The sequence below is a fragment of the Aquimarina sp. AD10 genome (genome assembly GCF_003443715.1).
Classification (GTDB): domain Bacteria; phylum Bacteroidota; class Bacteroidia; order Flavobacteriales; family Flavobacteriaceae; genus Aquimarina; species Aquimarina aggregata.
Window position 1 is genome coordinate 2,593,843 of the sequence record NZ_CP031965.1, and the last position, 115,343, is coordinate 2,709,185.

Sequence of the window (115,343 nt, forward strand, 5' to 3'; positions counted from 1 at the left end):
AAAATATTAGAAAACATATAAATCTACACGATACAAAAAAGCCTTATCTATATAGATAAGGCTTTTGAGCGGGAGACCGGGTTCGAACCGGCGACATTCAGCTTGGAAGGCTGACGCTCTACCAACTGAGCTACTCCCGCTTTTAACGGCGACAAATGTATTAGATTTTTTTAAAAAAACAATCAATAATACATAAAATTATTTTCAAATAAACACAATAAAGTCAGATTAAACCTAATCAATCTATACTATATTTCACTAGAAATAAAAATAAAAATATGCTTTTTATCGTGAAAAATAGTTGTTAATCGAAAAAAAGGTGTATTTTTGTAGTTAAAGAAATATTAATATATTGCATAAAGGTTTATCTTTAATTAAAATTAGGGAGAACTTTTTCTTTTGCTTAAAAGCATTATTATGGTTTTACCGTAATTAAAATAAGGCCTTGTATTAATATTAAGAAATTACCCCAAATATGAAAATAAAATTACTTGGATTATTTTTATTTTTATCTTTTGTTAACCTACATGCTCAGGTAAAGGTTGGTGACAACCCTAATCAGATAGATAATGCATCTATTCTTGAATTAGAAAGTACCGATAGAGTCCTTGTACTAACAAGAGTTACCACGGCTCAGATGAATAATATCACTCCTCTGAATGGTGGTTTGGTATATAATACTGATGATAATTGTATTTTCCAATACCGAAATAATAGTTGGACAAGTCTTTGTAATGGAGATGATAATCAACAATTAAATTTTGAATCTTCCACTAATATATTATCCATTCAAAACGGCAATCAAGTCGATTTATCCTCATTAATACAAACATTAACAAAAACAGGTAATACTATATCCCTCTCGAACGGTGGTGGAAGTATTAACGAAACAATATCTACACTTACCCTAAACTCAGACGGAACATATACGTATAGAGCCGAAGACGGAAGTACTACTACTTTTGGTGCTACCGGAGCAACAGGACAAACTGGAGCAACAGGACAAACAGGAGCAACAGGGCAAACCGGAGCTACTGGTGCAACAGGTCAAACAGGAGCAACAGGACAAACAGGTGCTACCGGAGCAACAGGACAAACTGGAGCCACTGGACAAACAGGAGCTACCGGAGCAACAGGACAAACTGGAGCAACAGGTCAAACAGGACAAACCGGAGCCACTGGGCAAACAGGAGCAACAGGACAAACTGGAGCCACTGGGCAAACAGGAGCTACTGGTGCAACAGGACAAACTGGAGCCACTGGGCAAACAGGAGCTACTGGTGCAACAGGACAAACTGGAGCCACTGGACAAACAGGACAAACCGGAGCCACTGGGCAAACAGGAGCCACTGGGCAAACAGGAGCAACAGGACAAACTGGAGCCACTGGGCAAACAGGAGCTACTGGTGCAACAGGACAAACTGGAGCCACTGGGCAAACAGGAGCTACTGGTGCAACAGGACAAACTGGAGCCACTGGACAAACAGGTGCTACCGGAGCAACAGGTCAAACAGGACAAACTGGAGCCACTGGACAAACAGGTGCTACCGGAGCAACAGGACAAACTGGAGCCACTGGGCAAACAGGAGCAACAGGACAAACTGGAGCCACTGGGCAAACAGGAGCAACAGGACAAACTGGAGCCACTGGGCAAACAGGAGCTACTGGTGCAACAGGACAAACTGGAGCCACTGGACAAACAGGACAAACCGGAGCCACTGGGCAAACAGGAGCCACTGGGCAAACAGGAGCAACAGGACAAACTGGAGCCACTGGGCAAACAGGAGCTACTGGTGCAACAGGACAAACTGGAGCCACTGGGCAAACAGGAGCTACTGGTGCAACAGGACAAACTGGAGCCACTGGACAAACAGGTGCTACCGGAGCAACAGGTCAAACAGGACAAACTGGAGCCACTGGACAAACAGGTGCTACCGGAGCAACAGGTCAAACAGGACAAACTGGAGCCACTGGACAAACAGGTGCTACCGGAGCAACAGGACAAACTGGAGCCACTGGGCAAACAGGAGCTACTGGTGCAACAGGACAAACCGGAGCCACTGGGCAAACAGGAGCTACTGGTGCAACAGGACAAACTGGAGCTACCGGAGCAACAGGTCAAACAGGACAAACTGGAGCCACTGGACAAACAGGTGCTACCGGAGCAACAGGACAAACTGGAGCCACTGGACAAACAGGAGCTACCGGAGCAACAGGACAAACTGGAGCCACTGGGCAAACAGGAGCTACTGGTGCAACAGGACAAACTGGAGCTACCGGACAAACTGGAGCTACCGGAGCAACAGGTCAAACAGGAGCTACTGGTGCAACAGGACAAACCGGAGCAACAGGTCAAACTGGTGCCACTGGACAAACAGGAGCTACTGGTGCAACAGGACAAACTGGAGCCACTGGACAAACAGGTGCTACTGGTGTAACAGGACAAACCGGAGCAACAGGTCAAACAGGAGCCACTGGACAAACCGGAGCTACTGGTGCAACAGGACAAACAGGAACTACTGGTGCAACAGGACAAACTGGAGCCACTGGACAAACTGGTGCAACAGGTCAAACAGGAGCTACCGGAGCAACAGGACAAACAGGAGCCACTGGACAAACAGGACAAACCGGAGCAACAGGTCAAACAGGAGCAACAGGTCAAACAGGAGCTACCGGAGCCACTGGACAGACAGGAGCTACTGGACAAACCGGAGCTACTGGTGCAACAGGACAAACCGGAGCTACTGGACAAACCGGAGCTACTGGTGCAACAGGACAAACCGGAGCCACTGGGCAAACAGGAGCTACTGGTGCAACAGGACAAACTGGAGCTACCGGAGCAACAGGTCAAACAGGACAAACTGGAGCCACTGGACAAACAGGTGCTACCGGAGCAACAGGACAAACTGGAACCACTGGGCAAACAGGAGCTACTGGTGCAACAGGACAAACTGGAGCCACTGGGCAAACAGGAGCTACTGGTGCAACAGGACAAACCGGAGCTACTGGTGCAACAGGACAAACTGGAGCCACTGGGCAAACAGGAGCTACTGGTGCAACAGGACAAACCGGAGCTACTGGACAAACAGGAGCTACTGGTGCAACAGGACAAACCGGAGCTACTGGTGCAACAGGACAAACCGGAGCCACTGGGCAAACAGGAGCTACTGGTGCAACAGGACAAACTGGTGCAACAGGACAAACTGGAGCTACCGGAGCAACAGGTCAAACAGGAGCTACTGGTGCAACAGGACAAACCGGAGCAACAGGTCAAACTGGTGCCACTGGACAAACAGGAGCTACTGGTGCAACAGGACAAACTGGAGCCACTGGACAAACAGGTGCTACTGGTGTAACAGGACAAACCGGAGCAACAGGTCAAACAGGAGCCACTGGACAAACCGGAGCTACTGGTGCAACAGGACAAACAGGAACTACTGGTGCAACAGGACAAACTGGAGCCACTGGACAAACCGGAGCAACAGGTCAAACAGGAGCTACCGGAGCAACAGGACAAACTGGAGCCACTGGACAAACAGGACAAACCGGAGCAACAGGACAAACCGGAGCAACAGGTCAAACAGGAGCAACAGGTCAAACAGGAGCTACCGGAGCAACAGGGCAAACTGGAGCCACTGGGCAAACAGGTGCAACAGGACAAACAGGAGCTACCGGAGCAACAGGACAAACTGGAGCCACTGGACAAACAGGAGCTACCGGAGCAACAGGGCAAACTGGAGCCACTGGACAAACAGGAGCTACTGGTGCAACAGGTCAAACCGGAGCCACTGGACAAACAGGTGCTACTGGTGTAACAGGACAAACCGGAGCAACAGGACAAACTGGAGCCACTGGGCAAACAGGAGCTACTGGAGCAACAGGACAAACTGGTGCTACTGGTGCAACAGGACAAACTGGAGCCACTGGACAAACAGGAGCTACCGGAGCAACAGGACAAACTGGAGCAACAGGTCAAACTGGAGCCACTGGACAAACCGGAGCCACTGGACAAACAGGTGCTACTGGTGCAACAGGACAAACCGGAGCAACAGGTCAAACTGGAGCTACCGGAGCAACAGGAGCTACTGGTGCAACAGGACAAACTGGAGCTACCGGAGCAACAGGACAAACTGGAGCAACAGGTCAAACAGGAGTTACTGGTGCAACAGGTCAAACAGGAGCTACCGGAGCCACTGGACAAACAGGTGCTACCGGAGCAACAGGACAAACTGGAGCAACAGGACAAACTGGAGCAACAGGACAAACAGGAGCAACAGGTCAAACAGGTCAAACAGGAGCTACTGGTGCAACAGGTCAAACTGGAGCCACTGGACAAACAGGTGCTACTGGTGCAACAGGACAAACAGGAGCCACTGGGCAAACAGGAGCTACTGGTGCAACAGGACAAACTGGAGCAACAGGACAAACAGGAGCAACAGGTCAAACTGGAGCAACAGGACAAACAGGAGCTACTGGTGCAACAGGTCAAACTGGTGCAACAGGACAAACTGGAGCCACTGGACAAACAGGTGCTACTGGTGCAACAGGACAAACAGGAGCCACTGGGCAAACAGGAGCCACTGGTGCAACAGGACAAACTGGAGCAACAGGACAAACAGGAGCCACTGGTCAAACAGGAGCTACTGGAGCAACAGGACAAACAGGAGCTACCGGAGCAACAGGTCAAACTGGAGCAACAGGACAAACAGGAGCTACTGGTGCAACAGGACAAACAGGAGCCACTGGGCAAACTGGAGCTACTGGAGCAACAGGACAAACTGGAGCCACTGGACAAACAGGAGCTACCGGAGCAACAGGTCAAACAGGAGCCACTGGGCAAACAGGTGCTACTGGTGCAACAGGACAAACTGGAGCAACAGGACAAACAGGAGCCACTGGTCAAACAGGAGCTACTGGAGCAACAGGACAAACAGGAGCCACTGGGCAAACTGGAGCTACTGGTGCAACAGGACAAACTGGAGCCACTGGACAAACTGGAGCCACTGGACAAACAGGAGCCACTGGACAAACAGGAGCTACTGGTGCAACAGGACAAACCGGAGCTACCGGAGCAACAGGGCAAACTGGAGCAACAGGACAAACCGGAGCAACAGGTCAAACAGGAGCTACCGGAGCAACAGGTCAAACAGGAGCCACTGGACAAACAGGTGCTACTGGTGCAACTGGAGCCACTGGGCAAACAGGTGCAACAGGACAAACAGGAGCAACAGGAGCAACAGGACAAACTGGAGCTACTGGTCAAACAGGTGCAACAGGACAAACCGGAGCAACAGGACAAACAGGAGCTACCGGAGCGACAGGACAAACTGGAGCGACAGGACAAACTGGAGCAACAGGACAAACAGGAGCAACAGGACAAACTGGAGCTACTGGAGCAACAGGACAAACTGGAGCTACCGGAGCAACAGGTCAAACTGGAGCCACTGGACAAACAGGTGCTACTGGTGCAACAGGACAAACAGGAGCTACTGGAGCAACAGGACAAACTGGAGCTACCGGAGCAACAGGTCAAACTGGAGCCACTGGACAAACAGGTGCTACTGGTGCAACAGGACAAACTGGAGCAACAGGACAAACAGGAGCCACTGGTCAAACAGGAGCTACTGGAGCAACAGGACAAACTGGAGCCACTGGTGCAACAGGACAAACAGGTGCTACTGGTGCAACAGGACAAACTGGAGCTACCGGAGCGACAGGTCAAACAGGAGCTACTGGTGCAACAGGACAAACTGGAGCAACAGGACAAACAGGAGCCACTGGTCAAACAGGAGCTACTGGAGCAACAGGACAAACTGGAGCCACTGGACAAACAGGAGCTACCGGAGCAACAGGTCAAACAGGAGCCACTGGGCAAACAGGAGCTACTGGAGCAACAGGACAAACAGGAGCCACTGGACAAACAGGAGCTACCGGAGCAACAGGACAAACTGGAGCAACAGGACAAACAGGAGCCACTGGTCAAACAGGAGCTACTGGAGCAACAGGACAAACTGGAGCCACTGGACAAACAGGAGCCACTGGGCAAACAGGAGCTACTGGAGCAACAGGACAAACAGGAGCCACTGGACAAACAGGAGCTACCGGAGCAACAGGACAAACTGGAGCAACAGGACAAACTGGAGCTACTGGAGCAACAGGAGCAACAGGACAAACTGGAGCCACTGGACAAACAGGTGCAACAGGACAAACAGGAGCCACTGGAGCAACAGGTCAAACTGGAGCCACTGGACAAACAGGAGCTACCGGAGCAACAGGTCAAACAGGAGCCACTGGGCAAACAGGTGCTACTGGTGCAACAGGACAAACTGGAGCCACTGGACAAACAGGAGCTACCGGAGCAACAGGTCAAACAGGAGCCACTGGGCAAACAGGAGCTACTGGTGCAACAGGACAAACAGGAGCAACAGGACAAACAGGAGCAACAGGTCAAACTGGAGCAACAGGACAAACTGGAGCCACTGGACAAACAGGTGCTACTGGTGCAACAGGACAAACAGGAGCCACTGGAGCAACAGGTCAAACTGGAGCTACTGGTGCAACAGGACAAACTGGAGCAACAGGACAAACAGGTGCAACAGGACAAACAGGAGCAACAGGTCAAACAGGAGCTACTGGAGCAACAGGACAAACTGGAGCCACTGGACAAACAGGAGCTACTGGTGCAACAGGACAAACTGGAGCTACTGGAGCCACTGGGCAAACAGGAGCTACAGGACAAACCGGAGCTACCGGAGCAACAGGTCAAACAGGAGCCACTGGTCAAACAGGAGCTACAGGACAAACCGGAGCTACTGGAGCTACCGGAGCAACAGGTCAAACTGGAGCCACTGGACAAACAGGTGCTACTGGTGCAACAGGACAAACTGGAGCCACTGGGCAAACAGGTGCTACAGGACAAACCGGAGCTACCGGAGCAACAGGTCAAACAGGAGCCACTGGTCAAACAGGAGCTACAGGACAAACCGGAGCTACTGGAGCTACCGGAGCAACAGGTCAAACTGGAGCCACTGGACAAACAGGTGCTACTGGTGCAACAGGACAAACTGGAGCCACTGGGCAAACAGGTGCTACAGGACAAACCGGAGCTACCGGAGCAACAGGTCAAACAGGAGCCACTGGTCAAACAGGAGCTACAGGACAAACCGGAGCTACTGGAGCTACCGGAGCAACAGGTCAAACTGGAGCCACTGGACAAACAGGTGCTACTGGTGCAACAGGACAAACTGGAGCCACTGGGCAAACAGGAGCTACTGGTGCAACAGGACAAACCGGAGCAACAGGTCAAACAGGAGCTACCGGAGCAACAGGACAAACAGGTGCCACTGGGCAAACAGGAGCTACTGGTGCAACAGGACAAACCGGAGCAACAGGACAAACAGGAGCTACCGGAGCGACAGGACAAACTGGAGCAACAGGTCAAACAGGAGCCACTGGGCAAACAGGTGCTACTGGTGCAACAGGTCAAACTGGAGCCACTGGACAAACAGGAGCAACAGGACAAACAGGAGCAACTGGAGCTACTGGAGATGCATTTATTAGAGCATTTGGTAAAGTTGCAGCAAATGGTAATGCTATTAGAATTCAAGGAGCCACTGTTGTGAAAAATGCTGGTACAGGTAACTATACTGTTACATTATCAACACCTAGAACAACAGCGGACTATACAGTTCATGTAACCGTATTTAATTCTACAATTCTTCAAACAACTGCTCAGGTTACTAATCAAACTACTAGTAGCTTTACAATTCAGTTGTATGCAAGTAATGTATTCTTATATACAATCGATAGAGATTGGTACTTTACCGTTGAGGATTTTTAAACTCGACTAATAAAATTTAAATAAATAATAATGAGGTTATTAATTTTATCTTTTCTCTTTCCATATATCGTAGCAGCACAAGTGCTTCCTGCTGGAGCTACCCCTGTATCGGGACTTCCACAAGGAACTACTGCTCAAATCACTGCCGTTACCACAGCTTTACAGGGTTTCATGGCATACAGTACAGATGAGCGTATCATTTACTATTATGATGGAACAGCATGGATACCTTTTACAGATGACCAAACCGCTGCTGAAGTTAATACAATTGCTTCGTCAATAGATTTAAATGGTGACGGTGCTGTAAATGCAGCCGATATTATAGATGTAGATGGGGATGCAACTGTTGATGCAACCTTACAAGATGTGGTCGAGGCAATAACTCCAATAACTTCCAAAGCTGGACGTGTCTTCTACCCACCTTCTATTGAAATTGATGCTTCAACAATATCGACTACTAATGAAACTATTAATCTGTATCAACAGTATGCCAACCAATATGATTTAACTCAAAATTCAACAGTTATTAATGGTGTAACTGTAAATTATCAAACAGCAAAAAGCACTAGTGCTCCAAATAATATTCCTATTTATACTGCTGCAGAACTTGACTATTATGTAACCTTTGCTGATTCGAGTGTATTTAACATTATAAGTCTTTCAGATACTGGTATATTAACTTATCGAATTGTCGGCACTCCTACAAGTGATAATACATTAATCAATGTAGTTTTCGTGGTTAGGTAATAAAAATATTGTACATGCAAATTTTTAATTACATTAAATTAATTTTAATACTGCTTTTACTTTTTGTAAAAGCAGACATTTTTGCACAAACAAATGAAGACTTTGAGTCCTATACAACTGGATCAGTTCCCACAGGATGGACAATCTCTGGAACTGCATCTACAGGAGATTTTGAAATTGGAGCTCCAACTCAAAGAACTAATAGTGGAGTTATTACTCAACTTGCAGGCGATCACACGCCTGCCCCTGGGGTAAATGCGTTATTTACCGCTCCAAACGTTAGTGATGGAAACGAAGATGTTGATGGTGGAACTGCAACAGTAACATCTCCAACATATACGGTTACTTCTGCATCTACACTTTCTATTTGGTATTTTTTCGGTCAAAGAGATTTTAATGATGACCCAGGAGATGATTTTTTTCTCTTAGAATATTCAATTAATAATGGGGCTAGCTATACTGACTTAGTATCTATAGGAGATGTAAGAATAAATGCAGTATGGACAGAAGCCACAGTCGCTATTCCTGCTGGTTCAAATGTAAGAATTCGAGTTTCTGCTGCGGATGGTGCAGGACCTGGGGATTTAATTGAAGCCGGAATTGATGATATTACAATAACACCAAATGTTCCTGTGATTTCTATAAATGATGTATCTGTAAACGAAAACGCAGGTACTCTAGATTTTACAGTTACTCATTCTGGAGGCGATCTTTCTGGTGGATTTACTATAGAATATAGTACTGCAAATAATACTGCACTATCAAGTCAAGATTACACAGCTACTGGTGCTCCCAACCCTACTATTTCATTTACTGGATTGACAGCTTCAAACCCGACAGAAACAATATCAATACCGATAACTGATGATAATTTTGTAGAAGGTGCAGAAACTTTTTTTGTAAATCTAAGTAATCCAAGCGATAGTTCAGTCACTTTTGCAGATTCACAAGGTCAAGGTACTATTAACGCTAATGATCCAGCCTCCTTATCTATAGATGATGTTACTGTTAATGAAGGTGATGGCACTGCTACATTTACTGTTTCCTTATCAGGAAATACAGACAGTGGCTTTACCGTTGAATATTCAACAACTAATGGGTCTGCACTAGCAGGTTCGGATTATACTGGTACTAGTGCCCCTACTCCTACTATTAGTTTTACAGGTAATTCGCTTAATGAAACACAACAAATAACTATACCAATTATTGACGATTCTGATGTTGAAGCAGATCATAATTTCTTTGTTAATCTTGGTACAGTAAGTAATGGTTTAATTACAATAAGTGATGGAACCGGAGAAGCTACTATTGAGGATAATGATGCTGGTATTAGCATTGCAGATTTAACCACTATAGGAGAAGCATCCGGCACAGCTACATTTGTTGTCACCCATATTGGGGCAGATGTCCCAGGTGGTTTTACAGTTAATTTCAGCTCTGCTAATAATACCGCAACCGCACCTGGAGATTATACCGCCACAAGCTCCCCTCCTGCCATTTCTTTTTCTGGAACAAGCGGTGAGACACAAAATATTCCTGTTACTATAATCGATGATCTAGATATTGAAGGTAACGAAAGCTTTTTTATAAACTTAACTTCGGTTAGTAATCCATTAGTATCTATTACTGATAATCAAGCAGAAGGAATAATTATTGATGATGAAATTCCTTTTATCATTACTGATGGCGTTACAGATAATACTTGTAGTGGTGTTTTTACCGATACAGGTGGTTTAAACGGAAATTATAGTGATAATGAAGGAATCACTTATACATTATGTCCAGATACCCCCGGTAGTGTAATTGTTTTAGATTTTACTGCTTTTAATGTAGAAAATTTTTTTGACGGACTATCTATTTATCAAGGTACTACTACTACTACTTTGATAGATACTTTTGACAATGATAATATACCAAGACAAATAATTTCAACAGATGCCTCAGGTTGTTTAACCTTTGTTTTTACATCTGATTTTACAGTAAACGATGATGGCTGGGAAGCAAATATATCGTGTGCTTCGGTTTTCTTAAACGTAAGTAACGTTACTGTAAACGAAGCAGCGGGCACTGCCACTTTTGCGGTGACTTTAAATGGTAATGTCCCGGGTGGTTTCACAGTAGACTACGTAACTGATGACGGTACTGCTCTTGCTGATTCGGATTACACCACTACAACGGGTACATTAAACTTTTTAGGAAATGATACTGAATCATTTAATGTGACTGTACCCATTATCAACAATACATTTGCAGAGAATGATGAGATTTTTTATCTCACACTTAATAATGTAAGTAACTCGAGTGTTGGATTAATCGAAGGTATTGGGACGATTACTGATGATGTTGGAGATACAGTAGTTAATGATGATGTACCTTTGACTCTTTTCGATGAATTTAATGGGTATTATGATTATGCATTAACAGGAGGATCATTAAGGACTGCTTCTGATGCCGTCGACCCTTGTGATATTGCCGATTCGTCATCAAATACTTTAACAACAACTATACCGGCAGGATCTACTATAGATAAAGCCTACCTTTTATGGGCACATGCTGGTCCCAGTGCAGATGATGTTGTGGTTTTTGAAGGACAAAATGTAACTGCCGAAGTTATTAATTCTACGAATGGAGGAACATTTTATGGTATGGTTGGAGATGTAACGTCAATTATAAACGGAATTACGGATCCTTCAACAAATACTTTTGACTTCACAGGTTTAACCGTTGATAATCGAACATTATGCGCTGGAACTGTGGTTATAGGAGGCTGGTCGCTAATGATATTTTATACAAATCCTGCTTTTCCTGCTGTAGGAATTAATATGTATAACGGTTTTGATCTTGAGGGAGGAGGAGCTGGTAGTACTACCACTTATACTCTAGGTGGTTTTTATGCTATTGGTGCGGCAGGCTCCAAAACCTCAGTTTTGTCTTGGGAAGGTGATCAAGGAATTGCTGGCACAGAAGAAATATCACTAACTGTTGGTGCCAACAATACAACACTTAACGGAGATGGTGATAATACAGGAGGTACTCAAAACCTATTTAATTCTACAATTTATGACAATACAGTTTTACCTGTAATAAATGATACATCTGTATTTGGTTTAGATTTAGACACCTATGACGTATCTGCTTTAATTGGACCTGGAGAAACTTCTGCCACTACCGAAGTTACAACAGGAGGAGATGTTGTTATCCTAAACACAGTATTATTAAAAGTACCTAGTAATTTGATTACTGGTAATGTTTTTGAAGATATAAATTATCCCGGTGGTCAAGGAAGGACTTTAGCCACTGCCTCTGGAGCAGGAATTAATGCTGCAACTGTAGAATTATATAGAGAAACAAGTCCAGGAGTGTTTGCTTTAGAAGAAACAACTACGACTGATAGTACGGGAGAATATACTTTTGGAGGAATGGCAGATGGAACCTATAGAGTTCGTGTTGTAAATAATACAGTAAGATCTACAAGAGGAGGAGGTACAGCATGTACTTCTTGTATACCCATTCAGACTTTCAGAGTTGATTATGCATCCGGCGGTACATTTACAAATCAGCTTGATGAAGTTGGAGGTGCGGATCCCACAGCCACAGATGTTGGAACAGGAACACTTACCGGTGCACAAACAGTATCTAGTGTAACCATAAATGGTGAAGGTGTTGTTGGTCTTGATTTTGGTTTCAATTTTAATACGATTGTAAATACTAATGAAGATGGCCAAGGATCTTTAGATCAATTTATCATAAACGCTAATACGCTTGATGAAACCGGACTAGACATCCAAGCCCATCCAAATGACGCAGCCTTAAATCCAGCTGCGGGAGAAGATACTTCAATATTTATGATTCCCACAAATGCTGATGCACTTGGTAGAACCGTAGATCCAAATTATATAGTCGCAGATGGATATTTTGATATTATTATAAGTAATGGAAGCCCACTTACAATACTAACAAGTGATAATACTAAAATAGATGCGAGAACGCAAACTGCATATTCGGGAGATACAAATACAGGAGTTGTAGGATCAGGAGGTGCATTAGTCGGTGTATCTGCAACAACATTACCTGATTACAATCTACCTGAAATACAAGTTAGAAGTGATTTTGGGGATGTGTTACAACTTCAAGGATCAAATAATACGATACGAAACTTAGCAGTATATGGTGGGAATCGAAGAGCAATAGTTCAAATTTCGGGTTCTGATAATCTCATATCATCAAATTTACTAGGCGTAAACGCACTTGGTGTTTTAGGCACTGTGGGTGTTGGGTCATATGTAGATGATGGTGTTGAAGTTAGAGGAGGTACATCTATAATTGACAGTAATTACATTGCTTCAAATACTGATTTTGGTGTGGTAATAACCGGAGGAACTTCTACTATAATCAGAAACAACCATTTTACAGGTAACGGCTACAGGTCTTGCGATTATAATATTAATATTCAAGGAGGCAGCGGTGTTGTTATTAGCACAAACCTTATTGAAAACTCAGAAGCTACCGGAATCAATGACGATGCCGGAAGCGTTATAATAACCGAAAACACAATTACTGGATCAGGAGCCAATACAGGAGGCGGTTGTACAGAAATTAGTGGTATTGAATTAACTCAAAATAATTCTACCGTAACAAGTAACGTTATCAATAATAATGCAGGTGCAGGTATAATAGTAACCGGAGGAAATACTTCTGGAAATCGTATTTCTCAGAATTCTATCTTTGCTAACGGTACAACAACACCTTCATTAGGAATAGATATTAATAATGATGGGGTGACTATAAACGATAACAACGATAGTGATAATGGCCCCAATACAACGCTAAACTTTCCGATAATTGAATCTGCAACGATTAGAGGAACAACATTGAGAATTACGGGTTGGGCTGGTGCTGGAGCTACAGTTGAATTCTTTTTAACCGATATTAATCAGGGTACCGCTGCTGCCGGTGATAATCAGATTGCAGGACCTTCTGGAGCTGTTTCTCGTGATTATGGAGAAGGGCAAGAGTTTATTATTTCTGCAGTAGAAGGAAGTATCGATGATACTGATAGTACAGTCTCAAACTACCCTACCGATGTAGACGGCAATACAGATACTACCAATAGATTTGATTTTAGAATTACTTTAGGAACTACAATTCCTAGAGGCAGTATGCTAACCGCTACAGCTACAGTAGCAAACTCAACATCAGAATTTGGAAACGGATTTATGGTTACAGCAGCTACTGTTATTACCAATAGAAGAATTACATATAGAGTAACTGCTAGAACTCCTATTGCCCCAACAGGAACATTAACCAGTGATCTATCTATTAATACTTTTGCCGACGGGCAATTTGGAGCGGGCAATCCATATCAATTGCAAGTTCAAAACACTACGGCTACACCATTTAATTATGAAATATGGATTGAAAATGTCCCTTACTCAACTATTCCTGGTCTAAATTTAGGAAATCATACCCTGCAGACCTCGAGTAATGGAGATGGAACTTTTAATTTCTTATTTACAAGTACTACAGCTTTAGGTGCATTTCAAACAACTATAATATCTGGTTCTGGAGGAGCCCCTAGTCCACCAGGAACTGGACCTGCTTGTGGTTGCGTAAGTTTTTATAAATTGTAACCCCATTATAAATAAAATAATTTAAAATCATAAAAAAGTAAAGCACATGTCAAAAACCACCCCTATACAAATCTGTTATTTTTTCATTTAATCGGCACAAAAACGCATTTTATCGATATTTTTTCGGTTTTTATCGGAGAAAAAGTCTTTTGAGTGTAAGTTTTTGAGTATATTTACCACCTATTAATTACTGTTTAACCGTAATTTATATTAATACCCCCGAATACTTTGAAAAAGATAACATACACAATCGCATTCCTTTGGACCTTAACATCCATAGCCCAGCAAACCTTATTTTGTAACTTTGGTAATATCCAAACGCACGATCAAGCACAAATTGGATTTCATCTTGATGTAGTTAATAATGGTACATTTGATGAAAACAATGGCGGAACCGTAGGTTTTTATAATCAGACAGGAAGTCTAAATATTTCTGGAGATAATCGTCCTACTTTTCATGACATGATTGTCGATGTAACAGGAGACTTATTCTTAGACGTTGCAGTAGAGGTGACTAACTTTCAGGAATTTGTAAACGGAAGAGTACAAACTCCGAGAGATAGACGAAACGTTTCTTTAGATTACACTAATGATGCCCCATACTTAGGAGAAAATGATGAACGATATGTAGATGGATATGCATCGATAAATGGTGATTTAAATTTTACTTTTCCGGTTGGAGACGATTTTAGACTTCGCCCTATAAGTATTGAAAATGAAGCTGCTACTAATACAGCAAGGAGTGCTTATTTCTTTGAAAACCCTAATAACCCTAACTTTTTTCCATCGAATTATGACACAAACAACTTTAGTAGTTCACTATTTGGTGTAAGTACTTTTGAGTTTTGGGACTTAGATGGTGATATTGAAACAAGAGTTACACTTACTTGGGATGATAATAGTAACATTCCTACCTTAACAGATAACTTAGAAGACCTAAGAGTTGTGGGTTGGGATAGCAACTTAGGGCAATGGGTAAATCTAGGAAATACCGGAGCAACAGGAAACTTAGACAACGGACAAATTACCTCAGATGTAATCATTCCTGATAACTATACTATAATAACATTCGGCACGTCTGATATTATCTTAGATGGTGATCTTGAAATATTTACTGCTGTATCACCAAATGGAGATGGTTTTAATGATACTTTTATTATACAAGGTATATCCGAGCTTCCAAATAACGAACTTTCTATTTTTAATAGATGGGGAGTAGAAGTTTACAATAAAAAAGGATATGACAACTCTTGGGCTGGAATTTCTGAAGGAAGAGCTACTATAGCTAAAGGAGAAGAATTGCCTGTAGGTACTTATTACTATGTATTAAAAATAGAAGGATTAAAAGATCGAGCAGGATATTTATATATTAACAGATAAATACTAACTTGGTTTTAGTGTTACTTGAATGATAATTAGTCTAAAACTCTATATTTAGACATAAAACTATTCGATTAAAAGTCAGGTTAAAAACTTATTGCGAGAATTATCCGAATCCAAATAGTATTTTAAGTACAGATATTGTTCATATTTCAGATGTTCTTATCATAGAAAATAAATCGGTTTCTGGTTTTTCCTAATTATAATAATATACTAACCGTTCTCCTGTATTCTTTTATTTAAATTATCATCTCGATTTTGTGTTTTTATTTAGAATGTTAGTTTCTATTATAAAAAACACGAAAATTATATAAATATTCTTCAGTTTACTTACCCATACATTTCAAAAATAATTATACTTTTAACCTTACTATTTTTTAAATAATAAAAAATAAGGATATTAGAACTTGCATGTCTATTTTTAGACTTATTAAAAAATTAAAACCATACTAATGAAAGATAAATCAGGAAAAATCCAGGATCTTATAGATAAAAAATTCTTAGAAGAGCGCAGTGTTTTTTTATGGGGTCAAGTAGATGATAAATCTGCTAAACATGTTATCGACAGACTTATGTATCTTGATATGATAAGTGATGATGAAATTAAATTATACATTAATAGTCCTGGTGGTTATGTAACTTCGGGCTTTGCCATGTATGACACTATAAAAAGTCTTAAAAGTCCGGTTTCTACAATATGTACTGGATTAGCAGCTTCTATGGGATCAATTTTATTAAGTGTTGGTAAAAAAGGAAGTCGTTTTATACAACCTAATGCTAAAGTTATGATTCACCAGCCAAGTGGTGGTGCAAGAGGTCAAGCCTCGAATATCGAAATCCAAGCAGCTGAAATACTTAAAACAAAAGAACTAAGTGCACAAATTTTAGCAGACAACTGCGGTCAGGATGTTGAAAAGGTACTAAAAGATTTTAACCGAGACTACTGGATGGATGCAGAAGAATCTCTTGCTTATGGTATTGTAGACGGTATTTTAGAATAACATTTTAATACTTCATTCCAAAAAAATATGTTTTAATCCTAATATTATGATAAGACGAAACTTTATTGGAATGAGTATTTTAGGAAGTCTGGGGCTTTCATTATTGTCATTTTCTAAATTTCAAGAATTATTTTCAAAGGATGATCTTATGGGTAAAAGTGACCCCGTCCTTTTAGGTGATGATTATAAAATAAGAAAAGAAGCATATCATGCTTTTATAAAAATGAAAGCCGCAGCCTTAAAAAGTGGTTTTGATATTAAAGTAGTTTCTAGTTATAGAAATTATGCTCACCAAAATAGAATTTGGGAACGTAAATACAAAAAGTTCACCTCAGACGGACTTTCTCCTTTAAATGCCATACAAAAAATTGTAGAATATTCGACAATTCCAGGTACTTCAAGACATCACTGGGGTACAGATCTAGATATTGTTGATGGCAATGCTCCCCAACCTAAAAGTTTATTGTTAGAAAAGAATTTTCAAGGTGATGGACCGTTTTGCAAGTTTAAAGAGTGGATGGATAAGCATGCACATACTTTTGGTTTTTATTTAGTCTATACAGACAAGCAAGATAGAAAAGGATTTAAATATGAACCCTGGCACTATTCTTATGCCCCTCTTTCTATTCCTTTATTAAAGCAATATCGAAAATTAGATATAGCTGCAGAATTAAAAAAAGCAAAATTATTAGGCAGTGAACACTTTAGCAAAACCTTTATAAATCAGTATATTAGTGAGAATATTTATGATATTAATCCAAAATTATTATAATAGATATACTAAAAATATACTATTTTAGTTATTCATAATAAATACCCCAAATAATGAAAACTAATTTAACTGCTTATTTTTGTGCTTTTATAGTACTACTTACCGTATTTTCTTGTTCTGAAGATGAAAGTCCCGCAGATATGGGCGCTCCAAATGAAACATCTGTAGCAGATGAAATTCTAAGATTAGTAAATGAACATAGACAAAATCAAGGTCTTGCTAGTTTAGAAAAAAACACAACTGCACAGCAATTAGCAATAGACCATACTAACTACATGATCGATCAAGGTCGTATTAGCCATGATGGTGGAGATGCTAAATTTCAAAAGCTAAAAGAAGAAGAAAACGCTCAAGGGTTTGGAGAAAATGTTGCTTCTGGTCAAGATTCTGCACAGAGTGTTATGACAGGGTGGCTTAACAGTACAGGACACCGTCAAAACATAGAAGGAAATTATACGCACATAGGCATTGGTGCAATTAAAGATAGTCAAGGAAGATATTACTATACTCAAATTTTTTATAGATAAAGTTAACTATGCAAACTCAACACGCTAGTTTGCACTAAACACGCTCTTAACAGGAGTGTTACCTCTAGTAAATTGCTTACTAAAAAATGTCATCACGACTATATTTTGGTAAGCAATTTTTTATATCAACTCTTTTTTTAATTACTACTGTAGTAATTATTCAAAACTATAAAGTCACTCTTCCTTCACATCTTGGTACTTTTTTTATTCTATTTTTTGAAATGTCATTCTAGTCACAAGGAACAATAATTTATTATTTATTAACTTTAAGAAATAAAATAAAATTATAATGAGACGAGGTGGCTTAAAAATCCGAATACTTATTGGTTTAGCTATTGTTGCCTTTGCATTTATTAAGAAATGCAATAATAAAACGATGAATCCCTATACTGATAGAGTACAAAATATTAATATGACAAGCGATCAGGAAATTGCTATAGGATTACAAAGTGCTCCAGAAATGGCTCAGCAACATGGAGGATTATATCAGGATCAGAAATTACAAAGTTATATCGATATGATTGGCGATAAATTAGTAAAGGCTAGCATGGCTAAGCAAACACCTTATCAATATGAATTTCATCTTTTAGCCGATCCAAATACTATTAATGCCTTTGCCCTACCTGGTGGTCAAATTTTTATTACATATGCCCTACTTTCCAAATTAGAAAACGAGGATCAAGTTGCTGGAGTTCTTGGGCACGAAATAGGTCATGTTTTAGGAAGGCATTCTGCAGAAAGAATAGCTGAACACGATTTTTGGAAAACAATATCTACTGGCGCATCTGTTGGAGCCGATGCAGGAGGAATTGTAAATAGTATAGGCAAAAATATATTGCTTGGTAACGGAAGAGGAGATGAATTAGAAAGTGATAAACTTGGTGTTTTATTCATGATTAATGCAGGATACAATCCTGAAGAAATGATTGGCGTTATGAAGGTATTGAAAAATGCAGCAGGTCCAAATCGTACTCCCGAATTTCAAAGCACACATCCCGATCCTGACAATCGTATAGAAAAAATAAGAGAGGCTATTGCAGAGTATAGCGGTCAATAGTCACTTTTGATTACAAATAAACAAACCCTGTTAAAAATATTTAACAGGGTTTATTAGATTCATTAACACACAATTTTTAAGATAGTTCCTCTAAAAGAGCCATTGCTTCTTTTGCATTTGAAAGTTTAGCAAATTTCAATGCATTGTTACCTTTACTATCTTTAGCTTTTACTTTGGCTCCTTGCTTAACTAGAACTTTAATAATATCCACACGATTATAACGAGCAGCATACATTAAAGGGGTCATTCCATCCCATTTTTCATTAACATCACTTCCGAATTCAATCATTTTCTTTACTGCATCTAAATCACCTTTTACAATAGCCATACAAAAGGGGTTTGTTTTAAAAGTTGCAAATTCAGAATCATGACTATTTGTGATCATTCTAGTTTCAGAAGCGAAACTACTAACTGTGGCGAGACATGCAACTACAAGAGTTGCTAACATTGTTTTTCTCATAATAAATTTGATTTTACGTTAATTTGATTGACTTGATACTATACCAGTAAGACTTCGATTGTTCCATTTTTGTTACAGCCAAATCATGAAATAACACAACTTTAACCTTTCATAAACAAAAAATTATATTAAATAAATTTCAGGTAATTGTACACTATTTAGCATCCAACTGATATAAATTTTTAAAAAATATTGTCCAGCAAATGAATTGTATTATCCGTATAAAAACTAGTTCTATTTTAAGAATAACCTACTTTTAACCTTCTGTGAACATATTCCTTAATAGTTTCATAAAAAACACGATAATAATTGCATTCAAAAAAGGTTTAAATAACTTTTCAATAACCGATGCTTTTTGTCTGCTTGTGTATGATATTGTAAATTTGCGTCTTGTATATTTTTTTAGGTTTTACTAAAAACCAATACAACCCTTAACTTGGAAAACATTATGAATAAGAAAGTGATCCTTATGATTCTAGATGGATGGGGAACTTCTCCCGATCCTAAAGTCTCTGCTATCGACAATGCTCAAACTCCTTTTATAGATAATCTGTATAAGAAATACCCTAACGCTGCTCTGCGCACAGATGGTCTTCATGTAGGATTACCAGATGGTCAAATGGGAAATAGCGAAGTAGGACACATGAATCTGGGCGCTGGTAGAATTGTCTATCAAGATTTGGCCAAAATAAATATGGCCATAGAAAAAGATACTTTAAAAGATGAGTCTGCATTAGTAGACGCTTTTCGATATGCCAAAGAAAATAATAAAAACATTCACCTTCTTGGTTTAGTAAGTGATGGTGGTGTTCACTCTCATATAAACCATATTAAAGGAATATTAGATGCTGCACATGCTCATGACTTAACCAACGTCTTTTTACATGCGTTTACAGATGGTCGTGATGTTGATCCTAAATCTGGTAAACATCATATTAAAGCTATTCAAGAGCACATGTCAAAGACAACTGGTGAAATCGCATCGGTCGTTGGAAGATACTATGCTATGGATCGCGACAAAAGATGGGAAAGGGTAAAACTAGCCTATGATCTTATTGTAAATGGTATCGGAGAGTCAAGTAATGACGCTGTTAAAAGTATTGAAGCCAGCTACGAAAATGACATTACCGATGAATTTATCAAACCAATTTCAATTCTAAAAAATGATAAGCCTGTAGCCACTATAGCAAAAGACGACGTTGTTCTATTTTTTAATTTTAGAACAGATCGCGGTAGAGAATTAACAGAGATGTTATCGCAAAAGGATATGCCTGAATATACTACGCAAAAACTTCCTTTGTATTATGTTACCATGACAAATTATGATGATACTTTTAGTGGAATTAAGGTAGTATATGATAAAGAAAATATTACTGAAACATTAGGCGAAGTACTTTCTAAAGCGGGAAAAACACAAATAAGAATTGCTGAGACTGAGAAATATCCCCACGTTACCTTCTTCTTTTCAGGAGGTCAAGAAGAGCCCTTTAAAGGTGAATCACGAATTTTAAGAAATTCGCCTAAAGTTGCTACTTATGATCTAAAACCAGAAATGAGCGCCTATGAATTACGGGATGCTTTGATACCTGAATTACAAAAAGGAGATGTCGATTTTGTTTGTCTTAACTTTGCTAATGGCGATATGGTTGGACATACCGGAGTAATGGAAGCGGCTATTCAAGCCTGTGAAGTTGTAGACAAATGTGTTAAAGATGTCGTTACGACGGGATTAGAAAATGGATATGCAACATTATTAATTGCAGATCATGGAAACTGCGAAACCATGATTAACCCCGATGGCAGTCCACATACGGCGCACACCACAAACCCTGTACCTTTTATTTTAATCGACAAAGAAAACATCCAGGTTAAAGATGGGGTTTTAGGAGATATCGCGCCTACTATTCTTGACCTTATTGGGGTAGAACAACCAAAGGCAATGACGCAAAATTCCTTACTAAAATAATATAAAGACTACTCTTTAGAAATCAATGATACCTCTTAAAAATTTTTAGGAGGTATCTATTTTAAAACCCATAGTAAAAATAGGTTACTAGCCAATCAGAATAGAAGAATACTACGCATAAAATACACTTCTACATCAAAGCTTTTATGAGTGATTAAATCTATTCATACTAATTCGTATTTAAAATCTTCTATATCATTATTCTTTGTAAATTTGCCCTTCCTTTAATTCGGAAATCTATTATAGATATATGGGCATAATTGTAAAAACACGTGAAGAAATAGAGTTAATGCGAGAAAGTGCATTAGTAGTTTCTAAAACATTAGGTATGTTAGCCTCTGAGGTTAAACCAGGAGTAACAACGCTACAATTAGATAAGTTAGCAGAAGAATTTATACGTGATCATGATGCTATTCCTGGATTCTTAGGATTATATGATTTTCCAAATACATTATGCATGAGTCCAAATGCTCAAGTCGTACATGGAATTCCTAATAATACGCCTTTACAAGAAGGGGATATTATCTCTATTGATTGTGGCGCTATTAAGAATGAATTTTACGGAGACCATGCATATACATTCCCTGTAGGAGAAATACCAGAAGAGACGGCTCGTTTACTTAAGATAACTAAAGAGTCTTTATACGTAGGTATTGCTCAACTTAAAGTTGGAAATCGTGTAGGTGATGTAGGTTATGCCATACAAAAGTTTACTGAAGATGCAGGATACGGTGTAGTAAGAGAGCTTGTTGGTCATGGATTAGGTCGCAAAATGCATGAGGATCCCGAAATGCCAAATTATGGACGTCGTGGAAAAGGAAAAAAGTTTATTGAAGGTATGGTTGTGGCTATTGAACCGATGACAAATATGGGTACACACCGCATTAAACAGCTTCAGGATGGTTGGACGATATTAACCAACGACGGTAAGCCTAGTGCACATTTTGAACACGATGTTGCTATTCTAGATGGGAAACCTGAAATTCTTTCTACGTTTAAATATATTTATCAAGCACTAGGTATAGAATCTGACGAAGAAGATGCTTTTAGACAAGAATTATTAACTGTATAGTGTATTTTATTTCAAAAATTATACAGTACTTCTGTATAATCAATTATGAAAAAACTTTTTAAACTAATACTCAATACGATACCAAGACCATTACTTATTCGCTTAAGTTATATTGTCAGACCAATTATTGCTTTTTTTTTACAAGGGAACACGTATACCGATCCTATCGATAATAGAAGCTTTTCACGTTTCTTACCATATGGATACGGTGATCAAAGAGATAATGTATTATCGCCTTCTACATTATCCTTAGAACGACATAGATTACTATGGCTCTACCTACAAAATGAGACTAGCTTTTTTACTACCCCATCCAAAATGTTACATTTTGCACCAGAGCAAGCCTTCTATAAAAGGTTTCAAAAATTAAAACATCTTAACTATACAACTACAGATCTTAACTCGCCTCTTGCAGATGTAAAAGCAGATATCTGCAACCTTCCGTTTAAAGATAATGAGTATGATATTATTTTTTGCAATCACGTTTTAGAACATATTCCAGATGATACAAAGGCGATGCAAGAATTATATCGTGTTTTAAAACCGGGAGGTATGGCAATTTTACAAATCCCACAAGATCTAACTCGTGAAATCACCTTTGAAGATGACACCATTACCGACACTAAAGAACGTGCCCGTATTTTTGGACAGTATGATCACGTTAGAGTATATGGTCTAGATTACTTTGAAAAACTAAGATCTATTGGTTTTAAAGTAGAAGAGATCGATTATACACAAAAATTATCACAGGAAGAAGTTACCAAATATTGTCTTGCACAAGGGGAAATTTTACCGGTTTGTTACAAACCTTAAAGCTAAAAAGTACATTTTAGAAAGAAAAAAATACAACTCAACGTAACAATTACATCTTTTTTACGATTAATAGTGATATGAACAATCTTACTACAACCATCAGTTTTATTGTATCTAGAAGAATCCTACTTATATTTTTCTGTTTGAGTTATTCAAACATCACTTATTCTCAAACCAAAATTGACACTAGCACTGCGTCTCAATATTTCACCAAAGGAAAAGAACTTCTTAATAAAAGAAAAACGGATAGTTCTTTAACGTATTTTGAAAAGGCATTATTAATTTATGAAACTATTGGTGACCAGAAAAAAATCATTGATTGTTATGATAAAATTTCGCAAAATCAACAAAACAACTTTGATTATGATAGTGCTTTAGTGACTGCAAAAAAAGGACTGATGCTTCGTCAAGAGCTATTCGAAAAAGAACACCCTCAAATAGCCTTATCCCATACTCAAATTGGTCATATTCACAAAGACAAAGATCAATATCAAAAGGCAATGGATTTTTACCAAAAAGCATTAAAAATTCAAACCAAAGCTTTTGGGAACAAAGACCATCGCACTGCAGACTCTTATCATCATATCGGAACAATTCATCATGTATTGGCTCAATATGACAGAGCTTTGATATATTACCAAAAAAGTCTAGAAATACGAACAAAACACTTTGGAAAGCAACATGAAAAGATAGCTGAAAGTTATATCGATATAGGCATTACACATTACCACCTTGGGAAAGACAGACAAGCTTTAGCATATTACAATAAGGCCCTAAAAATACGAGAATCGAAATTTGGTAAACATAGTCCTGAAGTAGCTTTTTGTTACAATCATATTGGTGATATCCTAATTCCCTTAGACAAATTTGATGACGCGTTAGAATATCAAAAAAAAGCACTATCAATTATGATTAACACTTTTGGTAGTGATCATCCTAATACTGCTCTTTGTTATTACAGTATTGGTTTTATTCATAGACGTAAAGGGCAACACGATGTTGCTTTGGGATATTATAAAAAAGTATTAATTATCTTAATTCAAAAAATTGGAAATAAAAATTCTATAGTGGGTAATACATATAATGAAATTGGTACGATCAAAGGAGAAAAAAACTTGCATGACCAAGCTTTACTATATTTCAAAAAAACTTATGAAATTCACACAAAAATCTATCCCAAAAAACACTCTTATATAGGAACTTCCTTTTCAAGCATTGGTATAACATATCAGTATAAAGGAGAACACAACAAAGCAATAACATACTTTAAAAAAGCCATAATAAACTTCACAAATTCTTTGGGTAAAAATCATACTGTTATTGCAAGAATGTACAACAATATTGCAAACAATTACAAAGCCAAAGAAGAATATGATTTAGCTCTAATATATTATAAAAAAGCTTTAAAAATAAGAATCTCCCTTAAAGGAGAAGATCATTCCGACACTTCTTATACATATAAAGATATTGGTGATATTTTCAGAATACAAAAAGAATATGACATTGCTTTAAAATATTACGAAAAAACATTACAAATTCATGAAAATTTATTCGGAAAAACCAATTACTATATTAGCGATATTAATAACGCTATAGCCAATATTTATTCAGATAAAAAAGAATATCAAAAAGCCTTAGAATATTTACAAAAAAGTATAAAAGTTAGATTGCTCACTGATGGCAAACATCACCCCAGAACTGCAAAGTCTTATAATCAACTAGCAGAAGTATATGCCAAACTTAATGAACATAAAAAAGCAATATTATACTATGACCTAGCCGTTACGGCTAATAAAAACCCCAGTCTTAGCAGGGGTTTAGAATTTAAATCTTACCATTATCTGGATTTAATTACTCTATTACAAACTTTACAAGGTAAGGCTAAAACATTACAAGATTTCTATATTGAGGATAAAAACTTATTCCATCTAACCAAAAGTATAAATACTTATAAAAAAGCTGATATTTTGATTGATAATATTAGACAAACCTTAAAGCAACATGAAGACAAAATCACTTTTGCTAAGCAAGCCAAAACATTGTATACGGATGCTATACTAACCCAACTATTCCTTTATCAGATAAACAAAAAAAACAATCTCTAGAACATGCCTTTTATTACACTGAAAGAAGTAGAGCTAATATACTTAAAGGATTATTATCAGAATCTAATGCTAGAAATTTTAATGGAGTATCAACTGCAATTTTAGATTTAGAACAGGATTTAAAAACTAAAATTGCATTTTACACCTCTAAAATTACCAATGAAAAATCAAGTAAAACAATAGACACTAATAAAATCGTATCCTATGAAAATGAATTATTTGATCTTGCAGTAAGAGAAGATTCTTTACTGAAAATTATAGAAAAAAAACATCCAAAATATCATCAATTAAAACATCAAACACAACCTATAACTGTTATAGATATCCAAAAAAAACTAGATAACAACACTACTATTTTAGAGTTTTTTCTAACAGATACAACATGTTATGCTTTTCTCATTTCGAAAAATAACTTGAGTGTAAAAGAATTACCGATACAAGAACTAGAATCACAAATTGAAAAATTTAGAAATGCTATTATCACTAAAAACACTAATGGGTTTAAAAAAAATGCTTTTTCGTTATACAACTCATTATTAAACCCAATAAAGGATCAAATTAAAGGGGAGCAACTTATTATTATACCAGATGGTCCGCTATGGCATCTTAATTTCGAATTATTACTTACTCATACTAGCGTTACAAACAATCCTAAAAATCTACCATATTTACTGAAAGACTATGTCGTTTCTTATGCTAACTCTGCTAACTTATTATTAAACGCACAACATAGTTCTAACGAAACCAATAAAAGACAAGAATGTCTTGCTTTTTCGTTTTCAGATACCACTAGTCTCAAAACTACAGAAAAAATAAGCATGACCAGACTGCGAAGTATTAGTTATGATTTGCCTGGAACTCGTGAAGAGATTAAGGCTATTTCTGATATTATCGATGGGCAATATTATTTTGGTTCTCAAGCAGTAGAACGTAATTTCAAAAAAAATGCTAATCAATACAATATCCTTCATTTGGCATTGCACGGAGATGTAGATAATGACAATCCAGAGAATTCAAAACTATACTTCACTAAAACTAAAGATTCTCTTGAGGATAATTTACTGTATAGTCATGAATTGTTTGCTCTAAACATTCCTGCCGATTTAACTGTTCTTAGTGCATGTAATACGGGAACCGGAAAAATCGCCAAAGGCGAAGGCATTATGAGTTTAGGTAATGCATTTCAATATGCTGGTTCGAAGAGTTTGCTTTTAAGTAGTTGGGAAATATCTGATCAGACCACTCCAGAGTTAATGAGATTTTTCTATTCAAATCTTAAAAAAGGCATGAATAAACCTAAAGCTTTACAACAAGCTAAATTACAGTACTTAAATACCGCAAATATAAATAGAGTTGATCCTTTTTATTGGGGTGCATTTTACTTAGTAGGAGACATAGACCCTATCCAATTTAACGATAATCATCTTAGGTATTGGATTATCGGATTAGTAATCATAGGAATCTTATTATTACTCGGTATATTAGCGTACAAACATAAGCTAAAGCAACAATAAGTATTACTTTTTGAAAATAAAAATTACTAATACCAAAGAGTGAATGAAATATTTAGGCAATAGAAGCAAAGGTTAATACTAAAGATTACTTTGAAAAATTAAGATCTGTTGGCTTTAAAAGTTATACTCAAGAATTACCAAAAGAAGAAGTAACTAAATACTGTATTGCGCAGTGTGAAATTCTACCTATATGTAGAAAATAATAATTATCATTTAAATTAAAGTTTATGAAATACTTATATCTATTATTTGTAGTAACTATTTTACAAATGAATGCACAAACGAGTACTGAAGTTATTCAGAAAGAAATAAATAATACTGTTTGGAAACCTTTTCAAAAAGCTTTTGAAAATTTGGACGGAAAAGCTTTAAATGCTACTTACGCTACAAACGTTTTACGCGTTACTCCTGAAGGGATTGATACTCAAAATACTTTTAAAAAAGAAAACCTTAAGCGTTTTGCAGCCATAAAAGAAAAACAAAATAGTATCAGTTTAGATTTTTGGTTTGACGATAGAAAAACAAACGAAACCACGTCCTATGAAATAGGATTTTATCGTATAGAGTTTGTTACAGGTGGAAAAACTGAATATAGTTATGGACAGTTTCATATTGTACTAAAAAAAATTAATAACAAATGGAAAATTACTCAGGATTGGGATACTACTACCATTGCTGGCGAAACTATAACTGCAGCTCATTATAAGAAAAAAGAAGCGATACGTTTTGATAATTAAGCTTTCTAAATGATCGTTAAATTAATAAAACATTTTAAGGAGATAAACACTGTCCAATATTTATCCAATTTTTAATACAATAATATTATAATATCAATTTTTAATTTTTTCAAAACAATCTACTTTTTAGATCACTTTGTTATTTAGTATACATATCTAATTCTCGGGAAAACGATTAATTGCTAATGTCTTCAGCTCTTTATTGTGGTCTTCATAGATAAAATAAACCTGAAGTTCTGGATGATTTTTCAAAAAAGCTTTTGACTTTTCTAAACCCATTGACATTAATGCCGTTGCATACGCATCTGCTATCATGCAGGTTTCGGCAAGTATAGACACACTTAACAAGTTTGATTTATGCGGATAACCTGTTTTGGTATTAATAATATGCGCATATCTATTTCCTTCTTGATCTAATTTAAATTTTCTATAGCTCCCAGAAGTAGCCATGGCCTGATCTTGTAATTCGATAACTTTGCTATAGGATTGATCTCCATCAAAATTAGGATCCTCTACTCCTATCCGCCATGGTTTTTTCTTTACTAAATTACTTCCTTTACCTCTAATTTCTCCCCCTATTTCTACCAAATAATTTTCAATATTCTTTTCTTCTAAAAATTCTGCAAATACATCTACTGCATATCCTTTAGCTAATGAATTAAAATCTATAAATGTATTCGGGTTATTTTTTATAATAGTATTCTCTTTTAAGGTAACTTTATCTAGTCCAACTGTTAACAGCAAACTATCTATTTTTAGGCTGTCTAATGCAATTATTTTACCCTTCGGTCCAAAATCCCACGCATTAACTAATACGCCTATAGTTGGATCAAAAGCCCCACTAGTCGCTCTAAATATCTCTTCTGAAGCAGTAAAAACTTTTTTAAAATGCTCATCAACAATTACATTACCATCTCCTTTATTAATTCGAGATATATCAGAATCATTAATGTAAGTAGACATTGAATGATTTATTACTGTTATAATACTATCATATGTCTTTGACAAATCTATCTCTTTTGTAGCAATAAATTGAATTGAAAAAGTCGTTCCAAAGGCTTCTCCTTTTGTATAATTAAGGGCTAATTTAGTGTCTTGGTTACATGAAATTAATACCCCAAAAAGAGCAAAAACACATATTTTCTTAATCATAATTCTTAATTTAAATGTGTTTCTATAGCTTGAATCCCTGCATATTCCAGAATATAATCTTCATTTAAGAAAACAGGCTTTTTAGGATCTTCAGAATTTTGTAACCCTACACCTGCGTAAAATACCTTTGCTTCCTGTTCTCTAGCATGTTTTTTAAAGGATTCCATCCAAATCATATCGTAATTATGCGGATTATCTGGATATAAAACCGCTTTTACTATTACAAAGTATCTTTGATTACTCTTATCAACACATACAAACTGAGGGTGTTTTCCTAATTTACTATTTACAGCTATGAATTCGTAGCCTTTTTTTTCGAGTTCTTTACCGACAATATTCATTGCCAGATTATGAAGTTCTTGTTTGGTAAGTATCCTAGTCATAATACTACAAATATACTATCATAATTCATAATCTCGAATTATTTAAACCTAATAAAACTAGCTTTATCAAAGTAATAACTTGGTGTATCTACAGGGTCATTTTCTGTAAACTTATACCAAGGAGCACTACTTGCATTACCATAGTTTTTAAGTAAACAAACACTTTGTGCAGGAGTATTTCCTTGTGCCAACAGATACATTTTTTCACCTTTTTCGTTTACAATTTCATCTACTACGATTTCTATATGCCCTGGAGAGCCTGGTTTAACTAACATATCGCCAATTCTAATATCATCGACCGTTATCTTTTGTAATTCATGATACATAGATAAGGTTCCGGCATAGGTATAGATCAGATTCAGATATTTGTAAAAATTAGTTTTTGAAGTATTAGCCTGAGCTGTTTTATGAAATGACACTTTGTTTCCCTTTATTTTTGGTCGATATCCTTCTGCATATTTACTCCATGAACAATAATGACCTGATGTAAAATTAAATCCTATATCTTCTTTTTTATTTTGTTCCCACAGGTACTCAGATCTAATTCTCATCAAAGCATCGGCACATTGCTGCAAACCATTTGAAGGGACCGGCACTTCAAGAATTGCCTCGTGCCAATCCTGAGCAAAGTACTCGGTATCATCATAATTAATAATCTTACTTCCGTATGCTTTTAGCTGATAATGCCTTAAATATTCCTGAAAAGACCCTTTTTCATACGGCACTCTCTTGTATCCATCTGGCAAAAGCACTCTAGTAGAAACAGAATCACCATTTTTATTTATAAGACCTGAAGTTCTTGTGATATTAGCAATTACACCCTTTATGTGATGGGTCACTTTATCTGTTTTTGAAGTGCTTTTAAACACTACAAAAACTATCATTACACCAACTAAAACTAAAAGAAACTTTTTCAAAATACAAACGTGATTTTATAATTAAAAACTGCTTAAAATTACATACAGTTGTCTTAAAGACTGTAAAATAATTCAAAAATTGCATTTAACAAAACATTAGTAAACAACTGATTTTTTCGCTTGGTCTTTATGGTAATTCTTTACTAAACAAATAAATTATTAATTAAAAACAGTCAGCATGAAAACAACTATTATTTCAATTCTCACCTTGTTCTTAATGTATTCAACATCCTATACACAAGAAGAAACCAAGTACGGGTTTAATAAATCAGATTTTATTGTGGCAGGTTCAATTAGCTACTCAAAAGGAGATTCAAATTCCAAATTTATGAGTAATGATCGTCAAACATTTACATCTAGCTCTGAAAATAAAAATTTTTCCTTGATTCCCGAAGTGGGATATTTTTTATCAGATTATTTTATGATAGGTACCAAAATTGGCTACATAACAGGCAAATCTAAAAATTACAACGGCAATATCCTTTTCGAAAATAAAAGCTCAGGGTATACGGCTAGTTTATTCGGAAGATATTATGTGACCCCAAAGAAAAGAATATCACTTTTCACTGAATTAGAAGGGTCCTACTCTAAGATAGATTCTAAAAATAGCAGAAACGAATTTCTAAACCTACCATCTTTTAGTGAAAATGAACAGGAGAGTTATTCAATATCTTTTGCTCCAGGGGTCAATATTTTTATAAATCAAAATTTAGCATTGACATCTAAAATTGGTAACATTGGATATACCAGATCAAAAAATTCTTTTATTGATCTTGAAAATAATGACACGTCTAACAATAAAAATAGTGGATTCTCTGCTTCAGTTAATTTAGACAATTTCTTTTTTGGATTTCTATATACTATCTAATTATTTTAAAACAAAAAACCGATACATTTCTGTATCGGTTCTTATTTTATATCTATTGAAAGAATATTTAATTTCTATCCTCCAAAATCATCGAATCTGATATGTTCATCAGGAATTCCAAAATCTTCTCCCATTTTTTGAACCGCTTTGTTCATTAATGGTGGACCACAGAAATATAATTCTATATCCTCTGGAGATTCATGATGATTAAGGTAATTATCGATCACACAGTTATGAATGAATCCAACAAATCCATCCCCTTCTGCATTGATATCACTTTTTACTTTCCAGTTATCTTCTTCTAGCGGTTCTGATAATGCTAAGTAAAACTTAAAGTTCGGGAAGTTCTTTTCTAAATCATAGAAATGCTCCAAATAAAACAATTCACGCTTAGAACGACCACCATACCAGTAAGTCACTTTTCTTCCTGTTTGTAGAGTTTTGAATAAATGATACAAGTGAGAACGCATTGGTGCCATACCAGCTCCTCCACCTACATAAAGCATTTCTGATTCAGATTCATTTATAAAAAACTCACCGTAAGGACCAGAGATTACAACTTTATCTCCTGGTTTTTGAGCAAAAATATATGATGACGCTACACCAGGGTTAACATCCATCCAACCATTCTTGGCTCTATCCCATGGTGGAGTTGCAATACGTACATTAAGCATAATCTCTCTTCCTTCTGCAGGGTAAGACGCCATAGAATATGCACGCTCAACAGTTTCGTCATTTTTCATAACCAATGGCCATAAACCAAACTTATCCCATTCTGCCTGAAATTTATCAGGAGTTTCATGTTCTTCTGGATGTGCTGTAATATCAATATCAGAATATTTTATTTCACACTGAGGGATTTCAATTTGAATATATCCCCCTGCTTTATATCCCATATCTTCAGGAATACGCACTACGAATTCTTTAATAAAAGAAGCTACATTATAATTACGAACAACTTCTGCTTCCCATTTTTTAATTCCAAATACCTCTTCCGGAACTTCGATATTCATATTTTGCTTTACCTTAACCTGGCAAGCTAAACGTGCTCCATGTTGTAGTTCTTTACGAGAAAAATGAGGCGTCTCTGTCGGTAAAGCTTCTCCTCCACCTTCTAATACGTGACATTCACATTGAATACAGGTTCCACCACCACCACATGCAGATGGTAAAAATATTTTCTGTGCTCCTAAAGTAGATAATAATGTACCTCCTGAAGCAACTTCAATTTCTTTTTCACCGTTAATAGTAATCTTAACGGGACCTGATGGTAGTAACTTATCTTTGGCAAATAATAAGATTCCTACTAAAACAAGAATCAGCACCAAAAACGAAATAATCGTAATTGCTATTGTTCCACCGGTAGATGCTAAAAATATCATATTATTTAAGTATTGTAACGTTAGTATTTTCGGCTACTTCTTTTGTAGTCTCTTTTTCTTCAACTTTAACAGTCTTTGTCTCTTTTGACTCTTCTTCATCACCTCCTGTTAACATTCCTCCAAAACTCATAAAACCAATTGCCATAAGTCCAGTTAGGATAAAAGTAATCCCTAGACCTCTTAATGGTGCGGGTACGTTTGAGTATCTGATCTTTTCTCGGATAGCTGCAATAGCCAAAATAGCTAAAAACCATCCAATCCCAGATCCTATACCATATACTGCAGCATGAGATATTGTTGCAAATTCTTTTTGTTGCATAAACAATGATCCACCTAAAATCGCACAGTTTACTGCGATTAATGGTAAAAAGATACCAAGTGAATTATATAAAGAAGGTGAAAATTTTTCTACGACAATCTCTACTAATTGTACCATTGTGGCAATAGTTGCAATAAATAAAATAAAGGTCAAGAAACTTAAATCATAATCTGCATATTCTGGACCTAACCATACTAATGCTCCTTCTCTAAGAATATATTTATCTAATAAGAAATTTAATGGTACTGTGATAGCTAATACGAATATAACTGCTGCTCCAAGACCTACTGCGGTAGAAACCTTTTTAGATACAGCTAGATAAGAACACATTCCTAAAAAGAATGCAAATACCATATTATCTATAAAGATCGATTTTAAAAATAACTCTAAATATTCCATGTCTTCTTATTTTAATGATCTTCGATTAATTCTTTATTTCTGCTTCTTTGTATCCAAATGATAATTCCTACAGTAATTAATGCCATTGGCGCCAATACCATAAAACCATTATTTTCATACCCTAAAGCATACAAGCCAGTCTTTTCAATTGGATCTCCTAATACTTTAGCTCCAAACAAAGTTCCTGATCCTAATAGCTCTCTAAAAAACGCTACAATCACAAGTAAAACACCATATCCCGCTGCATTACCTATTCCATCAAGAAAAGATTTCCAAGGGCCGTTACCTAAGGCAAAAGCTTCAAAACGCCCCATAATAATACAGTTTGTAATTATTAAACCAATAAATACAGATAGTTCTTTACTTAAAGTATATGCAAATGCTTTTAAGACCTGATCTACAACAATTACTAATGCAGCAACAACTACCAGTTGTACTATAATTCTAATTTTTGAAGGAATTATATTTCTCATTAAAGAAATAACTACGTTTCCTATTCCTAATACAAATATTACTGAAATTGCCATTACAATTGAAGGTTTCAATTGAGCTGTAATTGCAAGCGCAGAACATATTCCTAATACCTGAATAGTAATTGGATTATTATCAGCAAGAGGATCTGTTAACAATTTCTTGTTCTTCTTAGAAAACAAAGGCTCTTTAGGCTCTTTTGCTTTAACTTTTTCTTCTGTTACTTCAGCCATTTGTTATTTTTTTAAAGTTTCGAAATAAGGTTGATACATTTTTATTCCTTTCTTCACCATTGCTGTAACACCGTCACCTGTTATTGTTGCTCCAGCCATAGCGTCTACTTCATTATCACCTTTGTCTACGTTTTTAGGATCTGCATTACCTTTCTTTACAGTAATTCCTTTATAGTTTCCTGATGCATCCAGTATACTTTCTCCTATAAAATCATCTCTAAAATATGCTTCTTTGATATTAGCACCAAGACCAGGAGTTTCTCCTTTATGGTCAAAAAATGCGCCTTTTACGGTTTTGAATTCTTTATCTAAAGAAACATATCCCCAGATTGCATCCCAAAGACCATTACCTCTCATTGGTACAACATAATACTCTTGACCATCTTTTTTACCTATAAACAAAGGCATTTTTCGTTGATAATTAGCATCTTGTTTTACCTTATCATTCTCTTTTTTAACTTCGATACTAAAGGCGTCTTTAGATTTTTGCGCTTTATCACCTACTACTATATATTGTTCTTCTCCTACATACTGATCAAATAATTCCTGAGCCTTTTCTGCAGGAACAAACTCATTAGGATCTTCTGTATCCGCTATTCCCATAGCAAATAATATGTTCTGTTGTTTTTCTGTACGTTTATTTGCGTCTATCCTATCCTTTAATGAGGAAGCGGTAAAAGCAAGTAAAGAACCAACCACAACTACCATAGCTATGGCAAATATGATTGTATATGAATTTTTATCTGTATTCATTGCCATGATTACGCCGTTTTAAGTTTTAAACGTTTCATTCTTTTCTTAATATTTCCTTGAACAACATAGTGATCAATTGTTGGAGCAAATACATTCATTAATAATATTGCTAAGAATACTCCTTCGGGATACGCAGGATTAAATACTCTAATTAAAATAGAGATAAATCCTATTAAAAACCCATATATCCACTTTCCTTTATTTGTTTGAGAAGCAGTTACAGGATCTGTTGCCATATATACGATTCCAAAAGCAATTCCTCCAACAATTAAATGTTGCCAAAATTCTAAATTCATCAAAGCATAAAATTTACTTGACTCTGCAATCCATCCTGAACTAGTAACTCCATTAAATATTAATCCCATTACTAATGCACCAAGAACAGCACTAAGCATAATTCTCCAACTTCCGATTTTAGTAAAGATTAAGAATAGAGCACCTAATAAGATTAGTAATGCTGAAGTTTCTCCAACAGATCCAGGTACAAATCCTAAAAACGCATCTGATATAGAATATGAAGCATCTGCGCTTCCTAAAATATTTTTCCCTTGTGCTAATCCACCTAAAATAGTTTCTCCAGAAATAGCATCTAACTGCGCACCATTTGCAATTTCATTTGCTCTTTCTACAGCTCCGTGAACCCACACTTTATCACCAGACATCCATGTTGGATATGCAAAGAATAAGAAGGCTCTAATAGTAAGCGCAGGATTCAAGATATTCATTCCTGTTCCTCCAAAAACTTCCTTACCTATTACTACTCCAAAAATAACTGCTACTGCAAGCATCCAAAGAGGAGTATCGATTGGCACTATTAAAGGAACTAACATTCCGGTAACTAAATACCCTTCTTCTACTTCGTGACCTTTAATTACTGCAAATAAAAATTCTACACCAAGTCCCACTCCATACGAAATGACTACTAGCGGCAATACTTTCCACAGCCCGATAACAAGGTTATCCCATGACCAAAATTCTAAACTAAAGAATCCATTTGAAACTGCTTCAATTTCTCCCAGAGCTAAATGGTGTTGATAACCTGCATTAAACATTCCAAATATCAAACATGGTAATAAAGCCATGATTACCGTATTCATTGTACGTTTTAAATCATCGGCTCCTCTAACATGAGATCCAGAATGTGTTGTTTCATTAGGTAAATATAAAAATGTATGGATTGCATTAAATGCAGGCGCCATTTTTTTACCTTGATATTTAAGTTTTAGTTTATGTAATTTATCTTTTAATCCCATAGCACTATCCTATTTCTTTTAACATTAAGTCCAACCCTTCTCTGATTATCTGTTGATGTGGTTGTTTAGAAACACAAATAAACTCAGTAAGAGCAAAATCTTCTGGAGCTATTTCATACATTCCTAATTGTTCCATAGCATCTAAATCATTAACAGCACAAGCTTTTAGCAACTGTAATGGGTAGATATCAAAAGGAAAAACACTTTCATAATTTCCTGTAACTACAAATGCTCTATGTTCACCATTTGTATTTGTGTTAAGGTCATATTTTTTATTTGGAAATAACCAGGAAAATGTAAGTGCTCTTGACGGAGAAATTTTATTGAAGATAGGTTTATTCCATCCAAAAAATTCATAATCATCTCCTTCAGGAATAACAGAGATCATAGTATGATAATATCCTAAATTACCATCAGGCTTAACATTATTACCCGTAAGCACGTCACCACTAATAACTCTTATATCGGCTTCGTTGATAACACCAGCAGTATATACCACAGATGAAACTTCTGCACCAATCTTAGTTTTATAGTATTTCGGAGTCTTAACACAAGAACCGGCTAAGGCAATTGTACGCTCAGCATTAAACTTACCTGTAAGCAATAATTCACCAATTATGATTAAATCTTGTGGATTTACCACCCACACTACTTCTCCTTTATTTATTGGATCTATTTTGGCTATTTGTACGCTTGGATTTCCTGCCGGGTGAGGCCCAGAAACATTATGAAGAGTAACATGATTAAGTCCGTTCAAAGGAGAATTTCCATTTTTAGCAACGGAAACATGCACTTGTCCTTCGGTCAACTTGCTTAGTGCTGTAATAGCAGCTTGCAACTCATTCTCTTTACCAGCTAGCACATAATCAATATCTGCTGCCAGAGGTGCCGTTGCATAACCCGATATAAAAATAGCTTTTGGAGCTACATCTGGATTAGCAATAACATCATAAGGACGTTGCTTTATAAAAGGCCAGCATCCCGATGCTAATAAATGGTCTTTGATGTCTTTGCCATTCATGGCATTTACATCTTTCGAACCAAAATCTGCATATTGCTGTTCCTTATCCGCAAGAATCTTGAACGTTAAAATCTTTCTCTTGGCACCACGCACTATTTCCACTATTTCTCCACTTACGGGAGAAGGGAAAAGCATTTTTTCATTTGATTTGGAGTGAAAAAGTGGTTCGCCGGCTTTAACTTCTGTCCCTTGCTTTGCAACAACCTTAGGGACTATACCGTGAAAATCGTCAGGCTTAATTGCGTAAACATTACTTTTGGTAGCTTCTGCAGTTACTTTTTCTGCTTCGCCAACAAGCTTAATGTCTAAGCCCTTTCTGATACGAATGTCTTTTGACATATTTGTAGTCTAAGTTAATTAACTAAAAAAATCGTGCAAATTTAATAATTAAAACACGTAAGTAAAAGCTGCCACACTTATAAGATTTTATTTATAATCTTTCTAAATAAGTATTTTGTGATTAAAAAAAATAAGACTTGTAAATTAGACACTTATATTTTTATGATCCTTCATAAATATTTTAGCAGCTTATACTATTTTGGCACTATTCCTGTTAAACAGATTAACAACAAGTTAATCATAAACATTATTATTATCTACAACAAACGCAAATAAAATTACATCCAGAATCTATAGACAATCTATAGATTTACAATTTTAGTCTATGTTGTTTTCAAAACATATTACTATAATTTAGAATGTACTGATTTTGACTATATTTACACCTGAAACCACTCATAAAAATGTCTACACAAATTAAATCAATCGCAATAGTATTAATTTATTGGAGCCTTACAACCCAATTAGTTGGACAAACCTTTGAAGAGCTAAAAACTGCAGACCATATTAAAACAATTCAGATTTATGGAGGTACCGAATTTACTGGCATCCCCATACTCAAGCTCAATGAACCTTTCAAAATTACTTTTGATGACATTAATGGTGATGAGGCAGATTACTATTACCGAATCAAACACTACAATTTTGATTGGACAACCTCAGCTTTATACAAAAATGAATACCTAGACGGTTTTGATGAAATTCGAATTGTTAATTATGAAAACTCATTTAACACTTTACAGCTCTTTAGCCATTATACCTTACAAATTCCTAATGAAGACACTAGAGGTCTTAAGGTAAGCGGCAACTATAGTATTGAAATCTATAATGATGATGATGAAGTCGTTTTTATTAGAAGATTTATTGTTTATGAAAACCGCTCTACAGTTAAAGTATATACGAAACGATCAAGAGACTTTAAATATATAAACGCTAAACAATCTGTACAATTTGAAATAGACTCTCCAAATCAAATACTAAGAAACCCAAAACAAACTGTAAAAACTTTGGTAATGCAAAACAATAATATCAAACAAACCATTACCAATCTTATTCCACAATTCACAATAGCTAATAAACTTGTATACAAATACGATCAAGAGTCTAGTTTTTGGGGTGGTAATGAATTTCTTTTTTTTGACAATAAAGACATAAGAGCCGCAAACGCAGGAATTAGAACTACCGAACAACAAGATGTTTATCACAATTACCTATTCACCGATTTGGTGCGAGCCAACAGAAGATATACCTACAATCCCGATATTAATGGAAATTTTGTTATCCGTAATCTAGATGCCGAGGATAGTAACACCGAAGCCGATTATGCCATGATTCACTTCTCCTTAGAATGTTATGAACCATTAAATGATGGAGAATTACACCTATATGGAAACTTCAATAATTATACTATAGACGAATCAACCAAACTTGATTTTGATCAAGAAACCGCAATCTATACTACAAAACAACTCCTTAAACAAGGTTTTTATAATTATAAGTATGTATTAGTAAAACCCGATGGCACCATTGATCCCGGTTTTATTAGTGGAAGTTTTGACGAAACTGAAAATGAATATATCGTAATCCCTTATTATAGAGCACCTGGAGCAAGATATGATCGAGCAATTGGCAAAGGAATTGGAAATTCTCAAAATATTACCAATTAGAAAACTCCTATTTCGTTTTGGTTTGTAATAAACTCCTTATATTTTAGCGAAGTTACTATGATAACTCAATAAGTATAATGAAAGAAAAGGGGAGATTTCTAAAAAAATACAGGGGAAACGAATGTCTAAACTGCGGTGTTCCGTTAGATATTGTTGATAGATATTGTAATCATTGCGGGCAAATTAACACTAACAAAAGATTATCGCTCAAAGATTTTTTTAACGAGTTTTTTGCAAGTATTTTTTCTTATGATTCTCGTCTACGTCATACGATCTTGGCACTTCTATTTAAACCGGGGAAAATTTCTAAAGAATACATTGAAGGCAAAAGAGTTAAATACGCAAATCCATTTCGTTTTTATCTTAGTGTATCCATTATCTTTTTTATTATTAATGGGTTATTTATTGATTTTGATGGTTTTAGAACCGAAATAGAAGATCAAGTTACTGAAGGAAAGAAAACATTTGAAGAAATAAAGGAAGCGGTCCCGATCGATTCTATAACACAAGAAATCCGTAAGACAGAAGACCTATCTGAAGAAGATCTGGCGTTAATCAACAAGAAACTATTAGACATTGAAGGGCTATCCAGTCTGAGTGCTAAAAAAACTGAATCCAAAAAAGCTACTTATTACTCACAAGAAGAAATCAACAATATGAATATCTTTGAGAAAGGATATAAGTTATTTCCTATGTACGAAGATTATCACGACAGGACAGGAGAAAAATCTGCTCATCGTGCTCTGGCGGATTTAAAACATGAAAAATCTCGCTTAAATAGATATATCTACCATAGAGTTTTAAAAACCAATGAAATTGAAGAAAACTACGGTCAGGAATTTTTTGAATTCATTTTCAACAAACTCCCCTTTATCATCTTCTTCTTTCTTCCTTTCTTTGCTTTAAGTATTTGGTTATTATACATCAGGAGGTCGTTCAATTATATGGAACACCTCATATTTACATTTCACACTCAAACAATGTTCTTTATTATTATAGGTTTTTCGATTTTAATCTCAAAAATAGCGAATCTAAATGCGTTCTTTGGCGTTGCCATGTTAGCCTTTTTATTTTATTTGTACAAGGCTATGCGTAAATTTTATAATCAAGGAAGAGCCAAAACTATTGTTAAATTTCTATTAGTGAATGTTTTATTTTTTATCTTAGCCACTCTAGGTTCTGTGCTTACGATTGTAGGCTCAATTTTTATATTTTAAAATGGTACAACAAATTACCAGAGGCATTAAAATTTCGGTGGACACCACCTTTGAAGGTACGTTCTATAAGAACTATAAGATTCATTTTGCCTATGGTTATCGTATTACTATAGAGAACCAAAGTAAAGATTCTGTACAACTCACATCACGTTTCTGGGAAATTAAAGATGCTTTAAACAACACCGAAGTAGTTGAAGGTGAGGGTGTAATAGGGAAAAAACCCGTTTTAAAACCAGGAGAATCTCATACTTATAATAGTGGATGCCTACTCAGCTCTCCCTTTGGCTCAATGAAAGGACATTACAATATGGTAAATTTCACTTCTACAAGAAAGTTTAAGGTAATGATTCCTGGATTTAAATTAAGTACTCCATTTGCACTCAATTAATAATTCGTTTGATCAAATCAAATCTTATTTTTCTACCCTGCTGCTGAATATGACAGTACAAGCAATTAGAATCATACACAAATTTGTGCTCCTGCCTTATATCAAACATTTCTTGAGTCTTAAAAAGCCCCCTAAAATCCTCTAATCCATCTTGAGTATATCGTTTAATTTCAAAAACCATCTCTTGCTCTGTCGCTTCAATATTAAAATAAGCACAACTACCAGTTCCCGATAAAAAATGAGCGTCTTTTAAAAACTCAGGTAAATCTTTTAAGTTCTCTTCTGAAGGTTTTGGAATGTTTTTATCGAAATAATTTGTTAGATTCTCCTTCAAAACAGAACCTACATACATCTTTATTTCACCATTAATAACCTGATAAATCGGATTGTTGGCCGCCGCCTTTTCTACGTTTCCTAATGGGCTTGGCGTAAACTTTTTATTGCGTAACAATGGTTTTTTTATCTTTATGTTATCTGTACCCGCTAAAATAGTATCTGTTACAATTCTAGAACAATTACTACCATCCTTTCCAAAAGCTTTATAAGGAATGCTGCCTTTTGCGTGCATACCTACAACAAATTCTTTTGCTCCTGTATAATCAACATAATCACAAACTGATGCGATCATACGACCACTTCCATGAGTTTTTTCAGGATGTCTTTCTAACCAAATTAAAAAATCTTCTATATTACTTAAGCTACCTTCTGAATCAATAATAGCCTTAAATGGTATTTCTAATTCCACATCAGTCACAGCGCTTCTCACCCTACCAAATCCGGGCGGAGTGATATATCTTCCAAAATCGTAGTACTCTGCAAGACCAGTCTTATTTTCAATAAGTACTAAAGCCGCATGTCCTGCCTTAATATAGTTATGTTTCCCCATTCCTAGGGCTAGCAAGACCTTTGTTGAAGATTCATCAGAATGTTTTACAAAAGTATCAGGAAAGGCAAGTGAAATTATTTTACCCGTGTAATTCATCACACGATTAATGTTTTTAAATTATTCAACACTAAAATATACTATTGTGTATTAAACAGTTACTTCATCAAAGATTACAGTATTTACTTCCTGATGTAAAAGATCTTCGTATCGCATAGATAACTCTTCTTCACTTTTAACAATCTGAGTAATACTTCTTGTTTTTAATGTGTCTCTATCTATTTGTAAGTCTACATTTTTATCTCCTATACCCGCATTTTTATGAAAATCTAAAAGCGCATCAGATGTAAGCACATTTTCATTTTCATAATCGGTAAACCAACCTTTACGCATCTCTTTCATTTCTTTGGTATATAATGTTGAAGAAGACCAAATGTAAGTCTGTTTTTCTAAAGAGCGAAAATGTTTAGTATTTCCATCCCATACAAATTCAAAAAGAACTAAATCCGACTGCCAATTGGCTGCAACTATTGTAAAAGGTTCTATTCCTTTGCAATTATATGAGGAAATAGCTTTTTCTAAGTTATCTGCTTCTAACAAATCTTTTACTACTACTCCTCTACTTTTTTTATAAGGCGGTCTTCTTTTATGAATCTCAAACCCTCCATTAAGCAAGCAAATCATAGTATTCTTATCACTCATTCCTATCCAAGTACCTCCAGCAACAGCATCCATAGGAAACAACATCCTAGTTTTGTTTACCTGATAGAACTCTGGCGGTAATGTTTTTCGATTGATAGCCTCATCACGATTAGAGGTAAGAATAAAATTATTTTCTTGAGTTGGAATTAACGTTACTGTACACATAAATTTTGGGTCGCCTAAATATCTCACAACTTACAAAAAAAATTACACACTCCACAATGTTTATAAAAGGTTAAAATACATATTAGCCTTTAGAATTTTCTATCTTTGCCTTCCTTAATGACTAACTCATTGGATAAACACATCTTACTAATTTTAAAATAACACATTATATCATGGGAAAAGGTTTTTTTCAAGTTCCTACGGCGGTTAATGAGCCGATAAAGTCTTATGCACCAGGAACACCCGAAAGAGAAGAGGTTCTTGCAACATATGCAACAATGTATAATTCTACTGTAGACGTACCTTTATATATTAATGGTGAAGAAATAAGAACAGGAGATACGGCTACCATGTCACCTCCTCATGATCACCAACATAGTTTAGGTATCTATCACAAAGCTGAAAAACAACATATTCAAAAAGCCATTGATACTGCTATTGAAGCACGCAAACAATGGGCAGACTTGGCTTGGGAACAAAGAGCAGCTGTATTCTTAAAAGCTGCAGAATTAATAGCTGGACCATATCGCGCAAAGATTAATGCAGCCACTATGCTTGCCCAATCAAAGAATATTTTCCAGGCAGAAATTGATGCAGCATGTGAGTTTATAGATTTTTTACGTTTCAACGTAGAATTTATGACACAAATTTATGAAGATCAGCCATACTCTACTTCTGATGCATGGAACAGATTAGAGTATCGCCCTTTAGAAGGTTTCGTATATGCCATCACCCCTTTTAATTTTACTGCAATTTCAGGAAATCTTCCTGCAAGCGCAGCTTTAATGGGAAACACTGTTGTATGGAAACCAAGTGATAGCCAAATCTATTCTGCTAAAGTAATTGTTGACATTTTTAAAGAAGCAGGAGTGCCTGATGGGGTAATTAATGTGGTTTATGGTGATCCTGTTATGATTACTGATACAGTATTGGCAAGTCCTGATTTTGCGGGAGTTCATTTTACAGGAAGCACACATGTATTTAAAGACATTTGGGCCAAAATTGGAACAAATATACACAACTATAAAACGTACCCTAGAATCGTAGGTGAGACTGGTGGAAAAGATTTCATTGTAGCACACCCTAGTGCCAATGCAAAACAAGTTGCAACCGGTATTTCTCGAGGCGCATTTGAGTTTCAAGGACAAAAATGTAGTGCCGCATCCAGAGCATATATACCTAAAAGTTTATGGGCAGATGTTGAAAAGTTTGTAAAAGAAGACATCAAATCATTTAAAATGGGTTCTCCCGAAGATATGAGTAACTTTATTACTGCTGTTATTCATGAAGGATCATTTGATAAACTTGCTAAATTTATTGATCAGGCTAAAAGTGATACCAATGCCGAAATAATAGCTGGAGGTAACTACGATAAATCTAAAGGTTATTTTGTAGAACCTACAGTTATTGTAACCAAAGATCCAAAATACACCACAATGTGTACAGAGCTATTTGGACCTGTTATCACGATTTATGTTTATGATGACAATCAATGGCAAGAAACGCTTAAATTAGTTGATGAAACTAGCGAATATGCACTAACAGGCGCTATATTCTCTACTGATCGCTATGCCGCAGAAGAAGCCACTAAAGCCTTACAAAATAGTGCTGGTAATTTCTATATCAATGACAAACCAACAGGTGCTGTTGTAGGACAACAACCATTTGGAGGTGCTAGAGCATCAGGTACCAATGATAAAGCAGGATCATACCTTAATCTATTACGTTGGGTATCTCCAAGAACAATTAAAGAAACTTTTGTAACTCCTACAGATTATAGATATCCTTTCTTAGGAGAATAATCAAGTATGAAGTTAATACTACATAAACCGTATATCATTTTATGGGCTTTAATCCCCATAATGTTGATATACGGTTTTTCTTTAGGAGATGCTACTTTAGATCTTAATATACATGACACTTATTATGTTATTTCTAAAGTTCAAATTTGGTATGGAATAGCTCATCTCTTTGCTATTTATGGTATCCTATATTGGATATTTATTAATTTTAATCGAAAGATGATCAACTCCCTTACTTCTATACACCTTTTTAGTACGATCATCGGATTAATTATACTTACAATTCTCTCTCCTCTATTTAATCAAGAATCTGCCAATTTTCAAAAAGAAAACGACTATGAGGCTTTAGTATTTTTCTCTCAACTTATAATTGTCCTGATAATGCTACTAGCTCAATTTTTGTTTTTTGTTAATATGGGAATCGGTATATTTAGAAAGCAAGGCTAAATACAATTTAAAATGACTATACGACCAGCAAAAAAAGAAGACCTTCCTATATTATTGGATTTTGAACAAAAGCTAATAGAAGCTGAACGACCTATGGATGTTACCTTAAAAACAGAAAAGATTAGCTACTATGATATAGGGGCATATATTGATACAAAAAACACGGAAGTTGTTGTAGCAGAGATTGATAATACAATTGTAGGCAGTGGTTATGGACAAATAAGAAACCGAGAAGACTATTTTAAACAAAAACAAATAGGTTATATTGGTTTTATATATGTAAAGGAAGAACACCGTGGTAAAGGTGTTAGTCAAAAAGTTATTCAATATCTGTATGACTGGTTCAAAACTAAAAATCTTGACGAAGTGAGGCTTACAGTATATGAAAAAAATCCAAGAGCAATTAAAGCCTATGAAAAAGTAGGATTTGAAAAACATCTCATAGAAATGCGTATAAACTTAAAGGAATAGATAGTATTTATCAATATCTATCCCTTTATAATTCTAGTAATAATTTGGTCATCTAACGATTTCCCATGCCCAATCTATAATTTGCTGACTTATTTTGTCTTCCCATTGACCAGGTTTAAAATTAAAACTGGAACTATAATCAGGATGAATTGTTGACCAATGATCCAACTTTGGGTATTTATATAGTTGATAATCTGTATGATTTGATTTTTCTAATAGATGTATGATCATATCGTTGTCATTTTCGGTCATAATCCAATCATTGGTTCCCCATCTTATCCTAACTGGCACTTTTACCCTTTCCCATTCGGCCGCAAAATTAAAGTCCTGAACCTGATGATAATACTCTACCGATCTCCCGTACATGTGATATGGTTGATGTCTATGATATTTTTGAAACAAAGGATTTTCTTTGATTATATGAGCATAACTTTTTTTCTTAATCAGCATCTCATAATATATCGGAATATACACCGTATTCATTAAATGGTATATTTCTGTTTGGGATTTCCCTTCAATTTCTAATATTCTACGTTCTATCTCAAGCATGTGCTCATACCATGATTTAAAGAATGTACCATCAGAAATTATTCCTGCCGCATTAAATTTATTAGCAAAATATGGGGCCAAAGCACTCCCCATACTATTCCCATAAACAATTATTTTATTTGTGTTTATATACGATTTTGACTTCAGCAAACGCATTGCAGCTTCATAACCATTAATTTCAGTTTTAAAATCAGTTTTCCCACAATCTCCTTCACTATCACCAACCCCAGGTTTATCAACTCTTACCAAAACCATATTAGATTTCTCGGCTATATCTTTAATTAATCGAACCCAATTATTACTCCTTCCTGAATATTTTTCGATAGTCGAACAACTTAGCCCCTGAATTAAAAAAATTGCAGGAAAAGGTCCGTTCCCTTTAGGTCTTGTAATAATAACTCGTTGCGTTATACCATAATCATTCGTAACACTTTCATAAAAAGTATCAACATTACTATTCTGTTCTTTAGGCAAAGGATTTAACACCAGTGTTTTGCTTATCTTATTGGTTCTTCTTTTTACAACTATAGTCGTTTCTTCATAAGCCCTAATTCTGTAAGTAGCAGCACTCCAATCTTCTCCGCTTACTATAGATCTATCGTTTACACTTACAATGATATCTCCTTGTTTAAAACCAGCATCAAATAGCGGAGATTTTTCATCAATCTCGTCAATCTTTGCTCCAGGAGTTTTATTATCTGGCCATAAGATTTTAGCTTCAAACGAAGCTCTTCTTTTTAGTGCTTGAGACAAACATTGCGGTATAACTCCACAAAAAATCAATAATGTGATAAGTGTTTTTTTCATTTCTTAGTTTTTATCTTTGTGAGCCACGGTTAAAGAAATTGTGTCTTCTAAAATGTGGAAATTAAATTTCATCCTTATGATGAAACAATATTAAAGAGATCCTAAGGTCAGGTGTGTTAATTTATATGAAGTATCCATATTTTTATATCAAATAGCATTTTTCGATCGGTATGATTGTTATGGGAATAGAGCTAACAAAAAAGAATAAAGTAATTATCCAGACATTGTTCTGGATAGTCTATTATATCACTTTTAGTTTCATATGGGTAAAAGATGGCAACTATAAAGCATCATTTTTCTTAGAATTCGTTTTACTACCCATACGCATCCTCACTGTTTATTTTTGTGTTCTTTTTCTGATACCAAAATATCTAATACACAAAAGGCTAAAAGAATTTATCTTGTATTATATCGGTATGTTAATCCTTGCTAGTATAGCACAGCGCCTTTTTATGTATTTTTTCTTTGAAGATTTCAACAAGTTTGTTTTTACAGAGATTTTTAATATTTCGGCCATGTTAAGGTCTTTAATATTAATTAATACGACTGTTATTTTTGTATCCTCGATATACATACTACTTCTTTATTTCAGAGAAAAAAATAAAAATGAACAAGCAAATTCTAAAATGATAGAATTAAAATCAAATAGGCGCACTCATATCATCTCAACTAATAGTATTATCTATATTGAAGGCCTTGGAAATTATGTAAACTATCATCTTAGCGACGCCTCAAAAATTACAGTATATCAAAGTTTAAAACAGTGTCTTCTGCAACTGGAAGATGAAAACTTTACAAGAATACAAAAGTCATTCATTATTAATATTAATTATTTAAGATCGTACGATAATGATACCGTAGAAATGAACAATGGAATATCATTACCAATAGGTGCAAAATTTAATATTAAAGAATTATCTATACATCATATCTGAATCACAACTCTGTTGATGTTTTTTGTTAATCAAAATGCATAGTCAGTTCTTTTATAGTTGACCATTATTTAGTAAATTAATAACTTAATTATACTTAAAATTCCTAAAGACTACTTTAATGAAAATAGTATTAATTACTATAATCCCATTAATTCTAATTTTTGGTTGTACCAATGACCTTAAAGAAAAAAAACTTTACAACCATCACCAGAAAATAACTTTATAAGTAAACGGCATCTACAGGAAATAACTTTAGCGCGCTTAGGTTACAAAACCGAACAAGAATGGGACAGTTTACATAAGATTTCGCACAAAAAAGTACTTCATAAAAAAGGAAAAGTCGATACCAATTACCGAACATTTGGATGGCATCCTTATTTTAACGGTTCTTCATACAAGACATATAACTTCTCAATGCTTTGGGGCATTTCCTATTTTTCCTACTCCGTTCATCCACAAACTGGTGGGTATAAAAACATACATCAATGGAAAACCACAGCGTTAATCGATAGTGCTAAAGCACATAATTCCAAAGTATTTCTTACAGTTTCTAATTTTGGAAAGAAAAATAATACCATTTTTTTGAATAACCCTAAAGCTCAAAACACACTTATCGATAGTATATCAAATTTATTAGCATATAGAAACGCTAATGGCATTACTATTGATTTTGAAGGAATTCCTAAAAACACCAAAGATAAATTCACAAAATTTATTGTTTTAATTTCAAACAAATTGAAGGCAATCAATCCCGAATACATGATATCATTATCACTGTATGCTATGGATTGGAATGATATTTTTGACATACATCATATCGATCCATATATTGATTTTTATACATTAATGGGGTATGATTATTATGGAAGTTTTAGTAAAACCACTGGTCCTGTAACACCATTTATAACAAGTAATAAATTTGGAAAAGGACTTCAAGCATCCGTTCAAAATTACAGTAACAAAGGTGTTAATTTTAAAAAATTAATTGTGGGACTTCCTTATTATGGTGCCGAATGGTATACGAATAGTCCTGAAACAGGAGCAAATGTTGTCGAATTCAAATCACACCCGTCTTACAAATCAATAAGAAAAGCTTACATTGATTCATTAAAAATCCCATTACAATTTGACCCTACTAGTGCCTCAAGCTATATAGTAATAAAAGATAATGACAGCACTTTTAGACAGCTTTATTTTGAAGATGTAAAATCGTTATCTATTAAATATGATTGGATAAAAAACACCAAAATTAGCGGTGTGGGGTTTTGGTGCCTAGGATACGATAATGGCTATCCCGAATTATGGGATTTACTTTATGAAAAATTCTCTAAAGAACACAACAAGAACTCTACACAACATTAGTAAATCATACCACTTTTAGACGTACATAACAAAACTTATACTTATGCTCAAAAAAATAGTAAAAATAGTGCTCTTTCTTATACTTGTTATAGGGATTTTTGCAGGATACATTTTCTTTAGATTACACAACACAATAGAAAATGTTCTCGAAGCAAAAAATGGCTGGAGAAGTGAAGTACTTGAATTTCCGTTACTATTTGCCGGAGATTTAGAATATACCGGTGAAGAACATATTCGATTTGCACCTGGTTGGGGAGAAACTAACCGGGACGATTATTTTTCATATGTTTTTCTGTGGATTATTGAAGAAGACCCTAGTTTGAATTCTTCAGTGTTGGAAAATCTTATAAACACCTACTTCGATGGGTTAATGAACACAGGGGCGATCACAAAATTTAATTTCTTTAAGGATATTCCTAAAACTACATCTTCGATAAAGCAAATTAGTCCTAATATCTTTGAAGGATCTATACATCTTTACGACGAATTTTTTGCTCAAGAAATGATCTCATTAAATGCAAAAATCAAAAGTGAATATTGCCCTACTAAGAAAAAGCATTTGCTATGGTTTTATTTATCTCCTCAAGCAGACACCCATCATATTTGGGAAGAACTTATGACAACAAGACTTACTATTGACTGCCTTTAAAAATCACAAAAGAGCAGAATAAAACATAACATCAAGAACAAGATTAAACACTTATAAATCTCGATTTTAATCTTCAAAAATTATTAAAATTTCAAACAATTCTAATTTTAACCCAATTTATGTAAAAACCACATGTTAAATCTGTTAATCAGTTTCTCAGATATCACATTATACGTATATTTAAAAACAGAACATTAAAATCTAAAAAGGGCACTACAAGATTAAACCACTTAATAAAATGAAAAACTCCCTCTTATTCGTTTTTGCGATTATTTCAATTTCTTACGGACAAAATTCTTCTGAAAAATTCGAAGTCAAAAAAGGAACCAACATTGCGCATTGGCTATCCCAAAGTGAACGAAGATCGACTGATCGCGAAAAATTCTTTACCGAGACTGATGTTGAGGCAATAGCAAAGATGGGATTTGACCATATTCGTCTACCTATTGATGAAGAACAAATGTGGGATGAAAATGGTAAACGACATGAAGATGCTTTTCAATTGATGGAAAATTGTATTAATTGGAGCTCTAAACATAAATTACGAGTGATTGTAGATTTACACATTTTGCGATCTCATCATTTTAATGCAAAAGAAAAACCTTTGTGGACAGATCCCGCTGAACAAGAAAAATTCTTTGATTTATGGAGAGACTTATCCAAGAGTTTAAAAAAATTCCCTAATTCTCTATTAGCATATGAGCTAATGAATGAAGCAGTGGCTGATGATAATGAAACATGGAATAAACTTTTAAACAAAGCATTTATTGCTATTAGAAAACTAGAACCTAAACGAACTATTGTTGTTGGTTCTAATCGTTGGCAATCTGTTAATACTTTTGATGAATTAAAAGTACCTGCTAATGATCCAAATATCTTATTAAGTTTTCATTTTTATGAACCTTTTCTACTTTCACACTACCATACGCCTTGGACTGAGTTAAAAGAATATCAAGGCCCGGTACATTATCCAGGAGTGATTTTATCTCAAAAAGAGTTTAACGCCCTACCAGAAGAAGTTAAAGAAGTTGCAAAAAAATGGGTAAATAAAGAATTTACTAAAGAACTACTATATAAAATGTGGGAAAAACCTATAGCAAAGGCTAAAGAACTAGGATTACCTCTTTATTGTGGTGAATTTGGAATTATCTCTGCTGCTCCAGAAGAAGATAGTCTTAACTGGTACAAAGATATGATTGCTCTTTTTGAAAAAAGCGGTATTGGATATGCAAATTGGAATTACAACAGTGATGAATATGGATTGATTGACGGCAACTCAAAAAACGAACAATTGATTCAAATTATTTCTGCAAAAGAATAATGTAAAATATCTTCTAATAGCCGAGTAAAAAACATTCGCTTAAAATATGTAATATAATCCTAGCCAAGAGCATACCCCTATCTTTTAGACATCTACTTTACTTACAATTTATATTTTAGAGGTAAATACACAACTTTTTTAGTTTCAAAAAAGTCTCCTTCGAAATATTCAGAAAGATTATACTGAGTAGCTTTTGGGAACAATGCTAATTCCTCGGTTAAGTCACCACCTTTTAAATATAAAATTCCGTTTTGTAGCTCATGTATAGACTTTTTGGCTATGTTTTTTCTGATCCACTTTACAAAATCAGGCATATTGGTTACTGCCCTGCTCACAATAAAATCAAAACGCTCATCAAATGTACCAGCTCTGCGTTGTTCTGCTTTTACATTTTGTAACCCCAATGCATGAACTACTTCGTTAACAACCCTTATCTTTTTTGCGATAACATCCACCAAATAAAATTGTGTTTCAGGAAATAATATCGCTAAAGGTATCCCAGGAAATCCACCTCCTGTACCAACATCCAAAACATGAGCACCTGATTTAAATTCAAGAACTTTTGCTACTCCTAAAGAATGAAGCACATGTCTTTCATAAAGTAAATCAATATCTTTTCTAGAGATAACATTGATTTTGGCATTCCACTCGGTATATAAATCTTTTAATTTAGAAAATTGAAGTTGTTGCTCTTCGGTAAGATTTGGAAAATATTTTAACAGAATATTCATTTAGAAACAATTAAAGCGCAAAAATACACGTTAAGTTTATATATTTTAAGTTTTTTAAGAACTTAAAAAAATATAAATACCTAACTTTACCCATCAATATAAATTTAGGAGTTATCCTACTTTGACAGACAACATTATGACGACACCCCAGGTAAGATTTAGCACTTCTGATTCTGCAAAATTTTTCAGAACACTAAACAAGCGTGTAAATCAATATTTTAAAGAAAATAATATTAAGAGAACTGGTAATTGGAAGTTACATCTAAAAACCATCATCATGTTTTCTTTGTTTTTAACTCCTTATTTCTTAATTCTAACCTTAGACATTTCGCAATGGTGGTTACTACTTCTTACTATAGTAATGGGTGTAGGTATGGCTGGAGTTGGAATGAATGTAATGCATGATGGTAACCATGGCTCTTATTCTTCCAAAAAATGGATTAATAAAATCATGGGGAACACTATTTACATACTTGCAGGTAACGTATATAATTGGCAGGTACAACATAATGTTTTACATCACACATATACAAATATTCATGGTCACGATGAAGATATGGATGCCGGAAGAATAATACGATTTACTAAACATGCAGAATGGCGACGTTTTCATAAGTTTCAGCATTATTACTCTATATTTTTATATGGTTTACTAACATTTAACTGGGCCTTAACTACCGATTTTAAACAAACTAAAGATTATTTAGCTCGTAAATTATCTTATGGAAAATTACCTAGCCCAATTAAACAATGGAGCACCATAGTGATTACTAAAGTTATATACATTCTGATATGGATTGTAATTCCTATGATTTTTATGTCCATAGCATGGTGGAAAATTCTTTTAGGATTCTTTGTAATGCATTATGTTGCTGGACTTATTCTTAGTGTTGTATTTCAATTAGCTCACATGGTAGAAGGAGCAGAAATGCCGATGCCAGACAAAACTGGAAACATTAAAAACACTTGGGCAATTCATCAACTATTTACAACTGTTAATTTTTCAACAAAAAACAGATTAGTCAATTGGTTTACGGGAGGATTAAACCATCAGGTTGAACACCACATTTTCCCTCACATAAGCCACATTCATTATACTAAAATTTCTAAGATCGTTAAACAAACGGCCATAGAGTTTAACTTACCATATAATGAATACAAAACTACGCGCAAAGCTATAATCTCTCACTTTAAACATCTTAAAGAAATGGGAATGAAGCCAGCGTTACAATCATCATAACTTTTATTTACCAAAACAATGAGCACACAAGTATCGGAAACGAGCGCAGGATTATCAGACAGAATTAATGCACTCGAAGCATCTGCTACATTAGCAATGGCGGCTAAAGCCCGCGAATTAAGAGCCGAAGGCAAAGATATTATCGGACTAAGTCTGGGAGAACCAGATTTTAACACTCCTGATTTTATTAAGGACGCGGCAATACAAGCTGTAAATGACAATTATAATTCTTACACTCCTGTAGATGGATATGTTGAATTAAAAGATGCAATTATTACGAAATTTAAGAGAGATAATGACCTTACTTATGATCGTTCTCAAATTGTAGTTTCAACAGGAGCCAAACAGGCACTTTACAATATAGCTCAAGTATATCTTAATCCAGGAGATGAAGTTCTTTTACCGTGCCCATACTGGGTGAGTTATAGTGATATTGTTAAATTATCGGGAGGAGTTCCTGTCGAAGTTAAAACAAGTATCAATACTGACTTTAAAATCACTGCCGAGCAATTAGAGAACGCAATCACACCAAAAACTAAAATGTTATGGTATAGCTCTCCTTGCAATCCAAGTGGATCTATTTATAGCAAAGAAGAGCTTAGAGCGCTTGCAGATGTATTACAAAAATATCCTGACGTTATCGTTGTTAGTGATGAAATTTATGAACACATAAATTATGTTGGTGGACATGCCTCTATGGCACAATTTGAGGACATGTACAATAGAACAGTCACTGTTAACGGTGTAGCAAAAGCATTTGCCATGACAGGATGGAGAATTGGATATATTGGTGCTCCCAAAGCTATTGCAAGAGCCTGTAATAAAATACAAGGTCAAGTTACCAGTGGAGCTAATTGTATTGCGCAACGCGCTGTGATAACAGCTTTAGAAGCTCCCGTAAGTAAGATCCAATACATGGTTGATGAATTTAAGGAGCGTAGATCACTAATATTAAAATTATTATCCGAAATACCCGGTTTTGAATGCAATGAACCTGAAGGAGCTTTTTATGTTTTTCCAGATATTTCTCACTATTTTGGAAAAACACTACAAGGTCAAACTATAGAAAATGCTACAGATTTCTCTATGTTTTTATTAGAAAAAGCAAATGTAGCTACTGTAACCGGTATTGCCTTTGGTAACGGAAACTGTATTCGCATATCATATGCAGCAAGCACAGAACAAATTATTGAAGCTATACGAAGAATTAAAGAAGCTCTTAGCTAAAAGAACTACTGTAGAGTTCAATTAAAAACCAATCACCTAACGTTAGTTTGTGATTGGTTTTTTTATGAATACATGCTATTAACAAATTTTAACTTTAATTTATTGTTATCAAAACCAATCTCCAACAATAAAGATTCAAAAACAGAGTTAGATATATTCAATTTTACACAAAACAGCTTTAACGTAAAGCTTTTATTTAAAACCAACTTAAATAAATTGTCATGAACACTCTAGAAAAAGAACGTATTGTTCAAAAAAATGTCCTTCAAATTTTTAAAGAAAACTTCGGAGTTACTAAAACAGAAGAAGAAATTCTAGATATAAAACCCGAAAACGAATTCGAGTTAAATTCTACTGGCTACTATTATGAGTCTATATTAGATATCTTTTTAATAGAAGATATGCATAAAGAATATATTACAGGAAAAGTAAAAGACACTATTAAAAAAGTTGCAGAGTTATGGACAATAACAATGCAATATTCATTACCATAAAAAGACATTAACAATCCCGGAAGATATTTATTTTTCGGGATTTTTTTATTATCTATTTCTCCAGAAAAAAGGCGTAAGCAGAATTAACACTGTAAAGAGCTCTAACCTTCCTATCAGCATTAAGAAACAACACCACCATTTCCCAAATGCCGGAAGCATATCAAAATTATTAACTGGACTTAATTTACCAAATGCAGGTCCAACATTTCCTAAAGAAGAAGCGGCACCTCCTATTGCAGTTTCGAAATCTAATCCTAATGCCCCCAACACGACAGATCCTATAATAAAAGCAAGCATATACAATATAAAAAATGCTAGTATATTGAATACAATTTCTTTTGACACAGCTCTTGTATTATATCGTACTGGCAATACTGCTCTTGGGTGTAATGTTCGTTTAAATTCTAAAATCCCATTACGGATAGTAATTAAGTGTCTTACGACCTTCATACCACCTGATGTAGAACCTGCAGAGCCACCTAGAAACATAAGCCCAAAGAAGAAGACTGTTAAAAAAGGTGTCCACATTGTAAAATCTGCACTTACAAAACCTGTAGTGGTAACAACTGCTAGCACTTGAAACAATGCATGACGAAAAGCACTTTCTGCCTCTCCCCAGACCATAGGATGATCTATTGAAGAAATTGAGACATCTGCTTCATAATAAATAATTAAAGTGGCAATTACCGTAAATATTATGGTAAACAAGCCATAGAGCTTAAACTCTTCATCCTTAATAATTTTTTGCACCTTTCCTTTAAAAGCAAAATAACTAAGTACAAAATTCATACCTGCTAAAAACATAAACAGTATGATAATATATTGTATGATAGGTTGATCATTCCAATAAGCAACACTAGCATTTTTAGTAGAAAAACCTCCTGTTGATAATGTACTTAACGCATGATTTATGGCATCAAAGAAATTCATTCCTGCCAATTTCAAAAAGATGGTCTGCGCAAACGTATATCCAAAATAGATTAGCCATAATCTCTTGGCCGTATCTGTAATCCTTGGGTGCAATTTATCAGCACTTGGACCAGGAGCTTCTGCAGCAAAAAGTTGCATCCCTCCGATACCTAACAATGGTAAAATTGCAATTGCCAAAACGATAATCCCCATCCCACCAATCCAATGTGTTAAACTACGCCAAAACAAAACTCCTTTCGGTATAATTTCTATTTCATTAAGTATTGAAGAACCAGTCGTGGTATAACCTGACATGGTTTCAAAAAAAGCATTTGTAAATGATGGAATTGCTCCAGAAAAAAGATATGGCAAAGTACCACTAAGAGACATAAATATCCATCCAAATGTTACTACAATATATCCTTCTCGTTTATTAATTTCTTTTTGATGCTCTCGCGTTAAAAACATCATAGCAATACCTAAAAACATTGTAGCCAAGGCAGCCATCATGATTTCTAAAGTAACTCCATCTTTGTAAATAAAACTTATTATAGTCGCAATCAACATAAAACCACCATTACAAAGTAACAGTAACCCCATAATATGCGTAATGATCTTATAGTTTAATTTATACATTTTAAAGAAAGAGCTTTTCTATTTTCTTAATAGACTTAGGTAAACAACATACAACTACTCGATCTCCTGCTTGGATATAAAAATCGCCCAGTGCTATCATACCTTCGCCATCTCTAATCACACCTGCAATAATCGCAGAACGCGGAAAATCAAGGTCTTTTATTAGGTTATCACTCACTTCTGAAGTTGGCTTTACAATAAACTCTAATAATTCTGCATTCATATTATTAAGTTTAGTCATCGCAACAACTTCTCCTTTTCTAATAAATCTAAAGATGTTATTTGCAGCCAATAATTTTTTATTGATTAATGTATCAATACCTATAGAGTGGGATAACTGAAAATAGTCCATGTTTTCTACCAAAGCGATGGTCTTTCTAACCCCTTTAGATTTTGCAACTAAACAAGACATTATATTGGTTTCAGAATTACCAGTCACAGCAATAAAAGCATCCATCCCATCGATCCCTTCTTCCTGTAAAAGTTCTACATTTCGTCCATCTCCGTTAATAATAAGAGCATTCGGTAATATATCCGCTAAGTCAAAAGATTTCTCTTTATCTTTTTCTATAAGTTTAACTCTAAATTTATGATCGCAAAGGTCACATGAGGTTTTGTATCCTATTTTACTACCCCCAAGAATCATTACACTTTTTATCTCTTCTTTTACCTTACCGGTAAGCTTATATAATTCTTCAACTCCTCCTTTCGAAGTCACAAAATATACCTGATCTCCCTCTTTGAATTTTGTATCTCCTCGTGGGATAACAGTATATTGTGTTCCTGCTCGTTGAATAGCAATAGGCATAAAGTGTAATTCTGGAAATATCTCTGCAGCTTCTCTAACATTTTTACCTACAAAAAGTGCTTCATTAGATAATGTAGTACCCACCATAGTTAAAGCTCCATCTTCAAATTCATAACTATCATGAAAGGCAGATTGATTAAGCAATAGTTCTATTTCACCTGCTGCTAAAGCTTCTGGGGATATTAACTCATCTATTCCAAATTTAGCAAAGCCTACTTCTTCTTTATTTTCAAGAAATTCTGTATTAGATATTCTAGCTATAGTTCGTTTTGCTCCTAATTGTTTGGCTAATACACATACTGTAATATTGGTTGTCTCACTCGAGGTAACACCTATTACCATATCTACATTCTCTACCCTAGCCTCTTTTAAAATACTAATAGAAGTGGCGTCTCCTTTAATAACTCGTATATCTAAATGCGTATCCGCATAGTTAAGGCATTCTTTATCGGTATCAATAAGAGTAATATCCTGAGACTCAAACGAGAGTAATTTTGCCAAATGAAATCCGACTTCACCAGCTCCGGCAATTATGATTTTCATTGGTTGTGTATAATATTTTTCATCTAAAAAATGTCGAACGAAGATATAAATTGTTGTATTTTAAAACAATAAATTTATGTCTTAGTATTTAAAAAGCGTACAAAGATAATGCAAATTGAGTTACCGATAAAATTTGATCTTCATCAACTTAATATAAATCTAGTCTAACTATCAATATCAAAAATGTATATTTGCCTAAATTTTTTTGAATGTCAGAAAAGATAACACCATACAACGACAAAAATAGATCTAAAAAAGATCAGGTCGCCGAGATGTTTGATACGATCTCAGGTAATTATGACGGTCTTAATCGCGTCATTTCTTTTGGTATCGATATTAAATGGCGTAAAAAGGTTGTCAAACTAGTACATAAAACAAATCCTGAAAAGATTCTTGATGTTGCTACTGGAACAGGTGATCTTGCCATTAACTTATGCAAAACAGGGGCTTTAGAAATTATCGGTCTTGATATTTCTGCCGGAATGTTAAATGTAGGTAAGGATAAAATCAAAGCCAAAGATTTAGACAACATCATTAGTATGGTTCAAGCAGATAGCGAGAATCTTCCGTATACTGATAATTATTTTGATGCGATTACAGTTGCTTTTGGTGTTCGAAATTTTGAAAATTTAGAAAAAGGACTTTCTGAAATCTTAAGAGTTCTTAAACCTGGTGGGATATTTGTTATTCTAGAAACCTCTATTCCTACTAAAACACCATATAAACAGGGGTATAAATTTTATTCAACAAAAATTTTACCTTTAATCGGAAAACTATTTTCTAAGGACAGATCTGCGTATTCATATCTAAGTGAAAGTGCAGCAGCTTTTCCATATGGTGAAAGTTTCAACAATATTTTGAGAAAAATTGGGTTTATAGATGTTGAAGATAAGCCTCAGACTTTTGGTGTCGCCACAATATACACCGCTACAAAATAAATAATATGAAAGCTCGTAATGAGCATCAAGAAATGATAAATACTAATTAAAACACGATTTCAAATTTTTAATTAGTAAATTTTTAAATAAATGAAAAGACTTTTTATCCTATTCGTTGTTCTAGTTTTCTCTCAACATATGAGTGCACAATTGTTTTCGAAAGAAAAAGTTCAAAACTTACAGAACTTTGATAAACCAAGACTTAGTTGGGGTTATATACTTGGATTTAATTTTTATGATTTCAATTTTGATTACACTGCCGATTTTGAAGATCAGGACGTTATCGTGGATGAAAGCATAGGTTTTAGTGTAGGATTAATGGGGAATGTAAGAATTAATGACTATTTAGATGTTAGATTTGAGCCTATGGTTACATTTTCTACTCGAAATCTTACATTTGACAACCCTTTATTTACAGATGATTTTCAAAGACTTAGAGAGGTGAAATCTACCTACGTTCACCTTCCTTTATTATTAAAAATATCTACCAAGAGAATCAACAACATCAAACCTTTTATTGTAGGGGGTGTATCTACTTCGATCAATTTATCAAGTAATCAAGATAATCCCGATGACAATACAAGTGGTGAGTTTAGAATGAAAACAAGTACGAATTATTTTGAAGTTGGTTTCGGGATCGATCTTTATCTGTATTATTTCAAATTCACACCATCTATTCGAGGAGTATTTGCTTTATCTGATGAATTGGTTCCTGATAATGATCCTGATAGTCCATACACAAGTACTATTGATAAAATGTCTACAAGAGGTGTTTTTCTAAATTTCACATTTCAGTAAATCTAATTATTTACTTTCTTCGAAACTCACTGAGAATTATTGATGTTGCCATAGCTACATTAAGGCTTTCTGTATTTTGGGCTATCCCAAATTGAGGAATTGTGATTCTTTGAGTAATTGTATTCGCTATGCGCTGTGAAATCCCGTTAGCTTCATTACCCATTACTATTATTCCGTTTTCTGGCAAATCTTGTGCATAAATATTATCACCACTCATAAATGTACCAAAAATCTCTGTAGTAGATTTTTCTGAACGAAGAAATTCTTCAAGATCCAAGTAATTAATATTTACACGTGTTATAGATCCCATAGTTGCCTGTACCACTTTTGGGTTAAAACAATCTACTGTTTGTTTAGAGCATACCAACTCCTGCACACCAAACCAATCACATAATCGTATAATAGTACCTAGATTTCCAGGATCGCGTACATCATCTAATGCCAAAACCAAACCTTTTGTATTTGGTTTACTACTTTCTGGAATAGAAAAAATAGCCAGTGCGGTTTGAGGGGTTGTCAAAAAACTTATCTGCTTTAACTCTTCTTCTGATATAACCTGCATTATATCTTTTGACACATCAAAAACACTAAGGTCTATGGTATACAACACCTGAAGGTCTAAATTTGCTTCAAGCAACTCTTTAATCACTTTTTTACCTTCAGCTACAAACAAACCATGTTGTTTTCGGTATTTTTTTTGATATAAACTTTTTATTAGTTTCTTTTGGTTTTTGCTAACCATACAAATAGTGTATTTTTGAATCAATAATGAATCTGGATTGAAATACTTTCTGACAAAAATATTATTAATTACCCTAACTACAATCTTTTTAATTTCGTGTAATGCGGTAAAAAGAGTTAAGGAAAGTGAACACTTATTAGAAAAGAACCTAATTTTTGTTGATAGCATCGAATCAAAAGATATAAAACTATCAAATCAACTGCTTCAGCAACCAAATTCAAGACCAGCAGGAATTCCTGTACAACTTCATATTTACAACTTAGCAAGTGTTAATAGGGATTCACTATATCGTGATTGGTTAAAAAGAAAGCCCAAACGCGAAAAGCGAATGACAAATTTCTTTTCTAAAAAGCAAATAGATCGGCTAGGTGTAGCATTATCAGGAATCAACAATTGGATAAAAGAAACAGGAGAGCCTCCATCAATAGTAGATGAAATAAAAACCCGACGTTCTGCCAAAAGGTTACAATCATACTTCTGGAATAATGGTTGGTTTAATGTCGAAACTGATTATACAATTGAAAAAGGAGATGACAAAAGAGCTACAGTAAAATATTATGTAAAGCCACATCAACCCTATTTTATTGATTCATTAAAAACCAGAATAGATTCTAGAGTAGCTGACTCTATTTATAAAATTAATACTGAAAACTCTACAATAACCTCTGGAAAACAATACAAAACTCTTGATATTGAATCAGAAAGAGAACGCCTTACTACCTTGTATAGAAATTCTGGGTTATTTCATTTTGAAAAAGAGTTTATAAAATTTGATGCCGACACTATTAATACGGATCATAAGGTAAATCTTAACCTATTAATCAAAAACCGACCAATAACTTTTGGAGATTCAACCGCAAGAATACCTTTTAAAGTTCATAAAATAAGTAAAGTCAACATCTTTACAGATTATTCTTATCAAAATAGAAATAAGGTACCTAAAGATAGTACATCATATAGAGGGTATAATATTTATGGTTTTGACAAAATCAAGTTTACTCGTAAGGCAATTACAAATTCAATCTTGATCACACCTGGAGAAATTTTTAAAGATAGCGACCGTACAATTACATACAATCAAATTAACAATTTAAGATCATTTAAATACCCTAACATACAATATGATGTTGATAGAGATGACCCTACCGGAAAAAATTTGATTGCAAACATCTTACTAACTCCCAAAAAGAAATATAGTACCAATGTCCAATTTGATGTATCAACATCAACCATAAGACCCTTCGGAATCGGTTTTGGAGGCTCACTTTTAATACGTAATGTTTTTAGAGGAGCCGAAATTCTTGAAATCTCTGGTAGAGGTAGTATTGGGTCTTCGGCAGATGCTGTAGATGGTGGGCAAAAATTCTTTGATATCTCCGAAGTCGGCGCAGATGTAAAACTATCTTTTCCGCAAATACTTTTTCCTGTAAGAACCAACAGTATTATTCCTAAAAGAATGTCTCCCACAACAAATATTATTTTTGGAATTAATGTGCAACAAAATATAGGTTTAGACAAACAAAACGCCACAGGTATATTTAATTATATATGGAAACCTAACAAAATATTTACCAATCAAATAGATCTTGTTAATGTTCAATATGTAAGAAATTTAAATATTAACAACTATTTTAATATTTACAAAAATGCTTTTAGTGAACTAAATGGTATTGCCAGGCAGGTTCTAGATCCAGATTCTCCCTTGTTTTCTAATCCTGGTGGTGATATCAGTGAAGCTGAATTGCGAATTCCGGATGGAGCAGATGGCTTTTTATCTGAATCACTTGGAGCAAACCCTGATGAAGACTTAAACAACAGTCAACAACAGGAAATCAGAAATATCAACGAACGTAAAGTAAGGTTAACCGAGGACAACTTAATATTTGCATCCAGTTATACGTTTACAAAAAACAACCGAGAAAATCTTTATGATGAAAATTATTCAAGGTTTAAAGCAAAAATAGAACTCGCAGGTAACGTTTTAAATGCTATTTCTGAAATCGCAGGGTTAAAAGAAAATTCGAACGAACGGTTTGATATATTCGGAGTTGAATTTTCGCAATATGTCAAAACAGAATTAGATTATATCAAACATTGGGATTTAGGCAGAAAAAATATAATAGCATTTAGATCTTTTGGAGGAATCGCTATTCCTTACGGAAACGCTAATAGTATTCCTTTTGCTCGTAGTTTTTTTGGAGGAGGAACAAACGACAACAGAGGCTGGTTGCCCTACGATCTAGGTCCAGGAAGTACGGGAGGAAGAAACGAATTTAATGAAGCCAATTTAAAAATCGCATTAAATGCCGAATATCGTTATAATATTCTAGGAGGACTAAATGGTGCTTTATTTATAGACGCAGGAAATATTTGGAATATTCTCGACAATGTAGAAGATGAAGAAGCTACTTTTTCTAGATTAGATGACATACAAGAAATAGCCGTTGGTAGTGGTTTTGGATTTAGATATGATTTTGATTTTTTTGTAATACGCCTTGATATTGGTTTTAAAACTTTTAATCCTGCCAATGATGTAGATCAAAGATGGTTTAAAGGCTATAACTTCTCTGAAGCTGTTTATAATATAGGAATTAACTATCCTTTTTAATTGACAGTATTTTGATCTATTATTTTTACTTAATGTTTAATGATTTCAAAAAGCCTGTTTTTTTCGTTTTAATTAATAAAATTCTTTCGGTTTAATTTTACTATTTTTGTACCCTTATAAACCAAAACTAAATTATGAGTCATCACATCAAACCAGGAGTTGCTACAGGAGATGAAGTCCAAGCAATCTTTAAATTTGCAAAAGAAAAAGCTTTTGCATTACCTGCAGTGAATGTAATAGGTTCTAATACGATTAATGCCGTTTTAGAAACTGCTGCAGAATTAAATTCTCCTGTAATTATTCAATTCTCAAATGGAGGAGCGCAATTTAATGCTGGGAAAGGTCTTTCTAATGAAGGACAAAAAGCTGCGATAGCTGGAGCTGTTGCCGGAGCAAAACATGTGCATCTTATGGCCGAAGCCTATGGGGTTCCTGTAATTTTGCACACTGACCACTGTGCTAAAAAATTACTTCCTTGGATAGACGGACTATTAGACGCGGGAGAAGAGTTTTTTAAACAAACAGGAAAACCTTTATACAGTTCTCATATGATTGATTTATCAGAAGAATCAATCGAAGAGAATATCGAAATCTGTAAAGAATACCTTGCTCGTATGAGTAAAATGGGAATGACTTTAGAGATCGAACTTGGTATTACAGGGGGTGAAGAAGACGGTGTAGATAATAGTGACGTAGATGATTCTAAGCTATATACACAACCCGAAGAAGTTGCTTATGCTTATGAAGAACTAAGTAAAGTTAGTGATAAATTTACTGTAGCCGCAGCTTTCGGAAATGTACACGGAGTATATAAGCCGGGTAATGTAAAACTAACTCCAAAAATTCTTAAAAATTCTCAGGAATTTATCTCAGAAAAATACAATGTTGATCATAACCACATTGATTTTGTATTTCACGGAGGTAGCGGTTCTACATTAGAAGAAATAAGAGAAGCTATTGGGTACGGAGTAATTAAGATGAATATTGATACAGATCTTCAATTTGCATTTAATGAAGGAATTCGTGACTATATGACTTCTAAAATTGAATATCTAAAAACACAAATAGGTAATCCTGAAGGAACTGAGGAACCTAACAAGAAGTATTATGATCCTAGAAAATGGTTAAGAGAAGGTGAAATCACCTTTAAAAACCGTCTTAAAAAGGCATTCGAAGATCTAAATAATGTGAACACATTATAATGACTGAAAAACCAAGCTGGAACTCTTTACTAGGAGTTTCAGCTTTTTTAATACAATAATTTATGGCTTGGTTTAAGAGAACACAAAAAGGTATACAGACAGCTACAGAGGACAAAAAAGATGTCCCTAAAGGGCTTTGGTACAAATCTCCAACTGGAAAAATTGTAGATGCAGAACAACTGGAAAAAAACTTTTATGTAAGTCCAGAAGATGGATATCACGTAAGAATTGGTAGTAAAGAATATTTTGAAATTTTATTCGATGATAACAAATTCAAAGAATTAGATAAAAATCTTTCTTCAAAAGACCCTCTTAAATTCGAAGACAAGAAAAAATATACAGATCGTCTTAAAGAAGCGCAAGAAAAAACAAATCTTAAGGATGCTGTACGAACAGCCGTAGGTAAATCTAATGGTAATGATTTAGTTATTGCCTGTATGGATTTCTCATTTATTGGTGGTTCTATGGGTAGTGTAGTAGGCGAAAAAATCGCTCGAGCTGCAGACTATTCTTTAAAGAACAACATTCCTTTTATGATTATTTCAAAATCAGGAGGAGCACGTATGATGGAAGCTGCTTTATCACTAATGCAATTAGCAAAAACATCTGCGAAATTAGCACAATTGGCCGATGCAGGAATTCCTTATATTTCTCTATGTACCGATCCAACTACAGGAGGTACAACCGCATCTTTTGCCATGCTTGGAGACATCAACATATCCGAACCAGGAGCATTAATAGGTTTTGCAGGACCAAGAGTAGTAAGAGATACTACCGGTAAAGAATTACCAGAAGGTTTTCAAACTTCAGAATTTTTATTAGAGCACGGGTTTTTAGATTATATAACTCCAAGACAACATTTAAAACAAAAAGTAAATCTTTACTTAGATTTAATTTTAAATAGACCTCTTCCAAATTAGTAGGTCCCTTTAACAAATAAAAACAACAAAAGACATGGCTTATACCATGTCTTTTGTTGTTTAAAATCGTATTCATATCAAAATAAGAACTCTAAACAAGCTTTTAAGACTATAACTGTATTTCCTGTTCATCACCATCGACATTTGTAAAAACAGCCTTATTATCACATACTCCATCCCCATAATTTAACATCCCACTATAGTTTGTTCTAACTAAATTAACGATACCACTCACAATAAACTTACAACTTGCCTCGCGACGTATAGGCTCTACAATTGTCGTGCTATGTACATTCCCATTTACAAAATTAGTTTCCCATTCTCCTGTAATTAAAAATACATTATCTCCCCAATTACCATTAAAAGAACCTTCAATCCATTCTCTCTCTTTTGTTCCTTTTCTAGAAGCTTGCGATCCATCTTCGAATGTTATACTTAAATCCAAATTCATCGCATATTGTGGATTTCCATTTTCATTAGTGCTTTGCCTTGTTATCGTTTTAGCTCCTTCAAACTCCACTTCGTTTATAAAAAAGTCGACTAATTCATAGTTAATAACCAATGTACTTTCATCAATGTTAGAAACATAAGACATTTTAACTATTCCTTTTAGTACATTTCCTCCACGTACCTCGCATCCTTCGGTCCCAAAATCAACCGTAACTTCTTTTGAGGTATTGGTAATTTCAACAGTAACTAATGCACACTCTGGTAAAAATGGATGAATTGGGCTTTTCACAAGACTCTCTTCAACCTCATAAATCTGCAAAAAAGTATCACTTATAACTTCGGTAGCGTTATCCACTTTTGCAGTAAGTTCAACTTCTTCTTGATTAAGAGGTTCTGTAGTTTGATCATTAGCTTCATCTGTATCACATCCAACAAATACTCCAGATATAAACACTAGTAAACCATACTTTAAAATGCTGTTTTTCATAATATTTAATTTTAACGTTACCTTCTTATGACTAAACACTTTACAAAAGGTTTAATCAAATATGTTTTTTTTCATATAAAATGCAATTCTAATTCAAAAAATATTATATTTGCACGCTGATAACAAGGCGTTATCAATACATAAAAATCATTTAAATAATATTGGAATGTATTTAACAAAAGAGATTAAAGAAGAGATCTTCGCAAAGCACGGTAAAGGAAAAAATGACAGTGGTACTGCAGAAGCTCAGATTGCATTATTTACTCACAGAATTACTCACTTAACAGAACACTTAAAGAAGAATCGTAAAGATTATAATACAGAGCGTTCGTTAGTAAAGTTAGTAGGAAAGCGTAGAGACTTATTAGATTATCTTATTAAGAAAGATATTTTAAGATATCGTGCGATTATTAAAGAATTAGATTTAAGAAAATAATAAAAAAGAGAGGCTATATGCCTCTCTTTTTTTTAATGATATTGAAATCTTTTTTAAGGTTTCGAATAAAAACATTCTTACTTCACTAGAGTCAGAATGAATGCCTTAGTTTTTCATTGGTCGAACAATTACTACAACAACACAACCTTGTCCGTCCGAGTAAGACGGAAACCAATGTTTAATTACTACCACTAGCTTGTATAATACATATAAGTTATGAAGTGGTAGATTAGAATCAAAAAAATATGATTCCAAAAGTGTATAGAGAGGTCATTGACCTTGGTGACGGTAGAGAAATTTCTATCGAAACTGGAAAATTAGCAAAGCAGGCACATGGCTCTGTTGTTGTGCAATCAGGCAAATGTATGTTACTATGTACAGTTGTTTCAAATTACAAACAAAGTGATGTAGATTTTTTACCGTTAACTGTAGATTACAGAGAAAAATTTGCAGCTGCTGGTCGTTATCCAGGTGGTTTTTTCAAAAGAGAAGCTAGACCTAGTGATGGTGAAGTATTAACAATGAGATTGGTGGATCGTGTACTGCGTCCATTATTTCCTAAAGATTATCATGCAGAGACTCAAGTTATGATTCAGTTAATGTCTCATGATGAAGACGTTATGCCTGATGCAATGGCAGGATTAGCTGCCTCTGCAGCAATCCAATTATCTGATTTCCCATTTGAATGTGCAATTTCAGAAGCTCGTGTAGGTCGTATAAATGGTGAGTTTATCATCAACCCAACTAGAGCGCAATTAGAAGAATCAGATATCGATATGATGATTGGTGCTTCTGCAGATTCTGTAATGATGGTTGAAGGTGAGATGGATGAGATTTCTGAAGAAGAAATGGTAGAAGCAATTAAGTTCGCACATGAAGCTATTAAAGTTCAATGTGCAGCACAACTTAAATTAGCAGAAGCTTTCGGAAAAAAAGAAACTCGTGAATACGATCCTGAAAGAGAAGATGAAGATCTTGCTAAGAAAATTCATGATATGGCGTATGATAAAGTATACGCAATTGCAAAAGCCGGTTCCTCTAAAAAAGAGCGTGGTTTAGCATTTTCTGAAATAAAAGAAGAAATCACTGCTAGTTTTTCTGAAGAAGAATTAGAAGATTTTGGAGATTTAGTTTCTAAATATTTCTATAAAGCTGAAAAAGCTGCGATTCGGGATCTTACTTTAAATGAAGGATTACGTCTTGATGGTCGTAAAACGGATGAGATCAGACCAATTTGGTGTGAGGTAGATTACTTACCTTCTACACATGGATCTTCTATTTTTACAAGAGGGGAAACTCAAGCCTTAGCTACAGTAACCTTAGGTACCTCAAGAGAAGCTAATCAAATAGACATGCCTTCTTTTGAAGGTGAAGAAACTTTCTATTTACATTACAACTTCCCTCCTTTTTCTACTGGAGAAGCACGACCAATACGTGGTACATCTCGTAGAGAAGTAGGACATGGTAACTTAGCACAACGTGCCTTAAAAGGTATGATTCCTGAAGATTGCCCATATACTGTACGTGTAGTATCTGAAGTATTAGAATCAAATGGTTCTTCTTCTATGGCCACTGTATGTTCTGGTACTATGGCTTTAATGGATGCTGGTGTACAACTTAAAAAACCTGTTTCTGGTATTGCAATGGGTCTTATCTCAGATGGTGATACTGGTAAATATGCGGTTCTTTCTGATATTTTAGGTGATGAAGATCACTTAGGTGATATGGATTTTAAAGTTACTGGTACTGCAGATGGTATTACCGCTTGTCAAATGGATATTAAGGTAAAAGGATTATCTTATGAAATCCTAGTCAATGCATTAAAGCAAGCTGCCGATGGACGTTTACATATTCTTGGTAAACTAACGGATACGATTGCAGAACCAAATGCTGATGTTAAAGGGCATGCTCCAAAAATGGTTACAAAAACTATTCCTGGAGAATATATTGGAGCATTAATTGGACCTGGTGGTAAAGTAATTCAAGAATTACAAAAAGAAACAGGTACTACTATTGTTATCAATGAAGACCCAGTTACCGAAGAAGGTAATGTAGAAATATTAGGTACAAATCAAGAAGGAATTGATGCTGTATTAGCTAAAATTGATTCTATCACTTTTAAACCTCAGGTGGGTAGCGTATACGAAGTAAAAGTAATCAAAATGTTAGATTTTGGTGCTGTTGTAGAGTATATGGAAGCTCCTGGTAACGAAGTACTACTACATGTTTCTGAATTAGCATGGGAACGTACAGAAAATGTTAGCGACGTAGTTAATATGGGTGATGTATTTGATGTTAAATATTTTGGTATTGACTCAAGAACACGTAAAGAAAAAGTTTCTAGAAAAGCCCTATTACCTAGACCTCCTAGACCAGAAGGTGGTGACAAGAGAGATGATAGAAGACCTCCTCGTAGAGATAAAAAAGATAATAATTAATTTATCTTTTTAATTATAAAAAAAAGTAGGCTAAATTCTAAATTAGAATTTAGCCTACTTTTTTTTATCGTACGGCCAAAGCCAAAAAAACCAATCCAACACCAGAAACCATATATGTAACCGGTGTTACAACAAATGTCTTTATATAAGAAAACTTTCTGCTCTTCATTTCTTTTATCTCTGAACGAGCGATTTTCTCATCTTTTTTATCTATCTCTACAAGAATTTCGGAATCGTTGAAATCTTTAACTACCATTTTCTTATTTTGGTATTTTGTAGTCGTTATTTTATATTTTTTATTTAATTGAATTTCTGTGTCTGAAAGCTCTATTGCTTTATAACTATGACAACTCGCAAAAACAACACAAATCAATAAAAGATTTATCAGTAACCTTAGATGCTTTACGTAATACAGATTCTTCATAATTCTATTATACAGTTTAACTTCTTTTAATGATACTTTCATGATATAGGTTTTATACATAGCTTAAAAAGCTATATGTGACTTCACTAATTTACTGATTATTCTACACACAAGATTCTTAAAAACAACATATTAACTAAAATTACACTTTAACTAAGCAACCTTTTTAAAGCATTCAGTCTATAAGACACATACTTTAAAAGACAGAGCCATGACACTATTCAAAAAAATTTCTTTAGTTTTTTTCACTACATTATTTTTGATTTCATGTGAAAATGAACCTTATGATTTATTTAGTAATCTACAAAAAATCGACTCTGATTCGTCCCTGTTTAATTCTATAAAAACGATTTCTACAAACGATGATAAAACCGAGCCTGTTTGTGTGATTTTTATATATCCATTTAACGTCTATACCTTTGATGATAATTCAGAAGTAGTTGGTAGCAGAATCATCAACAATAATGTAGAATTTGTAAGCTTACTCGGTCAAACCGAAGAAATTAATGGAGCTATTGGGCTTAGCTACCCCATAACAAGTACATTAGAAGATGGTAGTACTTTAAGTATTGATGATAATGCAGAACTTAAAGAAACAATTGAAGCATGTATCGAAACCGAAATTATTGGTAATTGTAATAACATACTAGAAGAAGAAAACTGTATATGGACAATCAATTCTTTAACCGAAAACAAAGAGTACAATAATTCTTTACTTGACTTTTACCAAGATGGAACAGGCATTTTTTATCACAAAGGTGATGCGTACAGAACATCTTGGGTGTCCTTATTTATTGAAGAAAAATTACACATCAATATTCATTTAGAAGGAGAATCTCAAACCGCTCAGGATTGGAATTTTGACTGGGAAGCTATTATTACCGAAGACGATACTATAGAGATAACCAACCAAGACAAAAAATACACCATTCAAAAAAAATGTGCTGTTGAAAACTCATGTGATTATGTAGAGTTTAGAGAATGCGCCCTAGAAGGCTTTGATGATAAAGCAGAGTTTACCCTGGATGGATATAAAGAATGCATTGTATCACTTCAGGAAAATATAAATACAGACGCCGAAGTAACATTTTTCAGCACATATGCTGATGCTGAAGAAGAACAAAACATTTTAGACGCATCTACATATACAAATACCACTAATCCCCAACTAGTTTTTGCTAAAATTAGAAATTCAGAAACTAATGTTTCTAAAATTATTAGAATTGTACTATTTGTTGAAGCCTGTAACAATCCAGATGCGTCCTAATGCTATGGTTAGCCATCTTTTCTATGAAAGAAAAGATGGCTTTTAAAACTACTTTATTTTGTAACATTTTGCTTAATCCTAAAATTTTATTCTTTTTTGACGCAACCTTTAAAAACAACTCAGTCTTAAAAAAAATAGATACCTCAGTAATTTATATGCTATTTTTAAAAAGTAATTAGAACAAGTATTAAAATATATTGAACTCTTTTTGCTTATTAACAATGACGAATAAAACACAAAACAGTAGTCTTTACAAAGCTTAAAACCAATTGGACATAAAAAAACTAATTAAAAAGTGTCAAAAAAACAATCGCAAAGCACAAAGTGAATTGTTTTATCTCTATAGAGATATACTTTTTGCTTTGAGTCTAAAATATTGCAAAAATTACAACGAAGCCGAAGACAACTTACAAGATGCTTTTATCACAATTTTCAATAAAATAAACCAATACAATTTTAAAGGTTCTTTTGAAGGTTGGATGAAAAGAATAACTATCAATAAGGCAATTGATAAATACAAAAAGACACCTTATCTAGATAATTTTGTCCAAGAAGATACTATTGAAGATGTTGTAATTGACGCAGAAGAATTACAACTATCATTAGACGAGTTACTCATATATATACAAGAGTTACCAGACAGATATAGATTAGTTTTTAATTTATATGAACTTGATGGATACTCACACAAAGAGATTGCTACAATGCTTACTATTTCTGAAGGAACTTCTAAATCAAACTTACATAGGGCAAAAAGTATATTAAAAACTAAAATACTATCTGACAAAGATTGTTTTAAAAAAAAAGTACTAAGTAATGGCTAACCCAAAAGACATAGGAAAAGTTTTTAAAGAAAAACTAGAGGGTTTTAATACCACTCCTAGCCAATTAAGCTGGGAAGATATTGAGTCTAAATTACCTAAAAAAGAAAAACGTCCCTTAATCTATTGGATAAGAATAGGAAGTGTACTTGTGCTATCCTCATTGCTGTTAACGTTTGGATATATAACATTTACAAAGACTACAATTCACAATTCAAATACTAATAATATCCCACAAAATATTACAATTGATCATTGTGTAGAACCCAATTTTAACAAAAACAATATCACAGATATAAAAGAGAATAAAACTATTAAAGAAGATTACTTAGATACAATTTGTTCTATAAAAGAGGAAATAAACACTAAAACCGATGTTGTTTCTCATTATACAAACACTAATACTGATTCAAAATCTAATTTACCTATAGCTCAATTAAAAAATAACAAATTCGGTTCTAAGGCTTCTAAAAGTAGTAGTAGTAGTAGTAGTACAATAAAGGATCCTAACACCTACCAAAAAAGTTTAAGTAATAACGATCATAACAGTATTAACAACGATACTTTATCTTTTCAATTTTCAAACTCTAAAAACAAAAATATCACTAATCATGTATTGACCGATTCTTCTGGTATAGCAAAAACTCCTAAAGACTCTTTAGATTCAGAGTCGCTAATTAAAAAAGAAGAAGTAGTTGCAAAGCGCAAACCCAAAGACACATTAATATACTTAAAGCCAAAGAAAAAACCACTTTTCCAGAAATTTAGTATAGGGGTTCACCTTACACCCACGTATACCTTTACGCCAAAAGGGTCTTTATTAAGTAATCTAATCGCTAATAACAAGAATAACGGAAGAATCTCTCTAAATTATGGTATTCTTTTTAAAACATATTACTCTAAAAAAACTGCTTTAAGGATTGGATATAACCGTACAAAATTAAGTAGTATTACTAAAAGTATACCATCTGATCAAATTGAAATTGTACTAAGAGATGTGGGGATATCATTACCAAACAACTTCATAGTTGAGGATATCAATACATTAGATCTTGTTCAAAAAATATCCTATAATGAAATCTCATTTGGAGCACAGCATCAAATTATCGATCGAAATATCAAAACATCGATACTAATGGGTATGAATATTTTATTTCTAGATCAAAATGTGCTCTCGGTTCGCAACTCATCAAATACCATTAAAGTTGGAAGCGCCAGAAATCTTCAAAAGGCAAGTTTTAATTTTAATATTGGTGCAAACTTTGAGCACTCCATTACAAAACACATTTATTTAAATGCCGAACCTATATTCAATTTTCAATTAAAAGATGCCAGCGACACTACAGAAAGTTATAGACATTTATTTTTCACTCTACAAACTGGATTATCCTATAAATTTTAATAGTACAAAGTACATCTCTTATATTTTAACAGCATTAAAACACGATTAATCTAGCTACTAACAATTTTTTTTAGCGTTATTTCTCAAAAAAACAAGAAAAATAAAAAAGTTGTAAAAATTCTGAAATCCTAGTGTTAGTAGTACTTAAAAGCTACGACTAAGTTGAAGTATTATGATTATTTCTATAAAAAATCAACAATTTTGTAACATTTAGGTAACATCTTACGTATAATAAGCAAAGGCCCTAAAATATTCACAAATTAAATTTCAAGGATAACATAGATGAGACAACTTAAAATTACGAAGCAGGTAACGAATCGTGAGACTGCATCGCTGGATAAATATTTGCAGGAAATTGGTAAGGTAGATCTTATTACTGCAGATGAAGAAGTAGAATTGGCTCAGCGTATCAAGGCTGGTGATGAGAGAGCCCTTGAAAAATTAACAAAGGCAAACCTTAGATTCGTAGTATCTGTTGCAAAACAATACCAAAACCAAGGACTTACACTTCCTGATTTGATTAATGAAGGTAATTTAGGGTTAATTAAGGCTGCTAAACGTTTTGATGAAACACGTGGATTTAAATTTATCTCGTATGCTGTATGGTGGATTAGACAGTCTATCTTACAAGCATTAGCAGAACAATCTCGTATTGTACGTTTACCACTTAATAAAATTGGTTCTATTAATAAAATTAATAAAACGTATGCTTTCTTAGAGCAATCACATGAGCGCCCACCAAGTGCAGAAGAGATTGCCAAAGAGTTAGATATGACTATTAATGACGTAAAAGAGTCTATGAAAAACTCTGGTCGTCACGTAAGTATGGATGCTCCTTTGGTAGAAGGTGAAGATTCTAACCTTTATGATGTATTAAACTCTGGTGAATCACCTAATCCTGATAGATCATTATTACACGAATCTTTACGTACAGAAATAGAAAGAGCTTTAGAAACACTTACACCTAGAGAAGCAGATGTAATCAGATTATATTTTGGTCTTGGTGATCAACACCCTATGACCTTAGAAGAGATCGGAGAAACTTTTGATCTTACAAGAGAACGTGTTCGACAAATAAAAGAAAAAGCTATTCGTAGATTAAAACATACGTCTAGAAGTAAAATATTAAAGACTTATTTAGGATAAATTCCTAAATTGCGACTACAAACAGTTTTATAACATAACTGTTCGTTTTTTGATTGATGAATGACCTCCGGCTGATTACCGGAGGTTTTTTCTTTTATATATTTCTAAGAACCTAAAAAGATTAAAATTCAATCATAAAAAAAAAGATACTGGTTATAAATTAAGTTTACTTACCGTTTTTATACCTATGATGTTATCTAGGAAAATAGTTAATTTAGAAATTTAAATTACCAAAAAAATATTGTGAATAAACTTTATATGGCGATTATAAAATAATGTAAAACATCATGCCTAGATCCTTTCTAAGGATACTCTACACTATCTAACTTAAATAAATTTGATAAGTTTAAAAGTATTCAAAATTTAAAGCATTTTGTTTTCTTAATCGTATAATATTCGAATACTATACTTCTAGTTCAGATTACTATATAAGAAATATGTTTACTTTTACACATACACAATTGTTATAAGCAATTTGAAGAATAATAACTTATACATATTACCGCTTGTTTTGACTCTTTTCCTGTCTTGTAAACCTGACTTGAAAAACGAGAGCTATGACAAAAAAATAACGGTGGAATTCATAAACCAATTATTACAAAAAGAAAGTTTACTTGGAGACAAAAGTTTTCTTGACACTGATTGTATAATAGAACAATCCGTATGGAAATCAAAATTAATAGAAGACAAATTCAAATTATATATCCAAGAAAATTTAAAAATTGAAAATATTAATTTTCTTAACTTTCAAATTGACCTGTTCAACAAATTCAAAATAACTCAAGAACTAGTGCCTAAAAAAAATATTATCGAAAATCGAGAATACATCGAATTTAATGAGTCATTTAAAGATAATGAGTTTGCTTATTTAGATTGGCTGGAGAAAAAAAACTGTAAAAAGGGATTCTCTTCTATTTCTAAACCATTGTTTAACGAGAATTATGATCTTGCAATGGTTCGTTTTGAAAAAATTTGCGGTCCATTGTGCGGAGGTGGAGTAATTGTACTTTATGAATTAAAAAGTAAAAAATGGATGCAAAAAGTTGTAATAGACAATTGGATTAAATAAATAAAAAAGCTCATAACACTATATAACAAAACATAGCTACCCTTTTGGTTAGCAACGTTTGTTATATTTACCGTTCTAAGCCATTACCGAAATTTGGAAATTGAAAATAAAATATTATTAGTATTGGATTTAGATGAAACTCTAATTCACGCAACTGAGCAAAAACTCGAAATTGACTTTGACTTTCAATATGCCGATTATTTCATTTATAGAAGACCAAATCTTAAATGGTTTCTGGAATCTATGAGTGCTGATTTTAAATTAGCTGTTTGGTCATCTGCTGACGATAAATATGTTGAGGAAATAGTGGAAAAAATAAAGCCCGAAAATATTGATTTTGAATTTGTTTGGGGCAGAACTCGCTGTACAACAAAAAGGGATTATCAACTTGACGAATATATTCACGAAAAAAGACTCAAAAAAGTAAAAAAGAAAGGTTTCTCAATTGAACGGATATTGATGATTGACGATTCTCCTGAAAAAACAAAGGACAATTATGGAAATGCTGTTTATGTGAACGCCTTTGAAGGAGATCAAACTGACTCGGAATTGAAAATTCTTGCGGAATATCTGAACTCAATAAAAGATAGCCAGAATGTGAGAAGTTTTGAAAAAAGAGGATGGAAAAATAAAAAAACGGCTTAGAACAACACCTATGCGATAATGCGGAGTTTAGGCTTAATCGAAAAGTCATTGTCTATTTTGGTTTGTCGCCAAAGATTTAAATTTGGTATTTTAGAAAATATAAAAACAAAACATAAACTTTGGCTAAGTGCTGGATCGAAGAACAATGATTTTTTGCTTCCGCACTGCGCATAGCTAAACGTTGTAGCCAATTTGAGAAAACTAATGAGATTTAATTTAACAGTCGTTTTTTTATTAATTATTCAATTGATTTCTTCACAAGAGAAAAAAGCTGAATTTAAAGTTCAATTAAACAATAAAGGAAAAGTTGAATTCAAATCTGACTTCAATTCGTTTGAACATAAATTTGACTTTTTCTACGAAGATGAGAATTATATAGTAAAAGATTCTTGTAGAGGCGAATTCGGTGGAACAGTTGAATTTAGAAATAAAAAGACCGACAAAGTCTACGTTTCTAAAGCTACGTGTCCATCGTCTTTAATCAAAATAGACGGAAAGTATTATCTAACGACTTCATTGGCTCATATGTCTGGATTTTCTGGAATTTATGAAATTGTTGAGCCAACAAAACTGACTGAATTAAAAGAAGACGACACTGAAAAGGATAAATTTTTTAAAAAGAAATCAGATAGTGGACTTAAAGAATTGTACAGAAATATTGGCGGAACAATACTCGTCAGCTTTCCATATAAGGATAAACTTTATTTTATAACTTCTGACAGAGACGGAACTTATCTAACTGAAAGAAAAGAATCCGAATTGATTAAAATTAAAAAGTTACTGGACTTTAAAGTTTACACTTACGAAACTGGAATTAAAATTACAGATGACAATCACTATGTCAATAATTTTCAAATTGGATATGGAAAGGAAATCGGATTTTTTGATATTAAAGATAATGTCATCAATATAAATTTATATAAATAAAAAATGGCTACAACAACGTGTATAATTCATTGCTAGTTCTCGCCTACTTGGAAATTCCTTCGGAATTTCCTCTGGTTCGTTTTAGTTTATTAATTTAGTTGCTGAAACACGCAACGAAATCATACACAAGACCGTTGTGGTTAATTATGAAAGAAGCAAAAAACATAAAAAGCAACATCTTGAAATTTCATGTTAATAATGATATTTCTGGAGTTGAGTTAATGGACGCTAATTTCAAATCGAATAAAGCTTCTTTACATTATCACCCTGAATTTATTATTGGTGTAATGGAAAGTGGTGTGCAATCGTATTGTCCAAAGTCACCTAAAGAAAAAATAATTTCTAAGGGACATATTTCAATGATAAACCCAGAGAGGATTCATAGCAATAAGAATATTGATGATAAAGGCTACAGGTATAGAACTTTTAATGTACAGCCAGAAGTTTTTCAACAGATTGCAAATGATATAGCACAGGATGAAGTTTCACTTCCAAATTTTGATAAAGTCACAGTAAAAGATAATCATCTAGAAGAACAATTATTACATCTACATAATTATCTTTTTTCGAATCAGTTTGATACTATTCAAAATCAAAATTGTTTTTATGAAACATTTGCTTATCTTATAAAAAATCACAGTTCAAGTAAGGTAAAAGCAGGCGAAATTTCTGCAAACTCCATCATCACTAACCATATAAAAGATTATTTACATACCTATTTTGATTCCAAAATAACATTAGAACAATTGTCGGAGGTTTCTGGTTTAAGCACTTATTATTTAAATAGAGTTTTTTCAAAATCAATTGGTATTCCTCCACATAAGTATTTGATGAACTTAAGACTCAATAAAGCTCAGGAATTATTAAAGCTTAAAAACTCTGTTACAGAAGTAGGCTACATGGTTGGGTTCTTCGACCAAAGTCACTTCACAAGAAATTTCAAATCGTTTTTAGGTATTACACCTAAACAATATCAGTCTTCCATTGCCCAATAGCAAGATTATACAATTTTTTAAGGTCTCCCTATTTTAATTTTGTTTCTCATTAAAACAGAATAAAAAATGGATGTACGTAAAATACTCTCTGAAAGAGATGAAACTTTAAATTATGCTGCACAAAAAGCAATAACCTTTTTGCAAGAAGCACAGACTAGGAATATTGAGCCTACTGAAGAAGCCCTTAAAAATCTTTCTTTGTTAGATGGCCCTTTTCCTGAAACTCCAATGCCATCTAAAAAGGTTATTGAAGAACTAGAAAATATTGGAAGTAAGGGAGCTATGATGACAATTAGCCCACGATTTTTTGGGTTTGTAACTGGTGCTAACTTACCTGTCACTGTGGCGGCTCAATGGTTGGCTGCAGCTTGGGATCAACTACCAAATATGGCTGTATTATCTCCATTAGCATGCAAACTAGAGCAAGTGGCCGAAAAATGGTTAGTAGATGTTTTACACTTACCTAAGCAAACACGCTGCTCTTTTGTAACCGGTACTACCACTGCAGATATGGTTTGTTTACTTGGTGCAAGAAATCATGTTTTAGAACAATATGGATGGGATGTTCAAACCAATGGAGTCTTCGGAGCTCCAAAAATTAGAGTTCTCGTTGGAGAAGAAGTACATACCACCATGCTAAGAGCTTTAAGGGCAATAGGTATTGGAAATGCACAAATAGAAAAAATTCCAGTAGATGAAAATGGTGCAATTGATGCCAACCAACTTCCAGAGTTTAGAGATGAACCGACTATTATTTGTTTACAGGCAGGAAATGTAGATTCAGGAGCATTTGACCCTTTTGATACTATTATTGAAAAAGCAAAAAAATATAATGCTTGGGTACATATCGATGGTGCCTTTGGTTTATGGGCAGCTTCAAACCCAAAGCTAAAGTATTTAATGAAAGGCTTTGAAAAGGCAGATTCATGGGCTACGGATGCTCATAAATGGCTGAACGTACCTTATGATTCTGGTATGGCATTTTACAAAGATGAAATGGTTATTAAAAAAGCACTTACTTTAAAAGGTAATTACCTCGTTCAAGGTAATGATGACCCAATGAACAGAACTTTAGAAACTTCAAGAAGAGCAAGAGGAACAGAAGTTTGGGCAGCCTTAAAAAGTTTAGGACGACAAGGTGTCTCTGATATGATAGGTAAATCTTGTGATTTAGCTAAGTATTTTGAGTTAAGATTAAGAGAAGAAGGCTTTGAAATTTTAAACAACGTAGAGCTTAATCAGGTAATGGTTTCATTTGGTTCTGATGAAAAAACAAAAGCAGTAATAAAAGCGATTCAAAAAGAAGGAACTGCGTGGTTTGGTGGTACCAATTGGCATGGTAAAGAAGCTATGCGAATTAGTACAGTAGGATGGTCAACCACTAAAAAAGATATTGATATGAGTATGGAAGCATTGCTTAAAGTTGTAAATCAGTTTAATTAAATAAAATTCATACTATGTTAGAAAGTGAAAAAATACTCAGATTTGAAATCATAACTGAAATCAGAAAAAAAGTACCTACTTGTTTTACCTCTAATGGTCAATTTATTGGTTCTTCAGTTACAAAAAACAATGCAAATGAATTGAAAGAGGTAATTACTAAAAATAATATAGATAAAGTTATTATTGAAGATATTACCTTGGGTTATTTATTTAGAAATAATTTCTTAACTCAAAATTTCAAAGACCAAGTTAACTTGGTCTTAGATTTCTTCTATAAAGGTTAAATGGTAACACTTAAAATAAAAGATCTTACTACTTAATCTGAAAATGTAGTGTCTCCAAATTTGCAAAAAAGTTAGGAATAATTTGATTCATTAAACTATGAAGTTCTAGGTAATGAACGAGAGAATAACTAACCTCAACAACGTGTATAATTAATTACTTCTTAATTTCCTCATCGGAAAATCACAACTGATTTTCCGTAACTAATCATACACAAGACCGTTGTACAACATTTGGAAAATGACTAGAAGTGAGTTTAAAAAACATATTGAAAAAACATTTTATGAATTGAAGTTGTATGCTGAATTACATTATGGACAGGAACTTCCAAATGACTTTGAATTTGAATGGTGTTTAGTAGAAAAAACAAAAGCCATCGGAAATAATGATATTATTGAATTAATTACCGATAAAGTCTATTTAAATGAAAAAGAAATATATCCATGTGTTGACCTAGTTGCAGAAAAAATAACTCTAGATAATAGAATCTATATTAGTGGACGAATTTCGGGACATAAACCAAGAGAATTTGGTAATGGATGGAATAATAGACCTGGTCCGTTTATTTATGGTTTAGCCTGGATTTATTAATAAAAAAATAAAAACTGACTCTAAAGAGTTTAAAGAATTATTGTTTAAAAAAGGTTTAATTCATTATAATTAACAATGAGTATTTTATTTATTACAATCGGAGTTGTTGTTGGAGCAATTATTCTAGGTATAGGAATTGTCTATTTGAGATATTTTATTCCATTGCGTCCACAAGAAAATGGATTTGAATATGTTCATGTAAATGATGATGGAACTGTACGTGAGTTATATAAGGATGAGGTTGAATATTTGAATGAGGAATTTCATCCAACTGATGGAGCAAGACCATATATTAAAAGTCGATATAAGTCATTAACACCTGATAAAAGAATGTCAGGTTTTATACAACGGAATAGAGTTCCGAAAAAAGTGGAAATAAAAAACGTTGTACAACAAAGTATCAAAAAATAGAGCACGAGGTTGATGAAACCGGAGCTTCGGGTGTATTTTCGAAGTCACCAAATTTTTAATTTGGCTTTTAGAATGAAAAGTTAAAACAAAATAAAAAATTCGGTTTGTACTTAATTCGAAAAGTATTGTATATAAACGCTCTACTTTTCTTATGCGAGACGTTAGCGGTCATTTCAGAAAACTATTCACTTTTATCTGATTCCTTAGAATTTTCAATCTTTTTTATATACTCTGTAGGAGTGACTTTTGTAATCTCTTTAAACGCTTTGTAAAAGGTAGATTTAGAATTAAATCCAACTTCATATGCTATAGAAATTAATGTAAATTCTTTATGCTTATTTTCGTTGATTCTTTGTGAAAAATCGGCAACACGATATTCATTAACCAGTTCGTAAAATTTTTTTTTATAGATGTTATTTAAAACCCATGATAACTTATTCGTTGTCGTATTAATTTCATTCGCTAAAATAGACAAACTTAATTCTGATCTACGATATCCTTTATTTTCTTCGAAGTAAGCTTTAACCAAATTTTGAATCTTATTTATTTCTTTTTTGTCAAGTTTAGTTTTCTTTTTATACTCATTTTCATTATTGGAGGGAAATCGAATTTTAAATATCTCAGGGTATTTTAGGTTATAAAAACTAACAATATAAATTTGGACACCAAAGATTAAACAGGATATGTCATGAATTAACGGCCTTTTAATCCATGTAATAAGATCGAACAATTCAAAAACACCTAGTAACCAAAAAAACATATACATTGCCAAGCAAAAGAGCATTACTTGTATGTATTCTATACTATTTGGACTAAAGGATAACTCTTTAGTTTCATTCTTCTTATAATAATTAAAAAGGCTGTAAGATTTAATCAGGTAAACGGTAATAGAGATAAAAAATGAGATTTCAATTGTTAAATATAAAGTGTCTGCGTAATTACTTAAGTTTTCTATAGAATCATAATTGTAAATATGAAAAAAACCATATATCAAATAAAATATTACTGGTAGATAATGGTAGTATGCTAAGTGGTATTTGTCATTTTCATAAAACAACAACCGACGAATATAAGTATACACCAAAGGACCAATAAAAAGATAAAAAACATTAAATAGATATCGATATTTATAGACAACATAATATCCTATTTCAGAACTAATAACCCTCTCAAGTAAGTAGAAGCTATAAATAGCTAATAAGTACTGTATAATTCTATTTGTTCCTGAATTTTTTTTCGGAATATACTGTATTGCAAAAATTAAAAAGATACACTGACCTATAATTAATATAAGGAAAAACTCATATAGAGATATATGCATTTGATTAAGATTTATTTTTGAGTTCAAATATTGTTATAATTTATTCTAACAAAAAAATAAGTTTAATACTTTATCACCCTTAAAGATTAACATTCTATTTTGCTATAATGATCTTTTCATCTAAGTATAGAGTCAAACGAAAGAACATAATCAAAAAATAGTCTGAAACTATAGTTTAGGACATTTAATGATGAAAATTCAAAACATCTTACGACCAAAAAAGTTTTCTTTACCAAAAAAACGCAAAAATATTTACAGCTCTAAATATTAAACTTTATAATCAAATTCAAAAAAAACAAGTATGCTACGATTTAAACAAGTTTTAATCATATTATTAGTCTTACAACCTATTTTAATTTATTCTCAAAAATCCATATCAGAGAGCGAAAAAAATATTGTGATTGAAAACATCAAAGTCTTAATCGATTCAAATTATGTTTTCAATGACAAAGTTAAGTCTATAAATAATTCATTAGATAGTTTAAATTTAACAGGGAAATATAATGATATTAGAGACTACAAAAAATTCGAAAAGGTTTTAACCGATGACCTTGTAGAAGTAACCAAAGACCTTCATTTTAAAGTTCGATACCACCCCGAATATGTAAAAAATAGTCGTGAACAACTCAACCGACAGGCTGCACGCGAGAATGAAAAAAAAACTAAAAAAGAAGTAAGAATCGATTGGGACTTATGGTACGCAAAAAAAGAGAATTTTGGCTTTGAGAAAGTTGAAATACTTGGTGGAAATATCGGATATATAAAATATAACTTTTGGTACCCTTTAGAGTGGACAAAATCTACTCTTGATGCTACAATGAAATTCATCGCCAATACAGACGCATTAATAATCGATTTAACTGAAAACGGAGGCGGATATAGCCCTACTGATAGTTACTTAGGAAGTTATTTTTTTGATAAAGAATCCATATTATGGTCATCTAGCTATACTAGACCCACAGAAGAGACAGAATCCGAATACACCTTTAAAGAAGTCGGAGGAGAACGCTATCTTAATAAACTTATATTTATTTTAGTCAGTGAGGAAACTTTTTCTCTTGGAGAAAAATTCGCATATTGTATGAAACATTTTAATAAAGCAACAATCGTTGGACAAACCTCTGCTGGCGCAGCGCATGGAATTGATTATATAGAAGTAAATGATAATTTTATGATTCAACTTCCAATATCACATAATATTCATCCCATAACTCAAACAGATTGGGAAGGAACGGGTGTAATTCCCAATATAGTCACTAGCAGTAATACCGAATCTATAAAAACAACACATCTTAACGCATTAAATAAGCAAATCGAAATTTTGAAAAAACAAACAATTGTCGGGCCAATACTAAAAAGATATGAAAAAATTAAGATGGAAATAAACAACCGCTAACAATGGCTATAAGTAATTGCTTTTTCTCGCCTACTTTGGAAATTCCTGCGGAATTTTCAACTTGGTGTGTACTGGCAAAGTTAAGTGCTAATCCACGCAACTACTCATAGCCTAGAGCATTGGCATTAATTAATAAGACTGAAATGAAAATTAGAGAAGCTCATAGAAATGATTATACTATTTCTACTGACAAGGATAAATTAGATATTTTGAGCATTCACAAATTCCTTACAAACGAAACTGATTGGGCTAACGGAATTCCAATCAATACTTTGAAAACATCAATTGAAAACTCTTTGAATTTTGGGCTTTACTACGAAAACAAGCAAATTGGCTTTGCTAGAATAATTTCAGACTATTCAACTATTGCATATTTAGGAGATGTTTATGTTCTAAAGGAATATAGAGGAAAAGGATTGAGTAAATGGTTGATAAATGAAATAATGCAACACCCCAATCTTCAAGGATTAAGACGCTGGATTTTATTAACAGATACAGCTGAATGGCTTTATAAAAAGTTTGGGTTTACAGAAATACCTAATCCCGAATTTTATATGGAGAAACATAATCCGAATGTATATAACGGAATAGATAAAACTAATGCCGACAATGGCTATAATTAATATGGGGTTTAAGGCTTAATCCAAAGTTTGAGTATATTTATAAAGCCCGTAAAATCTATCGGATTTTGCTTTGATAACAAAAAAAGAAAAAACAAAACAAACAGTTTTTGCTAAGTGCAAGTACGAAAGTTAGCGTTCTCATACTATCCGTACTACCTATAACCAAGACGTTACAACACATATGAAAAAACCAATCATAACAATATTAACTGGAATTATTTTAATGGGATTATTTGGCTTCTTTAAAAAAAACAGAATAACGGAAAAAGATACTAAGTCAATAATTTTAGGAATGATTCTTCTTGAAGAGCCAAATTCATTTGACTTAAAAGGTACGGTAACGGAATTAAGAAAAAAATGGCACTTAAAAGTTGACGATACTGATGCGGACGATAAAGCTGCTATTTTAAAAATCAATGATTATACTATTGCTATTGCAAATATGGGGGTTTCTATTCCTGAAAATGAGGTTGAATCAGCCGCAGCATATAATTATTTCTGGAAAAATGGAGTTGAAGAAACCTCAAAACATAAAGGACATATACTATTAACGATAACTAATGCGGGTAAAAATGCTATTAAAGAAAATTTATTATATACTAAATTAGCGTCTTCTGTTATGAACAACAGTAAATCTTTAGGAATATATATTGGAGGAAGAACTTTAGTTTTGAAAAAGGAGTTTTATCAAGAAAATATTAAAATGATGTCTGAACAAGACCTTCCTTTATATAATTGGATTTATTTTGGGTTAAGAGATGAAAACGGAAAAAAATCTATTTATACATATGGTCTTAAGGACTTTGGTAAAAAAGAAATGGAAATCATTGATTCCAAAAACTCTTTTGAAGAACTTAATGAAATGATGTTTAATCTAACGCATTATGTAATTAGTTACAATGTTAAATTAAATGACGGAGAAACAATCGGAATTTCTGCTGATCAAAAACTAAAAATATCAGAATCGAAAGGAAAGTTTATTGATGGAAATACTTTAAAAATAGCATATTAAAAAACGTGCTGTAACACTATGTAAACCCAATGCTTTTAGTGCTATAAGGTAAGGGAGTTTTGTATTTGTGACGTCGGCGACTCACATTGAGAAAAATAAAAATTCGGGTTTTCCCGCTGTGACTGCCAAGTTTTAATTTGGCTGTATTTATAAAAAACTAAACATAGAAATTATGTGGACTTAGCCCTACAATTGCAAGAGAAGCAATACGAATGTTAAAAAGTAAAAGCCTTTAACTTATCAATCAATAATCATAAAAATTGATGTATAAAAATTAAGTATCAGTTGTCCTATACAGACATAATAGCTACTATAATTGTTTTGGATTCAATGTGTTAATTAAGAGTTAATCTTAAACTGGATATAACATTTAGTTTCGTTTTTTGTAGGTTCAAGTCAGTTCTTTATTTAATAGAACTCGACCTATTTAATCACAATCACATAAAATCTTAAAATGAAAACTACTACCAAGTTAGCTTTACTCTGTTTACTCACATTCTGGGTAACTTTTAGTATCAATGCACAAGAAAAACCCAAAAACCCATTAAACGGATTAGAATTTAGAAATATTGGCCCGGCAATGACCTCGGGTAGAATCGCTGATATCGCCATTCATCCTGAAAATGAAAACATTTGGTATGTAGCTGTCGGTTCTGGTGGTGTATGGAAAACAACTAATTCTGGGACTACGTGGAAAGCCTTATTCGACAAACAAAAAGTATATTCAATCGGTTGTGTGACCATTGATCCTAATAACCCACATACCATATGGGTAGGAACCGGAGAAAATGTGGGAGGAAGACATGCCGGTTTTGGAGATGGTATATATGTAAGTCATGATGATGGTAAGACTTGGAAAAATATGGGATTAAAAAAATCTGAACACTTGTCAAAAATTATTGTACACCCAACTAATCCAGATATCCTTTGGGTGGCTTCTCAAGGGCCTCTTTGGAGTAAAGGTGGTGAACGTGGAGTTTATAAAACTACAGATGGTGGAAAAACATGGAAACGTACATTAGGAGATGAAGCATGGGTTGGCGCAACCGATATGCTTATCGATCCTAATAATCCCGATATATTATATGCAGCGACATGGCAAAGGCACAGAACGGTAGCCGGTTATTTAGGCGGTGGCCCTGGATCAGGACTTTACAAAAGTACTGATAGTGGAGAAACATGGAGAGCTCTTAAAACTGGTATTCCAAAGTCAAACTTAGGCAAAATAGGACTAGCAATGTCCCCCTTTAATCCAGAAGTTATTTATGCAGCTATCGAATTAGATAGGAGAAAAGGTGGTGTATATATGACAACAAATGGCGGAGAATCTTGGGCAAAACAATCAGATGCTGTTGGTGGTGGTACAGGACCACACTATTACCAGGAACTGATTGCTTCACCACATTATGAAGGTACCTTATATATGATGAATAATGCTGCTTTGATTTCAACAGATCACGGAAAAACCTTCACCAATATGAGTAGAACAAATCAGCATAGCGATAGCCATGCTTTGGTTTTTAAGAAATCTAACCCCAATTACTTATTGATTGGTACAGATGGTGGTTTATATGAAAGTTTTGACAATACAAAAAGTTGGAAATATGTAAGAAACTTACCTATTACCCAATATTTTAAAATTGCAGTAGATGATGCCCTCCCCTTTTATAATGTATATGGAGGTACCCAAGATAATGGATCACATGGTGGTCCTTCAAGAACTATTAGTTCTGATGGTATTGCAAGTGCAGATTGGTGGAAAACACTTGGAGCAGATGGAGCTCAAACTGCCACAGAGCCAGGTAATCCAGACATTACCTACGGAGAATTTCAACAAGGTGCATTATGGAGAATAGATAGTAAAACTAGAGAAAGCGTATTTATTCAACCACAAGCAAGAGAAGGTGATCCTTATGAACGCTTTAATTGGGATGCTCCAATTGTAGTAAGTTCACATAATCCTAAAAGATTATATTTTGCCTCGCAACGTGTTTGGAAGTCTGAAAACCGCGGAGATGCTTGGGAACCAATTTCAGGTGACTTAACCTTGAATCAAGAAAGAATGACCTTCCCATATTATGGCACATCTCAAAGTTGGGATAATGCTTGGGACGTATTTGCCATGTCTAACTACAATACGATTACCTCTTTAGCAGAATCACCAAAGCAAGAAGGCTTGATTTATGCTGGTACCGATGATGGACTCATCCAAGTAACAGAAGATGGAGGAGCTAATTGGAGGAAATTCTCTCTAAATACTATAAAAGGAGTCCCTACCACACCATTTGTGAATGATGTTCGTGCAGATCTTTTTGATGCTAATATCGTATATGCAGCTTTAGACAATCACAAGTATGGCGATTATAAACCTTATATTATTAAAAGTAGTGACAAAGGAAAAACCTGGTCTTTGATCAATGGCGACCTGCCAAACAAGCTATTGATATGGAGACTCGTACAAGATCACATTAAAAAGGATTTGTTATTTGCCGCAACAGAATTTGGTGTATATGTTACCCTGAATGGAGGCAAAAACTGGATAAAATTAGAAGGTGGAATGCCGACAATTCCAATTCGAGATATTACAATACAAAGACGTGAAAATGATTTAGTAGCTGGATCATTTGGTAGAGGTATATTCATTTTGGACAATATTGCTCCTTTACGTGAATACAATGCAAATTTGAACTCTACAGAAGCAAAACTTTTTCCTGTAAAACCAGTACAATGGTATCGACAATCTAGTAGAGTTGGTAGTCAGGGTGATGCTGAGTGGATTGCTAAAAATCCTCCTTTCGGAGCTAATTTTACCTATTTTATGGCAGACAAAATCAAATCTAAAAAAGATATCAGAAAGGAAAAAGAAAAAAAGGGAACCGCTAAATTTCCAGGCTGGAATGCTCTAGAAAAAGAAAACAGGCAAAACGGTCCTTCAATCCTTTTGGTAATTAAAAACGCTAATGGAGATGTAATTAATACTGTAAAAGGTACTAACAAAAAAGGGTTTAATCGGGTAAATTGGAATCTGAGTTACCCAAGTAAAAGTGGGGAACGATTAGAAGTTCCCAAAGCTCGACGTGGATTTCGAAATGGAGGTGTACTAGTTACTCCTGGCAATTACACCGTAACTTTAGTAAAACGCATTGATGGTGTAAACACGGTTTTACAGGGTCCTGAATCTTTTAAAGTAGAACCATTGTTTGATACCCCAGCCTTACCTAGAAAGTCATTCAAAGAAATGGATGCATTTAGAGATGCTGCTTTTGCATTCCAACAAGACTTAACAGCAACAACTATTGCATTGTCTACAAGTCAAAAAACTATTAGTGCTATGTTAAGGGCTCTGGACAAAGCCATAACACCTTCTGATGATTTATATAAACGATTACACACTACCAAAAACGCATTATTAGATATTGAAAAAGAATTTCAAGGAGATAAAACAAAAGAAGAAGTTGGAGAACGCTCAAATCCTACCGCTAGCGAGGGTAACGCTATAAGTTGGAGAGCTTTTGGAAATACATACGGACCAACAGAAGAACATAAGGGCTTCTTAAATCGTGTACAAAGTCAACTCAAAAAGGTAAAAGCTAAATTACTACCCATTATCAATTCAACACTTCCTGAACTTGAAAATGATTTGAAGAAAAATGGAGCACCTTGGGTAGAAGGGCAAGGACTAATTAAGAATTAAAAACATCCCCAGAAAGATTACATAAAAAAGCCTGAATATTTTATTCAGGCTTTTTTATTATTTCTAGTTTGCATACTTTTAAATTTAAAGCTTTTATGCTTATACCCCCTTCAGAAAGCAAATATATCATACATTAAAAACTAGTCTTTTTCTTTTGCCTTTCTTTTTAATCTACTTTGATAAAACTGATCTGCAAAACCTGATATTTTTTCATAGAAAGTTGTACCGTTTTTACCTTTCGCTTTGAGATAATAACTTACTTCGGTGAATACCGTAGGATTTTCGGCATCAATAGCAAAACCATATTCAAGTCGACCCTTTAAATATGTTTTCATTTTATCATCATAATCACTTTTATCCAATATAGAATAAACCTCATCCTTTTGAGCATAAATATCTTTTACTAATTGAGGATCCGGTTCCATAGCTTTAGCAAGTTCTTTATCATTTTTAGGGCGATCTTCTTCAGAAACAACCCCTTTTTCGTTCGACGGAAGATTTGTATATAGCTCAGCCAAATGTGTGAGCTCATGTATAATCATTGATTGACGTTCTATATCGTGTTCCATTCCGTACGCATTAAAATAATTCTTTATTTTTTTTGTCAATGCCCATCGTTCATCCTTTACAACTACCTGACCTTTGCCGTCTTTATTTAAAGCGGCATGCCCTCCTTTAGTAGACACGCCATAATTAATATCTTCGGGCATTTGATTGTGAATAGCAAATACCTCATCCAATATATTTGTTAAAACTTTGTCTCCCTTGGCAACTTCGCGCATTTTATTTAGATCTTCGTCATCAAACTTGGCTTGTATTACATTTGAACCTAAGGTTAATTTTACTCCTTGTTGTTTATTATTTACCATTTCCTGTAATTGAATCGCTTGTTCTACCTGCGGGCCATTATCCGCCATTTCCTGTAGTTTTCGCTGAGTAACAGTTTCAGGTCTATTATCGGTAAACTGAAAAGTAGATTCGCCACCACCTTGTTTCTGAGAAATGGTATTTGCTACCGATTGATTTCTATTGTCATGCGATTTATCAGCATGTGTATTCATACTTTTTCTTTTAAAGTTTACCTATTACTTGTTACACTTACTTCCCAAAGGAAATATATGCATTATACAAATTGTTACTTATTTTTTTATTTCGGTTTCAAATAGTAAAATTTCATTTAAAGAATCATCTTCTCAGTAATAGACTTTGAAAATAGAATTTTTGTTTTCAAATGCTAAAACCTGTAAATCAATAGTTTTCAATATGTATTAGATAACATGAATCTGGATATTCTTTTGGCCCTTACCTACTCTGTTAATTATCGGTTTCTCAAAATCCAATTTACACATTGTATATAAGTTGCTCCACCTTTCTGGCTTTGAGGTGGCACATTTCTCTGAGCACGAAGTTGTCTCAAAATCTTGTTCCTTGTACGGCCATCGAAGTTTATACGGGTTTCAGCTAATCCGCCAAACTTCACATGGTCTCCGTAATGCACATGCCAGTAGGCACCTTCCCCAGCGTCATATGCATTGGCACCACCAGCCAATTGAAATACGATTTGTTGTTGTTGCGAAGTATATGCGTCTGTCATTGCTTGCAACTGCGCTACTTGTTTAGCTTGCTGGCTATTATTAGCCATCTCTTGTAGTTTTCTTTGTGTAATTGTACCAAGTCGATTATCAACAAACTGAAACGTAGACTTGCTACTACTTTGCTTTTGAAAAACAGAATTTGCAACCGATTGGTTTTTAATTTCATTCAGTCTATTAGCGTGCGTATTCATATTTTGTTCTTTAAAGTTGGTCTTTATCTACATCTTTTGTATGAGGTGTTTACTTCTTAAAGAGTTCATATACAATATACGAATTATTACAGTGCATTTTTAATTTATATTTCACACTAAGACACCGATAGTAAAAAAGTAATCATGAATTGTATCTATTATTATACGTCGCTACTTTATGACTTTAATGAGGTTATTCTTGGCTAACTCTAAAATATCATGTAATTCTTTTAAAGATATTTCTTTTGCATTATTAAAATCTACCAAAACATGATCATATTTTTTAGGGTATTTTTCTTGTATAGCTTCTCTAACAAATTTTACTGCAGGTCGTAAATGGCGGTATTCTCCATCAACTATAACAGATGATTCATAGAGTGCACAGAATAGACTATGCGTATCGCTTGATTCGCATACTCGATTATCATTTTTATTCCACCTTTTCGTGACTTTTAGAAGCTCAATCGTATTTTCAATAATTTGTACTTCAATCGCACTAGGTTTGAACCAATTTCCTTGTAATTGTGCGTCTTGAAAGTTAAACTCCTTAATAACTATAGGTAATATTTTTGTACCGTCCTCAAAATTCCCTGCATAATACCCATTTGTATATTGAATAAGAGTTGCTATTCGTTCTGGCATATTGGGCCAGGAGATCTCTACAAACCTTTGAACTGTATCGTTTTTTAAGACAGTGAATTCCATGGCAGGTTTTCCGTAAGGAGCAAGAACTATACGAGACAGTGCACGACCATTTCTAAGGATAGTATACCTTCCTTGACACACTTTTCCGTTATCATCTGTATATGTCCCGAACCAGAGTTCTTCTTTTTGAGCAAAAGTAGTACTAGAGAAGAAAAACAGCACTACTAAAAGAAGTAGATTTGAATACAATGTTGATTTGATTTTTTTGATTGATGATTGCATGATTTCTATATTTAAATGATTAAATATAAGAGTCTTATCATATCAAAATGTTACAGTTTGATCAAGTAATAAATTGCATTCTGAAAATAAGGTAGTTAAAAATTGCACGTAACGGTTCTGGCATTTATTTCTGTTTCTCTAAAGAACATTTCGAAGCATTGCGTCTGATAATATGCTTCCTGCAATTAAAAAATAAACAAATAAAAAGAAACGTAACCTCCCACTCGCTGCCTTTATAGGTTCAGAAATTTTAGCGTCATACAAATCATAAGGAAGACTTTTGGCTGTTGATCTTTCTTTACTAAATGCATTATCGGCACTAAAAGCAAGTAACAGAAGTGGATATTTAAGATACGTAACGAGCAGCTCATCTATCATAAGAACAGTTGTGTTTTGATTGACACGTTCTGTAATGGTAAAAACCAAATAAACAACCAAACCGATTAAGAGAGAAAAAATTGAAGTAGTGATTCCTTTTTCATATTTTTTTAATAGATTATTTTTTTTGTGGACATATGTTAAAAGTAAAATTCTTAATAGTTGTGCAACAATAGTAATTAAAACAATTTCACCGATATACATAAAGTATTCAGAATGATAAGGGTCAATATTCCAACGTATATTTATGGAAACAATAATCAATGTGATTGCTATAAAACGTAGTACTAAAATAGGTATGCTATGCGTTATAAATTGCTTTTCTAAATATTTTCCTAAAAGAAATAGTGTTAGAAAAATTATGATAATTTTATAAATATCGAAATTAACCACTGTTTGAATAAAACTATTGGTTTTCAAAACAGGTATTAGGTATGCCGCCAGTAACGCACTTGCAAACCAGAGTAGTAGTAGTATTGTATAAGTAAGCAAAAGAAATTTTATTTTTTCTTGTAACGTGGCATTCTGTTTTGTGTTTGTTATCATTGATTAAATAAATTTTGTGACTAATTTTTAATCTTGATTTTTTAATATTGGGATAAGATACTTCAATACAATGTCGAAAGGTAATTTCCCTTTCCAGTTTCCGTAGTTACTTCCAGTAAAGGTGATGACAGCATTGTAATCTTCCAACACCATCATATATTGACCGCCATTTCCAGAGGCAAAAAGCACTTCAGTTTGGATCTCTTTATATTGCAATACTTCTCGATACCAGAAGTAGCCGTACTTGGCTGAAGTAGTGATAGCATTCTTTATACCCGACCAATACAAAAATGACATTCCTACTTCTATTTCACAATTGGTAGATTCTTTGATCCAGTCGCTACTAATTACTGGCTTTCCCTTCCATATTCCTTTATTAGCCACCAGAATAGCTATTTTCAACATATCCAATGGTTTCATATATGATGATCCTGCGGCATAGCCTCTTCCATCTGGTGTAATCTCCCACTGGCATTTATCTATCCCAATAGGTTCGAAGAGGTACTTATCTGCAAAATCCATTAGTGTTTGACCACTGGTTCTTGATATAATTATTCCGATCAGATCAGGTTCCATAGAAGAATACTCCCATTTTGTTCCAGGTTCGTGTCGTAACGGGATATTAAGAATATAATCAAGCCAATCGTCTGTTTCATACATCTCTGATTCACAGTCAGGTCCCTTATCAAAGAAGCCTTCACAAGCCAAGCCAGATCTCATTTCTAATAAATCTTTTACCTTGATTTTGCCTCGGGAGTCATTTGCCCATTCGGTAATAAATTGCCCTATTTCATCTTCTACTTTAAAAAAGCCCTGTTCTATTGCGATCCCAGCTAATAAACTTGTGATAGATTTAAATGAGGACCTGGTTTCGTGGGGCTTATTTTTGTTGAAACCGTTGAAATATTCTTCAATAATTATTTTGTTATTCTGAGCAACAATGATTGCATCAATATTGGGATATTGATCCGTACCTATATGTTGTTTAAGTTCTATAATTTGATCATTTTTTGATGGTTGACTATAACAACTCAAAGTAAAAAACAATAATGATAGACTTAAAATATGTTGAACTTTATTCTTTTTGTGTTTCATAAGTGCAGATAACAATTCGTACAAGAGAAGTAGTAGATTAAAAATTATAACTTTTCATATAGCAAGATACCCAAAAAACAATAGCAGTTCAAATTGTCACTCAAACTACTATTTTTTTGGGCTTAGATACTCTATTTATAGTAATTCTATTCTTTTAACTGTGCATAAAAGTTTCTTTACAGTTTCTTGGTTTGTCATATTGCTTCTTCTACTTTGTTAAGCATAAATAATTCATAGTGAATATTGTGATTCCTATTATTCATGTACATTTAGTTAGTCTGATTTTTTTTAAATTGGTAATGAAACAAAATTCAGAATTGTAGATGTTTTAATTGTACTAATTAATTTGTTATTTAGGTAATTTTCTTAAGCCATATTTATAAACATAAACAATAAACCCAAATATTATTAGCATTCCCAGAGCAGACGGAATATACTGACTATGTGGTTGGTATTTTTCAAAGACAGTACCGATAAATGCAGCTAAAAGAGCTGAAAAAGCACTAGTCATTTTGTAAATATGCTCATAAATCCATACACGATGTTTTAGGTATTTTTTTCTTGGAATTAAGTACCTCATAAAATCATAGCTGATTATAAAAAGTAGCGCGCCTACTGTGCTATATATTATTATAGGAGACCAAATCATACCAATAGACTTGAAGTAATATAAAAAGTATGCTAAGGTTAAAAGACTAATTATAGCAACGATAATATCAATCCTCTTAGGAATATTTGATTTTAATAATAGTGTTCTATATCCAGAAAAAGCAACATACCCACTTAATACTGTTATGACTAGTAAGAACGTATTTCTTTTAAAAACAAATACACCTATAAAGCCTGTTAGAATAACTATCGAAATAAACCTTAGAAAATATTTTCCGCTAGTATTGTGTATTTTATCGCCCTTAATGCTAATTAAAGCAATTAACCCAAGCAATAGTCCAATTGAGCCAGTTATGATATGTAGTAAAATGTTCGACTTATGTAGTATTTCCATGTCTTAGATTTGGTTAGTTAAATAGATTCTCACTAGAGCAATCAACACGACCCAAATAACTGAAATATAATGAGTCACGAAATCTAAATATGGTGAATAGCCAAGAATACTGGTGAATGGTACTGAAAAAAGTGTGAGCGAATTTTAATAAATTTAATAAAAGAGAGATTGCTCTAAATCTATTAACTAATCGTTACTCGATCTTAATAAGTTTACGAATGGTTGTAGAGTAACCTTTACTGCTGGCAATTGGATCTAATCCATTATTAAAGACTATAAGATAACGACCGTTAAAATGGGGTTTGATCTGCTCGATATGACTTTTATTTACAATGTACTTCCTGTGTACTCTTGAAAAATTTTTATCTAATCGTTTTTCAAGAAAGAGTAGAGAATAATCACATAGCCTTTTTTCTCCTAATAAATTATGTACAAATGAGTAGTTATCAAAGGCCTCAAAATAGGATATATCTCGAATTGGAATTAAAAAGATATTTTCACCTTGCTTTACTGGAATACTCGTAATTGCATCGGTCTCATCTAAAAACTTGTCCGTTTTATTTTTTTGATCTTGTAAAGTCTTTTGATTTTCAATAGACTTTAGGTTTTTATTTTTTTGAAAATCATATTTAAAAAAACTATACCCCAGCACTAAAGAGATAATACCATTAAACAAATACATTTTACCAGCAGACAATGGTTTGAACTGTTGACTGTGAAAAACTAATGATCTTATTACATGTTCTACCTCTGACGCTAATACACCAACCAAAAAGAAAGCTAAAGATATAAATAGGTAAAATTTAATTCTTGTTTTAAAATAGAACTTAAACCAAGATTTATTTAATCCAATAATTATTAAAGTGTACCCAATAAGAAAGCTTGTTGACACAGACTGAATAATCCATTGAATCCAGTTTAGATCCTCGTTTATACTATAATTAGCGGTGCCTATACCAAGACCTACAAATACAATGTGCGGAATAAATCGATTCGCTTGTTTAAAATAAAATGGTATAGCCATTAGTATTATATAATCTATAATTTGCTTAAATCGTTCTTCCCCCAACTTAGCATACTGTATACCTAATCAAGAAAAGAGAAGCAACAAATCAAAAATGCTAATTTTTCACTTAGCAAGATACCTAAAAAAGAAATAGTAGTTCAACTTGTTACTCAAACAGTTATTCCTTTTACACCTTATTGGTACTAGTTTTATTTTTTTATCTGCACATGAAAATTTCTTCAAATTGCAAATTTTAGTATAGCACTTCCAACTCCATCAACTCACAACTAATATCTGTTCGTTGTAACCCACTTACACGAAATAAAGCATTAAAATGTTGTGATTTACCTTGAAGTTGCTTTTTAAACTTAGTAAGCCATTCTTTATTCGTAAACTTTCGCACAGTCGCCATAACTCCAATATCATTATTAGATACAAAATATATTGCGCTTTTTCCTGGACTAAGAGATGAATATGAAACCATAGCATATTCTACTTTTTGAGTAGTTCCAAACTCAGTATTATAGATTTTTTCAGCGTTATTGTTTTTGTATTTAAAACCATCTCCAAAAGTGGTAAACACTTTACTATCTTTTAGAAATAATGATTTTGATAAGTTCATAGTCTTGTATTGTCCTACAAACAAAATGTTATGGTTTTGTACATCTTCGTATTTTAGTTTACTTTCCAGTTCAAGTTGAAAATCTACACCTTCTGAATTAAACCATTTACTCAAAGTTTTAACTGTATATGGTGCCATTTTAGACATGAGTGTATAATCCGTCGTTTTTAATTCTTTGCCAGCATGTTTTTGTGTATATTTAATAAAGTCATTATGATTATTGATTTCTGGATATGAAATCCCATATGTTTGACCATCAGACAGTTTTTCATAAACAATAAACTGGTCAGAAATGACTAGTAAGTTTTGGCTATTCTTATCAAAATAAGCCTCCCAAACAAAACCCGGTTTTTTAACAGCTGTTCTAATAACAAAAAAAGCAACTACAACAAGAAGTAGCCCTCCTATGAGCTTAAGGTATTTGGTTTGAATTGATATAGATTCTTTATTATTGGGTTTAGTTTTATAGTATTCTTCAGTCGATAAAAAACTTAAATTGTATTGTCCTTTATTAATTTGAAATATTACATCCTCATTTTCTATAGTTTCAGCATAGTATTCCTCTATTTTTTTACGAAGCTTATACATATAAGAACGAACTGTACTATTACGTTTGTTTTCAGAGTAATCGATTCCGTAAAGGTCACTACCAATTGTAACTTCATTTAATTCTTCTCCACTAATAGTTTTTTCAACTAAGTATTTCAACAAGTCCACATGAGTAGGTGAGTTTACAAATAATTTATGTGAGCAAATCCGATTTAGTGCTTCTTTAATAACTTTTTTTTTGTTTTCGGTAATCATACTACACAAAAATACTACGATTTTCTAATAAAGCATACATTACATTATACAATTACCTCTCACTTAACAAATGATTAAAAGCTAGATTATTACAAACAAAAAGTCACCGTTGCAGTCACTGTTTTACAACACAAAATTATTGGTTTTTAGCATTTTTAACCAAACCCCAAAGTATTATTGTATAAAGTACAAGAAAGTAGAAAAGTGATTAATTTAAAAGATTAAACATTCTTATAAATACAATTGTGAAAGTTCATTTGAAACTAACCTAAAACAGTAGAAAGATTAAATTATTTAGCATGACACAGAAAAACATTATTTATTGTTTCCTTTTCGTTCTGATGGGATCTTTAAATACTTACGCTCAAATCTGGAAAGATCCAAAGGCTAATATTGATGCCCGTGTAGAAGATCTGTTATCGAAAATGACACTAGAAGAAAAAATAAACTATTGCGGCTCAAGAATCCCCGCGATTGAACGATTAAAAATTCCAAGTTTTGAATGGTACGGAGAAGCTTTACACGGTATAATTGGATGGAACTGCACGCAGTTTCCACAAAATATCGCTATGGGAAGCACATGGAATCCAGATTTAATGTTTGATGTCGCCACTGCTATATCTAATGAAGCACGTGCACTAAAAAACATGGGACAAAAAGAAGTGATGATGTTCTCTCCTACAGTAAATATGGCACGTGATCCAAGATGGGGTCGAAATGGTGAATGTTATAGCGAAGATCCTTTTTTAATGTCAGAAATGGCGAGAATGTACATTCGTGGAATGCAAGGCAATGATCCAAAATATACAAAAACGGTAACAACAGTAAAACACTATGTGGCAAACAATGTTGATACTGGTCGTGAAAAGCATCATTCTATAATCAACAAAAAGGATTTATATGAATATTACTTTCCTGCTTATAAAACTTGTGTTGTAGATGAAGAGTCGACCGGAATTATGACGGCCTTAAATGGATTAAACGGAATACCCTGTTCTGCTCATAATTGGTTAGTAAATGATGTTTTGCGTAAAGAATGGGGATTTGATGGATATGTAGTTGCAGACTGGACAGCTGTTGAAGGTTTAGAAAAAAGAATGAATTATGCTAAAAGTCAACCTGAGTCTGCTGCAATGGCTATAAAAGCAGGTGTTGATCAAGAGTGCTTTAGAAATGACAAAAAACAAGCACCAATGGTTTATGCACTTAAACCAGCTATCGAACAAGGGCTTTTAACAGAAAAAGAATTAGACGTATCTGTTCGTAGATTGCTACGTTTACGATTCATGACTGGTGATTTTGATGATCCATCGCTTAACCCCTACTCGAAAATTCCAGCAAGTATAATGGAATGTGATGCACACAAAAAATTAGCACTTAGAGCAGCCGAACAAGCAATCGTACTTTTAAAGAATGATAATGTACTTCCGTTAAAAAAAAATATCAAAAGTTTGGCTGTTATTGGACCTTTTGCTGATAGATGTTGGATGGGTATTTATTCTGGTTTTCCTAAAAGTAAAGTTAGTCCGTTTGCTGGGTTAAAAAACATGTCTTCTGCTAAAATTAGTTACGCCAAAGGTTGCGAAGTTACCAAAAATGCTACCGATGATAAAAAAATAGCCGAGGCAGTAGCATTGGCCAAAAAATCAGAACATGTAATATTAGTTGTGGGAAATGATGAGACAACCTCGACAGAAAATATTGATCGCAAATCATTAAGATTACCGGGTAACCAGCACAAGCTTATCAAAGCAGTCCAGGCCGTAAATAAAAACATCATACTGGTATTAGTTCCTAGTGGTCCAACTGCCATTACCTGGGAACAGAATACTATTCCAGGAATTATCTGCGCTTGGCCCAATGGTCAAGAACAGGGGACTGCACTTGCCAATGTTTTGTTTGGAAATACTAACCCTGGAGGTAAACTAAATTCTACATGGTACAAATCAGACAATGATTTACCCGATTTTAACGACTACAATATTCAAACGGGGCGAACTTATATGTACTTTCAGGGTAAACCCTTGTACCCTTTTGGCTATGGTTTGAGTTATTCTAATTTCAAAATTGAAAATATAGAGCTTAGTAGAAAAAAAATAAGTGTACAGGAAAATTTAACAGTGCATGTAAACGTATCTAATTTAAGTACTATCGATGGTGACGAGGTTGTACAAGTTTATGTTCGTGACCTTAAAACTTCGCAAAAAACCCCTATAAAAGCCTTAAAAGGGTTTAAGCGTGTTAGTGTACCAGCCCGAGGAACTAAATCGATTAAAATTATACTCCCCTACGAAGCTTTTTCCTATTACAACACTAAAGAAGAACAGTTTATGGTTGAAGAAGGTATGTTTGAAATTTTGGTTGGTAACTCAAGTGACAATATTACAATTGCAAAAACTATAGCAGTTAAAGGAGGCATCGTTCCATCTATTAAAGTAGGCCAAAAAAGTGGTTATTTTAATAGTGAAGATGAGAATCGCTATAAAAAATGGGATTATTTATATAAAGACGGATCTTCTATGAAATCATCAGAAATAAAAGAAGGAAATGATGTTGCGTGGATTGCGTATGACATTACATTTGTTGATCCAGGGTTTTATGTAAATACATGGAATGCCGAATTAAATTTTACCTCATCTACCAAAAAAGCAATTGTAGAAACTTCTATGGCTGGGGCTACAATTGGTTCTTACACAATCTCGGACAAACAATTAATATTACCCATAACGATCCCAATTCCTCCAGAATATGGAAAACCTGTACGACTTAAAATTAAAACCTTAAATGGGGAAGTGAAACACAAATCAATAAAAATAATTCCTCCTGGAAATAAAGAACCTTTTGTGATTAATCGAGTAATAGCAAAATCGAAAAATTAATAGACTATGAAATTGAAGTTTTAATTCTAGTATTACATATAAAAATTCAAGAGTTATAGTATTGGGATTGACCTTAATCAACAGAACTTTTAATGAACACTACCCACAATTTATTTTATAGCTTATTGTCTAGACCTGATTCTTTTAGTATTATATGTTTCTCCTCGATGTATATTCTTTTTAGTAATTAAGGATATATTATTCTTATGATTAATTGTTAACGATTTTTATATGTTATATAAAAATCGTTAACATTTTGGATATACACTAAGTCGAACTTTTAATTTTATATTTTGTCAAATCTTTTATTTCTAATTTAAATCTATATACTGCTGCTACAGATGTATATTAGAAACATATTTATCTTTTGCTTCGAATTGACATTGTCTTTACATCGATGCGTAGTATGAATTTGAGTGAGATTATTTAAATGATGTAGCGCTAAACTTTCCTTCTGATATAGAAAATGCTACATTATTTAAATCCCCTGTGAATGAAAATGTACCTGCTATTTTGTTATCCACAACACTTGAAAGAGTTATTGTACCAGACTCATTTACTGAAGTAAGATTATTACTATTATCGATTAGTGTTGCGGTATAATCATCAGTTTCACCACTAACAATTGTGTACGTACCTGTTTTTAATTCGACCGGTAACCACAGTCGAATTGAATTATTTGTCCCTTTTATATCAATTAGTTTGATTGAATTGTTAGAAAGTACTGATATATCTGATTCCTCTATTAGAGTGTCATTTAATTTATAACTAATAAATGAACTTGTATTTACAATAGGCTCATCATCGTCAGAACTACAGGATTGAAGTGTTATGCTTAAAAAAAATATTATTATTAAAAATGGTTTTACTTTTTTCATGATTATTGTTTGATTTTTTGTTTAATGAAATGTGTTTAAAATTATTTGTGTGTGACGATCAAGAACTATACCATTTCTGGATCAAAATTAGTATGAACGTTAAATGTATGCGAAACAAAAACGAGTGAAAAAAAATGTTAGTTTTCAGATTATATAAGAGTCAAATACACACAAACCTTTTGGTTTACTATAAAACTAAAACATACTTAAATCCATAGACCTTGCATACACCTATCTGCCAATCAAACACTTATTCAACCTTAGCTTTCGACTTCATCAGTGATTTTCAGGCTTCATATAAAATAACCTAATAATTATTTGTACTGGAATTGAACTTTATTATTAACCTTATTTCAGGCAAACGTTATTGCTAGTAAACGGTTTTCTTAAGAAAGGTAAGAGTTAGCTTATTTTTATTTAGAATTATTAAAAATAGAATATATTTACACAAAAAAATTCATTATGAAAAAACTAGCCTATTGCCTTCTAGTGTTTATTTCTTTAGTCAATAATACTATTATGGCACAATCTATAGAAAGTGATAATAATCCAAGGAACATTATTTACATTAATGCTGGTACTCTTTTAGTATATAATTCGGTCAATTTAAATTATGAACGTCGTACTTGGCATTCTGATAACGGTTTTTTCAAAAATTATTATTTGAATCTTGGAGCCGGTATTTTTAGTAGAAATTCTGGATTTGCACCTGGTCCTAATTCAAAGGGAATTGTAAGTAGCTTAGGCCTAATCGCACTTACCGGAAAAAGTAATGGTCACTTTGAAACTGGCCTTGGTGTTTCCGTGAATATAGAAACCGATATAACTAATGATGACCCTGAAGAAGGTTTTGAAAAAGAGACCTTCGTTTTACCAAATATAATCATAGGGTATCGATATCAAAAAGAAAATGCACCCATGATTCGCTTAGGGATTGATTTTCCAAGGGGTATTTATATGGGTTTTGGTTATGGATTTTAATATATAAACTTTGTTTTACAGATCCTGTTGATTATTTATTTCTGTTATTTCTATTACTAATCAGAAATTTTTCGCAACGCACAAATCTTCAATTTACTTTCGATGTTTTATGTTTGAGCATAATAATTCCAATCCAAACAAACCAAAAAATCTGTGTTAACCCAAAAATGGCTCCTACATCTTTTAGCCCGGGTATCATGGTTATTATACCAGAAACACCCACTATTAATCCAAGAAAATTTAATGCCTTATGAAATACTTTTTCTCTTAAACCATAACCACTTATCAGAAATACCCAAAGGCCTCCAACGACCTCAACACCACCTCCAAGTCCATTCTGGATAGATTCAATTATTCTCCAGGATGTGAGTGCTACAGTATTATTTTCTGTAAACAAATCATCTACGGTTTCTAAACCAATATTAGCAATCATACCACTAGAAATAACTAAACATGACCATATAAATCCAAGAATTGGTATGACTTTTATTCCTATAAGAGATTTATCTTTAAAGTTTTCATGAATAGCAATTGTAAGCGGAATTAGAACTAAACCAAATATGACATAAATAAGCAAATTCCAGCATTGAAACAATGCCTTATTATCGAGAACAAATTTCAATTTATCAAGCTCGGTTTTATCTGTATCCATAGCGGGAGCCATAAAAAAGAAAAGAACTACAAAACCAATGATATATAAAACTGCCTCAATAATACCAGCTATACCTCCAATTTTTTGATTGTTCATTTTAATCATCTTGCTTATTTTCAAGGAAGACGACTAAACCTAGAATTTGTTACAGATCCTTACTTTATTTGACTTCTATAAACTGGGTACTTAAATATAGTTGTTTCCAAACTCCATCTTTATGATTTCCAACCTTAAAATTATAGGTTGAATCATTTACATACTCCCACATATCTGTTACGTTAGAACCACCATATTCATATTGATAAATGATATTTTTATCTTTTGAAAATACTACACCCTCGGTCAATCCGCCAAAAACATCAAACTCCCAAAATTTAATGCTATTTGATTCTTTATCAAATTGCCTTATTCCATGATTTCGTTTTCCTAATTTAGTTTGTTCTTTATCTACAAATCCAATAGCGTTTGTGATAACCAGGGTACTATCTAAAGAATACTCAAACTTAATTTCTTGTACAAATTTACTTCCGTCTCCCCAATTTCCTTCTGCTCTCCAAGTTTTCTCAACAAGGTTGCCAAACATTGAAAGTTTTGAATCTTGGCTAAAGACTTTAATAGAAACAAAAAAAAGTAATATTACGAATACGTTTTTCATAATTGTATATCATATTTAATCTGAAATGCATTTTTATGCTGCTCTAAGTTATCTCTAAAACATGAAAATATGTAAACTTTAGCTTGATTTTTTCATTTCATATATACAAAAAAGCCTACTTAGAAAGTCTATTCAATTTTCTAAGTAGGTTTTACTAGCAATTAATTTTACACCTTGTTATATTTATTTCTTATTCTGTTTTTTTAAGTTTTTAATCATTTTACCAAATTTTTTATCTTTTTTTCGTTTTTCAGAAACAGTTAATTCAAAGTGAGTTTTTTCCTTCTCCATCTTTATATAATTTTTATATGACGCTTTATTAATCTTATTAGTATCAAGTGCTTTTAACACTTCACACCCTATCTCATTAATATGTTTACAATCTGAAAATTTACATTGTTCAGATAACGCAACAATCTCACTAAAGGTATCTTTAAGCCCACTTGATGAATTCGTAATACCCACTTCTCTCATACCGGGATTATCTATTAGAATTCCTTTTTCTGTAATAATCAATTCTCTATGAGTCGTATTGTGTTTTCCTCTGGTAATACTTTTACTTATTTCTCCGGTAAGCATTATATTTTTACCCGCCAAATTATTAATAAGAGAAGACTTACCAACTCCAGATGAACCTAAAAGGCAATATGTTTTACCTTTACATAGGTATTCTTCTAATCTTTCAAATCCTTTTTGTGATGCATTACTTAACCACACTAATGGGATTCGTTTTATACGATTTTGAATAGAAGTAATTAAAGATTTTAATTTACTATCATCTACTAAATCAATTTTATTTAAAATAATGATTGGCTTGATATTAGAAGAGTTACAAATAGCTAAGTACCTTTCTATTCGGTTTATATTAAAATCTCTATCAATTGCTTGTACGATAAAAGCATAATCAATATTAGTGGCAATTATTTGTATTGCTCCCGATTGACCAACAGCCTTTCTTGATATCATTGAATATCTAGGTAGTATTTTATGAATTATTGAGCTATAGGAATCATAAATCATCAACGCAACCCAGTCTCCTACCGCTGGAAAGTCCATGCGACTATTTGCGGTATACCTTAAATTACCTGTGATTTCTGCATCATATTCACCTTTTTCTGTTTTGACAACATATCTTTCTCTATGTTCTGAAATAATTCTACCTATTTCAAAATCTTTTAGATTATTTTCAATTCTTAGTTTTTCTATTTTTTTGTTATATCCAAGGTTTTCTAGTTCCATGTCTTATAAATTTGAAAGATCGTGACAGACTCTCTTATACATACAAATGATAGAGATGAAATTTGAATATTTAGAGCATTTACGTGAATAAGCTCTATATTAACCCAAATAATAATAAGGAGGTCACAATCCATGTGATATTTAATGTAAAATGTAAATAAGTAGTGTAGCTTCGAAAGGTTTTTCGAAGTTAAGAATGATAGTCAATACGTAAATTGACTATCTATTTTACAATATCCAAATATGATATTACAGACATAAAAAGTATTAAGTACTATTATAGTGATGATAAAAGTACGAAATATATTTTGTTTCTTCTTTTTTCTAGAAAGTAGTAAACTAGTATTCGTATTAAGTAAGGTATTTTATGAACGATAAGTTTATTTGCCAAAAACGCGTTACATTCTATATAAACTTTGTTTAAATCTTACACATTAATCGTTTTAAAAATTAGTCATTTTAATACTCTTGGATTCATTTTCAGAAAGAATAACATGTTGCATTAGTCCTCCTCCAGTTTTTTCCCACAACATAAAAGCTATGATATAATACTCACCAGCAGGAAGATTACTAAATTCAAACTCTCCATCTTTATTACACATAGTTTTTATGGTATAATGATATCCTTTTGGATCAGGAGTAAATTTAGGAATCCCATCTTCAATATGAACATAACCTGAATTTGTATTGCGATAAATATGATTTAATCTTTCTTGGGTATATTGGCAATTTGGCATTAACTCTATTCTAAATTCTTCCCCGAAGCGTATCTGACCATTTTTTGATTTAAACTTAGCAGTTCCCTTTATTTGACTATTACCTTTGGTCTTAAACCAACTTACTTCTTGATTCTCAAATTTATTTACTATTGTAATTGGAGTATCATTTTTAGTTTTTTTCTTGTCAGCGCAATTAATACATAAAAACCCAATTATAATTAGTACTAATTTATGTTTCATATTATTAGAATTAATTTTCTGACACGTTTACTATATTTCGCAGATTACTATTACCTAATCTACTTGAGATTGGTGCTAAGTTAGCTATAAATACTTTGCTCTTATTTTTTACATAAAGGACTATACAGAACATTACTTATTCGATTTTTGCCATAGGGATTGCACAAATTTGTTTTGTAATATGACTTACCATGACATAAAAAAACTGAATTGGACAAGAAATTATAGCTTCATTAATAATCGGTTGGTAGGCTCCTTTTAAGATTTCTTCATTTAATGTGGGGCGATATCTTGCAACTGTTCCTATGTAATAGGCAAAACCTAAAAAAGACGAAAGTCTATGAAGACGATAAGGTTCTAAGTCCAAATAATAACGATACCCTTGTCTGGTTAACATTGGTGTAATATTTAGTGCATTGATATCATTTACTATCTTTTTATAACACATTTTCCAACTCGTATCAGAGTTTTTAGTATATGCCGTAGAAAAATGCGACTTAAAATATTTTCTTTTCGAATCATTTTCAACATCCAACTCAAAAAGTTTTTCTTTATAGATTCCTTTACGCAGCTTATCTACTTTCATTTGCTTATCAAACTTCTTTTCGTAGCTAAGCGTATAAAATAATCTGTTTCTATTCTTGTTGGTGCGAATGGTAATTTCTATCGGTAAAAATTTTCTTTTTTTATCAAACAGATTTAATGCATATCCTATTTCATGTACCTCTGGTAATTCCCATAGGATATCTTTAAACTTTAAATCTACTCCATCCCCATTACTAATTTCTTTTCCTAAAACTTTTGCAAATTCATGAAAAATAGATATCCCTCCCCCATTAGGGTTAGCTAGTTTTAATTTATCTTTTGAATCCGAGGGTAACGATAAACCATGATGCTCCACTTTAGTCTCTAATTCATATCCTTCTATAATCAAATAAACTTTAACCAGATTAATAAATGAGTAATATAACAATGTACCTTTTGACGGCATTTTAGCCTGCAAAGATGAGTTATAAAAATCACGTGATAATTGAGTAAAATATCTAGCCTTAATAAGTTTTTTTCTCATTTTGGTCGAGTCACGTTTAATAGAGTTAAACCAGCTATCAATCCATGCTTCTAAATATCCCAATGGATCTGATGTCAAACTAAAAAGAGCACCCGCATCATTTTTAAATGGAAAATATTTTACCGTCTTATATTCTCGTAGGGCTACATCTCCAATGTCTTCTAATTTCATTTGGCATCTATATTTACTAAGCTTAATTATGTGATTATATTATGAAGTATAAATATAGAATCTTTTGTATACTCTAAATAATTCTATTGTTACAATTTTATAATCAGATACTATTTCTAGATCCTTAAAAAGAACACCACACGTATAACCATAACATATTCTACAATAGAACTACCCTAAACCCGTAATAATTTCGAAATAAAACAATAAAAATGGCTGTTAGTTTTATATAGTATTCAATGAATTTATAAATTTATTTAAAAGTTTGTACATTTAAGTGTTTCTGGTCAAAACCATTTAAAATGAGATACACTATTAGCTATGTAAGTACTATCAACTCAAGCTTATCAAAATCTGAGGTAAAAATGCTAATGGATTTTGTTAAAGATCGTAATAGTATATTAGGAGTTACTGGCATATTAATTCATACAGAAGGTAATTTTTTTCAAGTGCTAGAGGGGGAACAAGAGCTCGTGAAGTCTTTATTTAAAAAGATCAAAATAGATGATCGACATCATAGTATCATCAAAATGCTAGATACAACAACAGATAGCACTTCTTTTTCTCAGTATCATTCTTCATTTACGGTGGTGTCAGAACGGGATGGTCAAAATGAATTACGTCAATTTCTAAAAAAAGAAAAAGAAAACAATCCTGGGCATTTTAAAAGTATATCATATTTGACTAAAAAAATCATGAATATTTTATAAAATACTTCAATACAGGTAGTCCTATTATTTATATAGTTTTTTACGCGAAGTGTTTACATCTATAGCCAAGCCTTTATCAATTAACTCAAATATATCAAATCGCCATTCTGTTAACATAATGACTCTTTGATATTCGAGGTCGTTGTAATTTATCTTGCGACCAGTAGCAACGTTAATCAGTTTTCCGTTACATATTGACTCTTCAGAAAGACCTATTTTCTTGATAGGAACAAAGCTATATCCGTTATAAGTAATCTTTTTTGTTAAATCTGACAATGGGTAAAGTACTAATTTATAATTCTCTTGCCAAGCTATGCCAGCATCTTCATTATCATTTATATCACAAAGGTCTTTAAAAGAAAACGGTACTATTCTCTGTTCTTTATTTTGATAAAAACACTTTTTATCAGCATATGCAGCCAGGTGCCGTATTTTTAAGTTCCCTATCATATAATTAGTTATCTTCTTCTAATTCGTCTTAATTGATATTCATTAAAAATAGTCAAAAATTAAGCTTACTTATAAAGATTTTCAAAACATTGCCTATTTAATTTAAAACTTAAAGTAGTATTTTTGCACTAAACAAAAAAAGTTTATGGCTTCAAAATATATTGCTCCTTCTGTTTTAGCTGCAGATTTTGCTAATTTACAACGTGATATCGAGATGATTAATAACAGTGAGGCTGATTGGTTTCACATCGATATTATGGATGGTGTTTTTGTACCAAATATCTCATTTGGGATGCCTGTCTTAAGAGATATTGTAAAACATGCGACTAAAACTATAGACGTTCATCTAATGATTGTTGACCCAGATCGGTACATAAAAACTTTTGCAGATTTAGGAAGTAACATTTTAACCGTTCATTATGAAGCATGTACACATCTTCATAGAACATTACAAGCTATCAAAGCTGAAGGGATGAAAGCTGGTGTTGCCATAAACCCCCATACTAACGTGAATTTACTAGAAGATGTTATTAATGATATCGATTTGGTATGTATTATGAGTGTGAATCCAGGGTTTGGTGGACAATCTTTTATAGAGAACACCTATAAAAAAGTAACTCGTCTTAAAGAAATTATTACACAAAATAATGCAGGCACATTAATTGAAATTGATGGTGGGGTCACAAACAAAAATGCTAAAAAACTAATTGATGCTGGTGCTGATGTATTAGTTGCAGGAAGTTTTGTCTTTAAAAGCGAGAACCCTACTCATACTATAAAAGAATTAAAAGAAATCATAAAAGTTTAATCACCAAAGATGTCACAGGCGCTAACACCTTCTTTTGATACCTGGACATCATTTTTTTTGTTGGTAAGTTCGTTAGGATTCTTCTTAACCGTTATCTTGAGTCTTAACAAGAGTAATAGAGCAAATAATGCACCTATTGTTTTACTAATTCTAGGGTTTTCTTTTATACTGCTACAATACGTCCTTTATTGGACAAAATATCAATCCAAGTATCCTTTTGTTTATTTCTTTGATACTAGTTGGTATTTATCTTTTGGACCATTATTATATACCTATATCACAAAATTTTATAACAATAAACTTAAAACACAATGGTTTCATTTCACTCCAGCCATAGTCGTATTCATTCTTAGTTTTTACTTTCTTATTCGATCAAATGGATTTCAAAATTTCGAAACTCTTAATGGCAATTCTCTATTTTATGTTTTTCACTTTTTAAGATCTCCATGGTTAGCAACTGTATCTTTTATTATCTATCTTATACTTATTAAATACAATAGTTCTATTTATACAACCAAAACAAAATCTCAATATGATATAGTACGTGCTAAATGGACAAACCTGCTTATATCTTTATTCTTATTGTTTACTATTTCTTATATCAGTTATTATGTATTAGTACAATTTTCATTTTTCAATTTGCATTGGGACTATGCAATATCATTTTCAATGTCATTTTCGATATATGCAATTGGATATATGGTATATAAAGAACCTTCAATTTTTAATGGTACACTTTTATCTAATTTATTCTTGAAAGAACATTATGCCCACACACTCACAGAAACCACTAAAAACGATTTTTTTAATACATTAATTATCCACCTAAAAGAAAATAAACCCTATATGGATAATACGTTAAGGTTGACATATCTTGCAGATCAAATAGGTTTATCTCCACATACACTCTCTAAACTTATTAACGAAAAAGCTCAGAAAAACTTCAATCAATTCATTAATGAATATCGATTAGAAGAAGCAAAAAAAATGCTTCAAAAAGATCCTGATACAAGTATAAAAACTATCTATTTTGATGTAGGATTTAACAACAAAGCTACTTTTAATGCCGCTTTCAAAAACAAGTTTAATTGTACTCCTTCAGCATATAAGAAAAAATATGTAGTAGCTCAGGATAAATAAAGAGTAAAGAATTATAATTTTAAACCCTTTATACTATCATTCTTAGGACTTTTAGCCTTATAAATCTTAAAATCCAAGGCTTATGAGAACTTTTATTTTACTCTTATGTTTTTGCTTTTCTAGCGCTTCTTTTTCACAAAAATTTACCTTAATCAAAGATTCTATTAATCCAATAGTATCGGATACAGCTATTCGCGCAACCTATTTTGGTACTTCATGGACCGACATTAATAATGATGATCAGCTTGATCTATTTTATGCGGGTACTATTTATAAAAATTTAGGAAATGGAAATTTTGAAATTGCCCAAAACAATGCCAATATCCCTAGGGCCACTGCTCTTGTAGGTTGTAGTTGGGCTGATTATGAAAATGACGGAGATCTAGACCTTATCTATTCTAGATTTTCGTCTCCTGGCACATTTCAGACCAGAATTTACAAAAATTCGAATGGTCAATTTACAGAAGTTAATACTATTTTAAATACTATTAATTCTGCAACCTGGAGTGTACAATGGTGTGATTATAACAACGATAGTTATATAGATTTTATACTCACTTTTGCAGATTTATTTCTAGGTTCTAATCGCTTTCCAAACCGCTTGTACCGAGGCAATAGTGATGGCACCTTTACCGAAGTAAATGCGCCTTACGAGTTTCTTACCGAAAAAGCGGCATACACAGTTTCTAATTGGACTGATTATGATGAAGATGGAGATACGGATTTGTTTATCGCTAGTGGTCCTGCATCCGGTCCTACGGGCATTAAACCTGATTTTTTGTTTAAAAACTTACAAATCGAAACAGGAAAAGAAGGGTTTCAAAAGTTAACAAATGCTGATATTTCATTTGCAGAAGATCCTCAAGATGGACAATGTTATAATGTTGTAGACTATGATAATGATGGGGATCTTGATATTTGTCTCACCAATTATTCTGGGGTAGAAAACAAATTTTACATAAATAACTCTGGAGCCTATACAAATACAACTACTCCATTTACAATCAATAATACGCAAAACTTAACTAATGCCTGGGGGGATTTTGATAATGATTCGGATTTAGATCTTATTGTTACTGCATCAACTCCTACAGGAAGTGGTTATTTTATTAATAATGGGGATGGAACCTTTACAGAAAGTAATGTAAACTTAATTAATACAGAAACATCCGGAAACTCAACAGGTGCAACTATTGGGGATTATGATAATGACGGGGATCTTGATTTTTTTGTCGTAGGTCAAGGTATAAAAGGGCTCTTTAGAAATGATTTAGCTATTAAAAATCATTTTACAAATATTAAACTTATTGGCAACCCATCCAACAAGGCAGGACTAGGTGCTAGATTAGTACTCACTACTAAAATTAAAGGAAAACTAGTAACTCAAAAAAGAGAAATATCTGCTTCAAATACATTTATGGGTCATAATAGTTTAAGGGCACATTTTGGATTAGCTAAAGCAAAAAAAATCGATGAATTAACCATTTATTGGCCATCTGGAAATGTCTCTAGATTCAAAAATCTTCGGGTCAATACGTTTTACACCATAGAAGAAGGCAAAAAAAAACCTATTTCTCCAAAAATCAAAAAATCACGTATTAGCGTAATCGTATACCCTAATCCTGCTAAAAATGTTGTAAAAGCTAAAGTTTTAAATATAAAAACTAAAGTTCCGATTAAGGTTGAAATTTTAAATGCGAATGGAACTATTATCACAGAAAAAACATTCAACTACAACGAAAAAATTGTAATGAATACAGCTACTTTGATAAAGGGAAATTATTTTTTGAGCATCAAAATAGATGAACAAAAAGTTCTAAAAAAGTTTCTAGTTAGATAGCCTATCCCCTATTTTTGAGTAGTAAAGGCAAGTTTCTCTTTTTTGAAGCTTGCCTTTTATCATCTTAAAAGCATAAAAATTAGTAGTTTTATGGGTTATTAAGCCTATTTTAGGCAAAACGGATATAATTTCTTGCATGAAACACATTGATTTAATAATTGTTGGTGGAGGTCCCATAGGAATTGCCTGTGGTCTAGAAGCCAAGAAAAAAAATATTGATTACTTAATTCTTGAAAAAGGACCTATCGTTAATTCATTGTTTAATTATCCGGTTAATATGCAATTTTTTTCTTCTTCGGAAAAACTAGAAATTGACGGAATTCCATTTATAAGTAATGAAGCTAAACCAAAACGTAATGAAGCGCTAGAATATTATAGACGTATCGTTACGTCGAACGATTTAAGTATTAATTTATTCGAAGAAGTTATTACCATTAACAAACAAGATAAAAACTTTCATGTAACAACTAATAAAGAACAATATATAGCTACCTATGTTATTATTGCAACAGGGTTTTATGATATCCCAAATACCATTAACGTTCCTGGAGAAGAGTTGCCCAAAGTATCTCATTATTATAAAGATCCTCACTTTTACGCAAAACAAAAAATAGCTGTGATTGGTGCTAGTAATTCTGCTGTTGACGCAGCATTAGAATGTTACCGAAAAGGTGCAGAGGTAACCCTACTTGTTAGGGGTTCAGAAATTGGAAAACGTGTTAAATATTGGGTGCGCCCTGATATTGACAATAGGATTGCCGAAGGAAGTATTAAAGCATTCTATAATGTAACTATTACAGAAATATTACCGCAAAGTATCTCTATCCATACTCCCGAAGGTGATTTTTCTCTAGCTAATGATTATGTGCTAGCACTAACTGGATATAAACCTAATTTTAAATTTCTCAAGAAAATAGGGATCAACCTTTCAGAAGACGAAAAATTATATCCGCAATACAATGAACAAACTATGGAGTCTAATATAGCCAACCTTTATCTGGCAGGAGTTATTTGTGGAGGTATGGATACCCATATTTGGTTTATCGAAAATTCTAGAATTCATGCCAAAATCATTATCAACAATATCATTTCAAAAAAGTAATATGCTTAAAAAAGATCCCCTCTTAAGCTTTGAAAAAATCTCAAAACAATGGCTTTTTGACCTTGAGCATTACACTAATGAGGTGTTATATCAAAAACCATCAGAAACCCAATGGTGTCTGGCAGAACTTTTTGATCATATTATAAGAGTTGCAAGAACTTACCAATTACCTAACTTTAATAACTGTATCCAAAATAATATTAGAAAAGGAGCCTTAAAAAATGGTACTGCTTATCTTGTTTTTGATCTTAACATTATACCCTACAAGAAGATTCGTATGGAATCTTTTCCAACAAAGGTTGCAAGGGATTTCAATCCTTTAGAAAGAGACGCTAACGAACTTATTGAAGATTTTAAACTCTTTATCAATGAAGTCAAAAGAAATGCAGCTTTACTTTCTAATTTCGATAAAAAGACAAAGCATTTTCATCCATTTTTTGGGATGATCAATGCTAAAGAATGGTTTTCTTTAGTAGAAATACATATGAGACATCACAGTAAACAAAAGAAGCGATTAGAATCACTAAAACTCTCCTAAAAGAATCTTCGAATAATCTATAATTGAGTAATGTATTAGTCCCCGCTAAACCTTGATAGAATACTTAAGATATACCAGAATAACAACATTAAAGAAGCAAACAAACCTAAAGACGCTCCTACAAATTGATCTTCAGAATATTTGTGAACCATATTAGAAGTTTGATATAAAATCGAACCAGAAGCAAGAACTACCATTCCGACACTAAACCAAAGTCCAAGGTTAAATCCAAAAAGCATACCAGCTACAATAAGACCTATTGCGATAAAGAAACCTATAGACAACATTGATTTAAGAAAAGAAAAATCTTTTTTAGTCAGTAGAACAATTGCTGATAACCCTGTAAAAAGAGATAATGTCAAAACTGCCGCTTGACTAAGGATATTTGTACCGCCACTCTCGGCAATTAACATTGCTATCCCAATTAACGGGATAAATATGAATGCTTGTGCGATTACATAAATTAACAACCCTAAATATTGTTGATTTAGATTATGATTTTTAAATGCCATTTTCTCTGCATAACTTGTCGCGAGCATAAATCCACCTAGCATTACCAACCATCGCCAACCCTGCGCCATCGAAAAAGCAAAATCTACAAGAGGTTCTATTTGAAAAAACACCCATTCTACTATCACAAAAAGTAATACTGCCATCGCTAGATGTGTGTACGTTTTTTTGTAAAAGGCAACTCTTTTTTCATCTGTAAGCGAACTCACAGAGACTATTTGCTGAAATTCATCCATATAATACTAATCATTAAAATTGTTTAATGAGATAAATATAATTCTTTATTTAGAAGAAGGTTATAACTAATCTTCAAAATATCTAAAATTGAGCATTTGCGCAACATAGCCATATATCTCGGGGAATTTTTTCTTGAGTTCTAAAGGGGTTTCCATAAAGACTTCAACCAGAACTGCTATAAACTCAAATTTATCGGTATACGCATATTCTCTTAATATCTTAGTTTCTACAAGTTTCTGTCGTATTTCTTGGGCTCCCAAATATTCTTCAAGCATTAAAAAAGTATCATAAAAAATCTCAGAACTTATATCTGTATTTTTGATAGAGTTATAATGAATAGCATGAGTAATTTCGTGAATTCCTAAGCTTTTTCCATCATCCTTATGCTGGTTTCCTCTCTGGAAATGTTCCCATGATAGTGCTAGAGCTTTGGACCTTGGATTAAACTCACCATTATTTTGTGTTTGATTTAAGATTGAATAAAACGAAGTTGGATAAATTACAATAGTGTTGAGATACTCTAATAAATATTCACGCATCCCAAAAGTAAGTTGTACAACCATCATACTAATTTGCATCCGCATAAAATCATCTATAACCAGACCTTCTCTTCCTACAAAGTTAATCTCCTGCAGAAACCTAAAAGTTCTGTGTTCAAAATATCGTTTTCTTTGTTTATCCAAAGAAGAGTAAAAGTTGTTTTTAAGTAAAAAAGGTGTAAGAGTCTCTGGTAATTTTTTGATTTTAAAATAAAAATGAACAAAGTAAGGTTTCTTATTACGACGAGCATAAACAGTCTCTAAATATCGCAATACATAATACATACAAATAGATACAACGCCAACCGTTACAAAGACACCTATAACATTTTGAAGCACTGAATTTCCAGAGCTTTCATCAAGTTGTATTAAAGTAAATATTGAAAAATTCAAAAAAGAAAAATGTAGGTTAAGGTTATTAAAAATAGTGTTTTAGAAGTTAAAACCTTATTAAAACGATATTTTAACATATTTATTCTTTAAAAATCTATGGTTATTCTATCGCTTATAACATCCTATCCCATAAATATGCGTTGTTATTGAAAATTTAACGATTTCCAGTGCGCTTAGGAATGAAATTTGATCCATAAAAACTGTCAGTACCAGTGTTTAATTTTAGAAGAACACCCCATAACATTAAAATTAAAATACGACATGTTTAGATTTTACAAAAAATATCCAATCTCTTTGGATTACCTAGATATATTATACAGAAATACTGTTTCAAAACTTCCTGTAAGCAACCGTATTAAGTATTGTGAATCTTTAATTCACAGAACGAAAGATGATATTTCGAATGCCAATTGCGCAGTACAAAAAAGGAAATTGAAAAAACTTTTAAAAGCGGCTAAGATCGAAATATTTAAACTTAATCAGAATAATTAGGCATTCTCATTATTTTTTTAGGCACATGGTACAAAAAAAGGTTTGACTATATTTAGCCAAACCTATATAACTCAGTAGCAGAAATTTAAATTATACAATAGCCCCCTATTAATAACCAGCTGACACTGTTTTATTTTGATTACAAAGTAAATTTACAAAGTAGCCTGAGTATATAATATTTCATTGCATTTCATCAATAAAAATCCAGTTAAACCGTACTTTATTATGCCTTTAAATTTAGACTTTAAAACATAAAAAAGGTTTAGCATATACAGCTAAACCTCCCTATTAAGTTTGATGGTACTGCCTAAAACAGTCCCCCATTACCCTCAAACTATTCTATTTTGTTTTATTTATACCTCTTGTTTTATTGATGCAAAAGAGGTTTCTTCATTAATCTTTTTAAAATATTTTAATACTCCTTTTAATTTTATATTGCCCCGCTTTGGAGCTACATTATAGTTATCCAAAACTTGATCATAAATGACCTTATTTCCTAAAGCTCGGATTTCTGCACTAATTTTAACATGTATAGCTATATACCCATCTGTACAACTACAATTTATTATCTCAACTCGTATTTCTGGGTTATCATTAATTCTAGTTGTAATATAGCTATTGTGCGGAATTTCAATTTTCTCAATTTTACCTTCTTTTATTCCTTTGAACTGGCTAGAGTAATAAATATCATAATGATTATTACCCAAACTCACTAATTGAAGCGTCGTCTTGATGCGCTCTTGTAGTGGCCAATGACCAAATTTCACTCTTTGTGTTTTCTTATCTATTATGGGATATGACATGTCGCTTATAAGTTTAGTTTGATTCTTATTAAAACAACAAACTGTGTTAATACGGGTATAAAACTATATAATAGTGTAGATGAAAAATATTTCATCATATTTCATATGGCTTTTCATCTACACTATTGTACTTAATACATGTATCCAAAATTAGCTTTAGTAGAAATTAAAAAAACCATCAAAAGAAAGCTTTTGATGGTTTAATAATAAATTTGAGTTACTACTTAAATAATAGTGTAAATCTAATATTAGTTCTTAATATCCTAATAAAACATTAAGCCAAACTACTTAATGCCTCAAGTTCTGTAGTATTATTTTCTAAATAAAGTTCACTTAAGGATTGAACAGATATATAAGCTTGATTACTATTTTGTGTACTATCGGCATTTATCCATACAAGTTGTTGTCCATTCCCTTGTAAATTAAATGGTGAAGTCTGAGTATCTGAAGTGGTAATAGTCACAAAATCTTTAGCATCTCCAGCATATTTAATAACCGTGTCTGGGTTTACCAATTTGTTTACTATAATTACCTCTGCACTACGTTCTGCAAACTGAACCGCTGTAAATTGATTAATAT

102 protein-coding genes and 1 tRNA gene (1 of these 103 running past the window's edge) are annotated in these 115,343 nt (G+C 33.4%); 63 read left to right on the forward strand and 40 right to left on the reverse strand.

Annotation, left to right across the window (positions count from 1 at the left end):
- Window positions 1-67: 67 nt before the first annotated feature.
- Window positions 68-140, reverse strand: a tRNA-Gly gene (locus D1816_RS10720).
- 822 nt (window positions 141-962) lie between these two features.
- On the opposite strand from D1816_RS10720, the gene D1816_RS26085 reads away from it, so the two are divergent.
- The 12 genes from D1816_RS26085 to D1816_RS10785 all read left to right on the forward strand — a co-directional run bounded on the left by D1816_RS26085 (window position 963) and on the right by D1816_RS10785 (window position 18,954).
- A complete protein-coding gene (locus D1816_RS26085; RefSeq protein ID WP_240338687.1) occupies window positions 963-2,438 on the forward strand; it encodes a hypothetical protein in 1,476 nt (491 codons plus the stop codon).
- Window positions 2,439-2,495: 57 nt separating this feature from the next.
- A complete protein-coding gene (locus tag D1816_RS26090; protein WP_240338688.1) occupies window positions 2,496-3,356 on the forward strand; it encodes a hypothetical protein in 861 nt (286 codons plus the stop codon).
- Window positions 3,357-3,413: 57 nt separating this feature from the next.
- A complete protein-coding gene (locus tag D1816_RS26095; RefSeq protein WP_240338689.1) occupies window positions 3,414-3,815 on the forward strand; it encodes a hypothetical protein in 402 nt (133 codons plus the stop codon).
- An 84-nt stretch (window positions 3,816-3,899) separates the two neighbouring features.
- Complete coding sequence (locus tag D1816_RS26100) at window positions 3,900-7,622, forward strand: hypothetical protein (RefSeq protein WP_240338690.1); 3,723 nt, start codon at window positions 3,900-3,902, stop codon at window positions 7,620-7,622.
- Window positions 7,619-7,840, forward strand: coding sequence for a hypothetical protein (locus tag D1816_RS26105; protein WP_240338691.1), 222 nt, complete (start codon window positions 7,619-7,621; stop codon window positions 7,838-7,840). Before D1816_RS26100 ends, D1816_RS26105 begins: the two co-directional genes overlap by 4 nt.
- A gap of 30 nt (window positions 7,841-7,870) precedes the next feature.
- Window positions 7,871-8,587: a hypothetical protein gene (locus tag D1816_RS10755; RefSeq protein WP_118502788.1), complete on the forward strand. Its 717-nt coding sequence runs from the start codon at window positions 7,871-7,873 to the stop codon at window positions 8,585-8,587.
- 14 nt (window positions 8,588-8,601) lie between these two features.
- Window positions 8,602-14,217: an S-layer family protein gene (locus D1816_RS10760; RefSeq protein ID WP_118502791.1), complete on the forward strand. Its 5,616-nt coding sequence runs from the start codon at window positions 8,602-8,604 to the stop codon at window positions 14,215-14,217.
- Window positions 14,218-14,445: 228 nt separating this feature from the next.
- Window positions 14,446-15,597, forward strand: a complete 1,152-nt coding sequence (locus D1816_RS10765; protein ID WP_118502793.1) for a gliding motility-associated C-terminal domain-containing protein — start codon at window positions 14,446-14,448, stop codon at window positions 15,595-15,597.
- Window positions 15,598-16,049: 452 nt separating this feature from the next.
- A complete protein-coding gene (locus D1816_RS10770; protein WP_066313502.1) occupies window positions 16,050-16,598 on the forward strand; it encodes a ClpP family protease in 549 nt (182 codons plus the stop codon).
- A 46-nt stretch (window positions 16,599-16,644) separates the two neighbouring features.
- Window positions 16,645-17,370, forward strand: coding sequence for a M15 family metallopeptidase (locus D1816_RS10775; RefSeq protein WP_118502795.1), 726 nt, complete (start codon window positions 16,645-16,647; stop codon window positions 17,368-17,370).
- 53 nt (window positions 17,371-17,423) lie between these two features.
- A complete protein-coding gene (locus D1816_RS10780; RefSeq protein ID WP_066313508.1) occupies window positions 17,424-17,897 on the forward strand; it encodes a CAP domain-containing protein in 474 nt (157 codons plus the stop codon).
- 289 nt (window positions 17,898-18,186) lie between these two features.
- Window positions 18,187-18,954 (forward strand): M48 family metalloprotease, encoded by a 768-nt coding sequence (locus D1816_RS10785; RefSeq protein ID WP_066313510.1) that lies wholly within the window; start codon window positions 18,187-18,189, stop codon window positions 18,952-18,954.
- A gap of 76 nt (window positions 18,955-19,030) precedes the next feature.
- On the opposite strand, the gene D1816_RS10790 is transcribed toward D1816_RS10785, so the two are convergent.
- A complete protein-coding gene (locus D1816_RS10790) occupies window positions 19,031-19,414 on the reverse strand; it encodes an ankyrin repeat domain-containing protein (protein WP_118502797.1) in 384 nt (127 codons plus the stop codon).
- Between the two features lie 448 nt (window positions 19,415-19,862).
- Here D1816_RS10790 and gpmI point away from each other — a divergent pair, with 448 nt between their 5' ends.
- The 6 genes from gpmI (at window position 19,863) to D1816_RS10820 (ending at window position 27,621) form a co-directional block, all read left to right on the forward strand.
- A complete protein-coding gene (gpmI, locus tag D1816_RS10795; RefSeq protein ID WP_118502799.1) occupies window positions 19,863-21,380 on the forward strand; it encodes a 2,3-bisphosphoglycerate-independent phosphoglycerate mutase in 1,518 nt (505 codons plus the stop codon).
- Between the two features lie 250 nt (window positions 21,381-21,630).
- Entirely contained in the window at window positions 21,631-22,452 is an 822-nt protein-coding gene (gene map, locus D1816_RS10800; RefSeq protein ID WP_066313518.1) for a type I methionyl aminopeptidase, read from the forward strand.
- A 45-nt stretch (window positions 22,453-22,497) separates the two neighbouring features.
- Window positions 22,498-23,265 (forward strand): class I SAM-dependent methyltransferase, encoded by a 768-nt coding sequence (locus D1816_RS10805; RefSeq protein ID WP_066313521.1) that lies wholly within the window; start codon window positions 22,498-22,500, stop codon window positions 23,263-23,265.
- 143 nt (window positions 23,266-23,408) lie between these two features.
- Entirely contained in the window at window positions 23,409-25,370 is a 1,962-nt protein-coding gene (locus D1816_RS10810) for a tetratricopeptide repeat protein (protein WP_162900338.1), read from the forward strand.
- 413 nt (window positions 25,371-25,783) lie between these two features.
- On the forward strand, window positions 25,784-26,884 hold the full coding sequence (locus D1816_RS10815) for a CHAT domain-containing protein (protein ID WP_162900339.1): 1,101 nt from the start codon (window positions 25,784-25,786) through the stop codon (window positions 26,882-26,884).
- A gap of 227 nt (window positions 26,885-27,111) precedes the next feature.
- Window positions 27,112-27,621, forward strand: a complete 510-nt coding sequence (locus tag D1816_RS10820; protein WP_147405070.1) for a nuclear transport factor 2 family protein — start codon at window positions 27,112-27,114, stop codon at window positions 27,619-27,621.
- A 156-nt stretch (window positions 27,622-27,777) separates the two neighbouring features.
- On the opposite strand, the gene D1816_RS10825 is transcribed toward D1816_RS10820, so the two are convergent.
- The 3 genes from D1816_RS10825 to D1816_RS10835 are packed head-to-tail and all read right to left on the reverse strand — an operon-like array spanning window position 27,778 to window position 30,073.
- Entirely contained in the window at window positions 27,778-28,773 is a 996-nt protein-coding gene (locus D1816_RS10825; RefSeq protein WP_162900340.1) for an FAD:protein FMN transferase, read from the reverse strand.
- Between the two features lie 5 nt (window positions 28,774-28,778).
- Entirely contained in the window at window positions 28,779-29,156 is a 378-nt protein-coding gene (locus D1816_RS10830; RefSeq protein ID WP_066313532.1) for a Na(+)-translocating NADH-quinone reductase subunit F, read from the reverse strand.
- A gap of 38 nt (window positions 29,157-29,194) precedes the next feature.
- On the reverse strand, window positions 29,195-30,073 hold the full coding sequence (locus tag D1816_RS10835) for a DUF4846 domain-containing protein (RefSeq protein ID WP_118502807.1): 879 nt from the start codon (window positions 30,071-30,073) through the stop codon (window positions 29,195-29,197).
- Between the two features lie 178 nt (window positions 30,074-30,251).
- Between D1816_RS10835 and D1816_RS10840 the strand changes: the two genes are divergently transcribed.
- A complete protein-coding gene (locus tag D1816_RS10840; protein WP_118502809.1) occupies window positions 30,252-30,941 on the forward strand; it encodes an outer membrane beta-barrel protein in 690 nt (229 codons plus the stop codon).
- A gap of 74 nt (window positions 30,942-31,015) precedes the next feature.
- Here the strand turns inward: D1816_RS10840 and nqrF are convergent, their stop codons facing one another.
- From nqrF to D1816_RS10870, 6 genes are read right to left on the reverse strand one after another with little or no spacing between them, the layout of a single operon-like run.
- The gene (gene nqrF / locus D1816_RS10845; RefSeq protein WP_066313542.1) at window positions 31,016-32,323 is read right to left on the reverse strand and encodes an NADH:ubiquinone reductase (Na(+)-transporting) subunit F; all 1,308 of its coding nucleotides are present in this window, start codon (window positions 32,321-32,323) and stop codon (window positions 31,016-31,018) included.
- A gap of 1 nt (window position 32,324) precedes the next feature.
- Window positions 32,325-33,041, reverse strand: coding sequence for an NADH:ubiquinone reductase (Na(+)-transporting) subunit E (gene nqrE / locus D1816_RS10850; protein ID WP_066313544.1), 717 nt, complete (start codon window positions 33,039-33,041; stop codon window positions 32,325-32,327).
- A gap of 11 nt (window positions 33,042-33,052) precedes the next feature.
- Window positions 33,053-33,745, reverse strand: coding sequence for an NADH:ubiquinone reductase (Na(+)-transporting) subunit D (locus D1816_RS10855; RefSeq protein ID WP_066313546.1), 693 nt, complete (start codon window positions 33,743-33,745; stop codon window positions 33,053-33,055).
- A 3-nt stretch (window positions 33,746-33,748) separates the two neighbouring features.
- Window positions 33,749-34,504, reverse strand: a complete 756-nt coding sequence (locus D1816_RS10860; RefSeq protein WP_066313549.1) for a Na(+)-translocating NADH-quinone reductase subunit C — start codon at window positions 34,502-34,504, stop codon at window positions 33,749-33,751.
- A gap of 2 nt (window positions 34,505-34,506) precedes the next feature.
- Window positions 34,507-35,751 (reverse strand): NADH:ubiquinone reductase (Na(+)-transporting) subunit B, encoded by a 1,245-nt coding sequence (locus D1816_RS10865; protein WP_066313552.1) that lies wholly within the window; start codon window positions 35,749-35,751, stop codon window positions 34,507-34,509.
- 4 nt (window positions 35,752-35,755) lie between these two features.
- Window positions 35,756-37,111: a Na(+)-translocating NADH-quinone reductase subunit A gene (locus D1816_RS10870; RefSeq protein ID WP_118502811.1), complete on the reverse strand. Its 1,356-nt coding sequence runs from the start codon at window positions 37,109-37,111 to the stop codon at window positions 35,756-35,758.
- 404 nt (window positions 37,112-37,515) lie between these two features.
- Between D1816_RS10870 and D1816_RS10875 the strand changes: the two genes are divergently transcribed.
- The 3 genes from D1816_RS10875 (at window position 37,516) to apaG (ending at window position 40,383) form a co-directional block, all read left to right on the forward strand.
- A complete protein-coding gene (locus D1816_RS10875) occupies window positions 37,516-38,778 on the forward strand; it encodes a DUF5103 domain-containing protein (protein WP_118502814.1) in 1,263 nt (420 codons plus the stop codon).
- Window positions 38,779-38,855: 77 nt separating this feature from the next.
- Entirely contained in the window at window positions 38,856-39,995 is a 1,140-nt protein-coding gene (locus D1816_RS10880) for a DUF3667 domain-containing protein (protein ID WP_118502817.1), read from the forward strand.
- Between the two features lies 1 nt (window position 39,996).
- Window positions 39,997-40,383, forward strand: a complete 387-nt coding sequence (apaG, locus tag D1816_RS10885) for a Co2+/Mg2+ efflux protein ApaG (protein ID WP_066313567.1) — start codon at window positions 39,997-39,999, stop codon at window positions 40,381-40,383.
- Here apaG and D1816_RS10890 read toward each other — a convergent pair.
- Both D1816_RS10890 and D1816_RS10895 read right to left on the reverse strand, forming a co-directional pair.
- Window positions 40,376-41,365: a DUF6695 family protein gene (locus tag D1816_RS10890; RefSeq protein ID WP_118502819.1), complete on the reverse strand. Its 990-nt coding sequence runs from the start codon at window positions 41,363-41,365 to the stop codon at window positions 40,376-40,378. The two genes, apaG and D1816_RS10890, sit on opposite strands and share 8 nt — an antisense overlap.
- A gap of 51 nt (window positions 41,366-41,416) precedes the next feature.
- Complete coding sequence (locus tag D1816_RS10895) at window positions 41,417-42,133, reverse strand: NRDE family protein (protein ID WP_066313582.1); 717 nt, start codon at window positions 42,131-42,133, stop codon at window positions 41,417-41,419.
- A gap of 173 nt (window positions 42,134-42,306) precedes the next feature.
- Between D1816_RS10895 and pruA the strand changes: the two genes are divergently transcribed.
- From pruA to D1816_RS10910, 3 genes are read left to right on the forward strand one after another with little or no spacing between them, the layout of a single operon-like run.
- Window positions 42,307-43,935 (forward strand): L-glutamate gamma-semialdehyde dehydrogenase, encoded by a 1,629-nt coding sequence (gene pruA, locus D1816_RS10900; protein ID WP_066313585.1) that lies wholly within the window; start codon window positions 42,307-42,309, stop codon window positions 43,933-43,935.
- A 6-nt stretch (window positions 43,936-43,941) separates the two neighbouring features.
- Window positions 43,942-44,382, forward strand: coding sequence for a hypothetical protein (locus D1816_RS10905; protein WP_118502821.1), 441 nt, complete (start codon window positions 43,942-43,944; stop codon window positions 44,380-44,382).
- A 12-nt stretch (window positions 44,383-44,394) separates the two neighbouring features.
- Window positions 44,395-44,853, forward strand: a complete 459-nt coding sequence (locus D1816_RS10910) for a GNAT family N-acetyltransferase (protein ID WP_118502823.1) — start codon at window positions 44,395-44,397, stop codon at window positions 44,851-44,853.
- 48 nt (window positions 44,854-44,901) lie between these two features.
- Here the strand turns inward: D1816_RS10910 and D1816_RS10915 are convergent, their stop codons facing one another.
- Complete coding sequence (locus D1816_RS10915; RefSeq protein WP_118502825.1) at window positions 44,902-46,209, reverse strand: serine aminopeptidase domain-containing protein; 1,308 nt, start codon at window positions 46,207-46,209, stop codon at window positions 44,902-44,904.
- A gap of 626 nt (window positions 46,210-46,835) precedes the next feature.
- Between D1816_RS10915 and D1816_RS25640 the strand changes: the two genes are divergently transcribed.
- The 4 genes from D1816_RS25640 to D1816_RS10935 all read left to right on the forward strand — a co-directional run bounded on the left by D1816_RS25640 (window position 46,836) and on the right by D1816_RS10935 (window position 50,476).
- Window positions 46,836-47,144 carry a LytTR family DNA-binding domain-containing protein gene (locus D1816_RS25640; protein ID WP_157766077.1) on the forward strand — a complete coding sequence of 103 codons (309 nt, stop codon included), beginning with the start codon at window positions 46,836-46,838 and terminating at the stop codon, window positions 47,142-47,144.
- A 414-nt stretch (window positions 47,145-47,558) separates the two neighbouring features.
- The gene (locus tag D1816_RS10925) at window positions 47,559-48,506 is read left to right on the forward strand and encodes a glycosyl hydrolase family 18 protein (protein ID WP_118502827.1); all 948 of its coding nucleotides are present in this window, start codon (window positions 47,559-47,561) and stop codon (window positions 48,504-48,506) included.
- Between the two features lie 43 nt (window positions 48,507-48,549).
- The gene (locus tag D1816_RS10930; protein WP_118502829.1) at window positions 48,550-49,155 is read left to right on the forward strand and encodes a hypothetical protein; all 606 of its coding nucleotides are present in this window, start codon (window positions 48,550-48,552) and stop codon (window positions 49,153-49,155) included.
- 238 nt (window positions 49,156-49,393) lie between these two features.
- Complete coding sequence (locus tag D1816_RS10935; RefSeq protein WP_118502831.1) at window positions 49,394-50,476, forward strand: glycoside hydrolase family 5 protein; 1,083 nt, start codon at window positions 49,394-49,396, stop codon at window positions 50,474-50,476.
- Between the two features lie 101 nt (window positions 50,477-50,577).
- Here D1816_RS10935 and rsmG read toward each other — a convergent pair whose 3' ends face one another.
- Window positions 50,578-51,207 (reverse strand): 16S rRNA (guanine(527)-N(7))-methyltransferase RsmG, encoded by a 630-nt coding sequence (rsmG, locus tag D1816_RS10940; RefSeq protein ID WP_118502833.1) that lies wholly within the window; start codon window positions 51,205-51,207, stop codon window positions 50,578-50,580.
- Between the two features lie 136 nt (window positions 51,208-51,343).
- Between rsmG and D1816_RS10945 the strand changes: the two genes are divergently transcribed.
- From D1816_RS10945 to D1816_RS10955, 3 genes are all read left to right on the forward strand, one after another.
- Window positions 51,344-52,447 (forward strand): acyl-CoA desaturase, encoded by a 1,104-nt coding sequence (locus tag D1816_RS10945; RefSeq protein WP_066313603.1) that lies wholly within the window; start codon window positions 51,344-51,346, stop codon window positions 52,445-52,447.
- A gap of 18 nt (window positions 52,448-52,465) precedes the next feature.
- Window positions 52,466-53,674, forward strand: coding sequence for a pyridoxal phosphate-dependent aminotransferase (locus D1816_RS10950; RefSeq protein ID WP_118502835.1), 1,209 nt, complete (start codon window positions 52,466-52,468; stop codon window positions 53,672-53,674).
- 221 nt (window positions 53,675-53,895) lie between these two features.
- Window positions 53,896-54,168, forward strand: coding sequence for a hypothetical protein (locus D1816_RS10955; RefSeq protein WP_066313606.1), 273 nt, complete (start codon window positions 53,896-53,898; stop codon window positions 54,166-54,168).
- A 48-nt stretch (window positions 54,169-54,216) separates the two neighbouring features.
- Here the strand turns inward: D1816_RS10955 and D1816_RS10960 are convergent, their stop codons facing one another.
- Window positions 54,217-55,713: a TrkH family potassium uptake protein gene (locus D1816_RS10960; protein ID WP_066313607.1), complete on the reverse strand. Its 1,497-nt coding sequence runs from the start codon at window positions 55,711-55,713 to the stop codon at window positions 54,217-54,219.
- A gap of 1 nt (window position 55,714) precedes the next feature.
- Window positions 55,715-57,064 (reverse strand): Trk system potassium transporter TrkA, encoded by a 1,350-nt coding sequence (trkA, locus tag D1816_RS10965; RefSeq protein ID WP_118502837.1) that lies wholly within the window; start codon window positions 57,062-57,064, stop codon window positions 55,715-55,717.
- 209 nt (window positions 57,065-57,273) lie between these two features.
- Here trkA and ubiE point away from each other — a divergent pair, with 209 nt between their 5' ends.
- Together ubiE and D1816_RS10975 are read left to right on the forward strand one after the other, a co-directional pair.
- On the forward strand, window positions 57,274-58,002 hold the full coding sequence (gene ubiE, locus D1816_RS10970; protein ID WP_066313611.1) for a bifunctional demethylmenaquinone methyltransferase/2-methoxy-6-polyprenyl-1,4-benzoquinol methylase UbiE: 729 nt from the start codon (window positions 57,274-57,276) through the stop codon (window positions 58,000-58,002).
- 90 nt (window positions 58,003-58,092) lie between these two features.
- Entirely contained in the window at window positions 58,093-58,800 is a 708-nt protein-coding gene (locus D1816_RS10975; RefSeq protein ID WP_118502839.1) for a porin family protein, read from the forward strand.
- 10 nt (window positions 58,801-58,810) lie between these two features.
- Here D1816_RS10975 and D1816_RS10980 read toward each other — a convergent pair whose 3' ends face one another.
- A complete protein-coding gene (locus D1816_RS10980; protein WP_118502841.1) occupies window positions 58,811-59,542 on the reverse strand; it encodes an RNA methyltransferase in 732 nt (243 codons plus the stop codon).
- Window positions 59,543-59,579: 37 nt separating this feature from the next.
- On the opposite strand from D1816_RS10980, the gene D1816_RS10985 reads away from it, so the two are divergent.
- The 3 genes from D1816_RS10985 to accD all read left to right on the forward strand — a co-directional run bounded on the left by D1816_RS10985 (window position 59,580) and on the right by accD (window position 64,272).
- Entirely contained in the window at window positions 59,580-62,150 is a 2,571-nt protein-coding gene (locus D1816_RS10985; protein WP_118502843.1) for a BamA/TamA family outer membrane protein, read from the forward strand.
- A 134-nt stretch (window positions 62,151-62,284) separates the two neighbouring features.
- Window positions 62,285-63,352 (forward strand): class II fructose-bisphosphate aldolase, encoded by a 1,068-nt coding sequence (fbaA, locus tag D1816_RS10990; RefSeq protein WP_066313616.1) that lies wholly within the window; start codon window positions 62,285-62,287, stop codon window positions 63,350-63,352.
- A gap of 62 nt (window positions 63,353-63,414) precedes the next feature.
- Window positions 63,415-64,272: an acetyl-CoA carboxylase, carboxyltransferase subunit beta gene (gene accD, locus D1816_RS10995; RefSeq protein ID WP_066313618.1), complete on the forward strand. Its 858-nt coding sequence runs from the start codon at window positions 63,415-63,417 to the stop codon at window positions 64,270-64,272.
- Between the two features lie 109 nt (window positions 64,273-64,381).
- Here the strand turns inward: accD and D1816_RS11000 are convergent, their stop codons facing one another.
- Complete coding sequence (locus tag D1816_RS11000) at window positions 64,382-65,209, reverse strand: hypothetical protein (protein WP_118502845.1); 828 nt, start codon at window positions 65,207-65,209, stop codon at window positions 64,382-64,384.
- A gap of 166 nt (window positions 65,210-65,375) precedes the next feature.
- Here D1816_RS11000 and rpsO point away from each other — a divergent pair, with 166 nt between their 5' ends.
- Together rpsO and D1816_RS11010 are read left to right on the forward strand one after the other, a co-directional pair.
- On the forward strand, window positions 65,376-65,645 hold the full coding sequence (gene rpsO, locus D1816_RS11005) for a 30S ribosomal protein S15 (RefSeq protein WP_066313631.1): 270 nt from the start codon (window positions 65,376-65,378) through the stop codon (window positions 65,643-65,645).
- 245 nt (window positions 65,646-65,890) lie between these two features.
- Window positions 65,891-68,083 carry a polyribonucleotide nucleotidyltransferase gene (locus tag D1816_RS11010; RefSeq protein WP_066313620.1) on the forward strand — a complete coding sequence of 731 codons (2,193 nt, stop codon included), beginning with the start codon at window positions 65,891-65,893 and terminating at the stop codon, window positions 68,081-68,083.
- Between the two features lie 64 nt (window positions 68,084-68,147).
- On the opposite strand, the gene D1816_RS11015 is transcribed toward D1816_RS11010, so the two are convergent.
- Entirely contained in the window at window positions 68,148-68,549 is a 402-nt protein-coding gene (locus D1816_RS11015; protein WP_118502847.1) for a hypothetical protein, read from the reverse strand.
- Between the two features lie 169 nt (window positions 68,550-68,718).
- Here D1816_RS11015 and D1816_RS11020 point away from each other — a divergent pair, with 169 nt between their 5' ends.
- The 12 genes from D1816_RS11020 to D1816_RS11080 all read left to right on the forward strand — a co-directional run bounded on the left by D1816_RS11020 (window position 68,719) and on the right by D1816_RS11080 (window position 79,506).
- Window positions 68,719-69,774 (forward strand): hypothetical protein, encoded by a 1,056-nt coding sequence (locus tag D1816_RS11020; protein WP_118502849.1) that lies wholly within the window; start codon window positions 68,719-68,721, stop codon window positions 69,772-69,774.
- Window positions 69,775-70,043: 269 nt separating this feature from the next.
- Complete coding sequence (locus D1816_RS11030; RefSeq protein ID WP_118502854.1) at window positions 70,044-70,598, forward strand: RNA polymerase sigma factor; 555 nt, start codon at window positions 70,044-70,046, stop codon at window positions 70,596-70,598.
- Entirely contained in the window at window positions 70,591-71,997 is a 1,407-nt protein-coding gene (locus tag D1816_RS11035) for a hypothetical protein (protein WP_118502856.1), read from the forward strand. Before D1816_RS11030 ends, D1816_RS11035 begins: the two co-directional genes overlap by 8 nt.
- 282 nt (window positions 71,998-72,279) lie before the next feature.
- A complete protein-coding gene (locus D1816_RS11040; protein WP_027395748.1) occupies window positions 72,280-73,143 on the forward strand; it encodes an RNA polymerase sigma factor RpoD/SigA in 864 nt (287 codons plus the stop codon).
- A 574-nt stretch (window positions 73,144-73,717) separates the two neighbouring features.
- On the forward strand, window positions 73,718-74,212 hold the full coding sequence (locus D1816_RS11045) for a hypothetical protein (RefSeq protein WP_147405069.1): 495 nt from the start codon (window positions 73,718-73,720) through the stop codon (window positions 74,210-74,212).
- Between the two features lie 93 nt (window positions 74,213-74,305).
- A complete protein-coding gene (locus D1816_RS11050) occupies window positions 74,306-74,857 on the forward strand; it encodes an NIF family HAD-type phosphatase (RefSeq protein WP_199729951.1) in 552 nt (183 codons plus the stop codon).
- A gap of 204 nt (window positions 74,858-75,061) precedes the next feature.
- Window positions 75,062-75,784 carry a hypothetical protein gene (locus tag D1816_RS11055; RefSeq protein WP_118502861.1) on the forward strand — a complete coding sequence of 241 codons (723 nt, stop codon included), beginning with the start codon at window positions 75,062-75,064 and terminating at the stop codon, window positions 75,782-75,784.
- A 179-nt stretch (window positions 75,785-75,963) separates the two neighbouring features.
- On the forward strand, window positions 75,964-76,779 hold the full coding sequence (locus D1816_RS11060) for an AraC family transcriptional regulator (RefSeq protein WP_158597744.1): 816 nt from the start codon (window positions 75,964-75,966) through the stop codon (window positions 76,777-76,779).
- Window positions 76,780-76,845: 66 nt separating this feature from the next.
- A complete protein-coding gene (locus D1816_RS11065; RefSeq protein WP_118502865.1) occupies window positions 76,846-78,222 on the forward strand; it encodes an aminotransferase class V-fold PLP-dependent enzyme in 1,377 nt (458 codons plus the stop codon).
- A 14-nt stretch (window positions 78,223-78,236) separates the two neighbouring features.
- The gene (locus D1816_RS11070; protein WP_118502867.1) at window positions 78,237-78,506 is read left to right on the forward strand and encodes a hypothetical protein; all 270 of its coding nucleotides are present in this window, start codon (window positions 78,237-78,239) and stop codon (window positions 78,504-78,506) included.
- Between the two features lie 238 nt (window positions 78,507-78,744).
- On the forward strand, window positions 78,745-79,095 hold the full coding sequence (locus tag D1816_RS11075; protein ID WP_118502870.1) for a hypothetical protein: 351 nt from the start codon (window positions 78,745-78,747) through the stop codon (window positions 79,093-79,095).
- A gap of 75 nt (window positions 79,096-79,170) precedes the next feature.
- Window positions 79,171-79,506, forward strand: a complete 336-nt coding sequence (locus D1816_RS11080) for a hypothetical protein (RefSeq protein WP_066314996.1) — start codon at window positions 79,171-79,173, stop codon at window positions 79,504-79,506.
- Window positions 79,507-79,687: 181 nt separating this feature from the next.
- Here D1816_RS11080 and D1816_RS11085 read toward each other — a convergent pair whose 3' ends face one another.
- Window positions 79,688-80,827, reverse strand: coding sequence for an AraC family transcriptional regulator (locus tag D1816_RS11085; protein WP_118501039.1), 1,140 nt, complete (start codon window positions 80,825-80,827; stop codon window positions 79,688-79,690).
- Between the two features lie 301 nt (window positions 80,828-81,128).
- On the opposite strand from D1816_RS11085, the gene D1816_RS11090 reads away from it, so the two are divergent.
- The 4 genes from D1816_RS11090 (at window position 81,129) to D1816_RS11105 (ending at window position 87,552) form a co-directional block, all read left to right on the forward strand.
- Window positions 81,129-82,223 carry a S41 family peptidase gene (locus D1816_RS11090; protein WP_118502872.1) on the forward strand — a complete coding sequence of 365 codons (1,095 nt, stop codon included), beginning with the start codon at window positions 81,129-81,131 and terminating at the stop codon, window positions 82,221-82,223.
- Window positions 82,224-82,366: 143 nt separating this feature from the next.
- On the forward strand, window positions 82,367-82,846 hold the full coding sequence (locus tag D1816_RS11095; RefSeq protein ID WP_118502874.1) for a GNAT family N-acetyltransferase: 480 nt from the start codon (window positions 82,367-82,369) through the stop codon (window positions 82,844-82,846).
- A 181-nt stretch (window positions 82,847-83,027) separates the two neighbouring features.
- Entirely contained in the window at window positions 83,028-83,858 is an 831-nt protein-coding gene (locus D1816_RS11100) for a DUF4261 domain-containing protein (RefSeq protein WP_232517411.1), read from the forward strand.
- 454 nt (window positions 83,859-84,312) lie between these two features.
- Window positions 84,313-87,552, forward strand: a complete 3,240-nt coding sequence (locus D1816_RS11105) for a sialidase family protein (protein WP_118502876.1) — start codon at window positions 84,313-84,315, stop codon at window positions 87,550-87,552.
- A gap of 140 nt (window positions 87,553-87,692) precedes the next feature.
- On the opposite strand, the gene D1816_RS11110 is transcribed toward D1816_RS11105, so the two are convergent.
- From D1816_RS11110 to D1816_RS11145, 8 genes are all read right to left on the reverse strand, one after another.
- A complete protein-coding gene (locus tag D1816_RS11110; protein ID WP_118502878.1) occupies window positions 87,693-88,613 on the reverse strand; it encodes a hypothetical protein in 921 nt (306 codons plus the stop codon).
- Between the two features lie 257 nt (window positions 88,614-88,870).
- The gene (locus D1816_RS11115; protein ID WP_118502880.1) at window positions 88,871-89,338 is read right to left on the reverse strand and encodes a hypothetical protein; all 468 of its coding nucleotides are present in this window, start codon (window positions 89,336-89,338) and stop codon (window positions 88,871-88,873) included.
- A gap of 171 nt (window positions 89,339-89,509) precedes the next feature.
- Window positions 89,510-90,265 carry a hypothetical protein gene (locus D1816_RS11120; RefSeq protein ID WP_118502882.1) on the reverse strand — a complete coding sequence of 252 codons (756 nt, stop codon included), beginning with the start codon at window positions 90,263-90,265 and terminating at the stop codon, window positions 89,510-89,512.
- 138 nt (window positions 90,266-90,403) lie between these two features.
- Window positions 90,404-91,189, reverse strand: coding sequence for a hypothetical protein (locus D1816_RS11125; RefSeq protein ID WP_118502884.1), 786 nt, complete (start codon window positions 91,187-91,189; stop codon window positions 90,404-90,406).
- 27 nt (window positions 91,190-91,216) lie between these two features.
- Complete coding sequence (locus D1816_RS11130) at window positions 91,217-92,284, reverse strand: serine hydrolase (protein ID WP_118502886.1); 1,068 nt, start codon at window positions 92,282-92,284, stop codon at window positions 91,217-91,219.
- Between the two features lie 349 nt (window positions 92,285-92,633).
- A complete protein-coding gene (locus tag D1816_RS11135) occupies window positions 92,634-93,287 on the reverse strand; it encodes a hypothetical protein (RefSeq protein ID WP_066316523.1) in 654 nt (217 codons plus the stop codon).
- 193 nt (window positions 93,288-93,480) lie between these two features.
- Window positions 93,481-94,311, reverse strand: a complete 831-nt coding sequence (locus tag D1816_RS11140) for a LytTR family DNA-binding domain-containing protein (protein ID WP_118502888.1) — start codon at window positions 94,309-94,311, stop codon at window positions 93,481-93,483.
- A 235-nt stretch (window positions 94,312-94,546) separates the two neighbouring features.
- The gene (locus tag D1816_RS11145) at window positions 94,547-95,719 is read right to left on the reverse strand and encodes a helix-turn-helix domain-containing protein (protein WP_118502890.1); all 1,173 of its coding nucleotides are present in this window, start codon (window positions 95,717-95,719) and stop codon (window positions 94,547-94,549) included.
- Window positions 95,720-96,018: 299 nt separating this feature from the next.
- Between D1816_RS11145 and D1816_RS11150 the strand changes: the two genes are divergently transcribed.
- Window positions 96,019-98,598 carry a glycoside hydrolase family 3 C-terminal domain-containing protein gene (locus D1816_RS11150; protein WP_118502892.1) on the forward strand — a complete coding sequence of 860 codons (2,580 nt, stop codon included), beginning with the start codon at window positions 96,019-96,021 and terminating at the stop codon, window positions 98,596-98,598.
- 422 nt (window positions 98,599-99,020) lie between these two features.
- On the opposite strand, the gene D1816_RS11155 is transcribed toward D1816_RS11150, so the two are convergent.
- Window positions 99,021-99,476 (reverse strand): DUF6252 family protein, encoded by a 456-nt coding sequence (locus D1816_RS11155; protein ID WP_118502894.1) that lies wholly within the window; start codon window positions 99,474-99,476, stop codon window positions 99,021-99,023.
- A 462-nt stretch (window positions 99,477-99,938) separates the two neighbouring features.
- Between D1816_RS11155 and D1816_RS11160 the strand changes: the two genes are divergently transcribed.
- Window positions 99,939-100,457, forward strand: a complete 519-nt coding sequence (locus D1816_RS11160; protein WP_118502896.1) for a hypothetical protein — start codon at window positions 99,939-99,941, stop codon at window positions 100,455-100,457.
- A gap of 88 nt (window positions 100,458-100,545) precedes the next feature.
- Here the strand turns inward: D1816_RS11160 and D1816_RS11165 are convergent, their stop codons facing one another.
- The 5 genes from D1816_RS11165 to D1816_RS11185 all read right to left on the reverse strand — a co-directional run bounded on the left by D1816_RS11165 (window position 100,546) and on the right by D1816_RS11185 (window position 105,202).
- Window positions 100,546-101,214 (reverse strand): DUF4386 domain-containing protein, encoded by a 669-nt coding sequence (locus D1816_RS11165; RefSeq protein ID WP_118502898.1) that lies wholly within the window; start codon window positions 101,212-101,214, stop codon window positions 100,546-100,548.
- Between the two features lie 55 nt (window positions 101,215-101,269).
- Window positions 101,270-101,764, reverse strand: coding sequence for a hypothetical protein (locus D1816_RS11170; RefSeq protein ID WP_118502900.1), 495 nt, complete (start codon window positions 101,762-101,764; stop codon window positions 101,270-101,272).
- 183 nt (window positions 101,765-101,947) lie between these two features.
- Window positions 101,948-103,003 (reverse strand): ribosome small subunit-dependent GTPase A, encoded by a 1,056-nt coding sequence (gene rsgA / locus D1816_RS11175; protein ID WP_118502902.1) that lies wholly within the window; start codon window positions 103,001-103,003, stop codon window positions 101,948-101,950.
- A 443-nt stretch (window positions 103,004-103,446) separates the two neighbouring features.
- Entirely contained in the window at window positions 103,447-103,962 is a 516-nt protein-coding gene (locus tag D1816_RS11180) for a prealbumin-like fold domain-containing protein (RefSeq protein ID WP_118502904.1), read from the reverse strand.
- Window positions 103,963-104,098: 136 nt separating this feature from the next.
- Window positions 104,099-105,202, reverse strand: a complete 1,104-nt coding sequence (locus D1816_RS11185) for a YaaC family protein (RefSeq protein WP_118502906.1) — start codon at window positions 105,200-105,202, stop codon at window positions 104,099-104,101.
- Between the two features lie 302 nt (window positions 105,203-105,504).
- On the opposite strand from D1816_RS11185, the gene D1816_RS11190 reads away from it, so the two are divergent.
- On the forward strand, window positions 105,505-105,912 hold the full coding sequence (locus tag D1816_RS11190) for a BLUF domain-containing protein (protein WP_066316544.1): 408 nt from the start codon (window positions 105,505-105,507) through the stop codon (window positions 105,910-105,912).
- 24 nt (window positions 105,913-105,936) lie between these two features.
- On the opposite strand, the gene D1816_RS11195 is transcribed toward D1816_RS11190, so the two are convergent.
- Window positions 105,937-106,362 carry a hypothetical protein gene (locus D1816_RS11195; RefSeq protein ID WP_066316547.1) on the reverse strand — a complete coding sequence of 142 codons (426 nt, stop codon included), beginning with the start codon at window positions 106,360-106,362 and terminating at the stop codon, window positions 105,937-105,939.
- Between the two features lie 145 nt (window positions 106,363-106,507).
- On the opposite strand from D1816_RS11195, the gene rpe reads away from it, so the two are divergent.
- From rpe to D1816_RS11220, 5 genes are all read left to right on the forward strand, one after another.
- Window positions 106,508-107,170: a ribulose-phosphate 3-epimerase gene (rpe, locus tag D1816_RS11200; RefSeq protein ID WP_118502908.1), complete on the forward strand. Its 663-nt coding sequence runs from the start codon at window positions 106,508-106,510 to the stop codon at window positions 107,168-107,170.
- 9 nt (window positions 107,171-107,179) lie between these two features.
- Entirely contained in the window at window positions 107,180-108,310 is a 1,131-nt protein-coding gene (locus tag D1816_RS11205; RefSeq protein ID WP_118502910.1) for a helix-turn-helix domain-containing protein, read from the forward strand.
- An 82-nt stretch (window positions 108,311-108,392) separates the two neighbouring features.
- Window positions 108,393-110,150 (forward strand): FG-GAP-like repeat-containing protein, encoded by a 1,758-nt coding sequence (locus D1816_RS11210; protein ID WP_118502912.1) that lies wholly within the window; start codon window positions 108,393-108,395, stop codon window positions 110,148-110,150.
- Window positions 110,151-110,286: 136 nt separating this feature from the next.
- The gene (locus D1816_RS11215) at window positions 110,287-111,252 is read left to right on the forward strand and encodes a YpdA family putative bacillithiol disulfide reductase (protein WP_118502915.1); all 966 of its coding nucleotides are present in this window, start codon (window positions 110,287-110,289) and stop codon (window positions 111,250-111,252) included.
- On the forward strand, window positions 111,212-111,790 hold the full coding sequence (locus tag D1816_RS11220) for a DinB family protein (protein ID WP_118502917.1): 579 nt from the start codon (window positions 111,212-111,214) through the stop codon (window positions 111,788-111,790). The genes D1816_RS11215 and D1816_RS11220 overlap by 41 nt, the downstream gene beginning before the upstream one ends.
- Window positions 111,791-111,825: 35 nt before the next feature.
- Here D1816_RS11220 and D1816_RS11225 read toward each other — a convergent pair whose 3' ends face one another.
- The 4 genes from D1816_RS11225 to D1816_RS11240 form a co-directional block, all read right to left on the reverse strand.
- Window positions 111,826-112,536 carry a Bax inhibitor-1 family protein gene (locus D1816_RS11225; RefSeq protein WP_118502920.1) on the reverse strand — a complete coding sequence of 237 codons (711 nt, stop codon included), beginning with the start codon at window positions 112,534-112,536 and terminating at the stop codon, window positions 111,826-111,828.
- A gap of 66 nt (window positions 112,537-112,602) precedes the next feature.
- Window positions 112,603-113,469: a zinc-dependent peptidase gene (locus tag D1816_RS11230; protein WP_118502921.1), complete on the reverse strand. Its 867-nt coding sequence runs from the start codon at window positions 113,467-113,469 to the stop codon at window positions 112,603-112,605.
- 845 nt (window positions 113,470-114,314) lie between these two features.
- Window positions 114,315-114,764 carry a hypothetical protein gene (locus D1816_RS11235; RefSeq protein WP_118502923.1) on the reverse strand — a complete coding sequence of 150 codons (450 nt, stop codon included), beginning with the start codon at window positions 114,762-114,764 and terminating at the stop codon, window positions 114,315-114,317.
- A 274-nt stretch (window positions 114,765-115,038) separates the two neighbouring features.
- Window positions 115,039-115,343: the 3' end of a hypothetical protein gene (locus tag D1816_RS11240; protein ID WP_066316566.1), read on the reverse strand. The gene runs 451 nt beyond the window's last position; the window shows 305 of its 756 coding nt (coding positions 452-756); the start codon falls outside the window, past its right edge — the gene reads right to left on this strand; its stop codon occupies window positions 115,039-115,041.

Bases quoted from the DNA above. Each gene is read 5' to 3' on its own strand.
- D1816_RS10755 (WP_118502788.1), top strand. From the start codon at position 7,871: ATGAGGTTATTAATTTTATCTTTTCTCTTTCCATATATCGTAGCAGCA.
- D1816_RS10760 (WP_118502791.1), top strand. From the start codon at position 8,602: ATGCAAATTTTTAATTACATTAAATTAATTTTAATACTGCTTTTACTT.
- D1816_RS10770 (WP_066313502.1), top strand. From the start codon at position 16,050: ATGAAAGATAAATCAGGAAAAATCCAGGATCTTATAGATAAAAAATTC.
- D1816_RS10775 (WP_118502795.1), top strand. From the start codon at position 16,645: ATGATAAGACGAAACTTTATTGGAATGAGTATTTTAGGAAGTCTGGGG.
- D1816_RS10780 (WP_066313508.1), top strand. From the start codon at position 17,424: ATGAAAACTAATTTAACTGCTTATTTTTGTGCTTTTATAGTACTACTT.
- D1816_RS10785 (WP_066313510.1), top strand. From the start codon at position 18,187: ATGAGACGAGGTGGCTTAAAAATCCGAATACTTATTGGTTTAGCTATT.
- D1816_RS10790 (WP_118502797.1), bottom strand. From the start codon at position 19,414: ATGAGAAAAACAATGTTAGCAACTCTTGTAGTTGCATGTCTCGCCACA.
- gpmI (WP_118502799.1), top strand. From the start codon at position 19,863: ATGAATAAGAAAGTGATCCTTATGATTCTAGATGGATGGGGAACTTCT.
- map (WP_066313518.1), top strand. From the start codon at position 21,631: ATGGGCATAATTGTAAAAACACGTGAAGAAATAGAGTTAATGCGAGAA.
- D1816_RS10805 (WP_066313521.1), top strand. From the start codon at position 22,498: ATGAAAAAACTTTTTAAACTAATACTCAATACGATACCAAGACCATTA.
- D1816_RS10820 (WP_147405070.1), top strand. From the start codon at position 27,112: ATGAAATACTTATATCTATTATTTGTAGTAACTATTTTACAAATGAAT.
- D1816_RS10825 (WP_162900340.1), bottom strand. From the start codon at position 28,773: ATGATTAAGAAAATATGTGTTTTTGCTCTTTTTGGGGTATTAATTTCA.
- D1816_RS10830 (WP_066313532.1), bottom strand. From the start codon at position 29,156: ATGACTAGGATACTTACCAAACAAGAACTTCATAATCTGGCAATGAAT.
- D1816_RS10840 (WP_118502809.1), top strand. From the start codon at position 30,252: ATGAAAACAACTATTATTTCAATTCTCACCTTGTTCTTAATGTATTCA.
- nqrF (WP_066313542.1), bottom strand. From the start codon at position 32,323: ATGATATTTTTAGCATCTACCGGTGGAACAATAGCAATTACGATTATT.
- nqrE (WP_066313544.1), bottom strand. From the start codon at position 33,041: ATGGAATATTTAGAGTTATTTTTAAAATCGATCTTTATAGATAATATG.
- D1816_RS10855 (WP_066313546.1), bottom strand. From the start codon at position 33,745: ATGGCTGAAGTAACAGAAGAAAAAGTTAAAGCAAAAGAGCCTAAAGAG.
- D1816_RS10860 (WP_066313549.1), bottom strand. From the start codon at position 34,504: ATGGCAATGAATACAGATAAAAATTCATATACAATCATATTTGCCATA.
- D1816_RS10865 (WP_066313552.1), bottom strand. From the start codon at position 35,751: ATGGGATTAAAAGATAAATTACATAAACTAAAACTTAAATATCAAGGT.
- D1816_RS10870 (WP_118502811.1), bottom strand. From the start codon at position 37,111: ATGTCAAAAGACATTCGTATCAGAAAGGGCTTAGACATTAAGCTTGTT.
- D1816_RS10875 (WP_118502814.1), top strand. From the start codon at position 37,516: ATGTCTACACAAATTAAATCAATCGCAATAGTATTAATTTATTGGAGC.
- D1816_RS10880 (WP_118502817.1), top strand. From the start codon at position 38,856: ATGAAAGAAAAGGGGAGATTTCTAAAAAAATACAGGGGAAACGAATGT.
- apaG (WP_066313567.1), top strand. From the start codon at position 39,997: ATGGTACAACAAATTACCAGAGGCATTAAAATTTCGGTGGACACCACC.
- D1816_RS10890 (WP_118502819.1), bottom strand. From the start codon at position 41,365: ATGAATTACACGGGTAAAATAATTTCACTTGCCTTTCCTGATACTTTT.
- D1816_RS10895 (WP_066313582.1), bottom strand. From the start codon at position 42,133: ATGTGTACAGTAACGTTAATTCCAACTCAAGAAAATAATTTTATTCTT.
- pruA (WP_066313585.1), top strand. From the start codon at position 42,307: ATGGGAAAAGGTTTTTTTCAAGTTCCTACGGCGGTTAATGAGCCGATA.
- D1816_RS10905 (WP_118502821.1), top strand. From the start codon at position 43,942: ATGAAGTTAATACTACATAAACCGTATATCATTTTATGGGCTTTAATC.
- D1816_RS10910 (WP_118502823.1), top strand. From the start codon at position 44,395: ATGACTATACGACCAGCAAAAAAAGAAGACCTTCCTATATTATTGGAT.
- D1816_RS10915 (WP_118502825.1), bottom strand. From the start codon at position 46,209: ATGAAAAAAACACTTATCACATTATTGATTTTTTGTGGAGTTATACCG.
- D1816_RS25640 (WP_157766077.1), top strand. From the start codon at position 46,836: ATGATAGAATTAAAATCAAATAGGCGCACTCATATCATCTCAACTAAT.
- D1816_RS10925 (WP_118502827.1), top strand. From the start codon at position 47,559: ATGCTTTGGGGCATTTCCTATTTTTCCTACTCCGTTCATCCACAAACT.
- D1816_RS10930 (WP_118502829.1), top strand. From the start codon at position 48,550: ATGCTCAAAAAAATAGTAAAAATAGTGCTCTTTCTTATACTTGTTATA.
- D1816_RS10935 (WP_118502831.1), top strand. From the start codon at position 49,394: ATGAAAAACTCCCTCTTATTCGTTTTTGCGATTATTTCAATTTCTTAC.
- rsmG (WP_118502833.1), bottom strand. From the start codon at position 51,207: ATGAATATTCTGTTAAAATATTTTCCAAATCTTACCGAAGAGCAACAA.
- D1816_RS10945 (WP_066313603.1), top strand. From the start codon at position 51,344: ATGACGACACCCCAGGTAAGATTTAGCACTTCTGATTCTGCAAAATTT.
- D1816_RS10950 (WP_118502835.1), top strand. From the start codon at position 52,466: ATGAGCACACAAGTATCGGAAACGAGCGCAGGATTATCAGACAGAATT.
- D1816_RS10955 (WP_066313606.1), top strand. From the start codon at position 53,896: ATGAACACTCTAGAAAAAGAACGTATTGTTCAAAAAAATGTCCTTCAA.
- D1816_RS10960 (WP_066313607.1), bottom strand. From the start codon at position 55,713: ATGTATAAATTAAACTATAAGATCATTACGCATATTATGGGGTTACTG.
- trkA (WP_118502837.1), bottom strand. From the start codon at position 57,064: ATGAAAATCATAATTGCCGGAGCTGGTGAAGTCGGATTTCATTTGGCA.
- ubiE (WP_066313611.1), top strand. From the start codon at position 57,274: ATGTCAGAAAAGATAACACCATACAACGACAAAAATAGATCTAAAAAA.
- D1816_RS10975 (WP_118502839.1), top strand. From the start codon at position 58,093: ATGAAAAGACTTTTTATCCTATTCGTTGTTCTAGTTTTCTCTCAACAT.
- D1816_RS10980 (WP_118502841.1), bottom strand. From the start codon at position 59,542: ATGGTTAGCAAAAACCAAAAGAAACTAATAAAAAGTTTATATCAAAAA.
- fbaA (WP_066313616.1), top strand. From the start codon at position 62,285: ATGAGTCATCACATCAAACCAGGAGTTGCTACAGGAGATGAAGTCCAA.
- accD (WP_066313618.1), top strand. From the start codon at position 63,415: ATGGCTTGGTTTAAGAGAACACAAAAAGGTATACAGACAGCTACAGAG.
- D1816_RS11000 (WP_118502845.1), bottom strand. From the start codon at position 65,209: ATGAAAAACAGCATTTTAAAGTATGGTTTACTAGTGTTTATATCTGGA.
- rpsO (WP_066313631.1), top strand. From the start codon at position 65,376: ATGTATTTAACAAAAGAGATTAAAGAAGAGATCTTCGCAAAGCACGGT.
- D1816_RS11010 (WP_066313620.1), top strand. From the start codon at position 65,891: ATGATTCCAAAAGTGTATAGAGAGGTCATTGACCTTGGTGACGGTAGA.
- D1816_RS11015 (WP_118502847.1), bottom strand. From the start codon at position 68,549: ATGAAAGTATCATTAAAAGAAGTTAAACTGTATAATAGAATTATGAAG.
- D1816_RS11020 (WP_118502849.1), top strand. From the start codon at position 68,719: ATGACACTATTCAAAAAAATTTCTTTAGTTTTTTTCACTACATTATTT.
- D1816_RS11035 (WP_118502856.1), top strand. From the start codon at position 70,591: ATGGCTAACCCAAAAGACATAGGAAAAGTTTTTAAAGAAAAACTAGAG.
- D1816_RS11040 (WP_027395748.1), top strand. From the start codon at position 72,280: ATGAGACAACTTAAAATTACGAAGCAGGTAACGAATCGTGAGACTGCA.
- D1816_RS11055 (WP_118502861.1), top strand. From the start codon at position 75,062: ATGAGATTTAATTTAACAGTCGTTTTTTTATTAATTATTCAATTGATT.
- D1816_RS11065 (WP_118502865.1), top strand. From the start codon at position 76,846: ATGGATGTACGTAAAATACTCTCTGAAAGAGATGAAACTTTAAATTAT.
- D1816_RS11070 (WP_118502867.1), top strand. From the start codon at position 78,237: ATGTTAGAAAGTGAAAAAATACTCAGATTTGAAATCATAACTGAAATC.
- D1816_RS11075 (WP_118502870.1), top strand. From the start codon at position 78,745: ATGACTAGAAGTGAGTTTAAAAAACATATTGAAAAAACATTTTATGAA.
- D1816_RS11080 (WP_066314996.1), top strand. From the start codon at position 79,171: ATGAGTATTTTATTTATTACAATCGGAGTTGTTGTTGGAGCAATTATT.
- D1816_RS11085 (WP_118501039.1), bottom strand. From the start codon at position 80,827: ATGCATATATCTCTATATGAGTTTTTCCTTATATTAATTATAGGTCAG.
- D1816_RS11090 (WP_118502872.1), top strand. From the start codon at position 81,129: ATGCTACGATTTAAACAAGTTTTAATCATATTATTAGTCTTACAACCT.
- D1816_RS11095 (WP_118502874.1), top strand. From the start codon at position 82,367: ATGAAAATTAGAGAAGCTCATAGAAATGATTATACTATTTCTACTGAC.
- D1816_RS11100 (WP_232517411.1), top strand. From the start codon at position 83,028: ATGAAAAAACCAATCATAACAATATTAACTGGAATTATTTTAATGGGA.
- D1816_RS11105 (WP_118502876.1), top strand. From the start codon at position 84,313: ATGAAAACTACTACCAAGTTAGCTTTACTCTGTTTACTCACATTCTGG.
- D1816_RS11110 (WP_118502878.1), bottom strand. From the start codon at position 88,613: ATGAATACACATGCTGATAAATCGCATGACAATAGAAATCAATCGGTA.
- D1816_RS11115 (WP_118502880.1), bottom strand. From the start codon at position 89,338: ATGAATACGCACGCTAATAGACTGAATGAAATTAAAAACCAATCGGTT.
- D1816_RS11120 (WP_118502882.1), bottom strand. From the start codon at position 90,265: ATGCAATCATCAATCAAAAAAATCAAATCAACATTGTATTCAAATCTA.
- D1816_RS11125 (WP_118502884.1), bottom strand. From the start codon at position 91,189: ATGATAACAAACACAAAACAGAATGCCACGTTACAAGAAAAAATAAAA.
- D1816_RS11130 (WP_118502886.1), bottom strand. From the start codon at position 92,284: ATGAAACACAAAAAGAATAAAGTTCAACATATTTTAAGTCTATCATTA.
- D1816_RS11135 (WP_066316523.1), bottom strand. From the start codon at position 93,287: ATGGAAATACTACATAAGTCGAACATTTTACTACATATCATAACTGGC.
- D1816_RS11140 (WP_118502888.1), bottom strand. From the start codon at position 94,311: ATGGCTATACCATTTTATTTTAAACAAGCGAATCGATTTATTCCGCAC.
- D1816_RS11145 (WP_118502890.1), bottom strand. From the start codon at position 95,719: ATGATTACCGAAAACAAAAAAAAAGTTATTAAAGAAGCACTAAATCGG.
- D1816_RS11150 (WP_118502892.1), top strand. From the start codon at position 96,019: ATGACACAGAAAAACATTATTTATTGTTTCCTTTTCGTTCTGATGGGA.
- D1816_RS11155 (WP_118502894.1), bottom strand. From the start codon at position 99,476: ATGAAAAAAGTAAAACCATTTTTAATAATAATATTTTTTTTAAGCATA.
- D1816_RS11160 (WP_118502896.1), top strand. From the start codon at position 99,939: ATGAAAAAACTAGCCTATTGCCTTCTAGTGTTTATTTCTTTAGTCAAT.
- D1816_RS11165 (WP_118502898.1), bottom strand. From the start codon at position 101,214: ATGATTAAAATGAACAATCAAAAAATTGGAGGTATAGCTGGTATTATT.
- D1816_RS11170 (WP_118502900.1), bottom strand. From the start codon at position 101,764: ATGAAAAACGTATTCGTAATATTACTTTTTTTTGTTTCTATTAAAGTC.
- rsgA (WP_118502902.1), bottom strand. From the start codon at position 103,003: ATGGAACTAGAAAACCTTGGATATAACAAAAAAATAGAAAAACTAAGA.
- D1816_RS11180 (WP_118502904.1), bottom strand. From the start codon at position 103,962: ATGAAACATAAATTAGTACTAATTATAATTGGGTTTTTATGTATTAAT.
- D1816_RS11185 (WP_118502906.1), bottom strand. From the start codon at position 105,202: ATGAAATTAGAAGACATTGGAGATGTAGCCCTACGAGAATATAAGACG.
- D1816_RS11190 (WP_066316544.1), top strand. From the start codon at position 105,505: ATGAGATACACTATTAGCTATGTAAGTACTATCAACTCAAGCTTATCA.
- D1816_RS11195 (WP_066316547.1), bottom strand. From the start codon at position 106,362: ATGATAGGGAACTTAAAAATACGGCACCTGGCTGCATATGCTGATAAA.
- rpe (WP_118502908.1), top strand. From the start codon at position 106,508: ATGGCTTCAAAATATATTGCTCCTTCTGTTTTAGCTGCAGATTTTGCT.
- D1816_RS11205 (WP_118502910.1), top strand. From the start codon at position 107,180: ATGTCACAGGCGCTAACACCTTCTTTTGATACCTGGACATCATTTTTT.
- D1816_RS11210 (WP_118502912.1), top strand. From the start codon at position 108,393: ATGAGAACTTTTATTTTACTCTTATGTTTTTGCTTTTCTAGCGCTTCT.
- D1816_RS11215 (WP_118502915.1), top strand. From the start codon at position 110,287: ATGAAACACATTGATTTAATAATTGTTGGTGGAGGTCCCATAGGAATT.
- D1816_RS11220 (WP_118502917.1), top strand. From the start codon at position 111,212: ATGCCAAAATCATTATCAACAATATCATTTCAAAAAAGTAATATGCTT.
- D1816_RS11225 (WP_118502920.1), bottom strand. From the start codon at position 112,536: ATGGATGAATTTCAGCAAATAGTCTCTGTGAGTTCGCTTACAGATGAA.
- D1816_RS11235 (WP_118502923.1), bottom strand. From the start codon at position 114,764: ATGTCATATCCCATAATAGATAAGAAAACACAAAGAGTGAAATTTGGT.